Origin of the sequence: Jidongwangia harbinensis (assembly GCF_020216025.1) — a bacterium.
Classification (GTDB): Bacteria; Actinomycetota; Actinomycetes; order Mycobacteriales; family Micromonosporaceae; genus Actinoplanes; species Actinoplanes harbinensis.
In genome coordinates, this window is the sequence record NZ_JAIWNC010000009.1 from 1 (window position 1) to 115,343 (window position 115,343).

General features: G+C 73.9%; 95 protein-coding genes and 1 pseudogene (1 of these 96 running past the window's edge). 37 read left to right on the plus strand and 59 right to left on the minus strand.

The window, feature by feature from the left end; translation table 11 throughout:
* Positions 1-123 precede the first annotated feature (123 nt).
* Both LDL48_RS13655 and LDL48_RS13660 read right to left on the minus strand, forming a co-directional pair.
* The gene (locus tag LDL48_RS13655; RefSeq protein WP_225255463.1) at positions 124-558 is read right to left on the minus strand and encodes an SgcJ/EcaC family oxidoreductase; all 435 of its coding nucleotides are present in this window, start codon (positions 556-558) and stop codon (positions 124-126) included.
* Positions 559-560: 2 nt separating this feature from the next.
* A complete protein-coding gene (locus LDL48_RS13660) occupies positions 561-1,526 on the minus strand; it encodes a helix-turn-helix domain-containing protein (protein ID WP_225255464.1) in 966 nt (321 codons plus the stop codon).
* 225 nt (positions 1,527-1,751) lie between these two features.
* Here LDL48_RS13660 and LDL48_RS44490 point away from each other — a divergent pair, with 225 nt between their 5' ends.
* Positions 1,752-3,944, plus strand: coding sequence for a GMC oxidoreductase (locus LDL48_RS44490; protein ID WP_225255465.1), 2,193 nt, complete (start codon positions 1,752-1,754; stop codon positions 3,942-3,944).
* Positions 3,945-3,990: 46 nt separating this feature from the next.
* The gene (locus LDL48_RS13670; RefSeq protein WP_225255466.1) at positions 3,991-4,587 is read left to right on the plus strand and encodes a DinB family protein; all 597 of its coding nucleotides are present in this window, start codon (positions 3,991-3,993) and stop codon (positions 4,585-4,587) included.
* Positions 4,588-4,819: 232 nt separating this feature from the next.
* Here the strand turns inward: LDL48_RS13670 and LDL48_RS13675 are convergent, their stop codons facing one another.
* The 9 genes from LDL48_RS13675 to LDL48_RS13715 form a co-directional block, all read right to left on the minus strand.
* Positions 4,820-5,269, minus strand: coding sequence for a hypothetical protein (locus LDL48_RS13675; protein ID WP_225255467.1), 450 nt, complete (start codon positions 5,267-5,269; stop codon positions 4,820-4,822).
* 380 nt (positions 5,270-5,649) lie between these two features.
* On the minus strand, positions 5,650-6,813 hold the full coding sequence (locus LDL48_RS13680) for a M20/M25/M40 family metallo-hydrolase (protein WP_225255468.1): 1,164 nt from the start codon (positions 6,811-6,813) through the stop codon (positions 5,650-5,652).
* Between the two features lie 104 nt (positions 6,814-6,917).
* On the minus strand, positions 6,918-7,538 hold the full coding sequence (locus LDL48_RS13685; RefSeq protein ID WP_225255469.1) for a D-Ala-D-Ala carboxypeptidase family metallohydrolase: 621 nt from the start codon (positions 7,536-7,538) through the stop codon (positions 6,918-6,920).
* On the minus strand, positions 7,535-8,644 hold the full coding sequence (locus LDL48_RS13690; RefSeq protein ID WP_225255470.1) for a hypothetical protein: 1,110 nt from the start codon (positions 8,642-8,644) through the stop codon (positions 7,535-7,537). The genes LDL48_RS13685 and LDL48_RS13690 overlap by 4 nt, the downstream gene beginning before the upstream one ends.
* A gap of 19 nt (positions 8,645-8,663) precedes the next feature.
* Positions 8,664-10,235 carry a hypothetical protein gene (locus LDL48_RS13695; protein WP_225255471.1) on the minus strand — a complete coding sequence of 524 codons (1,572 nt, stop codon included), beginning with the start codon at positions 10,233-10,235 and terminating at the stop codon, positions 8,664-8,666.
* A 27-nt stretch (positions 10,236-10,262) separates the two neighbouring features.
* Positions 10,263-11,189: a hypothetical protein gene (locus LDL48_RS13700; protein WP_225255472.1), complete on the minus strand. Its 927-nt coding sequence runs from the start codon at positions 11,187-11,189 to the stop codon at positions 10,263-10,265.
* Positions 11,190-11,193: 4 nt separating this feature from the next.
* Complete coding sequence (locus LDL48_RS13705; RefSeq protein WP_225255473.1) at positions 11,194-11,667, minus strand: hypothetical protein; 474 nt, start codon at positions 11,665-11,667, stop codon at positions 11,194-11,196.
* 5 nt (positions 11,668-11,672) lie between these two features.
* Positions 11,673-12,992, minus strand: a complete 1,320-nt coding sequence (locus LDL48_RS13710; RefSeq protein ID WP_225255474.1) for a hypothetical protein — start codon at positions 12,990-12,992, stop codon at positions 11,673-11,675.
* A gap of 13 nt (positions 12,993-13,005) precedes the next feature.
* A complete protein-coding gene (locus LDL48_RS13715) occupies positions 13,006-14,073 on the minus strand; it encodes a hypothetical protein (protein ID WP_225255475.1) in 1,068 nt (355 codons plus the stop codon).
* Between the two features lie 256 nt (positions 14,074-14,329).
* Here LDL48_RS13715 and LDL48_RS13720 point away from each other — a divergent pair, with 256 nt between their 5' ends.
* Positions 14,330-14,674, plus strand: a complete 345-nt coding sequence (locus tag LDL48_RS13720; protein ID WP_225255476.1) for a response regulator transcription factor — start codon at positions 14,330-14,332, stop codon at positions 14,672-14,674.
* A gap of 377 nt (positions 14,675-15,051) precedes the next feature.
* Here LDL48_RS13720 and LDL48_RS13725 read toward each other — a convergent pair whose 3' ends face one another.
* From LDL48_RS13725 to LDL48_RS13750, 6 genes and pseudogenes are all read right to left on the minus strand, one after another.
* Complete coding sequence (locus LDL48_RS13725; RefSeq protein ID WP_225255477.1) at positions 15,052-16,284, minus strand: Wadjet anti-phage system protein JetD domain-containing protein; 1,233 nt, start codon at positions 16,282-16,284, stop codon at positions 15,052-15,054.
* A gap of 187 nt (positions 16,285-16,471) precedes the next feature.
* Positions 16,472-19,153 carry an ATP-binding protein gene (locus LDL48_RS13730; protein ID WP_225255705.1) on the minus strand — a complete coding sequence of 894 codons (2,682 nt, stop codon included), beginning with the start codon at positions 19,151-19,153 and terminating at the stop codon, positions 16,472-16,474.
* A 291-nt stretch (positions 19,154-19,444) separates the two neighbouring features.
* Positions 19,445-19,654, minus strand: a pseudogene (locus LDL48_RS44495) (ATP-binding protein); the annotation flags it as partial.
* A complete protein-coding gene (locus LDL48_RS13740) occupies positions 19,621-20,292 on the minus strand; it encodes a DUF4194 domain-containing protein (protein ID WP_225255478.1) in 672 nt (223 codons plus the stop codon). The pseudogene LDL48_RS44495 and the gene LDL48_RS13740, both read right to left, overlap by 34 nt.
* Positions 20,285-21,787, minus strand: a complete 1,503-nt coding sequence (locus LDL48_RS13745) for a DUF3375 domain-containing protein (RefSeq protein WP_225255479.1) — start codon at positions 21,785-21,787, stop codon at positions 20,285-20,287. Before LDL48_RS13745 ends, LDL48_RS13740 begins: the two co-directional genes overlap by 8 nt.
* A gap of 123 nt (positions 21,788-21,910) precedes the next feature.
* On the minus strand, positions 21,911-22,354 hold the full coding sequence (locus tag LDL48_RS13750; RefSeq protein WP_225255480.1) for a hypothetical protein: 444 nt from the start codon (positions 22,352-22,354) through the stop codon (positions 21,911-21,913).
* A gap of 387 nt (positions 22,355-22,741) precedes the next feature.
* Between LDL48_RS13750 and LDL48_RS13755 the strand changes: the two genes are divergently transcribed.
* Positions 22,742-23,308 carry a nuclear transport factor 2 family protein gene (locus tag LDL48_RS13755; RefSeq protein WP_225255481.1) on the plus strand — a complete coding sequence of 189 codons (567 nt, stop codon included), beginning with the start codon at positions 22,742-22,744 and terminating at the stop codon, positions 23,306-23,308.
* Positions 23,309-23,488: 180 nt separating this feature from the next.
* Here the strand turns inward: LDL48_RS13755 and LDL48_RS13760 are convergent, their stop codons facing one another.
* Together LDL48_RS13760 and LDL48_RS13765 are read right to left on the minus strand one after the other, a co-directional pair.
* On the minus strand, positions 23,489-24,094 hold the full coding sequence (locus LDL48_RS13760; RefSeq protein WP_225255482.1) for a TetR/AcrR family transcriptional regulator: 606 nt from the start codon (positions 24,092-24,094) through the stop codon (positions 23,489-23,491).
* Positions 24,095-24,213: 119 nt separating this feature from the next.
* Entirely contained in the window at positions 24,214-25,671 is a 1,458-nt protein-coding gene (locus tag LDL48_RS13765; protein WP_225255483.1) for a peptide MFS transporter, read from the minus strand.
* A gap of 263 nt (positions 25,672-25,934) precedes the next feature.
* Between LDL48_RS13765 and LDL48_RS13770 the strand changes: the two genes are divergently transcribed.
* Complete coding sequence (locus LDL48_RS13770; protein WP_225255484.1) at positions 25,935-26,549, plus strand: STAS domain-containing protein; 615 nt, start codon at positions 25,935-25,937, stop codon at positions 26,547-26,549.
* Between the two features lie 204 nt (positions 26,550-26,753).
* Here LDL48_RS13770 and LDL48_RS13775 read toward each other — a convergent pair whose 3' ends face one another.
* The 7 genes from LDL48_RS13775 to LDL48_RS13805 form a co-directional block, all read right to left on the minus strand.
* The gene (locus LDL48_RS13775) at positions 26,754-27,095 is read right to left on the minus strand and encodes a hypothetical protein (protein WP_225255485.1); all 342 of its coding nucleotides are present in this window, start codon (positions 27,093-27,095) and stop codon (positions 26,754-26,756) included.
* Positions 27,092-27,475 carry a hypothetical protein gene (locus LDL48_RS13780; protein ID WP_225255486.1) on the minus strand — a complete coding sequence of 128 codons (384 nt, stop codon included), beginning with the start codon at positions 27,473-27,475 and terminating at the stop codon, positions 27,092-27,094. Before LDL48_RS13780 ends, LDL48_RS13775 begins: the two co-directional genes overlap by 4 nt.
* A gap of 46 nt (positions 27,476-27,521) precedes the next feature.
* Positions 27,522-28,181: a hypothetical protein gene (locus LDL48_RS13785; RefSeq protein ID WP_225255487.1), complete on the minus strand. Its 660-nt coding sequence runs from the start codon at positions 28,179-28,181 to the stop codon at positions 27,522-27,524.
* Between the two features lie 9 nt (positions 28,182-28,190).
* A complete protein-coding gene (locus LDL48_RS13790) occupies positions 28,191-28,553 on the minus strand; it encodes a hypothetical protein (RefSeq protein WP_225255488.1) in 363 nt (120 codons plus the stop codon).
* Between the two features lie 533 nt (positions 28,554-29,086).
* On the minus strand, positions 29,087-29,503 hold the full coding sequence (locus tag LDL48_RS13795; protein ID WP_225255489.1) for a DoxX family protein: 417 nt from the start codon (positions 29,501-29,503) through the stop codon (positions 29,087-29,089).
* Positions 29,504-30,106: 603 nt separating this feature from the next.
* Positions 30,107-30,979: an NmrA family NAD(P)-binding protein gene (locus tag LDL48_RS13800; RefSeq protein ID WP_225255490.1), complete on the minus strand. Its 873-nt coding sequence runs from the start codon at positions 30,977-30,979 to the stop codon at positions 30,107-30,109.
* Positions 30,980-31,111: 132 nt separating this feature from the next.
* The gene (locus LDL48_RS13805) at positions 31,112-32,092 is read right to left on the minus strand and encodes an AraC family transcriptional regulator (protein WP_225255491.1); all 981 of its coding nucleotides are present in this window, start codon (positions 32,090-32,092) and stop codon (positions 31,112-31,114) included.
* Positions 32,093-32,248: 156 nt separating this feature from the next.
* Between LDL48_RS13805 and sigJ the strand changes: the two genes are divergently transcribed.
* Both sigJ and LDL48_RS13815 read left to right on the plus strand, forming a co-directional pair.
* Positions 32,249-33,139, plus strand: coding sequence for an RNA polymerase sigma factor SigJ (sigJ, locus tag LDL48_RS13810; protein ID WP_225255492.1), 891 nt, complete (start codon positions 32,249-32,251; stop codon positions 33,137-33,139).
* 14 nt (positions 33,140-33,153) lie between these two features.
* Positions 33,154-34,002: an alpha/beta fold hydrolase gene (locus LDL48_RS13815; protein WP_225255493.1), complete on the plus strand. Its 849-nt coding sequence runs from the start codon at positions 33,154-33,156 to the stop codon at positions 34,000-34,002.
* A 52-nt stretch (positions 34,003-34,054) separates the two neighbouring features.
* Here the strand turns inward: LDL48_RS13815 and LDL48_RS13820 are convergent, their stop codons facing one another.
* Together LDL48_RS13820 and LDL48_RS13825 are read right to left on the minus strand one after the other, a co-directional pair.
* Positions 34,055-35,005 carry a lamin tail domain-containing protein gene (locus LDL48_RS13820; RefSeq protein ID WP_225255494.1) on the minus strand — a complete coding sequence of 317 codons (951 nt, stop codon included), beginning with the start codon at positions 35,003-35,005 and terminating at the stop codon, positions 34,055-34,057.
* 107 nt (positions 35,006-35,112) lie between these two features.
* A complete protein-coding gene (locus tag LDL48_RS13825) occupies positions 35,113-35,904 on the minus strand; it encodes a class I SAM-dependent methyltransferase (protein WP_225255495.1) in 792 nt (263 codons plus the stop codon).
* Between the two features lie 47 nt (positions 35,905-35,951).
* On the opposite strand from LDL48_RS13825, the gene LDL48_RS13830 reads away from it, so the two are divergent.
* Positions 35,952-36,530, plus strand: coding sequence for a helix-turn-helix domain-containing protein (locus LDL48_RS13830; protein ID WP_225255496.1), 579 nt, complete (start codon positions 35,952-35,954; stop codon positions 36,528-36,530).
* A 4-nt stretch (positions 36,531-36,534) separates the two neighbouring features.
* Here LDL48_RS13830 and LDL48_RS13835 read toward each other — a convergent pair whose 3' ends face one another.
* Positions 36,535-37,698, minus strand: coding sequence for a cysteine--1-D-myo-inosityl 2-amino-2-deoxy-alpha-D-glucopyranoside ligase (locus LDL48_RS13835; protein WP_225255497.1), 1,164 nt, complete (start codon positions 37,696-37,698; stop codon positions 36,535-36,537).
* A 38-nt stretch (positions 37,699-37,736) separates the two neighbouring features.
* A complete protein-coding gene (locus tag LDL48_RS13840) occupies positions 37,737-38,999 on the minus strand; it encodes an APC family permease (RefSeq protein WP_308016459.1) in 1,263 nt (420 codons plus the stop codon).
* Positions 39,000-39,196: 197 nt separating this feature from the next.
* Here LDL48_RS13840 and LDL48_RS13845 point away from each other — a divergent pair, with 197 nt between their 5' ends.
* Genes LDL48_RS13845 through LDL48_RS13855 form a run of 3 tightly spaced genes read left to right on the plus strand, consistent with a single transcriptional unit; the run spans position 39,197 to position 42,782 of the window.
* A complete protein-coding gene (locus tag LDL48_RS13845) occupies positions 39,197-39,715 on the plus strand; it encodes a sigma-70 family RNA polymerase sigma factor (protein WP_225255498.1) in 519 nt (172 codons plus the stop codon).
* A complete protein-coding gene (locus tag LDL48_RS13850; RefSeq protein ID WP_225255499.1) occupies positions 39,712-41,142 on the plus strand; it encodes an extracellular solute-binding protein in 1,431 nt (476 codons plus the stop codon). The genes LDL48_RS13845 and LDL48_RS13850 overlap by 4 nt, the downstream gene beginning before the upstream one ends.
* 35 nt (positions 41,143-41,177) lie before the next feature.
* Positions 41,178-42,782 (plus strand): alpha/beta hydrolase family protein, encoded by a 1,605-nt coding sequence (locus LDL48_RS13855; protein WP_225255500.1) that lies wholly within the window; start codon positions 41,178-41,180, stop codon positions 42,780-42,782.
* A 1-nt stretch (position 42,783) separates the two neighbouring features.
* Here the strand turns inward: LDL48_RS13855 and LDL48_RS13860 are convergent, their stop codons facing one another.
* Genes LDL48_RS13860 through LDL48_RS13875 form a run of 4 tightly spaced genes read right to left on the minus strand, consistent with a single transcriptional unit; the run spans position 42,784 to position 49,393 of the window.
* Positions 42,784-45,465, minus strand: a complete 2,682-nt coding sequence (locus LDL48_RS13860) for a molybdopterin-dependent oxidoreductase (protein ID WP_225255501.1) — start codon at positions 45,463-45,465, stop codon at positions 42,784-42,786.
* Positions 45,462-46,271, minus strand: coding sequence for an FAD binding domain-containing protein (locus tag LDL48_RS13865; protein WP_225255502.1), 810 nt, complete (start codon positions 46,269-46,271; stop codon positions 45,462-45,464). Before LDL48_RS13865 ends, LDL48_RS13860 begins: the two co-directional genes overlap by 4 nt.
* A 53-nt stretch (positions 46,272-46,324) precedes the next feature.
* The gene (locus LDL48_RS13870; protein WP_225255503.1) at positions 46,325-47,800 is read right to left on the minus strand and encodes a hypothetical protein; all 1,476 of its coding nucleotides are present in this window, start codon (positions 47,798-47,800) and stop codon (positions 46,325-46,327) included.
* 30 nt (positions 47,801-47,830) lie between these two features.
* A complete protein-coding gene (locus LDL48_RS13875; protein WP_225255504.1) occupies positions 47,831-49,393 on the minus strand; it encodes a GNAT family N-acetyltransferase in 1,563 nt (520 codons plus the stop codon).
* A 133-nt stretch (positions 49,394-49,526) separates the two neighbouring features.
* Between LDL48_RS13875 and LDL48_RS13880 the strand changes: the two genes are divergently transcribed.
* Positions 49,527-50,372 carry an SGNH/GDSL hydrolase family protein gene (locus LDL48_RS13880; protein WP_225255505.1) on the plus strand — a complete coding sequence of 282 codons (846 nt, stop codon included), beginning with the start codon at positions 49,527-49,529 and terminating at the stop codon, positions 50,370-50,372.
* An 81-nt stretch (positions 50,373-50,453) separates the two neighbouring features.
* The gene (locus tag LDL48_RS13885) at positions 50,454-50,990 is read left to right on the plus strand and encodes an RNA polymerase sigma factor (RefSeq protein WP_225255506.1); all 537 of its coding nucleotides are present in this window, start codon (positions 50,454-50,456) and stop codon (positions 50,988-50,990) included.
* 34 nt (positions 50,991-51,024) lie between these two features.
* On the opposite strand, the gene LDL48_RS13890 is transcribed toward LDL48_RS13885, so the two are convergent.
* The 7 genes from LDL48_RS13890 to LDL48_RS13920 all read right to left on the minus strand — a co-directional run bounded on the left by LDL48_RS13890 (position 51,025) and on the right by LDL48_RS13920 (position 61,621).
* Positions 51,025-51,981, minus strand: coding sequence for an Acg family FMN-binding oxidoreductase (locus LDL48_RS13890; protein ID WP_225255507.1), 957 nt, complete (start codon positions 51,979-51,981; stop codon positions 51,025-51,027).
* A complete protein-coding gene (locus LDL48_RS13895; RefSeq protein WP_225255508.1) occupies positions 51,978-52,985 on the minus strand; it encodes an Acg family FMN-binding oxidoreductase in 1,008 nt (335 codons plus the stop codon). Before LDL48_RS13895 ends, LDL48_RS13890 begins: the two co-directional genes overlap by 4 nt.
* A gap of 86 nt (positions 52,986-53,071) precedes the next feature.
* Positions 53,072-54,790: a GAF domain-containing sensor histidine kinase gene (locus tag LDL48_RS13900; RefSeq protein ID WP_225255509.1), complete on the minus strand. Its 1,719-nt coding sequence runs from the start codon at positions 54,788-54,790 to the stop codon at positions 53,072-53,074.
* Positions 54,791-54,877: 87 nt separating this feature from the next.
* Positions 54,878-57,781: a fibronectin type III domain-containing protein gene (locus LDL48_RS13905; protein ID WP_225255510.1), complete on the minus strand. Its 2,904-nt coding sequence runs from the start codon at positions 57,779-57,781 to the stop codon at positions 54,878-54,880.
* Positions 57,782-57,885: 104 nt separating this feature from the next.
* Positions 57,886-58,749, minus strand: coding sequence for a sensor histidine kinase (locus LDL48_RS13910; protein WP_225255511.1), 864 nt, complete (start codon positions 58,747-58,749; stop codon positions 57,886-57,888).
* Positions 58,733-60,967 carry an ATP-binding protein gene (locus LDL48_RS13915; protein WP_225255512.1) on the minus strand — a complete coding sequence of 745 codons (2,235 nt, stop codon included), beginning with the start codon at positions 60,965-60,967 and terminating at the stop codon, positions 58,733-58,735. The genes LDL48_RS13910 and LDL48_RS13915 overlap by 17 nt, the downstream gene beginning before the upstream one ends.
* A gap of 120 nt (positions 60,968-61,087) precedes the next feature.
* Positions 61,088-61,621, minus strand: a complete 534-nt coding sequence (locus LDL48_RS13920) for a hypothetical protein (RefSeq protein WP_225255513.1) — start codon at positions 61,619-61,621, stop codon at positions 61,088-61,090.
* A 203-nt stretch (positions 61,622-61,824) separates the two neighbouring features.
* Here LDL48_RS13920 and LDL48_RS13925 point away from each other — a divergent pair, with 203 nt between their 5' ends.
* From LDL48_RS13925 to LDL48_RS13960, 8 genes are all read left to right on the plus strand, one after another.
* A complete protein-coding gene (locus LDL48_RS13925; protein ID WP_225255514.1) occupies positions 61,825-62,256 on the plus strand; it encodes a hypothetical protein in 432 nt (143 codons plus the stop codon).
* Positions 62,257-62,317: 61 nt separating this feature from the next.
* On the plus strand, positions 62,318-64,723 hold the full coding sequence (locus tag LDL48_RS13930; RefSeq protein ID WP_225255515.1) for a right-handed parallel beta-helix repeat-containing protein: 2,406 nt from the start codon (positions 62,318-62,320) through the stop codon (positions 64,721-64,723).
* Between the two features lie 110 nt (positions 64,724-64,833).
* Complete coding sequence (locus LDL48_RS13935) at positions 64,834-68,511, plus strand: hypothetical protein (RefSeq protein ID WP_225255516.1); 3,678 nt, start codon at positions 64,834-64,836, stop codon at positions 68,509-68,511.
* Positions 68,508-69,500 (plus strand): metallophosphoesterase family protein, encoded by a 993-nt coding sequence (locus LDL48_RS13940; RefSeq protein WP_225255517.1) that lies wholly within the window; start codon positions 68,508-68,510, stop codon positions 69,498-69,500. Before LDL48_RS13935 ends, LDL48_RS13940 begins: the two co-directional genes overlap by 4 nt.
* A 52-nt stretch (positions 69,501-69,552) precedes the next feature.
* Positions 69,553-69,897: an ArsR/SmtB family transcription factor gene (locus LDL48_RS13945; RefSeq protein WP_225255518.1), complete on the plus strand. Its 345-nt coding sequence runs from the start codon at positions 69,553-69,555 to the stop codon at positions 69,895-69,897.
* On the plus strand, positions 69,894-70,331 hold the full coding sequence (locus LDL48_RS13950) for an SRPBCC family protein (RefSeq protein WP_225255519.1): 438 nt from the start codon (positions 69,894-69,896) through the stop codon (positions 70,329-70,331). Before LDL48_RS13945 ends, LDL48_RS13950 begins: the two co-directional genes overlap by 4 nt.
* Before the next feature lie 13 nt (positions 70,332-70,344).
* Positions 70,345-70,701 carry a nuclear transport factor 2 family protein gene (locus LDL48_RS13955; RefSeq protein ID WP_225255520.1) on the plus strand — a complete coding sequence of 119 codons (357 nt, stop codon included), beginning with the start codon at positions 70,345-70,347 and terminating at the stop codon, positions 70,699-70,701.
* Between the two features lie 66 nt (positions 70,702-70,767).
* Entirely contained in the window at positions 70,768-70,980 is a 213-nt protein-coding gene (locus LDL48_RS13960; RefSeq protein WP_225255521.1) for a hypothetical protein, read from the plus strand.
* A gap of 13 nt (positions 70,981-70,993) precedes the next feature.
* On the opposite strand, the gene LDL48_RS13965 is transcribed toward LDL48_RS13960, so the two are convergent.
* Genes LDL48_RS13965 through LDL48_RS13980 form a run of 4 tightly spaced genes read right to left on the minus strand, consistent with a single transcriptional unit; the run spans position 70,994 to position 75,418 of the window.
* On the minus strand, positions 70,994-72,133 hold the full coding sequence (locus tag LDL48_RS13965) for a glycosyltransferase family 4 protein (RefSeq protein ID WP_225255522.1): 1,140 nt from the start codon (positions 72,131-72,133) through the stop codon (positions 70,994-70,996).
* Entirely contained in the window at positions 72,130-72,990 is an 861-nt protein-coding gene (locus LDL48_RS13970) for a glycosyltransferase family 2 protein (protein WP_225255523.1), read from the minus strand. The genes LDL48_RS13965 and LDL48_RS13970 overlap by 4 nt, the downstream gene beginning before the upstream one ends.
* Before the next feature lie 30 nt (positions 72,991-73,020).
* Complete coding sequence (locus LDL48_RS13975; RefSeq protein WP_225255524.1) at positions 73,021-74,121, minus strand: glycosyltransferase family 4 protein; 1,101 nt, start codon at positions 74,119-74,121, stop codon at positions 73,021-73,023.
* Positions 74,093-75,418, minus strand: coding sequence for a lipopolysaccharide biosynthesis protein (locus LDL48_RS13980; RefSeq protein ID WP_225255525.1), 1,326 nt, complete (start codon positions 75,416-75,418; stop codon positions 74,093-74,095). The genes LDL48_RS13975 and LDL48_RS13980 overlap by 29 nt, the downstream gene beginning before the upstream one ends.
* Positions 75,419-75,610: 192 nt before the next feature.
* Between LDL48_RS13980 and LDL48_RS13985 the strand changes: the two genes are divergently transcribed.
* Together LDL48_RS13985 and LDL48_RS13990 are read left to right on the plus strand one after the other, a co-directional pair.
* The gene (locus LDL48_RS13985; RefSeq protein WP_225255526.1) at positions 75,611-77,227 is read left to right on the plus strand and encodes an amino acid adenylation domain-containing protein; all 1,617 of its coding nucleotides are present in this window, start codon (positions 75,611-75,613) and stop codon (positions 77,225-77,227) included.
* Positions 77,224-79,329, plus strand: coding sequence for a hypothetical protein (locus tag LDL48_RS13990; RefSeq protein ID WP_225255527.1), 2,106 nt, complete (start codon positions 77,224-77,226; stop codon positions 79,327-79,329). Before LDL48_RS13985 ends, LDL48_RS13990 begins: the two co-directional genes overlap by 4 nt.
* Positions 79,330-79,360: 31 nt before the next feature.
* On the opposite strand, the gene LDL48_RS13995 is transcribed toward LDL48_RS13990, so the two are convergent.
* Entirely contained in the window at positions 79,361-80,263 is a 903-nt protein-coding gene (locus LDL48_RS13995; protein WP_225255528.1) for a glycosyltransferase family 2 protein, read from the minus strand.
* Positions 80,264-80,383: 120 nt separating this feature from the next.
* Between LDL48_RS13995 and LDL48_RS14000 the strand changes: the two genes are divergently transcribed.
* Positions 80,384-80,962 (plus strand): hypothetical protein, encoded by a 579-nt coding sequence (locus LDL48_RS14000; protein ID WP_225255529.1) that lies wholly within the window; start codon positions 80,384-80,386, stop codon positions 80,960-80,962.
* 250 nt (positions 80,963-81,212) lie between these two features.
* On the opposite strand, the gene LDL48_RS14005 is transcribed toward LDL48_RS14000, so the two are convergent.
* From LDL48_RS14005 to LDL48_RS14015, 3 genes are all read right to left on the minus strand, one after another.
* Complete coding sequence (locus LDL48_RS14005) at positions 81,213-81,902, minus strand: response regulator transcription factor (RefSeq protein WP_225255530.1); 690 nt, start codon at positions 81,900-81,902, stop codon at positions 81,213-81,215.
* Between the two features lie 116 nt (positions 81,903-82,018).
* Complete coding sequence (locus LDL48_RS14010) at positions 82,019-82,744, minus strand: EAL domain-containing protein (protein ID WP_225255531.1); 726 nt, start codon at positions 82,742-82,744, stop codon at positions 82,019-82,021.
* 167 nt (positions 82,745-82,911) lie between these two features.
* Complete coding sequence (locus LDL48_RS14015; RefSeq protein WP_225255532.1) at positions 82,912-83,346, minus strand: glycosyltransferase family 2 protein; 435 nt, start codon at positions 83,344-83,346, stop codon at positions 82,912-82,914.
* Positions 83,347-83,475: 129 nt separating this feature from the next.
* Here LDL48_RS14015 and LDL48_RS14020 point away from each other — a divergent pair, with 129 nt between their 5' ends.
* A complete protein-coding gene (locus LDL48_RS14020) occupies positions 83,476-84,117 on the plus strand; it encodes a response regulator (protein WP_225255533.1) in 642 nt (213 codons plus the stop codon).
* A gap of 7 nt (positions 84,118-84,124) precedes the next feature.
* Here the strand turns inward: LDL48_RS14020 and LDL48_RS14025 are convergent, their stop codons facing one another.
* Complete coding sequence (locus LDL48_RS14025) at positions 84,125-87,535, minus strand: ATP-binding protein (RefSeq protein ID WP_225255534.1); 3,411 nt, start codon at positions 87,533-87,535, stop codon at positions 84,125-84,127.
* 109 nt (positions 87,536-87,644) lie between these two features.
* Between LDL48_RS14025 and LDL48_RS14030 the strand changes: the two genes are divergently transcribed.
* Both LDL48_RS14030 and LDL48_RS14035 read left to right on the plus strand, forming a co-directional pair.
* Positions 87,645-88,094, plus strand: coding sequence for a PLAT/LH2 domain-containing protein (locus tag LDL48_RS14030; protein WP_225255535.1), 450 nt, complete (start codon positions 87,645-87,647; stop codon positions 88,092-88,094).
* Between the two features lie 77 nt (positions 88,095-88,171).
* Positions 88,172-88,849, plus strand: coding sequence for an esterase/lipase family protein (locus LDL48_RS14035; RefSeq protein WP_225255536.1), 678 nt, complete (start codon positions 88,172-88,174; stop codon positions 88,847-88,849).
* A 180-nt stretch (positions 88,850-89,029) separates the two neighbouring features.
* On the opposite strand, the gene LDL48_RS14040 is transcribed toward LDL48_RS14035, so the two are convergent.
* From LDL48_RS14040 to LDL48_RS44195, 3 genes are all read right to left on the minus strand, one after another.
* Positions 89,030-91,246, minus strand: coding sequence for an ATP-binding protein (locus LDL48_RS14040; RefSeq protein WP_225255537.1), 2,217 nt, complete (start codon positions 91,244-91,246; stop codon positions 89,030-89,032).
* A 310-nt stretch (positions 91,247-91,556) separates the two neighbouring features.
* Positions 91,557-92,549 carry a nitroreductase family protein gene (locus LDL48_RS14045; RefSeq protein WP_225255538.1) on the minus strand — a complete coding sequence of 331 codons (993 nt, stop codon included), beginning with the start codon at positions 92,547-92,549 and terminating at the stop codon, positions 91,557-91,559.
* 225 nt (positions 92,550-92,774) lie between these two features.
* On the minus strand, positions 92,775-93,722 hold the full coding sequence (locus LDL48_RS44195; RefSeq protein WP_272493049.1) for a ricin-type beta-trefoil lectin domain protein: 948 nt from the start codon (positions 93,720-93,722) through the stop codon (positions 92,775-92,777).
* 181 nt (positions 93,723-93,903) lie between these two features.
* Between LDL48_RS44195 and LDL48_RS14060 the strand changes: the two genes are divergently transcribed.
* Positions 93,904-94,416 carry a class I SAM-dependent methyltransferase gene (locus LDL48_RS14060; RefSeq protein WP_225255708.1) on the plus strand — a complete coding sequence of 171 codons (513 nt, stop codon included), beginning with the start codon at positions 93,904-93,906 and terminating at the stop codon, positions 94,414-94,416.
* Here LDL48_RS14060 and LDL48_RS14065 read toward each other — a convergent pair.
* Positions 94,370-96,427, minus strand: coding sequence for an MMPL family transporter (locus tag LDL48_RS14065; protein ID WP_372472125.1), 2,058 nt, complete (start codon positions 96,425-96,427; stop codon positions 94,370-94,372). The two genes, LDL48_RS14060 and LDL48_RS14065, sit on opposite strands and share 47 nt — an antisense overlap.
* 85 nt (positions 96,428-96,512) lie before the next feature.
* Here LDL48_RS14065 and LDL48_RS14070 point away from each other — a divergent pair, with 85 nt between their 5' ends.
* The 4 genes from LDL48_RS14070 to LDL48_RS14085 all read left to right on the plus strand — a co-directional run bounded on the left by LDL48_RS14070 (position 96,513) and on the right by LDL48_RS14085 (position 101,354).
* Positions 96,513-97,184, plus strand: a complete 672-nt coding sequence (locus tag LDL48_RS14070) for a MarR family winged helix-turn-helix transcriptional regulator (protein WP_225255540.1) — start codon at positions 96,513-96,515, stop codon at positions 97,182-97,184.
* 114 nt (positions 97,185-97,298) lie between these two features.
* Positions 97,299-98,333: a hypothetical protein gene (locus LDL48_RS14075; protein ID WP_225255541.1), complete on the plus strand. Its 1,035-nt coding sequence runs from the start codon at positions 97,299-97,301 to the stop codon at positions 98,331-98,333.
* Positions 98,334-98,565: 232 nt separating this feature from the next.
* Positions 98,566-100,092 (plus strand): alkaline phosphatase D family protein, encoded by a 1,527-nt coding sequence (locus LDL48_RS14080; protein ID WP_225255542.1) that lies wholly within the window; start codon positions 98,566-98,568, stop codon positions 100,090-100,092.
* An 8-nt stretch (positions 100,093-100,100) separates the two neighbouring features.
* A complete protein-coding gene (locus LDL48_RS14085; protein WP_225255543.1) occupies positions 100,101-101,354 on the plus strand; it encodes a hypothetical protein in 1,254 nt (417 codons plus the stop codon).
* A 7-nt stretch (positions 101,355-101,361) separates the two neighbouring features.
* Here the strand turns inward: LDL48_RS14085 and LDL48_RS14090 are convergent, their stop codons facing one another.
* The gene (locus LDL48_RS14090) at positions 101,362-102,243 is read right to left on the minus strand and encodes a patatin-like phospholipase family protein (protein WP_225255544.1); all 882 of its coding nucleotides are present in this window, start codon (positions 102,241-102,243) and stop codon (positions 101,362-101,364) included.
* A gap of 141 nt (positions 102,244-102,384) precedes the next feature.
* Between LDL48_RS14090 and LDL48_RS14095 the strand changes: the two genes are divergently transcribed.
* Together LDL48_RS14095 and LDL48_RS14100 are read left to right on the plus strand one after the other, a co-directional pair.
* Complete coding sequence (locus LDL48_RS14095; RefSeq protein WP_225255545.1) at positions 102,385-103,590, plus strand: serine hydrolase domain-containing protein; 1,206 nt, start codon at positions 102,385-102,387, stop codon at positions 103,588-103,590.
* A 138-nt stretch (positions 103,591-103,728) separates the two neighbouring features.
* Entirely contained in the window at positions 103,729-105,591 is a 1,863-nt protein-coding gene (locus tag LDL48_RS14100) for a diguanylate cyclase domain-containing protein (RefSeq protein ID WP_225255546.1), read from the plus strand.
* A 7-nt stretch (positions 105,592-105,598) separates the two neighbouring features.
* On the opposite strand, the gene LDL48_RS14105 is transcribed toward LDL48_RS14100, so the two are convergent.
* On the minus strand, positions 105,599-106,708 hold the full coding sequence (locus LDL48_RS14105) for a globin domain-containing protein (RefSeq protein ID WP_225255547.1): 1,110 nt from the start codon (positions 106,706-106,708) through the stop codon (positions 105,599-105,601).
* A 110-nt stretch (positions 106,709-106,818) separates the two neighbouring features.
* On the opposite strand from LDL48_RS14105, the gene LDL48_RS14110 reads away from it, so the two are divergent.
* Complete coding sequence (locus LDL48_RS14110) at positions 106,819-109,179, plus strand: glycoside hydrolase family 65 protein (protein ID WP_225255548.1); 2,361 nt, start codon at positions 106,819-106,821, stop codon at positions 109,177-109,179.
* Positions 109,180-109,240: 61 nt separating this feature from the next.
* Here LDL48_RS14110 and LDL48_RS14115 read toward each other — a convergent pair whose 3' ends face one another.
* Both LDL48_RS14115 and LDL48_RS14120 read right to left on the minus strand, forming a co-directional pair.
* Positions 109,241-109,774 (minus strand): DoxX family protein, encoded by a 534-nt coding sequence (locus LDL48_RS14115; protein WP_225255709.1) that lies wholly within the window; start codon positions 109,772-109,774, stop codon positions 109,241-109,243.
* Positions 109,775-109,951: 177 nt separating this feature from the next.
* Positions 109,952-110,932, minus strand: coding sequence for an Acg family FMN-binding oxidoreductase (locus tag LDL48_RS14120; protein ID WP_225255549.1), 981 nt, complete (start codon positions 110,930-110,932; stop codon positions 109,952-109,954).
* A gap of 122 nt (positions 110,933-111,054) precedes the next feature.
* On the opposite strand from LDL48_RS14120, the gene LDL48_RS14125 reads away from it, so the two are divergent.
* A complete protein-coding gene (locus LDL48_RS14125) occupies positions 111,055-113,160 on the plus strand; it encodes a heavy metal translocating P-type ATPase (protein ID WP_225255550.1) in 2,106 nt (701 codons plus the stop codon).
* 86 nt (positions 113,161-113,246) lie between these two features.
* Positions 113,247-113,927, plus strand: coding sequence for a hypothetical protein (locus LDL48_RS14130; RefSeq protein WP_225255551.1), 681 nt, complete (start codon positions 113,247-113,249; stop codon positions 113,925-113,927).
* Positions 113,928-113,981: 54 nt separating this feature from the next.
* On the opposite strand, the gene LDL48_RS14135 is transcribed toward LDL48_RS14130, so the two are convergent.
* Positions 113,982-115,343, minus strand: the 3' portion of a protein-coding gene (locus tag LDL48_RS14135) for a VIT domain-containing protein (RefSeq protein ID WP_225255552.1). 1,014 nt of this gene lie beyond the right edge of the window; the window shows 1,362 of its 2,376 coding nt (coding positions 1,015-2,376); the start codon falls outside the window, past its right edge; it ends in the stop codon at positions 113,982-113,984.

A 115,343-nucleotide genomic window follows, 5' to 3' on the forward strand; every position in this document is an offset into this window, starting at 1 on the left:
CGTGCTGGCCGCGCAACGCCGCGAACGAGCCCGAGTCCGCAGCGAACGCCAGCAACGCTGGGGGCGACCCCGGACCAAGGCAGCCTGACGGGTCAGACCCGGTGAACGTTCGCGGCCAACGCACTAGTCGTCGGACACGGCCTCCAGAGCCGCCATGGTCCTCAGGGACAGCAGGCGCGCGTTCTCCAGCGCCGCGACCACCCACCGGTCGTCCCGCCAGACCACGACGAAAAGCTGCATGGAGTACCGCGTCGACGGTGGTTCCGCCTCACCCGGCATGAGGATGCCGACGCGGCTGTGCACCACGCCGACGCCCGGACTGACGATCCGCGCGAACATCACCTCGCTGCGTACCAGCCGGGAGCCCTTCAGCACGGTGTCGAGCAGAGCCTCGTGCGCCGCTATCGCCTCCGTGCGACTGCGGTAGATGGTTCCCTCGAGCTCTGCGAACAGCACGTCCTCGGCGAAGTCGGCGAAGAATCCGGCGACGTCCCCCCGATTCCATGCCTCGTACATCCGGGTCGGGATGGCGCTCATCGACTCGATCGACTGTTCCATGATCACCTTTCTGGGTTTCGGCGGCTTCCATCCTCACCGCGCCCGGTGCCGGGCGCCTTGACATTCCGTGCACGGTTGCTGGACATCAGCGACGTCGGGTTGTCGCCGTACGTCGCCTTGAAGAGCCGGCTGAACGACGCCGGATCGGCGAATCCCCAGTGCGCCGCGACGGCCGCGACCGTACGGTCGCTGCGCATCAGGTCGGCGCGGCACCGCTCCAGGCGGCGCCGGCGGATCAGCGCCGCCACCGTCTCCGGCTGGCCCTCGAACAGCCGGTGCAGGCGGCGCACGGAGATGTGGTGCGCCGCGGCGATCGCGGCCGGGGCCAGGTTCCGGTCGGACAGTCGCGCCTCGAGGTACCCGATGATGCGGTTCCGCAACGCCTCGTCGGGCCGGGGCCGCAGGTCGCCCAGCTCGGCCTCCAACGTCACCGCGATCAGCTCGACCACCGCGGCCGCGGACCGTTCCGCATCGCCGGCCCGGAATCCGCTCAACGACCGGGTCATGTCCCGTGCCAGCGAGGACACCAGGGCGCCGGGCCCACGGTCGCCCCTGATGCGTACGCCGGCCAGGCGGGCGGCATCGCCGGGGCGGAGCCGTAGATCCCGCCGGGGCACCAGGATGCTCACGTGCGTCGAGGCGGTACTGGCGAATCGCACCGGCCGCGCGGGGTCGACCAGAACCAGGTCGGCCGGTCCGAGTTCGGCCGTGCCGCTGCCCTGCTCGACGCGTGCCCGTCCGCGCACCATCAAGTCGATCTGCCACATCCGCTCGTCCACCGCGCGAGTGGACCGCGCGTCCCGGAAGCACTCGCCTTCCGGCGTGACCAGCTCGACCAAGGTGAGCGGCCCGAGGTCGCGGGACACGACGCCGGCCCGGAACTCGCTCTCGTCGTGCCGCCCGCTGCGCACCGGCGGCAGCCCGGTGGCCGCAAGCACTTCCTGGAAGTTTCCGATGTCCGCGAACACGCCACCACGTTAGCGCCGCGCGGACCGCGGCCGAGCGCCGCAGCGGCGCCGAATCCGCAGGTCACCGTCCTCTCGTCCTCCGGTAGGGGGTGCAACGGCGCGTTCCGGCCGGGGGAGGAGGTGGTTTCCGCACCCGGGGCCGACGACGTCGCGCCGTCTTGTCGCCAGACTTGATCGTCAGGCGCCCGGAGCTTCGACCGGCGATCTCGACGAAGGGGACCGTTCGTGACCGACGCGTTTGATGCCGATGCCATCGTCGTCGGCAGCGGGTTCGGCGGTGCGGTCGCCGCGGCCCGGCTCGCGCAGGCCGGGTTCTCCGTCATCGTCGTCGAACGGGGCCGGCGGTGGGCGCCCGGTGAGTTCCCCCGCCGGCCCCGCCTGGAGGACGGCTGGTTGTGGGACGTCGGCCGGGGGCTGTACGACATCCGCTGGCTCGGCCGCATGGGCAGCGTCCACGGGGCCGGGTGGGGAGGCGGTTCGCTGGTGTACGCCAACGTGTTCGCCCGGCCGTCCGAGGAGGCCCTGGACGAGCGCTGGCCGGCCCATCTGCGACGCGCGGAACTCGACCCGTACTACGACCTGGCGGCCCACATGATGGGTGTCGCACCGGTCGGTGACGATCCGCGCACCGGCCGGCCCCCGGCCCGCACGGCGCTGGTCGAACGGCTCATCCACGACATGGCCATGTCCGAGGCCACGGTGCGCCCGAACCTCGCGGTCACCTTCGGCGACCCGGACACGTGGCGGCCGAACGCCCATGAGGTGCCGCGGCGTGGCTGTGCCTTTGTCGGGGAGTGTGTCATCGGTTGCAACCATGGCGCGAAGAACACATTGGACACCACGTACCTCGCCGTGGCGGAGCGCTGCGGAGCACGCGCGGTGACCGACGCGGAGGTACGGCGGATCGAGCCGCGCCGCGGCGGATACGCGGTGATCGCCGCCACGCCGTCAGATCCCCGCGCTGCCGAGCGGGTGTGGTCCGCCCCGCGTGTCGTCCTGGCCGCCGGGTCGGTCGCGACCACCGAACTCCTTCTCCGGTCCCGCGACGTGCACGGCACGCTGCCGAGCCTCTCCCGGCACCTCGGGGAAGGGTTCTCCGGCAACGGCGACTTCCTCACCCTGGCCGAACTCCGGGACAGTCAGCAGGACATGACCACCGGACCCACCATCACCACCAACACCGTGCTGGACGTGCCGGAAGGGCGACGGCCGGTCTGGTTCCAGGTGCAGGACGGCACCTTCCCGCCGCCGCTGCACGCTCTGTTCGACACCGTCCTGCCGGCCCGGGCGGCGCGCGCGTGGTGGCGCCGGAAGGTCCGGCACACGACGCCGCGGCACCTCTTCACCGTCCTCGCCATGGGCCGCGACTCGGCCAACGGGACCCTGCGCCTGGACCGCTCCGGGAAGGCCACACTGTCGTGGCGCAACCGCTGGCAGGGCCACCTCTACCGGTCCCAGCTGCGCGTCGGTCCGCTGCTCGCCCGGCTCCTCGACGCACGCCTCTACCACCCGGTCACCTGGTCCCTGCTGCGGCGCACCATCACCGTGCACGCCCTCGGCGGCGTGCGTTCCGGCCGCGACGCCACCACGGGTGTGGTCGACGAGGCCGGCGAGGTGCACGGCTATCCCGGGCTCTTCGTGATGGACGGTTCGGTGCTCCCGGCGGCGACCGGTGTAAACCCCTCCGCCACGATCCTGGCGGCAGCGGAACGCTCGATCGAAACGATGATCCGCCGCTCCGGGCGACCCGGATGGCGTGCTCCCGAGTGGCATGCGGTGTCACCCACCGAGGTGCCCGAGGACGCGGCGTTCGCGTTCATGTCCCAGCGTCATGCCCTGACCAAGGGCGACGGCATCGTCTTCACCGAACACCTGAGCACCGAGCACCGGCGCCCGCGGGTGGCGATGACATTGACGGCGGAGATACCCGGCCTGGACCGGTTCCTCACCGACCCGGCGCACCCGATCCCCATGCGAGGCGTCATCGAGGTCGAGGGCGTCACCTCGCACACGGAGGTGGGCGGAACCCTGTCGCTGTTTCCCGACGGCGACCAGGCGGCGATGTCGTACGCCCTGCGCTTCGACGACCCCGACGGACGACCCTGGCACCTGCGCGGCACGAAGACCGTCCGTTCCCGCACACCGATGGCGCTGCTGACCGGACTGACCCACCTCCACGTCGAGATCCGCCCCGGCGATGCGGCATCCGGCGACGGCGAGAGCTGCGTCCTCGCCATCGGTTTCCGCGACCTGCTCCGGCTGGGATCCTCGCTCGCCGGGGTCGGATTCACCCGGGCCCGCCGCCTGCGGGCGGTTCTCCGGTTCGCCACCTTCTTCGCGACGTCCGCACTACGGCACGGAACGTCGTCATCGCCGCCGCAATCCCACACCACCGCCGGACCCGACACGTTTCGTTAGCTCCGGGAGACGGATTCGCGGCTGCCGTGTGGCAAGCTGGCATGCCGTGATCGATGATTTCGCGAAGGACCACCTGCACGGCCGGCTCGCGAAGGCCCGGGAGGCGCTGGTCTGGAAGCTCGACGGCCTGTCCGAGTACGACATCCGGCGTCCCCTGACGGCGACCGGCACCAATCTGCTCGGCCTGGTGAAGCACATGGCGACGTTGGAGGCCTGGTATTTCGGCGAGGTCTTCGGCCGCCCGTCCCCGGAGCCGCTGGGGCGATGGCAGGACTCGGACGGCAGCGACCTGTGGGTCGCGCCGGACCAGACCCGGGAGCAGATCGTCGACTTCTACCGGCGCGCCGGACAGCATGCGGACGCGACGATCGAAGCCCTTCCGATCGACGAGCCCGGCCACGTGCCGTGGTGGCCGCGTCCCGACGTGAAGCTGTTCACCATCATGGTCCACGTCCTTCAGGAGACCACCCGGCATGCCGGCCACGCCGACATCCTGCGTGAGCAGCTCGACGGCCAGACCGGGATGATGCCGGAGTACGCGGAGGAGATCGACACTGCGGCCCGTGCGGCCTACCGGGCGACGGTCGAGCAGGCCGCGCAGGCAGCGGCGGGCGGCGCCGGCAGTGCCGGTCCAGTGTCCTGACCACAGCAAAAGGAGGTTCCGGTGCCGACCGCTACGAGCAACGGCCCCAGGCCGCCGCCGACGCCGTGCCGTAGCAGCCGGTGTCGGAAGGGGTGGCGATGTGGGGGTCCGGCCACGTGCCGGAGTCGGCGAGGCGGAACTCACCGCCCTGCTCGGCGGGTCTACCGATGCCAGCAGGGCGTAGATCCGCGACCGTTGGGCGCGTGGATCAGTTCGTCGCACCGCGCCTCGCTCACAGCTCCGGCCGCCCGCGAGCAGTCCGGCGCACCTGCACGAAGTGCCACCATCCCACCACCACCGCGGCGACCGCAGCGACCACCCCGGCTACACCCGTAACCCAGTCCACGCCCTGTTGCTGCCCGACCAGCGCCCCGGTGAAGACAGCCAGCAACACACTGCCGCCGGCGAACACCTGACCGAATGCCCCGACGCCGCCCCGGGGCACCACGCCGCTGTTGGCGGGAACGCCGAAGAGCAACACCAACCCCACCAGGAATACCAGAGCGGCAACCCCCACGACCGCTACGGTGTCGATCGTCAGCGACGCGACAGCTGCACCCATTGCCACCGCAACCAGCACCAAGCGGCGCCATGGCGCACCCCACCTGCCGGCGACGGCACCTCGCTGCTGTGCCACGTCCCGCAACGCGGCCGCAGCAGAATCACGATCTGGATCATCCATGACATTCATCTCTACTTACGGCTATGGAAAGCGTAGGTCGGATCAGCGGCGTCGTGAGTGCCCGGACGTGCCAACCACAGCGCGCCGGCGGCGCGTGTGATGTCCGCCGTACGAGATGGTCGGCCGGTCCCCATGGAGAGATCGATGTCGAACTGTCGCCTACCGGCGGGCGCCGTACCGTTGGCATTGGCGGCCCACGTGCCGTATCCGACCAACGAAACAGCGCCAGGTCTTCTGGCTGGTTCTGGCGTCGTCTTGACCAGAGCAACGATCCCCGAGCGCTCGTGTTCGCTGGTCCGGCGCGGCCGGTCACGGCCTTCCCGGTCACCCAACCCTGGCCCGCCGTCGACGTTGAACCGGTGCAAACGCTGACGCACCAGTTAGGCCGGTCGGCCGGGTCCGGGCCAGGGATCCTCGTCGGAGCTGCGTGACGGCTGAAGCGCATGACCCAGGGAGGGCAGCAACCAGAGGCAGGTCTCCACCGCACGGTCGAAGACGTCCAGGTCGAGCCGCTCGTCCGGGCCGTGCGCGTGGTCGTCGGGAAGGCCGAAGCCGAGCAGCACGACCGGCGTTCCGAAGGCCCGGCGCAGGTGGGCGACAGCCGGGATGGTGCCGCCTGAGCGGACCAGTTCCGGGGCGCGGCCGAAACCGCGCTCGCAGGCGTACGCCGCGGCGGCCATCGCGGGGTTACGCCGGGGCAGCCGCACCGGGTCAGCCGCGGAGAGCAGCCGTACCCGGGCCCGGCCCCCGGCGTGCCGGCGCAGGGCCGCCACCACGCCGGCCGCGTTCTGCCCCGGCACCGTCCGGACGTTCACCACCGCGGTGGCGCGGGCCGGGATCGCCATGGCCAGGTCGCCCGCGGCCATCCGGATCACCGAGATCGCGGGGCGGGCCACGTCCGGGCCGGGCGGGGGGAGCCCGGCCAGCAGGACGGCCAGCTCGCGGGCCGGATTCGGGGCGAGACCGGCGTACGCGCCGACGTGCAGCGGCCGCCCCGCACCGGCGACGCACACCTCGGCCGTGACCGAGCCGCGAAGCGCGTAGACCAGGGCCGGCCGGTGCGGGCCGAGCATCCGGGTGTCCGAGACGACGACCACGTCGATGCCGCGGCCGGCCAGCAGCCTCGCGTGCCGGGCCAGGGTGGCCGGCAGGTGCGGGCTGCCCACCTCCTCCTCGCCGTCGAGCAGCACGGTCAGGTTGACCGGCAGGCGGCCCTCGGCCTCGCGCAGCGCGGCGATCGCAGCCAGGTGGGCGACGATGGGGCCCTTGTTGTCGGAAACGCCGCGGCCGCGGAGCTCGCCACCGCGGCGGACCGCTCGGAACGGCGGAGTGTGCCAGCCCGCTGGTGGCGCTGGCTGGACGTCGTAGTGGCCGTAGAGGAGCACGTGGGGACGGCCGTGTCGCCACGGCGAGCGGGCTACCACCGGCGGCGGGCCAGGCCCCGGTACGTTCAGCGTCGTCAGCCCGATGTCGCGGAGTTGCCTGCTCAGCCAGTTCGCGCATCGACCCAGCTCGGCAGGGTCGCCCCGGATGGTTCTGAACATGACGAAACGGGCGAGCAGGCGAAGCTGGGCCGCCCTGTCCTGCCGGGCCCGGTCTCGTGCCCGGGCTACGAGTTGTTCCATCCGGACCGGGGTCGGCATCTCGATCACGAGGCGTAGATCCAGCGTGCCGGCCGTTCCAATGTCCGGCCACGCGGGTTGTGGCCGGAGACGTCCCGCCGGTCGACGTGCCGCGCCAGACCGGTCGATCTCGACCAACCGATGCCGGCGAAGAGCCGCCACCGCGTGAGCGTTCGCCAGTCCACCACCTTGGGCACGTCAGCCGCGGCGCCGAAGAGATGCTGCGAGCTTTCCACACCGCCACGATCCCGGTTCCACGCCGCACAGCGGCAGCCGGAAACGATGGTCAGGCCGGACGGGTACGCCCGCGCCCGCAGCACCTCCAGCGACTCCAGCAGCTCCCGGCGCACCCAGATCCGGCGGCATTCCGGGTAGCGACCCCGGCACTTGCAGGCGAACTCGGCGAACGAGAAGTGCGCCGACGCGGTCGGCCGACCGTTCGCCCGGGCCCGCTCGGAGAGCAGCAGCGCCCGGCGGGTGGCCGGATCGGCCACGGAGTTCACGGTCAGCCGCGCACCCAGGTTCCACCCGCACTGGAACGCGGTGATCGCCCGGGCCAGCTCGGCGGCGCCGCGGATGCGCCAGCCGAGCCGGATCAGAATCGTCTCGGCGCTCAGTTCCACCCGGCTCAGGGTGTCGATGGTCATGACGGGACTACTGCCAGCGGCGCACGGCCCTCGAACGGCAGCACGCGGGCGCCCGGCCGGCGCTGGGCCGACCCCAGAGCCTCGGCACTGGTGAGCCACTCCTCGGCGTACTCGGCGATCTGCAGCAGCAGGGCCTCGAACGGCGCCCGCGAGGTCTGCAGGATGTGCGGTTGCGCGAGCCAGCGCAGCACCTCACGACCGGACACCGCCATCCGTTGCCGGGGCGAGGTGACGAGCCGCTGTCGGAAGTAGCGCAGCAGGACCTCCTCCAAGACGTCCCATGATGTGTCGGCGCCGAACAACCGCTTGACGTCGTCGGATTCGAGGATCCGGAACGCCTCGTCGAGCACCTGCATGACCTCGACCCGGAGAACGTTCAGGTGGCCGAAGCTGGCGAACTTCAGGTTGTTCCGCAGGTCCAGCCCGGCCCGCCGGACCACGGCGATGCTGCCGAAGCTCGGGTCGTACGACCGCTCCCGCAACACCTCGGAGATCCGCTTGTCCCGGTGGAACAGCGTCACCTGGTTGACGAACTGGGTGAACTGCCGGTGGAACTCGGCGTTGCGCCGCCCGCCGCGCGGCGCCGGGGTCGAGCCGTAGCCCAGGACCCGGCCGTACGCGGCAAGGCGGTCGTGGTGGGTGTAGCGGAGCACGTCGCGGCGGTCGAACTGGTAGAGGCCGTACGCGCCGGTGCCGCCGGACAGCCGCACGGTCCCGGCCCGGAACAGCTCCTGCAGCTTGCGGACGACCCGGAACACGCCGAGGCGTTCGTGCTGGTAAATGTAGTACAGATCGCCCACGGCAACGAGCCGCTCCGAGGTGACCGTCTCGTCGTACGGCGTGACCCCGTACGGGATCCGCGCCTGACCCAGCTCCCGGGCCGCCTCCGGTCCGATGCCGACCAGCTGCGCCAGCCCTCGGTCCGGCGGTGCCGGCGCTTGCGTTCCGGCCGACTCCACACTGGACAGCAGATCGTCGACCTGCTTGACCAGGGCGTCGCCCAGCGCCGGGTTGTTGATCAGGTCCCCGCTCAGCCGTTTGACCAGCTCCTCCCGCAGCCCGGCCACCCGGTCGTAGAGCCCCTGGTACTCCTTCTCGGTTGTCATCAGCTCCTCCTCCCCGGGCTCAGCTGGTCCGGGCCTGCTCGACGTCGCGGGCGAGTTGAGTCACCCGGCCCAGGTAGGTACGCAGTTCCTCGAGCGGGTGCCGCACCCGCGGATGCCGCATCCCCCGCGGCAGCCCCGCATCCGAGCCGGCCGCCGTGATCAGGCTGGTGACCAGTTCCTGCAACTGCCCGGCGGTCGTGGTGACGATTCCCATGGCCCGGCGGCCGCCGGACTGCACCAGCTCGCGGGTCTCCTGGGTGGCGAACGACCGGACCCAGCTGAGCAGCTCGGAAACCAGCATCTGCTCGCTGGGACCGGTGCTGAACTGGGCTACGCTGCGTTCCCCGGCGCCGACGAAGACCGAGTCCAGCGCTGCCTCGACCTCGTCCACCGACTCGGCGACGACCTGCAGGGCGTTGGACAACAACACCAGACGGGTGCCCAGGTCGCGGCCGAGGAACTCCCGGCGGAAGGCGTCCCAGCCGGCCCTCGTCGTCGTGAGGTAGTCCCGCAGAAGCAGGAAGTCGGAGTAGGCCTGCTCCTCGGAGACGGTGTTGATCTGACCGGCCTCGAAGCCGAACGACCGGGCCAGGTAGCCGACCATGCCGCCGACCACCTGTTCATCGCCGATGCCGGTGACCGGGTCGTCGAGTAGCGTGGCGAAGAGTTGGTCGACCCGGGCCGGACGGGGGCCGCCCTCGATGCCCAGCTCGGTGACCACCGCGGTGAACTGCGCCTGGATGATGCTGCGGGCCGACTCCATCTCCTCCATGTCGGCGTCCGGCCGCAGCGGGCGGAACGCCTTGAGCAGCGGAAGCGCCCGGTCGAGGGCGTCCTGGGCGCGGGCATACAGGCTGGCCTGCGCGCCCGTGACCCCGCCACCCAGCTCGGACGGCCCCAGGTAGGCGCGTGGCCGCCAGGTCGCCACGGTGTGCCCCTGCACCTCGGACACCTCGAAGGACGAGGTCAGTGCGGAAAGGAAGGCCGTGTGGTCGGTGTAGCGCGGCAGCCGCCCGATCGTCGCCTGAATGGCGTTGTCGACCCGGGCCTGTAGGCCGTCGGCCACGCGGGACGGTGTGCCCAGGCCCGGCCCGCTGCCCTCGCCCGAGGTCAGAATCGGGTACGACGCGAGGTCGTCGATCGTCCCGCGGAGCCGGCCCAGGTTGGCGGCGGGCCCGGAGAGGACCGTCCCGGTTTCCTGGATGTCCTCCAGCGCCTGCTCCGCCTGGGTGTGGATCTGCGCGAGCAGCACCCTGGCCCGCCGCCAGGTCGCGTTGCCGGGCGGCGAGTTGCGGAGCGCCTGATCGAACTCTTGATTGTAGGCCGTCACCTGGGCGAGGCAGTTGCGGAACTCCGCCTCACCGAACTGCACCGCCGCGGCCATGGTCGGCTGTGCGGCGACCTGCGCCGATCTCTGGGTGAGCCGGAGGGCCAGGCTGCCCGCCCGGATGCCCAGGTCGTTGACGGCGGCCGCCGGGACGGCCTGGCCGGCGTTGACCAACTCGGCCGCGATCGGGGCGAACTCACCACTCAGCTCGGTGAACTCGTGGGCGAGGGCGCGCATGTCCGCTGCGACAGTTTCATAGATCATGATTCGATACCTCTCAGCCCTTCGGGTCTACAGGGCGGACACGCTTCCCTTGGCGTTGTTGAGCTCTGCGCGCACGGTGGCGGCTTCCTTGACCGCGGCTAGGCTGTCCTGAACCTCCTCGATCCGCGTCACCAGCCGCTTGACCTCGAGATCGACTTCGGTCCGGAGGTCCGAGAGATTGCGCGTCCCCGGGTCCCGGGCGTAGCCCTGATAGCGACCGGCGGCGAGCCTCAGCTCTTCGACCAGCGCGGCAACGTTGGTCACCCCGACCGGAATCGTCTTGCCCTGGAGGATCTTCACGAGGTCGGCGACCTTGGGGTTGAGATCGGTGACCGCCTTACTCAGCGCCGCCTCGACCGTCCCGGCCAAGGTCGCGGCCGCCGCGTCGCCGGTCGTGTCCGGTGCGGTCGGGCGAGGCGCTATCGAGTCCAGCGCGTCGGTGACCCGGGTGGTGAACCCGCCGAGCGGTCCGCTCAGCCCGCCCAGCTGTCCGTAAAGCGCCCTGAAGCCATCGTTGATCGTGTCGGCCACGCCGTAGATCCGGCTCTCCAGCCTGGACAGATTCGTGTCAAGCCTGCTGAACCCGTCGGTGATGGCATCGGCCACGCCATCGGGATCCACCGTGCCGGTTCCCCATTCGGGGAGGAGCCGGGGCGCCCCGCTCTCGTCGATGTCCCCGGACACGTAGAACAGATGGAGCTCGTCGCCGCCCGTGAGCGTGGCTTCGACGAATGTCTTCACCGGATCCCGATGCGCCGGCTTGGCGCTCCTGACCGAGACGAGGCTGTGGGTGAAGTAGAACTTCATCGAGGGTGACGAGAGGTCCACCTCCCACACCCGGCCGAACGGATCGGACGGTCGGTCCGTGATGGTCGCGTCGGACGGGTCCTCGACCACCAGACTCCAGGCGTCGAAGTCGTCCTTGGGGCGGCGATAGTGGATGAACAGTCTCATCGCGTTATCCCTTTCTGACAGTCATCCGGTCGGCCACGGCCGCCCAGGCGGTCACGGACGTGTTCTCGGCCCGGTCGACGGCCTCGCGGGCGTCGGCCAGGCCGGCCGCCACCACCTCGGCCCACGCCGACCAGCGCGGTCCCCAGGCCCGTGCCTGCCGTCGCAGCACCCCGGCCGCCGGGTGGTCGCGCAGGCGCCGGCCGGTCGCCAGCAGGCAGCGACTGGACCGTTCCATGGCCCGGCACGTGGCGGCCGGGTCGCCCCGGCGTACGGCCTGAGCCGCGGTCTGCGCCGCGGACCGTGCCCCGTGCAGATCGCCGAGCGTCGCACTCAGCCGGTCGTCCAGGTCCTGCACCAGCTTGTGGTCGTGGTGCTGCTCGTCCGGCCGGTCCTGGACCACGCACAGCTGCACCGCGTGCAGGCTCTCCTCGGCCCGGCGCAGATGCCGGTCCACGTCAACGAGCAGGGCGTCGAGCATCGCGCTCACCTCCGGGCCAGCTCGCGGTAGAAGTTCGTGGTGATCAGCTCGGGCGCCGCGAGCCGCCGGTCCAGCGCGAAACGGGCGGCGCCGATGAGGAAGCGCTCCGGCACGACACCCGGGTCGTTTCCGGCCGCTAGGCGGCGCGCCGCCTCCTCGATCATCTGCTGCTCCTTCGCCTCGAAGCGAAGGGTCCGGGCCAGCGTGCGGTTCCCGAGCGGCGCGTACGGTGTGAAACAGATCGCGTCCACCACCAGCCGATGCGCTTCGGCGAAGCTGGACAGCACCGCCGCCGGGATGGCGCCGGGCACCGGCCGCGGATACAGCCGCGTCCAGATCTGCCGGGTCAGCGCCGCGTCCGCGGTCAGCCCGAGCCGCCGCAGCAGCTCGACGCTGAGAAACACGCGCAGATACGGCGTCGGGTGCGGACTGCGTGGCGAGAAGTCGCTGACCGCCCGATGGCCGCGTCCGATGACGTCCATCAGGGACGCTGCCACCGCCGGCCCGCCCAGCAGTAGCCCGGCCAGGTCGGCGAACGTCTCCCGGTGCCAGCGCAACCACACCGCGACCACCTCGGGCCGCAGGCCGGCGCCGGTCAGCCGGTCGGCGATGGCCAGCGGGACGGCACGAGCCAGCCCCAGATCGTTCTGCAGGTTGTGCGAGACCTCGTGCAGGATCGCGCCGAGCGTCCATGGGTTCACCAGCCGGTGGTACGGCAACTGAATGAGCGGGAACGGGTTGAGCTGCCGCCCGAGCCGCCGCAACGGAATGCCCCGGCGGAACGTGGCCGGCGAGAACCCCGTACGCATGTAGGAGAACGCCGGCGGCGCCGGGATCGACCGCGCCCTGCCCAGGCCCAGATAGGCGTACTGGTAGCAGTCCAAGGCGATCCGGTCGCATCCCAGCAGCCACGGCCCGAACCGGGACTGCCGCATGCCGAACAGCTCGAAATAGAAGTCCCAGATCTGTTCGGCCCGGGTGGCTGCGGTGTGCGCGTTCTGCTTGTGCCCGACCACTTCCCGTAGCCGTACCGCGACCGGCACGTTGGTGGCCGCGGTGACTGCCGTGTGCAACCGGCGGGCGTGTGTCTGCAGGTTGCCGCGCAGCAGGTCGATCAGTTCGTTGGCGGCCTGCACGTGCCCCTCGGTCGGCGCCTCCGGCCCGGCGCCGAACTCGGCGCGGGTGAAGGGCCGGAGCGCCGCCAGGTGCCGTTCGGTGTTGTCGCCCTGCACCCGCACCCAGGTCAGCAGTTCGCGGGGCGGCGTTCGCGAGCCCCGCGTCCGCGAGCCGGCGGGCGGCCGCACGGCGGCCGTGGTGGACGACATGGCCGGTGCCGGATCAGCGCTGCGTCCGGCGAACGCCGGCCGGCATCGGTGAGCGCGGGGCGGCGGGCCGGCGGACCGGTACGACGCGCGCCGGAACCAGGCGGCCGGCGGGCGTACGAGCCACGACCACGCTCCGGGTACGTGGCACCGGGCGGCGGACGGCGGGGGCGTATCCGGGCCCGGCGCTGCGGCGGGCCGGGCGGGCCACCGTACGGGTGGCACGGAGGTTGCGCTCGAGCGCGCGGCTCACCGTCTGTGGTCTGCTCAGCACCTGCTGGGTCTGCCGCGCCAGGACCTGTCCGGCGATCTGTGGGGTGACCGGCCGACCGGCCTGCGCCCGGCGCGCCAGCGTGGTCGCGGCCCGTTGCACGATCGTGGGCACCGCGCGGACGGCGGGCCGGGTGATCCGGCGCCGGCGCAGGATGCGGGTGAGCACGGCAGTGCCGTGCACGAGGTGCGGCAGCAGGTTGAGTAGTGCGCGCCGTTCGCGGGCAGTGAGCGTCTGCACGGTGGCAGCACCGATGAACGCCTCCGCCTCGGCTTCGCGGGCGCTCTGCGAGGCGGCCGCGGCCAGCATCTCGGCGGCGGCGCGGGGACGAGCCTCCGACTCACCCTCGAGCTCGAACTCCTCCTCGCCCTCGAACTCCAGGTTCTGGGTGAGGCCTCGGGCGATCATGCCGCCGGCCGGCCCGGCCACGGCGGTGCCGATGATCGGGGCGGCGACCCGGGCGACGCGGCGCAACACCGGTGCGGCCCGGCGCAGGAAGCTGCCGATGCGCCGGAAGAACTCCTCGCCCTCCTCCTCGCCCTCGAGCTCCCACTCGCCCTCGAACTCAGCCTCGCCTTCGAATTCGCCTTCGAACTCCTCCTCGAACTCGCCCTCGAACTCTTCCTCAAACTCGCCAGCGCCGCCGCCGAGCAGGCCGCCGATGCCGCGGGCGATGGTGCCGAAGAGCGCCTCGCCCTCCAACTCCTCCTCGCCCTCGAGCTCCTCTTCGCCCTCGAGCTCATACTCGAGTTCCTCTTCACCCTCGAGCTCCTGTTCGAGCTCGTACTCGAGCTCGCTGTCCCGGGTCCGCATGGGGTGCCTCCCTATGGCGTTCCGACTCTCCCGGTTCTATGCGGACCGGCCGGGCCACCGACAGTCGCACGTTTCGTACTCGGCCGATCGGCCATCACGCGGATATGCGACTGCACGGTCACTCAGCGCATCGATAGCATGGCCGCACACCGAGCAGTCCGTCCGGCCCGACCGGACGACGATCCGGGGGTGGATGGTGACCACGTCAGGAGAATCCGAAACTGGTCCGGCCGACCCCGTCGCCGCCGCGGCACGCTTGCTGATCGACCTGGCCCGGACCAGCCGACCGACCTTGGCGGACCCCTCCGAGGTGCTGGTCGACGTCACGGTCGGCGAAACCCGCTGCGTCGTCTGGTGCGTCGCCGCGGCCACCGAGACGGGCACCAACCTGAGCCCGCGGGAGGCCGAGATCGCCCGGATGGTGGCGCTCGGTTACACCAACAAGGAGATCGCCCGGGTGCTCGACATCAGCGCGTGGACCGTTTCGGCTCATCTGCGGCGGGTCTTCGCCAAGCTGGAGGTGACCACCCGCGCCGCAATGGTGGCCCGACTGCTCGAACAGCCCGCCGAGGCGCCGAAGTCTTTGCTGACCGCGAGCTGAGCAGGTTGAGCGCCCGCCGTCATCGGGCTGCTGACAAAGGGGAACGAAACCGACGCCGGCCGTCCGCCGAACCTGCTGGATTCCGGAAGGTAGACCCGTCAACTGTCGACCTAGGCGCTACTGGCACCGGTGCACCGGCATCAAAGCACCCATATGGCGGTCCACGCCGTCCGCTACCAGCGGCTTCGGCGGTGTCCGGGGCAGCAGTTCGCCGATCGGCTCGCCGGCGACACGATGACCCGGCCGGACGCCACTACGACCTGGTCCGGACCGGCGTCGCGGTTGTCCCCGCGCCGGAGCTGCGCTGGCCGGCGTGATCCGCCACATCGCCCACCAGCGGCCGGCTGACCTGCACTGTCAGATTGGAGGTGGCTCAATCAATGCCGATCGTCGATGATCCGTTGCAGTCGAGCTGCGGCGTGGCTGGGAGGGATGGCTTCCTGTTCGATGCGGCGGAACGGGGTAGGGCCCGCGGTGGCGATGGTGTTGTACGCGATGGTTTCGGCTTCCGTCAGGTGCGGCAGTAGCGTCGGCGACGGTTTGATCGGCCGGCCCGCTTTGTCGTGGTTGACGCCGTGCAGGGAGTACTGGTACAGGTCGGCGGCATCCATGAGGATGGAGGTGACGTGTCTGGCCGGTGCACCATCCGGCGCGGGCACGGCGAGCGTGGCGCGGAAATGGTCAAGGATCGCGTACCCGTCTGCGTCGATGTCGCCCCAGTAGGCGACGTGATCTGCGGAGCGGATCCAGGGCACGTTGGCGAGTAGGGCGGCTGCGGCCTTGCCGCCTCCCTCGACGACGATCGTGTCGCGGATTGGCGGGAACCAGAGGCGGGAGTCGCGGTTTTCCACGACGAGGACGACGCGCGGCTGGTACGCGATGTCGTGCACGTCCCCGGTGGTCCACGCGTCGTGCCTACGCCGGCCCGACGCGGCGTGGCTTGGGTCGGCGTACGTCAGATGGACGACGGTCAGCCGGGGCCGGACTTCGTCGCGGACATCGCGTCCGGTGACGTCGCGTAGCAGCGTGCCGTGCGTATCGAGCCATTTGGTGTGCATTCCGGGCACGGGAAGTTGCCGCAGCGTCCAAGTGCCGGCGTCGGAGTGCTGGCGCAGCCAGGTCACTGCGTTGATCAGCACGTCCACGTCGTTCGCTGCAAGGCCGTAGACGGCCCTCAGTGTGGCCGGGGTGAGAGTGGCGCCGGCGGACCGCAGAGCCGATGCCACCGCACGGGCCCGGCCGATGTCCACGGCCGATGGTTCAGCATTTGTGTGCGATTCGGCGAGGAGCGTGGCGGCTCCGTCCAGGTCTGCATGGAGTGTGGCCGGGTATTCGCCGGCCACACCGCGGATGGTCACCCTGGTGCGTACGACTTCTATGCCGGCGGGGAGCCGGTCGCAGAAGTCGCGCCACTGCATGTGCCACTCGTGCCAGTTGGTGTACCCCGCCCGTTCGACGGCCGTACCGGCCTTGACGCCCGGGCGGAGATGGACGGAGAACACGGTGCGAGCGCCGGTATCGATCTCCGTGCACACCGCCTCTGCCCACTTCTTGCCGATTTTACGGCGGACGGCCGAGACGGCGTCTTGAGGGGTGACGAGTTGGCTCATGCGTCCGGAACCCCGACCAGGGGCTTCGCCCTGGAGCGGCCGTGGGCGTTCTTGAGGATCACGTACTCCGCGTCCACGTGTGGTTCGATCGCGCTGTGCTTGTCGTTCGGGGCGCCGATGACGAGTTGGAAGCCCAGTCCGCGCCACGCGCCGATGGCGCGGCCGGTGAAGTGCGCGTCCGCTTTGATCAGCGCCTCGTCGAGGAAGACCGGGGCGTAACGGGGCGGGCGGCGCCTGCGTCGCCCAGTTGGTACCGCAGTGCGGCGCCGACGATGAACGCGACGAGTTCTTGCGACTCGCCACCGGACTTCTCGCCGATGTGGTCGTAGATGGCGACGTGCCTGCCGTCGAGGTCGATCTTCTCGGCGCTGATCCGGACGTGGTTGCGCACGTCGACGAGGTCGGCGAAATCCGGCGCGGTGCGGCGGATGCGGTCGATCACCTTGGCCATCCGGTCGTGAGCGCGTTCCCGGTCGTCTTCTGTCGCAGCTTGATCGACAAGAGCGCGTACGTCGCGCAGCTCCTTGCGGAACCGGGCACGCGCCGTGGAGTGGCTCTCTTGTGGGTCGATGCGCAGCCGGTGGTTGTCGTCGGCGAACGGTAGGTCGGCGAGGATGCGGTTGACCGGGTCGATCCGGTCGCGGATGTCCCGGACGGCGGCGGCGAGTTCGCTGTCCAGGCCGGTCAGGTCGTTGCCGGAAAGATTGAGCAGACTGTCCCGCCACTCGGTCTCCAGCTCGTGCAGGCCGTTGGTTTCCAGGTCGGTGAGTAGGCGGTCGAAGTCGCGGTAGGAGGCGTCCGGGTCGGTGCCGAGGTTGGGGTTCGGCCAGCGCTCGAGGAACATGGAGAACGCATCGTGCAGCGCTTTTCTCGTGCGGCCGATCGACTCCGTCGCGGATAGCCGGTCGTTGTGGAGCCGGTCGACGGCGCGTTTGACTCCGGCGTCGAACTGCGCGAGCACGTCCATCGGGTTGGTGCTGGCCGGGTCGCTGTCGAAGAGCGTCTCCAGATAGTCCCGGGTTTCCTCGCCGAGGCCGACTCCCGACTCGGTGGCCGTGTCGAGCGCCGTTTGGGCGCGATCCACCTCGTCGACGGTCGACGCCCATGCGTTTCCGGCGGCGTCCACGATGTCTTTCTGCCGGCCGACACGCTCGGTCAGATCGCGGACCTGCTGTTTGAGGTCGTCCAGGCGGCGCTGCATTTTGTCGATCTCCGGATTGCCGGCGCGGATCTCGTCGAGGATGCGGTTCCAGCGGTCCCTGTCCGCGTGGACCGCGTCGGCATCCACCTGATCCCATGAGAGCTCGGTCAGGGTCTGGTAGGCCGCGCGTCTGGCTTCCGTCGCGTCGAGGTTGTGCTCCTGCCTCGACACGTTCGCCACCGCGTTGTCGAGGCGCTTGCGGGTGAGGTCGATCTGGTTGTCGAGGTCGGCGAGGGTCCTGGCGTTGGTGAAGCCGAGCACGTTGGCCCGGCCGTGGCCGCCGTGCGCACCGCGGGCTCCTTCCGAGGTCTGGCCGGTGATCGTGAGGGCCTTGAGATATTGCGGCAGCAGCCGGGGCGTGTCGACGCAGACGTACGCGAACCGGCGGTCGAGTTCGCTCTTGAGCCATGCGGTGAACGGCGACGGACGGTAGTCGAGCCTGCCGGGGAGCGTCTTGCCGTCCAGTCCAACCTCGTCGCGCAACCCGGTGCGCACGCCTTCAAAGTGGATCCGCCTGGCGGTCGGCACCCGGTCGATCGCCTCGCGGAACGAGTTCAATCTGCCGATGTCGATCAGCATCCGGGTGGCGAATCCGCCGAGCGCCAGGTTGAATGCCTCTCGCCAGGGCTCGAACTCCGTGCGTACCTCGATCAGCTCGCCGACGAACGGCAGGTCGTCGGGAGTGAGTCCGGCGGCCTCGGCCAGCGCGGCGCGGGTCGCGTGCAGCTCGGTCGGGATGTTGCCCCGGCGGGCCTTGACTGCGTCGCGCTCGGCGCGCAACCGGTCCAGCTCTCGTCCGGCATCCCTCTTCTCCGCTACCGCCTCGGCGTACGCGGTCTGCGCGGTTCTCCGAGCGTCGACATCGGCCAGCGTGCGACGCGCCGCCTCCACCAGGGCAGCGAAATCCTCGCCGGTCGAGACCGAGGCGCCGATCGTGGCCAGCGCCCGGTCCAGTCGCTGCCGTGCGCGTTCGACCTCGCCCAGGCGCTGCGCCACGATCCGGATCTCCCGCTGGGCGGTGTCCATGCGGTCACCACCGGACGCACGAATGATGTCGGCTGTGCCGTCACGCTGCGCCTCCGCCCCGCGAACCAGCGCCTCGATCTCCACCAGCTCCTGCTGGGCCCGGCGGTGCTGCTGCTCCAGGTCCTTCTCGGCCACGCGCAACAGGTCGAGCCGGCGCTGATGACGCCACAGCGCGGCAGGCGACGCCGCATCGGTGAAGGATCCGATCTCGTCGATCGACCGTAGCCGGTCCACCGCTTCGTCGATGACGCGTCGGTGCTCGCGGATCGGGCTCAACGCCTTCACCTGCTGGCGGGCGGTGATCATCCGGACCCGGGTGCCGGACAACTCGTCGAACTGCTGCACCACCGCGTCCGCCGTCGCCAGTGTGGACGGCTCTTCCAGGACCATCGTCTTGTACAGGGCGTCGACCGTGGTGATCTGCTGGCCGGCCTGGATGCGTCCCAGCAACGCGACCGCCTTGTGCCCGTCGCCCGCCGCGCCGATGCCGAGCGTGGTGTGCAGGCGCGCGGTGAAGTCGCGGTCGGTGTCGCACCAGGTCAAGCCGGTTGCCGCGACGTCGGCGCGGGTGAACTTCTTGGCTGCTGGCCCTTCCAGCCCTCGCAGATCGTAGGCGTGGTCACACGTGGCGCGGACCGGCACGACGTCGTCCAGGCCGCGAGCCGACGACGGAACGTACCAGGCGCGCAGGGCGGTGAACTGGGCGCCGGTGTGGTCCAGCCAGGTCATCGCGACGGCGGTCCAGGTGTCGCGGCCGTCACCACGTAGGGCCCGCATTCTCGTCTCGCCGTCGGTGCGGGACTCGTCGAGCTTGCCGCGCGCGTAGGAGAGGATGTTGCGCTGGTCCTTGCCTCGGGGCCGGCCGACCACGCCGCCGTTGGACGCGCCGTTGAACGGGGTGGTGTGCGGCATGAGCAACGCGATGTACGAGTCCATCAACGTCGACTTACCCGACCCGGATCCGCCGCTCAGCAAAGTCGCGCCGGGCGCGAGCCGCAGGTGGTGGTACCCGTCGTAGCCGCCCCAGTTGACCAGCTGCAGGTCGCGGGCCACCCACTGCTGCCCGCGCGACGCCGCCGGAACCAGCCCGAACAGTGTGTCGATCATGCTCATGCCGCGGCCTCGTTCTGCTCGCGCAGCCATTGCTTCAGCTCGGCGAGCTTCTCCGTGCTCAGCACGACCTCCACCATCGGAGTGATTCGATACCGGCCCGTCGACTCCTCCGCGAGCAAACCTTCGGTGACCAGCCGCTGCACCGCGTTGCGCACCTCCTGCTGGCGCCGGGCCAGATTGCCGTCGCGCGGTTCGAAGTACGTCAGCACGGTCTGCTCCAACTCCTCGATGTCCACCCGTGCGGACGTCTCACCCGTGCCGCGCTCCCGCTGGAACACGGTGCGCAGGTGCACCAGGACCAGTGTTTCGGCCCGGCTGTAGGAGTCGTCCTTGAGCAGGATCGGCACGTCCAGCTCCACAGACCGCACCTGCTGCTTGTACGCGATGCCGCGGTCGTGGTCGACCATGAGGCGGACGAACATGTCGTGCATGCGCGATTCGATGATCTGCTGGTTCTCCAGCAGGGTGCGCCACTGCGCCGGGTTCTTCTCGGCAAGCAGGAACCTGCGCCGCAACAACTGCACGAGCACGCGACGTACGTCCGCGTCCAGCGTGCCCGCGTCGCCGGGGAACAGCTCGGCCGGGTCCTCCTCCATCGGAACCGGGTCGATGAACCCGGCCGACACGCCTGCCTGCCAGCCGTCCCCGGCGCCGTCCGGCTCAGTCATCGCCACCACTCCCGTCTGCACCTGCCGGATTCACCGCCACCACGCTGCCCAGAGCGAACCGCCGCCGCGTCTGGTCGGGGCGGACCGTGTCGACCACCGCCACCTCGGCCGTCTCGGTCATCCCGGCGCCGTCGGCGATCTCCAGCAGGCCCAGGAGATCGACCGGCCGCTGGATGTCCACGGGGGCCGCGCGGAACGCAGCCACGACATCCACTGCCGCGTCGCTGTCCGCGAACGCTTCCAGATGCGTGCGCAACTCGGCATAGTGAGGGCCGCCCCATGCCCGCGTGTCCGCGGCCGGCATGTCCTCGGTCTCATCCCAGTCCCGCAACGGCGGGGGAGGCTCCGGTGGCCGCAAGTCACTCATCCGCTGGCGCAGATGCCCGACGTCGGCAACCGGCAGACGCCGCAGCGGCTCGACGATCTCACCGCGGCGAGAGCCTGGCACCCATCTGTGCAGGCCGGACATCACGTCCCTGAGCAATTCGTCGACCTGACGGTCCCGCATCGGGTCGTGGTTGCGAACCTGGGAGGTGATGACGTGTGACGCCTGCCGCTGGGCGGCCAACACCTCCTTGACTCCCTGCTCGATCCGCCGCGATATCTCGGCGAGCTCCCGCCGCTGCTGTGGCGGCAGCAGCTCGGTGAACCGGTGTCGCAACACGGTACGCAGCCGGCCCCACAGGTCGTCGATCTGCGCCGGGTCGCCGATCAGCCGCAGCGCCCCCGCGAACGCGCGGCCTTCCGGTGTCGCATCCAGGATCTGCTGGCCGCGCGCGAGGCATTCACGCAACACCTCACCGGTGGGCCGCACGTCGTGCCGCAGTTCCGCGACGACGTCGCGCTGAATGGCTTTGATCGACTCCGCCACGCGGGCGAAATCCGCGGGTAGCTCCCGAGTCAGGTGCAACACGTTCTCGGCCGCTTCCAGGAGCTGGTCATCGTCGACAGTCTCGACCGCGCCGCCCTGTTCGAGCCGGGTCAGCTCCTTCTGCCGCTGCTGGATGTCCTCATGCAGGCGCACCATCCGCGACATCAGGTCGGGATCAGCGTCCTGCGCAAGGCGCTCGATGGCCTCGAGCAACGTCCTGACCCGCGACTCCGACACCCGCGTACGGGCTCCGCCGACCCGTCCCGCCACCTCGAGCGCACCGACCCCGTACGCCGACAGCCGGTACACCTCGACATCATCCTCGGACACCTGCCGCACCAACCACCCGGCCTGAACCCACTGCCGGCAGAGATCTCGCGCGTTGCCGGCGGGCAACGGCTGGCTGTCCTCGTCGCCGTAGCCGGCGGCCCGCAACTGAACAAGAGCGTCGTTGATCTCGGCATGCGCGTCCGCCACCGCGACCGTCGGGCGCTCCGCGGTGAAGACCATCGCCAACGCCGTCACCACGAACGGCGCGTGCGTCTGATGCAGCAAGGCGAGCATCGGATTCTGGAACGCCCGAAGCGCTCCCTGGTAAGCACCCTCAACACCTCGTGTAGCCATCAGCGGTCAGCGTACGGCGCAGGTACGACACGGAAGACTCGCCATTTTTGCCGGTTACCGCCCTGGTTGTCCCGACAGGGTGGTGTGCCGGCCATAGAGCGGTTAGCCAAGCCGGTCGTGTCGTTACTCCGCACCCGCCGGGTCGGCCGGTTCGGTCCATCCGGCGGGAAGGACCGCCACGCTCTCGATGGGAGTCTCGGGATCGTCCGGCGCCGGTGTGCTCAGGTAGACGTTCAAGCCGGGCAGGCGGAAGAACTGATCCGGGACGAACTCGGGCGAGATCCCGGCCTGCCGCAGGTCGGCCAGCACCTCGGACAACGGCCGATCCACCACCTGGACGCCGTCGACCAGCGCGTTGCCCCCGGCGATCTCGATCGACGCCAGTCGGTCCTGCTCGTCGTAGGACAGCATGAGCGTGCCGTCCGAGTACCCGTCAACGGGTCCCGAGCCGGGTCCGTGTTCGGAGGAGTGGCGCTCGCCGAGACGAGCCCGGTGATCGGCCCGTTGCTCCCCGAACCGAGCTTCGGGCACGCCCAGCCCGGGAAGAATCTCGAATGTGGGAATCATCGGTGATCCCTCCTCTCGTCCGGCACGACCTTATCCACCGCCGGCGGATGTCCTGGATCGCCGGCCGGGTCGTCCGCTGCACCTCGCCGCGGCGCCGCGATGCGTAGAGCGCCCCTTCGGCCATCTCGGCCGAGCGTCGGCCTGCGGGGCAGGCGCCACGGGCCGGGCGGGGGTCCCGGCGTAGGCGAAGGTGCGGAGGTGACGGGGTGGTTCGGTGTCCGTCGCGTCGGCAGCGCGCCGCGACCGGCGGAGACGGATCGCGGGTTGACCAGGCCACCTTGACGACGCGGTCCGGCTGGGCTTAACCTAACGACGTTAGAAAACCTAACGACGTTAGATCGGTGCGGCGTGACCAGCGCCGCGCCGGCCCAGGGCAGGGAGACTTACATGCGTACCCGTACCTTCGTTCCCGGCCTTGTTGCCGCAGCGGCTCTGATCGCCGGCGCCGTCGTGGTCGGACCCGCCGCCTCCTCCGCGGTACCGCCGGGGGAGCGGGCCGCGCAGGCCGGGCCGCAGCAGCTCGTGGATGCACAGAGGCACGAGAAGAAGGATCCGGTGCCGGCGATCGGGCGGCGCTGGGCCGCCGCGTGGATGACCACGGACACCCGTGACCTCGCCCGCCTGTACACCAAGGACGCGGTCTACACCGACCGGGCGCTCAACCTGGTGTTCCGTGGCCGTGCCGGGGTCGTGGAGTGGGAGACCGGATCCCATCAGCTCGTCGGGGACCTCGGATTCGAGGTGCGGAGGGGGTTCCGCGGGAGCGACGGGGTCGTGGTCGAGGGGGTGTTCACCGGCCACATCACCGGTGCGCCTCGCCCTTTCGCGGTCCCGGTCGTCACCGTGCTGCGGCTGCGCGGCAACCTGATCCGGTCGAGCGACGACTACTACAACCGGGGCGAGATCCTGAGCGACTCCGGCCTGCCCGCGGACTGGACCCCGACCGGTAACTGAAGCCCGCCCGCATCTCGGGGCGGGCCCGGCGTGCCTGGGGTCCGCCTCGATCCGGTCCGCGCGGCCTGACGAGGCAGCGCGGAGGCCGACGCCGCGCTGACCCTCCGGGCCTGTCCGGTGCGGACGACGACGGCGCACCGCCGTGCTTGTCGGGCGAGCTGGCGGAAGCCGGGCTCGCGCTTACGCACGTTCCGGTCGGGCGGCGGTCCGCCAGCCGCGGAGCAGCGTCTGCAGGGCCTGCTGGGCGAGCCGCCGGGCGCGGTCGTTGCCGACGGTGCCGAGATGGCCGAGCGACGCGATGCCGTACAGCGTGCCCCAGATGATCTCGCAGGCTTCGTCGAAGTCAGTCAGGACCACGTCGTGGGCGTCCGACCACGCGGTGAGAAGGTCCTTCAGGACGTCGATGGTGGGTGCTGCCGCGCGCTGGCGCTCGTCCGCGTCGACGGCGTCGCCGTTCATGATCTGGTACAGGTGCGGGTGGTCGCCGGCGAACCGGACGTACTCGGACGCGAGCAGCATCAGGCGCCGGTCGATGGCGGGCTCCGTGGCGGCCTGCTGAAGCTCGGCCGTCATCAGGCGGTGGCCGTGACCGACCAGCTCCAGCACGAGCGCGTCCTTGTTGGCGAAGTGCTGATAGACGACGGGTGCGGAGTATTCGACGTCGGTCGCGATGCGCCGGATCGTCAGCGCCGTGGTGCCCTCGTTCTCGAGGATGTGCAACGCGGCCTCGATGATCCGTTCGCGGGTGCTCGCGCGTTCGCGGGCCCGCCTGCCGCTGGTCGGCATCGTTGTCACCTCGCTTCCCAGCGTGTCCCCGGGCACGGGCCGTCGGCGGCGCCGTCACGGCGCCGCCATCTTAACAACGTTAGGAGACCGCGGCGGCCGGCCGGGCGTGATGCGGGTGTTCACCGGACGCCGCTCATCAGGCGGGTGATCGGCCGCCGGGCGAGCGCGAGCAGCACGCCGAGCACGATCGCCACGGCGCCGAGCACCCCGAAGTAGATGGCCTCGCGTTCGGCGCTGTAGAACCGGGCCAGGGTGCCGGACAGCGCGGTGCCGAGGGCCACGGATAGGAAGAACAGGGCCACCATCTGGGTGTGGAAGGCGCGGGGAGCGAGCTTGGTGGACAGCGACAGGCCGACGGGGGACAACAGCAGTTCGGCGATCGTGAAGACCAGCAGGATGCCGATCAGCGCGGTCAGCGGCGCCGTGTTCGGGCCGCCACCGGCGAGCGGCAGGAACAGCAGGAACGCGACGCCCATGATGGCCGTGCCGGCGGCGAACTTGACCGGGGTGGACGGCTGCCGGCTGCCGAGCCGGGTCCAGAGTGCGGCGAAGACGCCGGACAGCAGGATGATGAATACCGGGTTGATGGACTGCACCCAGGACACCGGCATCTCCCAGCCGAGGACGGTGCGGTCGAGCCGTTGGTCGGAGTAGATGGTCACTACCGTGAACTGCTGCTGGTACAACGACCAGAAGGCGGCACTGGCCAGGAACATCGGGATGAAGGCCAGCACCCGTCGTCGTTCCACCGTGGTGATCTGCCGGCTGGCGAGGATCACCACGAAGTAGCTGACCGCGGCGGCCGCGCTGAGCACGACCACGATCGTGGCCAGCCGGTCGGCCGGCAGCGCGCCGGTCAACGCCAGGAGCACGATCGCCGCCACCGCCGCGGCGGACCCGGCCGCGACGGCGGTCCGGCGTCGCGCCGGCAACGGATGGGGGACCTCGCGCGCCGACTCCGGAAGGCGGCGACGCCCGAGGGCGTACTGGGTCAGGCCGACGGCCATGCCCGCCGCCGCGAGGCCGAAGCCGTAGTGGAAACCGGCGTTCTTCTGCAGCAGCCCGGTGAGCAGCGGACCGGCCAGGGCGCCGATGTTGATGCCGAGGTAGAACAGGGAGAATCCGGCGTCGCGGCGCTCGTCGTGTTCGGTGTAGAGGGTGCCGACCAGCGAGGTGGCGTTCGCCTTGACGCCGCCGCTGCCGACCGCGATCAGGATCAGTCCGGCCGTCACGCCGGTCAGGCCGGGCAGCACGGCCAACGCGACGTGCCCGGACATGACCAGCACCGCGCTGAGGAACAGCACCCGTTCCGAGCCGAGCAGCCGGTCGGCCACCCAGGCGCCGAGGATGGTCGACAGGTACACGGCGCCGCCGTACGCGCCGACGATGCTGGTCGCGGTGCCCTCCGGCATCCCGAGGCCGCCGTCGGCGGCCGGGTAGTACAGGTAGATCAGCAGGATGCCCTGCATGCCGTAGAACGAGAACCGTTCCCACAGCTCCACTCCGAAGAGGTTCGCCAGTGGCCGGGGCTGACCGAAGAACGTCTTCGGGGAGTCCGTGGTGGCGTCAAGGGTCATGGCGGCTCCCGGCGGCTGGATGCACGGCGCTGTCCTGGCGGGGACTACCGCGGCATCCGCCGCTTCAAACGCGATGCCCGCAACGGGCACCCCGCGCGCCCGGCGGCGGTTGTCACGCAAACGTCACATGCCCGCCCGGTGGCCGCCATCTCCGTCCACCATGGTGTTTCTCGGGTGCTGCTGAGCCGGCCGGTCCTGCCGGGTGCGGCACCGCCCGGACGTGCCAGGACCAGAGGCTCCGACGACCACGGTGAGGACGAGACATGACAGCCGTTGCGGTTGCGGTGGGTACCGGTGTCCAACTGATCTGCGACGGATGCGGCGACCTCGCCGTGGCGAACGGGTGTGGCCTGCACGACGCGGACGCGGACGTGGTCTACGTCGCCGTGGCGGAGGTCGGCTGGACCGGATCGGCGTTCGCCCGGGGCCCGCACCGGTGCTCGGGTTGTTCGTCCCGGATCCCGGTCGCCCGCCGGTCCGCGGAGCGGGTCACCGGGGACGCCCCGCCGACCGGCCGGGTCTCCCGGCATTCCCTGTCGTCGGTGTCCCTGGTGCGCGTCGCCGGCGACGTCGACACCGAGGTGGTCGCCGAGCTGCGGACGGCGCTGGAGACCGCGCTGGCGGAGCATCCCCGGATCATCATGGACCTGACCGGCGCCGCGACGATCGACTCGGTCGGGCTGGGCACCGTGGTGCGGGCCCGCCAGGCGGCGCGCCGGCGCGGCGGCGACCTGCTGCTGGCGGCGCCGTCACGGTTCGTTCAGACGGTTCTGCACACCATGCGCCTGGACGGGGCGTTCCCGACCTTCGACACCGTGCCGCAGGCCATGTCCGCCGCGCGCGCGGTGGCGCCGGTTGCCGCGGCGGATCGGCGGTAGCGCGACGCTGCCCGCCTGCCGGGACGGCTGCCGGGGCGCTGCCCGCCTGCCGGGACGGCTGCCGGGGCGCTGACCGCCTGCCGGGACGGCTGCCGGGGCGCTGACCGCCCGCCGGGACGGCTGCCGGGGCGCTGACCGCGCCCGTCGCAGGCCGGAGTCGCGCGGCGGACCCACGATCGACCTGGCGGCCTCCCGCGTGGCCGGTCAGTCCGTCGATGCGCCGGGCGGCGCGGTCTCCGGCTGCTCGATGAACCGGTGCCCCTCGGCTTGCTCGATGAACCGGTGCCCCTCGGCGAGCAGCGCTCGGTGCTCGTCGGCGGTGAGGTTCTGGTGGTGCCGCCAGAACGTGTCGAAGCGGTCGGCGAGGGCGTCGCCGTAGACCTGGCCGGCGGCGGCGTCGCGAACGCTGAGATCGCCCCGGAGGACGCCGGCGGCCATCTCGCGCAGGACCGGGTCGGGTCCGCAGGCGAGCGCGGTGAGCAGGCGGTGGACGGCGCGGGCCCGGTAGGTGTCACCGCCGGCCAGGTCGAGGAGGTCGGGGTTCACGGCGCGGCTACCGAGGCGAGGGGGTGCTGGTATCCGGCGCCGCCGGGCGGGGCCGGCAGTGTGATCGTGTCGAGGTCGCCGAGCGCTGAGCCGATCTTCGAGCGGAACGCGAGGACGGCGGCGCTGGCGAACTGATAGAGCTCGGTGGTCTGGCCCCACATCCGCAGGATGGTGGCGACCTCGATGGCCGCGACACCGTAGCCGGCGACCGCTCCGACGCCGGTCCAGGAGGTGGCGGTTCCGCCGGCGGCGGCGATCCCCGCGATGATCGCCGCATCGGTCATGCCTTTGAGGAGCCCGCCGATGGCTTCGCCGGCCGACCAGACCGCGTCGGCCATCGCATGATATTCCTCGGCCATCTGCCGCAACGGGTCCTGCATCGCGCCGAGACCGGCGGCGAGGTCGGTGAAGTAGTCGTAGGCGGCGTCACCGGCGTTGCCGCGCCACGACGGGGGTCGTGGCGCCGGACTGCACGTTGAGGGCCAGGTCGTGCAGGGCGGCGCCGGTGCCGGTCAGGACGGGGGACATGGTGGCTACGGCCGCCCAGTCGCCGGCGAAGCGTTCCTGGACCCAGCCGATCGGGTCGAAGCCGAGGACGATGTCGAAGCCCTTCATGGCCCACGAGGTGGGGCTGAGGTAGTCCATGAACCCGAGCGCGTTGGACGGGTTCTCCGGTTCCGGCGGCGCGGTCAGCCGGTCGGTCACCTCCCGTACGTCGGAGAAGGGGACCGGCTTGCAGACGATCGAGGTGAACTCGTACTCCAGCGGCGTCGGGCACTGCCCCGGCGCGGGCGGCAGGGAGCGGTCGACGGTCGCCGCGGCCTGGCGGTCGGTCGCCAGGTAGTAGCCGGCGGCGGCGACCTCGGGTGCCGATGCGCGGAGGATCGTGTCCACCCGCCCCAGAGCGGCGGCGATGGCGGCGAGGGCCTGGTGGTGGCCGGCCGACGCGATCTGGATCAGCTCACCGCCGGTCACCTGCCTGGCGTGGCCGTCGACGTAGCGCTTGACGGCGGCCACGTCGCCGGTCGCCCGGACGAGTTGCCGCGCATACCCGTGCAGGGCGGCCGGTTCCACCGTGAGGGTCATCAGCCGCCCCTAGCGGACTACGATCAGCGCGACGACGCCGATGACCGTGGCGAGCACCGCGGCCGCCAGCAGCTGCAGCCCCAGCCGCGGGCGAGCGCCCGTGGTGCCGAAATAGCCGGCACCCAGGACGGCCGACAGCAGCAGGATCAGGCACGGCCAGAGGCGCGCGCCCTCGGCGTCGCCGAGCAGGGCGTCCGAGCCGACGAACAGGCCGAAGATGACGACCGCGGCCGCGACGCTGTGCCGCAGATTGCGGTACGCCTCGGTCTGCAGCCGGTAGATCGACAGCTGGGTGTCGCGTTCCACCTGCTGACGTTCCCCGGCCGGCATCCGCTCTGCCGCAGCCCTGCCCCGCCGCCGTTGCCTCGCCATAGGCAGCACCGTAGCAACAACCGACATCGCTGATCGTCCATCCGTGACCGCCGATGACGACGCCACCCTCGCCCGCCTGCTGAACCGTCACGTGGCGGACCTCCTCACCTGGCTGGACGACTACCCGGAGGACCAGGTCGACCGGAGCGCCGTGGCGTCCTTCCGGCTCGGCGCCTGCGGGGCGTCGCTGAGGTCCGTCGCCGGCCGTCTCGTGGACCTCATGTGGTGGCTGGACACCTGCTCGGACGAGGAGGTCGACGACGGGGCGGTCGGGCACCTCCAGGAGAGTGCCGCGGCCTACCTCCTGGGCCTGCCCGACCGGCAGCGCCGGCGGCTGCTCGAGACCCTGGACGACCGCGCCGCCACCGAGCAGCACGACGGCCGCCGGTACGAGCTGCGGTTCTTCCCGTTCGCGACAGGTCTGCTCGACACCGCACCGCACCGGCCGCGCCGAAGCCGCCCGTCCGCCGCTGGGTCGGCCCGGCGGACCGAACGTCCGGTCCGGACGCCGGCTGATCAGCCGCCGCGCCCGGCTAGCTCGTACGGGACCGGGCCGGCCAGCTCGTGCGGGACCCGGCCGGTACGCCGGCCCGGCCGGCGACGCGCAGCGCCCACCAGATCAGCGGGGCCTGCAGCGGGAGCCGGGCGTAGGCCGCGGTCCGGTACGCCGGCGGCCGGTGGCGCGAGTCCCGGGCCATCTTCACGTTCGCCGGGAAGACGGCGGCGAACAGGCCGGCGGCGGCGAGCGCGCCCGCGCGACGCGCCTTCGGATGCGCGACGGCCGCGGCCACCGCGAGTTCGGTGGCACCGCTCAGGTACGTCCACATCCGGGGCCTACCGGGCAACGCACGCGGGATGATCGTGTCGTAGACCCGCGGCGCCGCGAAGTGCGCACCCCCGGCCGCGGCGAGCAGTAGCGCGAGACCGTAGGCACTCCGGGGCTGGGACACGTGGTCCAGCATGCCACCGTCCGGCACCGGCAACGCCGGGGCCGGTCGTTGCGCGGCTGCCGGCCTTCCCGGCCGCCCACCATGAGCCGGCTCGGCCGCGCGGACGTCATGACCGCGTCGCGGTGACCGTGGTCCTCCCGGTGCTGCCGTGCTGGCCGCTTGCCAGGTCCGATGCAAGGCCCGCGAGCAGGGTAGGCACGGTCAGCCACGGAACCGGAGGAGGATCCATGACCGCTCAATTCCCGCCTGAGGTCAACAGAATGCAGGACGACTGGGCATTCGGCAGCCGCTGCTACGCACCGTGGTGGAACGGCAGGCCGGACAACGGCAAGTGCCCCGCTTCCACGTCCTCGGACGGAGGGCGGGCATCGCGGCCCCAGGATCCCAATCCGCACGGCATGTCGGCGTAGGCGTCGACAACCGTTGCAGAACAGCAGTGCGTATCCGCGCCCGAACCCCGCCGACCCAGCAGCGGAAACCCTGAGCTGGGCCGACATGGTGTCCCTGTACATGGACGAGGCGGAGGGTCCGCGGACGGGATCCCGGGCCGGCGCACCGGGCCGGGGTCCGGCGGGATGAGCACCGGTGCGTCCGCCGGGGTGTTCACCGCTGCCACGCCCACGCCGCATCGGCCGCGAACTCGGCGAACGTGACCGGGGCGCGGCCGGTCACGGTGGCCACGTCGTCGTTGAGGATTCCGAACGCGCCGCTGGTGAGGGCGTCCACGTACGTCTCGCTGACCGGGCCGGCGAACTCCGGCGGCATGCCGCTGTCGAGGAGAACCGCGCGGACGTCGGCGGGCCCGGACTCGACATGGGTGATCGGTCGGCCGGCGGCCGCGGAGATGAGCGGAACGATCTCCGCCATGGTGAGCGCCTCGGGGCCGACCACGGCGTAACCCCGGCCCTCGTGGCCGTCCTCGGTGAGCGCGGCGGCCGCGACCGCCGCGATGTCCTCGGCGGACACCCAGGAGACGACGCCGTCGCCGGCCGGCATGGCGATCCGGTCGTGCTCGCGGATGCCCGCCGCCAGCCGGAACCGATGCCGTTCCGAGAAGTTCTGCATGAACGCGCCGGGCCGCACCATGGTGCTCGGAATCCCGGCCGACTCGACCGCGAGTTCGACGCGGCGCAGCGGGTTGTCCGGCGGTGCCTGGTCCATGCCCAGCGCCGACAGCAACACGACCCGGCGGACGCCGTCGTCGGCCGCGCCGTCGAGCAGCGCGCTCACCTGTGCCGCGGGATCACCGGACACGCCGGGGTCACCGTAGACGAGGTAGATCGCGGTCATCCCCTTGCGGGCGGCCTGGTACGTGGCCGGGTCCGCCCAGTCGAAGCGGACCGGTTCGACGCCGGGGTAGGTGGGGCCCGGCACGCGGGTCGCGGCCCGCACCGCGGCGCCGCGCCGGACGAGCCGGGGAAGGAGGCGGCGCCCGGTCTTGCCGGTGGCGCCGGTCACGAGGATGGAGTCGGTCACCTGAGCCTCCGCTGGTCGGCCTGTGGACACCTCGACCATAGGAACGGCCCGGCGGCGTGAGCCATGACAGTTCGCCGCCGCCGGATATCCGATCGGCTCACTCGCCTCCCGGCGCGACCGGCGACCGAGATCCTAGGGCGGGTCGCCGACGGCGGCCCGGTAGCGTCCCGGCGCGTGGCCGACGGTGCGCTTGAACGCGCGCGCGAACGCGAACTCGGAGTCGTAGCCGACCCGGCGGGCGATCTCCCGCAACGGGGTGCGCTCCTGGCGCAGCAGCCGTGCCGCGACCGTCATGCGCCACGCGGTGACGTAGGCCATGGGCGCCTGGCCGGTCAACATCGTGAAGCGACGGCTGAACGTGGCCCGGGAGACGCCGACGGCGCGGGCCAGCGCCGGCACGCTCCACGGGCGTCCCGGCTCGCCGTGGATCAGCGCCAGCGCGCCCCCGACGACCGGGTCGTGCAGCGCCCGCACCCAGCCGCCGGCCGAGCTGCTCCGCTCGGCGAGCCAGGCACGCAGGACGTAGACGAAGAGCAGTTCCACGAGGGGCGAGACGACCGCGGTGGCACCGGGACCGGCCCGGTCGACCTCGCGGGACAGCAGATCGACCGCGGCGCCGAGGCCGGTGTGGCCTGCACCCGCCGCGCTGACGTGCACCACGGGCGGCAGGAGCGCGGTGAGCGGGTGGCGGGAGCCCGCATCGAGCGGGTAGCCGCCGCACAGCAACCCGGTGACCGGGCCGGGGCCGTCGATGACCACCTCGGTCGGCGGCACGTCCCCGAGCGGTCCGCCGACCAGATCGGAGAACGGCCGCACCGGTGATCCCGGGGAGTCGACCAGAACGTGGGCGAGGCCCGAGGGCACCAGCACGACGTCGCCCCGGGTGAGGTGGATCGGGTCGTCGCCCTCCGGGACCAACCAGCACGTGCCCGCGGTGACCACGTGGAAGCTGGCCAGGTGTGCCCTCGGCACGGAGACGCCCCACGGTGCACGGAACCGGCTGCGGCTGTAGACGGCGGTGCTCCGCCGGGTCGCCGCCACGATGTCGGCGACGAGATCGGCCACCAGGTCACCGGAGCGGGTCGCCGGCCGGGCGGCGGCGAGCAGGACCATGAGAGGCACGGTACGCCGCCGCGCGGATCGAGGGGTTCCGCGCGGCGCACCGGGCTCGTCCCGAGGACCGTCGCCGCGGGTGGGCATGTCACAACCCGGAGCGTCGCGTCGTCCCACTCTGAGACGGCCGGCCCACCGGACACGGGAGAACCCACAGTGGACGACGCGATCACCGCCGCCGAGTTCGAGCGGCACCGAGCGCACCTCACCGGTGTCGCCTACCGGATGCTCGGCACGCTCGCCGACGCGGAGGACGCGGTGCAGGAGACGTACCTCCGGTTCGCGCGGACCGATCTCGATGACCTGCGCGACGCGCGGGGATGGCTCACCACCGTGATCGCCCGGGTGTGCCTCGACGAGCTGGGCTCGGCCCGGGCGCGGCGCGAGAGCTACATCGGTCCCTGGCTGCCCGAACCCCTCGTCGGCGCCGGGCAGCCGGCCGCCGCCGCGCTGGGGCCGGAGGACCGGGTGACCCTGGACGAGTCGGTGAGCATGGCCATGCTCGTGCTGCTGGAGTCGCTCAGCCCCGCCGAACGGACCGCGTTCGTGCTGCGTGAGGTCCTGGACCTGTCCTACGGCGAGGTCGCGGCGATCGTGGGCCGCGCCGAGGCGGCCTGCCGGCAGCTCGTCGCCCGTGCGCGGGCCCATGTCCGCGAGCGCGCACCGCGCTTCACCCCCGACCGCCGGCAGCATGCGGACGCCGTCCAGGCGTTCCTCGCCGCCAGCATGGACGGCAGGGTGGACGAGCTGGTGCGCGCGCTCGACCCCCGGGTGGTTCTGCGCTCCGACGGTGGCGGCCGGGTCCCCGGGGTCGCCCGGCGCCCGGTCGCCGGATCGAGCCGGGTCGCGCGGCTGCTGCTCACCCTGGCGGCCCGGCACGACGGCACGGCCCGCCTGTGCCCGGTCAACGGCTGGACCGGGATCGTCTTCGAACGGGACGGCGCGATCGTGGGCGTGATGGGCCTCGCCGTTGCCGGTGGACTCATCACCCAGATCGACTTCGTCGTCAACCCGGACAAGCTGCGCCGCGTCGTCCCAAGCCACTGAGACGGGAGTACGCCATGTCGAGCCTCGCCTACACCCGCCGGGGGACCGGTGAACCGTTGGTGTTGTTGCACGGTATCGGATCGGCCCGCCAGGCCTGGGATCCGGTCGTCCCCGCGCTGGCGCAACGGTACGACGTCATCGCGGTGGACCTGCCGGGCTTCGGCGAATCGCCACCGCTGCCCGCCCAGGTCGAGCCGGCGCCGGCCGAGATCGCCGGCGGCGTCGCCCGCCTGCTGGACGAGCTGGGACTGACCGCGCCGCACGTCGCCGGCAACTCCCTCGGCGGATGGGTCGCTCTCGAACTCGCCGCCATCCACCCGCTCGCCTCGCTCACCCTGCTGTCACCCGCCGGCCTGTGGGGACGTCGCACCCCCCGGTACGTTCGGGTCAGCCTCCGGGTGACGAGGTGGATGGCCCGGCACGCCACCGGAGCGCTGTGCCGACTCATGCGCTACCGCCTCGCCCGCATCGCCGTTCTCGGCCAGACCCACGGGCAGCCGGCCCGGATCGACCCCGCCCACGCCCGCACCGCCATCCGGGCCATGGCGGCCGGGCCGGGCTTCGAGGCGACCTACCGGGCCACCGTGCGGCGAGGCTATCGGGCCGTGCGCCCGGTGCGGGTGCCGGTGACGGTGGCCTTCGGCTCCCGCGACCGCCTGCTGCTCGAACGCCAGGCGCGCCGGCGCGACCAGCTGCCGGCCGGTGCGGTCCTGACCACCGTGCCGGGCTGGGGTCACACGCCCATGGCGGACGACCCCGAGACGGTCGCCGCGTTCATCGCGACGGCTGCCCGGACGCGACCACGTCCGCGGACCGGGCAACGCCGCCCGGACCCGGACGGTTCCCGGCCCGGGGCGGGGTGAACGCCCCGAGGCGCCGATCCGGCCGCGCCCCTCCGCCGGGTGCGGTGGCGGATCAGCAGCCCACCACGCACGGGTAGTGCATCCAGGCGCGCAGGTCGCCGCGGGGGTCGAAGAGGAAGCCGCCGTCGCCGATCGCCCGGGTGTCGAACGTCGGGTTGGCGAACAGCGGCACCGAGCTGCCCCAGTACTTGTGGGTGGCGGTGGCGGTGCCCTTGCCCACGTGGACGTACACCGAGCCGCGCGCCGGGACGACGGTGCCGGCCGGGAACGTGTACCGGCGCAGCCCGGAGTCGCGGACCCACCAGCCGCCGATCGCGACCGGTGCCGCGGCCGGGTTGGACACCCGCATCCACTCGCCGTTCACGTTCTGGTGCTCGTCGCCGGGCGGGTCGTAGTTGACCTGCATGCCGAGTCGCACCGACTGGTACGGCCCCGAGCCGCAGGCGTCCGTGTCGTACAGGCGCCGGCCCTCGCGGGCGGCCTGCTGGGCGGCGAGCCGGTACGCCGGGTTCCACGCCCACTCCGCCGGTACCGGCAGCCACAGCGCGTACCCGTTGCGGATCAGGTCCAGGCCGATGTCCCGCCACACGCCGTTGATCTTCACGGCGACGGACCGGAGCGGCCGGCCCCGGCTGGTGCTGGAGGCGTGCTGCGCGGTCATCCGCACCACCCCGCCGCCGGCCTTGACGAGCTGCTCCACCCGGGCGGTCGCGGCGAGCGCGTGACACTCGCCGCGCCGCTTCGACGGCGTCGGGTGGTACACGGTCTGTTCCATGGCCTGGACGCCGATCAGCCGGATCGACTTCGGGGTGCTGGTGCCGTCGCCGTACACGTCGATCAGCGGGGTGTCGCCGTCCGGGACCCACGAGACCTTGCCGGTCCAGACCAGGCAGGCCGGGCTGCCGGCGCCGGGACGGCAGGCGGTCGCCGCCGCGGCCGGGGCGGCCGCGACCGTGAGGACGGCGGCCGCGGCGGACAGCACGGCAACGACACGTCGCAGCATGAAGGCTCCTTAACCGGTGGTGGCCCCTGACCTATCGGCCGGTGCACCGGTGGCCTTACCTGAGCCCTTCTCCCAAAAAACACCGCAACGCCTTCCCGGACGCCCGGTCAGCCCGGCCGGCGGGCCAGCCACACCGTGCGGGTGGCCCGGACGGTGAGATCGTCGCGGTCGGCGATGCCGGCCGTCACGGCGTCGAGGGCGGCGAGATCGCCGGCGCCGAGCCGGTCGTCCAGGCGTTCCCGCATCCGGTGCAGGGTGACGTGCGCGTAGCGGCCGGCGGCGGGCGGCAGCGGCGGTTGCAGGGCGATGTCGAAGCGCTGTTCCGCCTCGACGGTGAGGCCGGCCGCGGTCAGGCGGGCGCTCCAGTCCTCGTGCATGTGCAGCCCGGCCTCGGCGCGCAGCTCGGCCATGACGGCGTGGCAGCGTTCCTCCAGGGCGGCGCCGGCCGGGTCGGGCAGGAACCGGGGGAACGAGTCCAGCTCGGTGACCACGACCAGCCCGCCGGGGCGGAGCGTGGCGCGGGCCTGTGCGAGCGCGTCGCCGGGGTCGACCATGTGGTGCAGCGACGCGGACGCCCAGATCAGGTCCGCCGGGCCGAGGTCGGGCCAGGGCTGGTCCAGGTCGGCCTGGACGGTCCGGATCCGGTCGGCGACGCCGGCGTCGCCGGCCCGGTGCCGAAGGTGCTCCAGCATCTGCTCGGACACGTCCACGGCCACCACCTCGGCGTCCGGCAGCTGCCGGATCAGTGCCAGGGTGCCGGTCCCGGTGCCCGCGCCCAGGTCGACGATGCGCGGCCGGGCCGGGGTCAGCGAGCCGACCCAGGAGAGCACGTCACGGTGGTATTCCTGGAGGACCTCGGCGTCGAGGTCGAGCATTTCGGCGAGGTGAGAATGCGACATGGCCCGACCGTACCCGTGTCTTGCGTCTAAGGCATAGCATCTTGCGTATGAAGCAAGACGGTGAAGTGGAGGCGCTCGTCCGGCAGCGCATCCGGGGACTGCGGGTGGCCCGCGGCTGGTCGCTGGACGACCTGGCGGCGCGCAGCTACCTCAGCCCCTCCACGCTGAGCCGGATCGAGACCGGGCACCGGCGGATCGCGCTGGACCAGTTGACCCCGATCGCCCGGGCGCTGGGCACCACGCTGGATCAGCTGGTCGAGTCCGGCGGCGACGACGACGTGGTGATCCGGCCGCACCGCGACGAGGCCCGCGGCACCACCACGTGGCTGCTGTCCCGCGAGCACTCCCCGAGCGGCGTGACCGTCGCCAAGATGCGGATCACCCGGCCGGTCCCCGCCGACCTGCGGGTGCACCCGGGCCGGGACTGGTTCACCGTGCTGTCCGGCGCGATCGTGCTGCGGCTCGGCGAGCGGACCATCCTGGTGCAGACCGGCGAGGCGGCGGAGTTCTCGACGATGGTGCCGCACGCGTTCGGCGCGCACGACGGGCCGGCGGAGGTGCTGTGCATCCTGGACCACGACGGGGAACGCACCCACCTGGGACCGCCCGGACCGCCGGCCGGGTGATCCGTCAGGTGAGGGCCAGCAGGCGCAGCAGCAGCCGCGCCGCGTCGCCGCCCTGCTCCATTGCCACCTCGACCGCCCGCGGCACGTCCAGGTCGGCCAGCAGCGCCGCCAGCACCGCCTCCGGGCCGGTGCCGCCACCGCCCGGGCGCCCGGCAGCGCCGTAGAGCCGGGCCAGCCGGCCGGCGGCCGCGTCCAGCGCGGCCGGCTGGTAGTCCCAGTCGTCGGCCCAGGGCCGGTCCAGCAGCAGCAGGCGCACCGCGGCGGGGGAGTGGTCGCGCAGCAGGTCGGCCACCAGCGTCAGGTTCCCGGTGCTCTTCGCCATCTTCGCGCCGTCCCGCCGGACCGTGCCGACGTGCAGCGTGGCGCGGGCGAACGGGGACACCGACGTCACCGCCTGCACCATCGCCACCTGGTAGGCGTGATGCGGAAAGCGCAGGTCCGCACCGCCGGCCAGGACGTCGACCGCGGGACCGAGCACGGCCAGTGCCATCGCGGCGCACTCGGCGTGCCAGCCGGGGCGGCCCGGCCCCCACGGACTCGGCCAGGCCGGCTCGTCGCCGGTGGACGGCCGCCACACCGGCACGTCGAACGGATCCTCGCGCCGCGGGTCGCCCGGGTCGTCGCCGTACTCGGTGGCCCGGGCGAGCGCCTCGTCCGCGGTCAGCCCGGCGGCGGCCGGCACCCCGGCACCGCGGAAGTAGACGTGGCCGTCACGCAGGTACCCGCGGTCCGCCGCCAGCAACGCCGCGGCCAGCTGCTGCACCCCGGTCACGTGGTGCCGGGCCCGCGGCTCATGCGCCGGCCGGGACACCTGCAGCGCGGTCATATCCTTGTCGAACAGGTACTCCTGGTACAGCGCGAACGCGCCCAGCTCCCGCCCACGGGCACCGGCCGCCGCGGTCAGCACGTCGTCGATGTCGGTCACGTTGCGGCAGCCCACCACGTCCACCCCGGCGGCCCGCAGCACCGCGGCGAGCGTGTCGGCCCAGACGAACGTGGCGGCGTGCCCCAGGTGGGTCACGTCGTACGGGGTGATCCCACAGGTGTAGATCCGGGCCCGGCCGACCGTCGGCAACGGCCGGCCGGCCAACCGCAGTTCGGCGGCGCGGACCGGCCGCCGCGACCCGACGATGTCCCGGCCGGCGCCGTCCGGCGCGTGTGCACCCATCCCACCATGATGCCCCGGGCGGGGCCGCGGCGCGCCGGTCAGGCCGGCTCCGGGGGCACCGCGCGCCGGTGCCGGACCAGCCACACCCCGAACCCGGCGGCGAACACCGCCAGCCCGGCCAGCACCGACTCCAGCGGCAGCGTCGCGGCCAGCAGCAGGCACCCGGCCAGCCCGGCGACCGGCACCGGCCGCCACGGCGCGCCCTCGTCGCGGCGCAGCGTGCACGCCGACGCGTTGGCGATCGCGTAATACACCAGGACGCCGAACGACGAGAAACCGATCGCCCCGCGCAGGTCGGCGACCAGCACCAGGGCCGCCACCGCCACACCCACCGCGGCCTCGGCCCGGTGCGGCACCCGCCGGGCGCCGACCGCGTCCAGCGCCCCGGGCAGATGCCGGTCGCGGGCCATCGCGAACACCGTGCGCGACACGCCCAGGATCAGCGCGAGCAGCGAGCCGAGCGCCGCCACCGCGGCACCGGCGCGCACCACCGGCGCCAGCCATCCGGCGCCCGCCGCGGTGACCGCCTCGGCCAGCGGTGCGGTCGCCTCCGCCAGCCGGTCCGGGCCGAGCACCGCCAGCAGCGCGAACGCGACCGCGGCGTACAGCAGCAGGGTGATGCCGAGCGCGATCGGCACGGCCCGCGGGATGGTGCGGGCCGGGTCGCGGACCTCCTCGCCGAGCGTGGCGATGCGCGCGTACCCGGCGAACGCGAAGAACAGCAGGCCGGCGCCCTGCAGGACGTCCCACACCGAGACCGGGCCGCCGGTGCCCAGACCGGGCAGGCCGGCGCCGCCGCGGACGCCGGTCACCACCACCGCGAGCAGGACCAGCAGCACGAAGCCGACCAGGTACCGGGCCACCACGGCGGACCGCTGCACCCCGGCCAGGTTCAGCCCGGTCAGCACCGCCACGGCGGCGACCGCGACCGCCCGCTCGTACCCGGGCGCCAGGTACGCCCCGAACGTCAGCGCCATGGCGGCGCAGGAGGCGGTCTTGCCGACCACGAAACCCCAGCCGGCCAGGAAGCCCCACAGGTCGCCGAGGCGCCGCCGGCCGTACACGTAGGTGCCGCCGGAGGCCGGATAGCGGGCGGCCAGCCGGGCCGAGGAGACCGCGTTGCAATAGGCCACCATGCCGGCCAGCGCCAACGCGACCGGCAGCCAGCCCGCGGCCGCGGCGGCGGCCGGCGCGAACGCCGCGAAGACGCCGGCGCCGATCATCGCGCTGAGGCCGACGACCACGGCGTCCGTCGTGGTCAGCCGTCGGTCCAGGGCGGGGGTACGGGGCTCCGTCGGCACCTCGCCGAGGCTAACGGGGGCATTGCACCGGCCGGATGGCGCCCCCGTTCTCCCCGCACCGCACCCGACCGGCGCGTCAACGGGTAGACGCGGGACCGCGCCGTTTCGCTGCAGCGGTGGACTGTCGGGTAGGCGACAGTAGGACATGCAGCAGAATCGATGGCGTCCGGCGTCTGCCTGCCGAGGGGGGTGGGGTGATGAGGGCCGAGGCGGACGGTGCCGACGAGTTCGCGCGCACCCGGTTGGACTCGCTGCGCCGGTTCGCGTACCTCATCTGCGGCAGCGCGGCCGAGGCCGACGACCTGGCCCAGGTCGCCGTGGTCGAGGTCTGGCGCCGCTGGGAGGCGGTGCAGGTCGACCCGGAGGCGTACGCCCGGCGGGTCATCGTCACCCGCAACGTGAGCCGGTGGCGGCGCTGGCGGCGGGAGATCCCGTCCGACGTGGCCGACCGCAACGGCGACGACCCGGCCCGCGGCCGGGTCACCGACCCGGTGCTGTGGGAGGCGCTGCACGCGCTGCGCAAGCCGGAACGGACCGTGGTGGTGCTGCACGTGCTGTACCGGTACACGTTCGACGAGATCGCCGCCATGTCCGGCGAACCACGCGGCACGGTGTCCAGCCGGTACACCCGTGCGCTGCGCGCTCTCCGGGAGTCGCTGACCGCGCTCGCGGACTCCGAATCCGATCCCGGCTGGCTCGTGAGGCTGGCGCTATGACCGACGACGACATCATCGCCCGGCGGCTCGCCGTCACCCTGGCGCAGGCCGGGCACGCGCTGCCCGAGGCACCCGCGGACGCGGTCGGTGCGGCCCGGCAGCGGCTCATCCGGCGGCGGCGCCGCACCCGGCTGGCCACCGCCGCCACGCTCGTCGTGGTCGCGGTCGCCACCGCGCTCACCGCGGCCGGCCCGTACCTCGCGCCCCGGCCGGACCCGCCGGCGCAGCAGAGCGCCGGCGACGAGATCCTCCGGGTGTGGGCGCTGAGCACCGCCCGGCACAACGGCGGCCTGATCAAGTGCATCGACCGGTTCAACAACGGGTCCGACACCCAGGTGGAACTGTCCACGTTCGGCAGTGACGCGTACCAGATGGTGATGTCCGGGCCGGCGCTGCCCGACCCGGCCCCGGACGTGTTCGAGAACTGGGGCGGCACCGAGTTCGCCAGGGCGGTGGACGGCGGGCGGGTCGCCGACCTGACCGGCGCGGCGGCCGGCCGGTCCGACCTCTTCCTGCCCGACGTGCTGGACGGGGCGAAGGTCGGCGGACGGCTGTACGGCCTGCCGATGACCGGCGTCCAGCCGATCATGCTCTTCTACCACAAGGGACTGTTCGCCGACGCCGGCCTGAACCCGCCCCGGACGTTCGCCGAACTGCTCACCGCGGTGGACGCCTTCAAGGCCCGCGACGTCACGCCGATCGCGCTGGCCGGCGGCGCCCGGTGGCCCGCGCTGATGTACCTGATGTACCTCACCGACCGCCTCGGCGGACCCGGCGTCTTCGCCGACATCCGGGCCGGCCGTCCCGGCGCCTGGCAGCATCCCGCGGTACGCGAGGCGGCCGGGCTGACCCAGCAGCTGGTCCGGCGGGGTGCCTTCGGCCCGGACGCGAACGCCCTCGAGTACGACTCCGGCAGCACCTCCCGGATGCTGCACGACGGGCGGGCCGCCATGCAGCTGATGGGCAGCTGGGAGTACGGCATCCAACTCGCCGACGATCCCGCCTTCGCCACCATCGACCTCGGCTACGTGCCGTTCCCGGCGGTGGCCGGCGGCGCCGGGAACCCGGCCGACGTGGTGGGTGTGCCGGCCAACTACTTCTCCGTCGACGCGGACAGCCCGCACCGCGACGACGCGGTGGACTTCGTGGTCGACACCCTGACCTCCGACCAGTTCATCGACGGCCTGCTCGCGGCCGGTGAGGTCCCGGCGGTCCGCGACCTCGAATCCCGGCTGGCCGGGCAACCGCACGCCACGTTCGCCCGGTTCACCCACCGGCTCGCCACCGCCGCGCCGGCCTTCACGCTGGCCTGGGACCAGGCGTTGTCGTACCCGGTCGCCGCGGTCCTGCTGGAGCGGACGCGCGAACTCATCCAGCTCGAGATCACCCCGGAGCAGTTCGTGGCCGCCATGGCCGCGGCCGCCTGACCATCCCGCACCGATCACCGGAGGTTCCCTTGTCGATGCCGCGCGCCCCGATCGCGGTCGCCGCCGCCGTCCTGCTCGGCCTCACCCTGTCCGGGCCGGCCCACGCGGCCCCGCCGCACGGCACACCCGCGGAGGAGCGCGCCGCCGCGCCACCGGCCGACTGCACCGCGCGGATCGGCTACTCCCGCAACGCGCCGGAGACCGGGTACGCCGTGCCGGACGCCCGGCTCGGCCGGGTCTGCGTCCCGTTCACCTGGATCGAACCCGCGCCCGACGGCTACCGGGGCGACTACCGGGTGCGGGAGTTCTCGTTCGCCGCGGCACAGCGCGCCCTGGACGAGTGCCGCGCCGCGCCGCCGTGCGGTCCACTGTCCGAGGTGGCCGGCTATCAGCCCGGTCAGTTCCGCAACACCGGCACGGTCGACCCCACCGGCGCGGTGGACCCGTTCGCCGCCCGGCTCGACCTGACCGGTATCCGCCGGCCGGCCTACTTCGGCCGCGCGCCGTACCGGGAGGGCATCGCCGCCGCGGAACGGCGGGCGCACACGGTCGAGTTCACCGTCCCGGCCGAACCGTACGAGGTGCACAACCGCGGCACCGACACGCCGGTCCGGTTGCGCGGCTGGTACCTGCGCGGCGACGGGGTCCGCGACCGGGCCGGCCGCCCGGCCCGCGCGCTCGCCGTCCTGCTGGGCGGGCGCACCATCGAGACCACCGCCGTGCAGGACCCGGCGGACCCGCTGTACACCCGCGACGACGACGGCACCTTCGTGGGTGTGCCGTACCCGTCCCGGGGTACCGAGAAGTGGGGCGCCCGGCAGTGGCGTGAGTACCTGCTCGGCCTGCACCGCGCCGGGTTCGACGTGCTCACCGTCGACAAGCGCGGGCACGGCGTCTCCGGCGGGCTGAGCGCCGACAACACGCTGCAGCAGGGCCTGGACATGCTGCGGATGGTGGACGCGCTGGCCGACGGCGACGGCGTGCGGGCGCTCGGCCCGGACGGCACCACCCGGACCGGCCGGGACGCGGTGCGCCAGCTCCTCGGCGACGGTGACCTGGCCCGGACCATGCCGATCCTGCTCGGCGGTGCGAGCCAGGGCGCGTACGCCACCCAGTGGGCGATGGACGCGAACCTGCACCGCTGGTGCGCCGTGGACACTCCCGGCCGCCCCTGCCACGCGCCCTGGGGCCACCGCAACATCCGCGGCGCGATGATGCTCTCCACGCTCTGGGGCCTGCCCTTCGAGGACCCCGGCAACCTGGTCTACGTGGCGGCGCACGCCGAGGTGAACCACCTCGTCTACCTGCCCACCTCGGAACCGCTGGCCGGCATCGCCGACTGGCCGGCCACGTTCATCGGCCGCGGCGTCTGGGACGAGTACCAGGGACCGCTGGCGTCGTTCAGCGCCTACCAGCGGGCCGGCGGCCGGGCGGAGCTGGCCCTGGTCCGGGGACCCCATTCGGAGAACGAGCACGGGCCGGCGAACGTGGCGTACATGCGGGAGCGGATGGTCGGGTTCGCGGTCCGCGCGGTGACCGGCGGGCCGGTGGGCGGGGCGCGGTACGCCACGCTGCGGGACGCGATCGCGGCCAGCCCGCCGATCTCGGAGCCGTCGACCGTGCCGGCGCCGGTGGGCTGAGTCAGGGCCGCGGGTCCTCGCGCCGCAACGACGACCACACCCGGTCCGCGGTGAACGGCAGCTCGGTCAGCCGTACCCCGGTCGCGTCCCGCAGCGCGTTCGCCATGGCGGGCGCGACCGGGTTGAACGGGCTCTCGCTCATCGACTTGGCGCCCAGCGGCCCGATCGCGTCGTCGGTGTCCGCGAAGTGCACCTCGGTGTCCGGCACGTCGGCGAACGTCGGCAGGTGGTACTGCCGGAACCCGGTCGTGGTCACCGCGCCGGACGCGTCCACGTCGACGTGTTCGGCCAGCGTGGCGCCCAGCGCCTGGGCCACGCCGCCCTCGATCTGGCCGCGGCACTGCGCGGGGTGCAGCACGGTGCCCGCGTCCGCGCTGTGCACGCTGCGCAGGATCCGGATCGCGCCGGTGTCCGGGTCCACCGCCACCCGGAAGAACTGCGCGTTGAACGCCACCGAGCGCGGGCTGCCGGACCAGTGTCCCTCGCCGCGGACCGGGGCCGGGGACCGGGCGGCCAGGTCGGTGAGGCACACCCGGACGCCCCCGCACTCCACGTGCTCGGGGCCGAGTACCGCGGCGGGTCCGCCGGCCCGGGCCAGGATCTCCGACCGCAGGGCCCGGGCCGCGTGCAGCACCGCCCGGCCGGCGACGACCACGCCGGTGGACGCGAACGCGCCGGTGTCGTGTCCGACCAGGTCGGTGTCGGACTGCCGCACGGTGATCCGGTCACAGGTGGTGCCCAGCGCGTCCGCGGCGATCTGCGCGTGCACCGTGGTGCTGCCGTTGCCGAACTCCGCGGAGCCCACCGCCACCTCGTACCGCCCGTCGGGGAGCAGCGTCACCGCCGCGTCGGCGTGGTGACCGCCGGGCGGGCCCGCGGCGATCATCGCGATCGCCATGCCCTGACCGGTGAGCCAGCCGGGCGGTGCCGTCCCGGCCGGTTCGGCGGCGGCCGCCCGCATCACGTCCAGGCACTGGTCCAGGCCGTAACTGGCGATGGTGAGGTCGTCGGCGTGCGTGCCGGGCGCGGTCAGCGGGTCGCCGGGCCGGACCACGTTGCGTTCGCGCATCGCGACCGGGTCGAGGCCGAGCCGCCGGGCCAGTTCGTCGAGGACGGACTCGACCGCGAACGACACCTGGCCGAGGCCGTAGCCGCGGAACGCCCCGGACGGCACCGTGTGCGTGTAGACCGCGTACGCGTCCACCCGCTTGTTGGCGCACCGGTACACGGCGAGGGACTCGTGGCAGGAGTGGTACATCACGGCCGGCCCGTGGTTGCCGTACGCACCGGTGTCGCTCACCACCCGCAGCCGCATCGCGGTGAGCGTGCCGTCCCGCCGCGCCCCGGCCGTCATGGTCACCGTGAACGGATGCCGGCAGGTGGCCGAGGTGAACTGCTCGGCGCGGGTGTACTCCCACTTCACCGGGCGCCCGGTCCGCAGCACGGCGAGCGCCACCAGGTCCTCGACCAGCATCTCCTGCTTGCCGCCGAACCCGCCGCCGACCCGGCCGGTGAGCACCCGCACCCGGTCGGCGTCCAGGTCGAACAGGTCGGCGAGCGCCCGCCGGGTGAGGAACGGCGTCTGCGTGCTGGAGCGCACCACCAGCCGGCCGTCGTCGTCCAGCCAGGCCACCGCGCCGTGCGTCTCCAGGCTGGCGTGCTGGGCCCGCGGCGTGCGGAAGGTGGCCTCGTACACCACGTCGGCGCCGGCCAGCCCGGCCGCCACGTCGCCCAGCTCGTCGTGCAGTTCGCCGGCCGCGTTCGAGAAGCCGTCCTTGTCGCCGTGCACCAGCGGCGCGTCCGGTGCCAGCGCCGCCTCCGGGTTCAGCACCGCGGGCCGCACCTGGTACGTCACCCGCAGCCGCCGGCACCCCTCCTCGGCCGCGCCCTCGCTGTCCGCCACCACCGCGGCGACCCGCTGCCCGACGTGACGCACCACGTCGTCGAGCACCCGGGTGTCCGCCGGATCCTCGTCGGGATGCTCGTGCCGGGCCGTGGAGAACAGCTTCGCCGGGGCGTCGGCATGGGTCAGCACCGCGCGGACGCCCGGCACCGCGAGCGCCTCGGACGCGTCGACCGCGACGATCCGGGCGTGCGCGTGCGGCGAGCGCAGCACTTTCAGATGCAGCAGCCCCGGCACGTCCAGGTCGAACGTGTACCGCGCCGCGCCGGTCACCACCTGCGGGCCGGCGGGCGCACCCGGGCTCGTCCCGATCGACGTCCCCGGCGCCGGCTGGTCCACGGCGTGGCGACCGGCCAGCGCGTCCGCGATCGCCCGGTACCCGGTGCAGCGGCACAGATTCCCCTTAAGGGCCCGGGGGAGATCGCCGAGCTGACGCTCGTCGAACGCCGCCGCCGTCATGATCATCCCGGCCGTGCAGAAGCCGCACTGGAAGCCCTGCGCGTCCAGGAACCGCTGCTGCACCGGATGCAGCGCGCCGGGCGGTGCCAGTCCCTCCACAGTGGTCACGTGGCGGCCCCGGGCCCGGAACGCCGGGTACACACAGGAGTGCACGGGCTGACCGTCCACGTGCACGGTGCACGCGCCGCAGTCGCCGGTGTCGCACCCCTTCTTCACCCCGAAGCAGCCGGTCTCGCGCAGGTAGGTGCGCAGGCACTGGCCGGCCCGCGGCGGCTCCGGCCGCATCTCGCCGTTGACCGTGACGCCCGCGTCGGCGCTCATCCGGCCAGCTCCGCGCGGATCTCCTCGGCGAAGCGCCGGGTCAGGTGCCGCCGCCACGCGGGCAGGCCGTGCACGTCGTCGACGTACCCCTGGTCCGGGATCCGCTCGGCCAGCGCCACCTGCACCGTCTCGGCGTCCGGCAGCACCGGGAAGACCAGCCGGTGCGGCCGGAGCGTCGCCCCGGTCACGGTCAGGACCAGACCGCCGCCGGGGTCGCGCCGGCCGATCACCAGCGCGGCCGAGCGGCCGTGCGCGTGCAACGACCCCTGCCGGTACGTGGACCGGCCGGTCAGCGCCGCGGCCGGCAGATGCACCGACCGCAGCAGCTCGCCGTCGGACCGGACCGTGGTGCCCGCCCCGGTCACGAAGTCCGCCACCGCGACGGTCCGCCGCGCACCGTCCGGCCCGAGCAGCAGGCAGGTGCCGTCCAGCGCCGCGGTCAGCGCGATCATCGGCCCGGCCGGCAGCGCCGCGCACAGGTTGCCGCCCACCGTGGCCACGTTCCAGATCTTGAACGAGGCCAGGAACGCCGAGCAGCAGCCGCGGGCGATCCCGTGGAACGCCTCGAACCGCGGCGCGCCGGCGAACTGGTACAGCTCGGCGACGGTGCAGGTGGCGGCGATCTCCAGCCCGTCCTCCCGCACGGTGAGCGCCGGCCAGCCCGCGGCGGCCAGGTCCAGCAGCCGGGTGACGTGCGGCTGCGGTTCGGCGAAGAGGGCGGTGCCGCCGCCCAGCCAGGCGTCCCCGGGGCGCCACTGGCCGGGGCGGGCCGGACTGACCACCTCGACAACGGTATTCAGGTCCACGTCCCGACGTTACGCGTGCTCTGTTACCGCCTGGGTCATTTCCGGCCGCCGGATCAGCGGCCGAACAGCGCGAGGGCCGCCGCCACCGTGCCGGCCCAGGCGGCGTACAGCAGCAGCGGCCGGCGCCGCGGGTCGATCGCCGGCGGGGGTGGCAGCTCGCCGCCGGCGAACGCCCGCGTACGGGCCAGGCGTAACGCCGCCACCAGCTGGTCGGCGTCGCGCTGGTCCGACCAGGACGGCCAGGGGCGGGGCGCCGGTACGGTCAGGACCGAGTCCCCGGCGGTGAGGATGACGGTGCCCGCGTCGTCGTGGACGGCGGCGCTGTCCACGGTCCAGGGTTCGCGGATCCGGTCCCGGAACCCGACCGCCGCCACCCCGCCGGTGTGCCAGCGCAGCCGGGGGCGGAGCTGCGTCCGCCAGCCGAACTCGTGGCCGGCGGCCGCCACCACCGCGACCGTGGCCGCCGCGGCCCAGCCGGTCACGCCGCCGCGGTGCAGCATCTCCGCGGCGGCCAGCGCGGCACCCAGCCCGATCCCGACGGTGGAGCACCAGGCCCGGCCGGGCGCGACCCGGTGCTCGCGTTCCTGGGCCGGCGGCGCGGCGCGGTCGGCGTCGGTCAGCGCGTCCGGGTCGACCAGCTGGTCCTCGTCGTCGGACACCTCGCGGGGCAGGCCGTGGTCCGGGTCGTAGGGCACCCGCACGGTCGCGCCGACCGGCTCCACCGGGACGTGCAGGCGCCCGGCCACCTCGACCGCGCACCAGCCGCCGGTGCGCGGTTCCCCGTAGAGGACCGCGGGCAGCGTCTCCGGTTCGTCGTCCTCGTCGGCCCGGGACGAGTACCCGTCCGCGGTGTCGACGCCGAACTCGACCGCGGTGCGGCCGTCCGGGGACGGCACCAGCACGTGCAGGTAGCCGAGCTGGTCGACGACCCGGACGTCGCGCACCGGCTGGGGGCCGGTGAACAGGGCCCGCAGCCCGCGCCGGCGGTGCGCGCCGCGGGCCAGCAGCGCCGCGCCCAGCCCGGCGGCGGCCACCACAACGGTGAGCCACGGCGCGGTGCGGTCGGTGCGCCACGGCACCGCCAGTCCGGCCGAGACCGCGGCCAGCAGCAGGGCGGTCCCGGACAGCAGGGACGGGGTGGCGACCGCGGGCAGCGACCGCGGGCGGGGCGGCATCCGGCACGGTGCGCCGGTGCGGGGCCGGGGGCCGGCGCGCCGGGCCACCGCCGTCACCAGGGCGGCGTACGCCCACGGCACCACCAGTCGCCAGCCCAGCGTGGTGTGGAAGAACGTGGTCGGCAACAGCCAGACCGCAGCGCCGCCGGTCGCCGCCCAGGCCGCCGCGGGCCGGTGCGCGTACACCATCAGCGCCGGCGCGAGCAGCGTGCCGAGCAGCAGCCAGTCCGCGGGACCGGGCGGGCACGGCGTCGCCGGGGTGCACCGCGGGTCGGGCGCGCCGCCGGCCAGCACGGCGAAGCTCAGCACGGCGGCGGCGGGCACCAGGTGGATCACGGGTACGAACCGGCGCATGGCACCATCCTGCCGGTCACGCGCCGTCGATCAGGGCAGATCCAGCTGGTACAGCACGGACCGGTGGGTCGGCGCGTACCCGAGGGCCCGGTTGATCCGGCGCATCGCGGCGTTGCTGTCCGCGGTGTCCGCGACCAGCCCGGACAGGTCCGGGAAGCGCGCCCGGGCGAGCCGGATCGACGCGGCCTTCATCCAGCGGGCCAGGCCCTGCCCGCGATGTTCCGGCAGCACCCCGGTGCCGTAATGCAGGCCGTCGCCGGTGCCGGCGCCGGGCACCACGAGTTCGGTGAAGCCGGCGACCACGCCGCCCGGCTCGGTGAGCGCCGCCACGGTCAGCAGCACGTCACCCCGCGCGGCCACGGCCGCGGCGACCGCCCGGACCCGGTCGGTGTCCCACGGTCGCCGGTCCGGCTCGGCGTCGTCCATCGGCATGTCGTCCATCGCCCGGCGGGACGCGGCGAACGTCGCGGCCAGGTCGCCGGGCACGGTGCCGGTCCAGCTGGTCAACCGGTAGCCGGGGTGCGGCGCGTCGGCGACCGCGGACAGCGCGCCGGTGTCCAGGCCGCGCAGCGGCAGCCGCACGTAGGTGAGCGTGAGCACCCGCCGCAGCCCGCGGGCGGCCAGGAACGCGTCGCCGGGCGTGCCGAGGTCCACCGCGTCGGTCACCACGGCACGCATCCGCCGTTCGCGGGCCGCCGTGTCCACCGCGTCCAGCAGCCGGGTGCCGATGCCGCGGCGCCGTTCGGCCGGGTGCACGGCCAGCTCCAGCCCGCCGGTGCCGCCGGGCTCACCGGGCGGGCGCAGGAACGCGGAGCCGAGCGGCCGACCGTCACCGGCGGAGGCCAGCCAGCCCAGGCGGTCGCCGTCGCGCACGGCGGTCACCCGCACCGCGGCGTCGGCGGGGCGTTCGCCGGGAACGCGGTACCCGGCGAACAGCGCACCGCCGGCCTGGTCCAGCAGGCGGCGCAGGAGCGCGGCGATCCGGTCCGGGTCCCCGGCGGCGGCCAGCCACTCCGCGGCCAGGGCGGGGTCCAGGTCATGGAGTTCGCGCAGCAGCCACTTGGAGCGGCCCACCCAGTGCCCGCCGAGCCGCAGCGCCGCCTCGCCGGCGGTGACCCAGGCGGCGCCGGCGATCGCGGTGCGCTCACCGGGGTCGGTGGCGTGCACCAGGTCGTCGAGCGTGTCGGTCAGGGCGTACCGCTCCGCGCGGGTCGCCGCGTCCGGCAGCGGGCCGGGGCCGGCGGCCAGCACCGCCGCGCACCGCGCCGTGATCTCGCCGGGGTCGCCGGCCACCGGGACGCCGGTGGCGACCATCCGGTGCAGCGTCGGGCGGCGGCCCGGCAACTCCCGGGCCAGATAGTGGGCGAGGGTGTCGCGGTCGTGCACGAACAGTTCCACCGGCCACCCGCGGAAGTGCAGGGAGGCGCGGTGCGGGGCGGCCGGGTCGCCGTCCGGCAACTGCACCACGATGTCCAGGTCGGAGCCGGGGGTACGCCGGTCGGTCAGCACGCTGCCGGTGACCACCGCCCACACCGCCTCCGGGAAGCGTTGCGCGATCAGCGCCCGGGCGTCGTCCACCGGATGTTGCTGCACGCCGACAGCCTGGCCGCACCGGCCGTTCCCGGCAAGCGCGAATCGCGCCCGGCCCGCGGTTACCCGAAGGCGCACGCGGCGACGCCCTTTCACGCCTTGCCCGCACCGCCGCGCCCGAAGAAAGATCATTTCCATGGGGGCGGGTGCGGTGATCGGGGGAGTCGCGGGCGCGGCGGCCGCCGTGGCGGTGCTGACCGGGGTGGTGCTCGCGGTGCAGATCGTGGTCACGCCGCGCCGGATCCGGGTGCCCGAGGAGCCGCCCCCGCGCGGCGACGTGACGTACGGTCCGCGGTCCGCCCAGCGGGCCCTCACCATGGTGGTGCTCGGCGACTCGTTCGCGGCCGGCTACGGGGCGAGCCGGTCCCGGGAGTGCCCGGCCGCGCTGCTGGCCGCCGGGGTGTCCCGCCGGATGCGGTGCCGGGTGTCGGCTTACACGCTGGCCGTGCTCGGCGCCGAGACGCCGGACCTGTGTCACCAGGTGGACCGGGCGGTCCGGCTCCGGCCGGACGTGGCGGTCGTCTACATCGGCGGCAACGACGTCACCCAGCTGTCCGCCCAGGGTGCGCTGGTGCGCCAGCTCGGCGACGGCGTCCGCCGGCTGCGCGCGGCCGGTTGCGAGGTGGTCGTGGGCACCTGCCCGGACCTGGGCGTGCTGCCGCCGTTCCGGGCGCCGTTGCGCTGGCTGGCCCGGTTCCTCAGCCGGCGGCTGGCCGCCGCGCAGACGGTCGAGGTCCGCCGGGCCGGCGGGGTCACGGTGTCGCTGGCGGAGCTGCTCAATCCCGCGTTCGAGGCGGACCCGGACCGGATGTTCGGCGCCGACCGGTTCCACCCGTCGGCCGACGGATACGCCAAGGCCGCCGCCGTCACGCTGCCGACGCTGCTCGCCGTCCTCGGCGCCCGGTCCGGCCGGCGGCCGGTGCCCGTCCCGCGTACCACGGTCCCGGTCGGGTTGCCGTCACTCGGAGCTGCGGCCCGGTAACTGTCGGGAATTAGCACTGGTCAAGCCGGTCGCTTTCCCGCCGCTCGAACTCATACTGAGCGGGAGAGGACGGCATCCGGTATGCAGAATCCCGATCTCGACACCCTGGCCCGTACCGCTTCCCACGGCGACCTCGCCGCCCTGAACGTGCTCCTGGCGACCGTGCGCCCGGAGGTGCTCCGGATGTGCTCGCGCCTGCTGCGCAACCGCGAGGACGCCGAGGAGGCCTGCCAGGACACGCTGCTGGCGGTGGCCCGGGGCATCCCCGCGTTCCAGGGCCGGTCCGCGTTCCGTACCTGGCTGTACCGGATCGCCACCAACCGCGCCCGGTCCGCGCACACCGCCGGATGCCGCCGCGCCGCCGACCGCCTCGACGCCGTGCCCGAGGTGGCGGACGCCCGCCGGACCAGCCTGATCGCGAGCACCCGGCTCGACCTGCTCGACGCGCTGGCCGGCCTGAAACCGGAGTTCGCCGAGGCGGTGGCGTTGCGCGACGCCTTCGGCCTGAGCTACCGGGAGATCGCCGGGCTGCAACAGGTCCCGGAGGGCACCGTGAAGTCGCGCATCCACGAGGCCCGGCACCAGCTGCGGGCCCGGCTCGAACCGGACGCGGCCTGACCCGCGACCGGGGCCGCCCGGACCGGCGGGCCGGTCAGCTCGCCAGCACGTCGGCCACCGTGCGGCGGTGGGTCGGCGTGCCCGGCTGGCCGTACCCGATCCGAATCGCCATCTGCGGCACGCCGAACCGGCCCAGCGCACGGCTCAGCTGGTCGCGGGCGGCCGGCACCTCGATCGGCTGGGAGATCATCGAACTGGCCAGCCCGGCGTCCGTCACGGTCAGCAGCACCCGCTGCAGCGCCTGACCCGCCGCGATCTGGTCGGCCGGCCGGTCGCCGGCCGAGCCGAGCACCGCCACCAGCGGCTCCGGCTCGTAGTCCCGCCCCGGTGCGCGCCGCCGGTCGGAGAACGAGCGCTGCGGCAGCAGATCCTGCGGCTCCGGAGCCGGGGCGCCGGCCGTCACCGGTACGCCGTCCGGCGCCACGTCGGCGTGCAGCCAGGCACTCATCTCCGCCTGGTAGCCGTAGTCGCGGCGCAGCACCCGGTCGGCGCTGCGGGCGATCTCCGCGAAGCCGGTCAGCGCGGTCATCCCGACCAGCAGGTTCAGCCAGCAACCCTCGGCCCGCGCCGCCTCCAGCAGTCGCACGCGCACCTCCGAGGGCACCGGGTCCGGCCAGAACGGCAGCCGGTTGCTGTACCGGCGGGGCACCGCCGCGTACAGGTCCCGTTCCGGGTACGTGGGCGGGCGCGGCGGTCCCGGGGTCAGCCGGGCGGCCACCTGCGGGTCGGCGTGGTCCGGCCGCAGCACCACCTCGGCGGGCCGGCCGGTGGACGCCAGCGCGAGCCGGGCGTTGTAGGTGGCCGCACCGCAGGCGATGCGCACCGCCCACCCGCCGCTGTCCGCGACCTGCAGCCGGCGCAGCGGGTCGGCCAGCACCTCGATGCCGCCGTCGCGCAGCCGGAACCGCCACGGCTGACTGTTGTGCAGCGACGGTGCCCGGATCGCCGCCTCGGCCGCCAGCCGCAGGTCGGTGTCGTCGTAGCGGTTCACCGGAGGTCTCCTTCGACGGTGATGACGTCCTCGGCGGCGCGGCGGGGCGCGGCGGGCAGCGGGGCGCCGTCCTCGGCGTACCCGAGCCGGACCACCAGATAGGGTTCGCCGACGTCGGACAGCAGGCCGCGCAGCAGGTGCCGGGGCCAGTCCACCTCGATGGTGTCGGACAGCGGCGCGGTCGCCAGCCCGTCCGCGGTGGCCAGCAGCAGCAGCGCGGACAGCGCCTCGCCACCCCGCAGCAGATCGGCCCGTTCGGTGGTGGTGCCGAACAGCACCACGTACGCCGCGCCCTGGTCGTGGCCGTCGCCCGCGACCAGCCCGGCGCTGCCGTCCGGGGTGTAGTCGCGCACCGGGACCCGCCGCGGCGCCGGCTTCACCGCGGTCGCCGGCGGTACGCCGTCACCGTGGAACGCCGGCCGGTTGGTCCACTGGTGCAGTTCGGCCCGGTACGCCGGATCGTCCAGCTCGGCGTCCGCCGCCCGGGCCGTCGAGATGGCCAGCATCGGCATCTGGTCGCGCCGCACCACGTGCAGGTACGCGCCCTCGTGCTCGACGAAGCGCCGCAGCCGGGTCAGCACGTCGGCGGGCACCGGCCGCTCGCCGAAGGCCCGCCGGTCGGTGCGGCGGCGGTGGATCGCGGCGGCCATCCGCCGCGCCTCCGGATTCGCCGGCACGGCGGTGCCCAGCCGGATCCGGGCCAGCAGGTCCGGCCGGGCGTCCTCGGGGAGACGTTCCACCACGGCGGTCCAGCCGATCGACGCGATCACGGTCCGCGCGTGGTGCAGCGCGGCCCCGCAGCTCAGCAGCATCAGCCGGCCGTCCGGATCGACCGTGTCCAGCTGGCGCGACGTCTCGGCGTACAGCTCCAGGCGGTCGGCGGCGAGCCGCCAGCGCCACGGCTGGGTGTTGAAGACCGACGGGGCGTGCAGCGAGGCACGGGCGGCGGCGTCGAGCACGGCGCGGACCTCGGAGCGGGCCGGGCGGTCGGGCGAGGCGGTCATGGCGGGAACCTCCGGTTCGGGTCTCCCTCTCACGGTGCCGGTCGCCCGCCCTCGCCGTTCAGGGCCGAAAGACCCGTGTCGGCCGGTCAACCGGCGGTCGGCACCCGCCACTGCACCAGCGTGCCGCCGGCGCTGCCCGGGCCCACCTCGAACGTGCCGCCCAGGTCGTGGGCGCGCTCGCCCATGTTGACCAGGCCGCCCCGGGCCCGGTCGAGGTCGGTGCCGATCCCGTCGTCCTCGACCGCCAGCGTGACCGCGCCGTCGGCGGCCCGGACCGACACCCGCACCGTGGTGGCCGCGGCGTGCCGGGCCACGTTCGACAGCGCCTCCCGCAGCACCGCCAGGATCTCCGGCACGATGTCGTCCGGGACGGCGCTGTCCACCGGGCCGGAGACGTCCAGCACGGGCCGGAACCCGAGCGCGTCCGCGGCGGCGTCGACCGCGTCCCGCAGCTCGGTGCGCAGCGTGGTGCCGACCGGGGCGCGCAGCTCGAAGATCGAGCGGCGGATGTCGCGGATGGTGGCGTCCAGGTCGTCGACCGCGTTGTTGATCCGCTGGGCCGCTTCCGGCCGCAGCGTGTGCAGCGCCATCCCCTGCAGCTGCATGCCGGTGGCGAACAGCCGCTGGATGACCACGTCGTGCAGGTCCCGGGCGATCCGTTCGCGGTCCTCCAGGACCACCAGCAGCTCGCGTTCCTCCTGCGCCCGGGCCCGCTCCAGGGCCAGCGCGGCCTGCCCGGCGAAGCTGGACAGCAGCGCGGCGTCGTCGTCCATCCGCTCGGCCCGGTCCGCGGCGTGGCCGACGATGAGCACGCCGTGCAGGGTGTCCGAGCCGGCCAGCGGCGCGGCCAGCGCCGGACCGTCCGGCACCGGGCCGGGCCACTCCGCGGCGGTGCGCAGGTCGTCGATGATCTGGTACTTCTCGTCGCCGAACCGGTCCACCCACTCGTTCTCGGTCGGCACGGTGCGGCCCGCCAGGTCGGCGCAGCGCGGGTCGGCACCCTCGGCGACCTCGATCGTGTACCGGGCGTTCTCGGCGTCGTGCAGCAGCACCAGCACCAGGTCGGCGTCGGCCACCTCACGGGCCCGCCGGGCGATCAGTTCCAGCGCCTCGGTGCGGCGTACCGTTCCGAGCAGCACCGAGGTGATCTCGGCGGCCGCGGCCAGCCAGCGTTCCCGGCGCCGGGCGATGGCGAACAGCCGGGCGTTGTCGATGGCCACGCCGGCCGCCGCGGCCAGCGCGATCACGATCTCCTCGTCGTCGTCGCTGAACTCGGCGGCGCCCTGCTTCTCGGCCAGGTAGAGGTTGCCGAAGATCTGGTCCCGGGTGCGCACCGGCACCCCGAGGAAGCTGTGCATCGGCGGGTGGTTGGGCGGAAAACCGTACGACCGTGGGTGTTTCGTGATGTCCGGCATCCGGACCGGGTGCGGGTCGGTGATCAGCAGCCCGAGCACGCCCCGGCCGTGCGGCAGGTCGCCGATGGCGGCGTGCGTCTCCGGGTCGATGCCGTGCGTGATGAAGTCGGACAGCAGGCGGTCCGACCCGATCACGCCGAGCGCGCCGTAGCGGGCCCCGACCAGGGCGCACGCGGACTCCACGATGCGCTGCAGCGTGCTGCGCAGATCGAGGTCCGAGCCGATCCCGACGACCGCGTCGAGCAGCGCGCGCAGCCGCTCCCGGCTGGTCACCACCTCGCCGACCCGGTCGAGCATCTCCTGCAGCAGCTCGTCGAGGCGCACCCGGGACAGCGGGCCCAACCCGAGATCGGGGGTCTGCGGTCGCGTGCTGCCAGTCGGTTCGGCCATGCCTGCAGGCTATCGGGCCGGACCCCGGACACGGGTGCGGCCGGGGCTCCGCGGAGCCCCGGCCGCACCGGGTGATGCCGTCCTCGATCAGTCGCGCATCTGCAGCACGAGCGCCCAGTACACCAGTTCGGTCGTCTCCGCCGTGGTCAGCCCCGACTTGCGGTTGAGGCTGTGCAGAGCGATCTTGACGATGTAGTGCCCGAACTGACCCTTGTTCAGCGCCACGTCCAGGTCCTTGAACGGCTGGGGGGTGGGCCCGTCGGCGTACTTGTGGGTGAGGGCGATGAGCCAGGCCACGGTCGGCTCGACCGTGTAGGTCACCTTGACCGGGGCCGCGGCGTTGCCGGCCCGGTCCACCGCACCCGAGCAGAGCACGGTGTGCTTGCCGCTCTTGACGGTGTGCGCGACGACCGCCTCGGTGGCCACCCCGGACTCCCGGTCGACGGTACGGCAGGCGACCACCGGTTCGGCCTCGGCACCGTAGGTGCCGCCGTTCGCGACACCGGCCACGGTCACCGTCGGGGCGATCCGGTCGACGCCGATCGTCACGGAGGTGCTGGCGCTGTTGCCGGCCTTGTCGTACGCGATTCCGGTGACCCGCTCCTCGGTGGCCACCCCGTCGGCCGGGCACTCGGCGATGCCGGAGCCGGTGTCGGTGCAGGTGAACCGGACGGTGGGCGGGGTGCGGTACCAGCCGCCGGCACTGGCGTCACCGATCACCGTGGCGGTGATGGCCGGGGCGCTCCGGTCCACGCTCACCGTGACGGTGGCGGTGGTGGTGTTGCCGGCCTTGTCGACCATGGTGCCGGTGATCTCCTGGCCGGCGCCGTCCGTGGTGACCGGAGTGTCCTCCGGGCAGACGGCCACACCGGAGTCCTCGTCGCGGCAGACGAACCGCACCACCGGCGCGGTGCGGTACCAGCCGTCGGCGGTGGCCGTGCCGTCGATCGTGGCGGTGAGTTCCGGCGCGAACCGGTCCACGTTCACGGTCACCGCGGCGGTCGCGGTGTTGCCGGCCCGGTCCTTCGCGGTGCCCACGACCTGCTGTCCGGAGCCGTCGCCGTACACCGGCACGTCGGCCGGGCAGGCGGCGATGCCGGAGCCGGACTCGGCGTCGGTGCAGGTGAAGTGGACGGTCGGGGTGGTGCGGTACCAGCCGTCCGCGGAGAGGTCGCCGAGCACCTCGGCGGTGATCGCCGGGGCGGTCCGGTCGATGTCCAGCACCACCGTGGTGGAGGAGGTGTTTCCGGCCGCGTCGACCGCGGTGCCGGTGACCTCGCGGTCGGTGCCGTCGGTGTCCACGGTCCGGTCCGCCGGGCACGAGGCGATCCCCGAGCCGGTGTCGGTGCAGGTGAAGCGGACCGTCGGCGGGGTGGTGTACCAGCCGTCGGCGTTCGCGTCACCGACCACGGTGGCGGTGATGACCGGGGCGACCAGGTCGAGGTTCAGCACGACCGGGGCGGTGGCCGTGTTGCCGGCCTTGTCCAGCGCGGTCCCGGTGATCGTCTGGTGCAGGCCCTGGACGTTGACCGGGGTGTCGGCCGGGCAGGTGGAGATGGTGGAGACCGCGTCCGAGCAGGTGTACCGGATGACCGGCGCCTTGCTGTACCAGCCGTCGGCGTTCTTCGCGCCGATCACCGAGGCGGTGATCGTCGGCGCGGTCTGGTCGACGTTGAGCGTCAGCGTGGTGGTCACGGTGTTGCCCGCCGGGTCGACCGCGGTGGCGGAGAACCGCTGGGCCGCACCGTCGGTGGTGACCCGGATGTCGGCCGGGCAGGTGGCCACCGTGCCGCTGTTGTCGGCGCAGGTGAAGTGGATGGTCGGCGGGGTGCGGAACCAGGCGTTTGTGGCCTTGTGCGACAGCGTCGCGGCGATCGTCGGCGGGGTCCGGTCGGGGCCGGTCGCCACCGTGGTGGTCGTGGTGGTGGTGTCCGTGCCGGTGTCGCTGGACGGGGCCGTCGACGAGCTGGCCGACGGGGTCGCGGCCGGCGCCTCGGTGCTCGGGCTCGGTTCCGGGGTGGCCGGCGGCGCCACCGGCGGGGTGACCGTGGCGGCCGGTTCCACCAGGGCCGATCCCCAGACCGGTACCGAGCCGGCGACGGCGCTGCTGCCGCCGTTCAGGTTGTACGCCTTGACCTCCACGATCCAGCTGGTGGCGGTGTCCAGGGCCAGGGTGTGCGAGGTGAGGGGCACGGCCACCTGCACCGACTTCGTGATCTTCGACTGTCCGTAGCTGACCAGGTAGTAGCTCGGGGCCGGGCCGGACTTCGGCGCCACCCAGACCGCCTCCACGGTGCCCGGTGCGTCCGCCCGGCGCTGCACCACCAGGTTGGTGGGTTCGGCCGGCCGGAACCGGTCCAGCAGCGACTTCGCCGGGGCGCACGAGCCGTACTCGTTCACCGTGAAGACCTGGAGCGTGTAGGCCCGGGCCGGGTCGATGCCCTCGTACCGGAACGACGTGTCCATGCTGACCTTGTCGGACAGCACGACGCCGTCGGAGAGCCGGGTGAACACGGTGCGGTATCCCGTCACCGGCGTGTAACCCAGCCACGCCGGAGCGCGCCAGGTCGCCACGGCGACCGTGCCCTCCTCCTCGCGGGTGGGGGCCAGGCCCATCACCATGCCGGGGGTGAGCGACTTCAACGACCACGTCCCGGTGTAGGCCGTCGAACCGTCCGCGTCGGACGCGCCGACCCGGATCTTGTAGGACGTGCACGCCTCGGGCGCGTCGATCTGGTACGAGGTGGTGGTCGCCGGCACGTCGACGACGGTCTGCACGTCACCGGCGATGATGTCGACCACGTAGTGGTCCGCCACCCCGCCCGGCTTCCAGGACATCTGGATCTTGTGCTCGTCGGCGGCGGTTCGCGCCACCGACAGGTTCTTGGGTGCTGCGGGTGCCGCGGTTGCGACGGACGGGATGCCCACGACGATCGCCGTCGCGCCCACCAGCCCGGCACTCACCGCGGTGAGCAGTCGCCTCGCGTTCATCTGGCCTCATCTCGTTCGGGGTGGTCCACCGTTCTCATCGGCGGCCAACCTCAAGCTGGTCTCAAGCTGGTTTCTGCGTCCGGGCAAGCCGCGGACGCGTCCGGTCAGGCCGCCATCGACCCGGCACCCGCGTCCGCGGTCGCCCGCTCGGTCCCGGCGTCTGCGGCCGGCACGGTGAACCAGATCCGGGCGCCGTCGCGGAACTCCGGGTCGGCGCCGATCGTCCCGCCCAGCCGGTGCACGATCCGCCGGCAGATGGACAGGCCGAGACCGGTGCCGGGGTACGCGTCGGCGTGCGCCCGGTGCAGCTCGGTGAAGATCAGCTCGTGCTGGCCGTCGGGGATGCCGACGCCGTCGTCGGTCACCTCGACCCGGACCAGGCCGGGCTTGTCGGCCCGCGCGGACAGGTGCACCCGTGCCGCCTGGCCGGGCCGTACGTACTTGAGGGCGTTGCCCAGCAGGTTGTCCAGCACCCGCCGCAGCATCCCGAGGTCGCCGCGGACCGCGGGCATCTGGTCCCAGGTGATGTGCGTGGCCGGGTGCGCGCCGACGCCCGGGGCGGACATCTCCCGGACCCGGTCGGCGATCACCGTGTGCACCAGCGCGGTCAGGTCGACCGTGGCCGGTTCCAGCGGCGCACCCCGTGCGGTGGAGTACGTCAGCACGTCGTCGATCAGCCGCCGCATCCGGTCGGTGCCACGGTTGATCTCCTCGACGAACTCGTCGAACTCGGCCGGGCGGTACGCGCCGAGGTCCAGATGGGTGAGCAGCTGGGCGTACCCGCAGATGCCGGCCAGCGGCCCCTTGAGGTCGTGGCTGATCTCCCGGGAGAACGCCTCCAGCTCCAGCACCGACCGGTTCAGGTCCCCGACGGTACGTTCCAGCTCGGCGTTGCGGCGGCGGGCCAGTTCGAGTTCGGCGCGCAGTCGGGCGGCGTCGGCGCCCGCCAGGTCAGCGTTGTCCGGCATCGTCGCTCCCTCCGTTCTGGGCGAGGTAGCCCGCCAGCACCCGTACCGCACCGGCCATCGCCCGTTCCACCTGGCCGACCAGTGCGGTCAGTTCCGGCTCCGCGGTCTCCGCGTGCGCCGCCTTCTCGACCAGCGCGCACGCCTCGGCCAGCGGATCGGCACCGAGCAGCGCACTGGACGACTTGAGCGTGTGCGCGGTGGCGCGCAGCGTGTCCCGGTCCTGGGCCCGCAGCGCGGTGGTCAGCGCGGCGCGCCGGCCGTCCAGCTGGTCCAGGAACGTGTGCACGGTCGTGACGACCAGCGCCCGGTCGTCCAACTGCTCCTCGAGGTCGAGCAGCCGGCTCAGGTCCAGTGCCTCGGCCGGCGGCTCCTCCGGTTCCTCCGGTTCCGGCTCGGCCAGGTACGGCACCAGCGCCTCGCGCAGTTCCGGCAGGGTGATCGGCTTGTTCAGGTGGCCGTCCATGCCGGACGCGAAGCACCGTTCCCGGTCGCCCTGCAGCGCGGTCGCGGTCAGCGCGAGGATCGGGGTGGTGTTGCCGGCCGCGCGGATCCGGCGGGTGGCCTCCAGGCCGTCGGTGCCGGGCATCTGCACGTCCATCAGGACGACGTCGTACCGGCCGTCGCCGAGCACCGCGTCGACCGCGGCGGCACCGTCGGCCACCCCGTCGCACTCCACGCCCAGCAGCTTGATCATCCGTTGGAACACGGTCCGGTTGACGTCGTTGTCCTCGGCCAGCAGCACCCGTCCGCTGCCGAACGGCGGCACCGTGACCGGAGCGCCGCGGACGCCGGTGCGCTCCAGGTTGAGCGCCGACACCAGCCGGCTCAGCACCAGCGGGGCGGTCAGGACACCGGGCCGGCGGACGATGCCGGTACGCGGGTCGGTCGTGCTGATCATCAGGGCCCGGCCCTGCGGACCGAGCACCTCGATCACCGAGTCCGCGCGGCGTACCGCCTCCGGGTCGTGCGCGTCGTCGCACCAGAGCACGGTGTCCACGTCGGGCAGGTGCCGCAGCACCTTGTCCAGGTCGGCCGGCACCGGGGTGGCGCCGGAACTGGTCAGCAGCCAGGACAGCGCCAGCGTGGAGCGGGGCGACGGCGCCACCACGGCCACCCGGCGGCGGGTCAGCGGCGGCGGGTCCGACCGGACCGGCTGGTCCGGGGCGTGGTGCAGCGGCAACCGGATCCGGAACTGCGATCCTTCGCCCGGCGCCGTGCGCAGGTCGATGGTGCCGTCCATCCGGTCGACGAGGCGGGCGACCAGGGCCAGGCCGAGTCCGGCGCCCTCGTGCCGGCGGGCCGCCGAGGAGTCGGCCTGCACGAACGGCGTGAAGATCCGCTCCCGGTCGGCGTCGGAGATGCCCGGCCCGGTGTCGGACACGGTGATCACGTACCCGTCGTCGCCGTCGCGTTCGGCGGTGACCACCACCTCGCCGCGCTCGGTGAACTTGACCGCGTTGCCGACCAGGCCGGACAGCACCTGGCGGAGCCGGTCCGGGTCGCCGAGCACGACCGGCGGCAGGTCCGGCGCCGGTGCGGCCAGCAGCAGGATGCCCTTGCGGCGGGAGTGCTGCTGCAGTGGTTCCAGCACGCCCTCCAGGACCGGCCGCAACGACACCGGCACCTGCTGGATCTCCAGCGTGCCGGTCTCCAGCCGGGCCAGGTCGAGCAGGTCGTCGATGAGCGCCTTGAGCCCGTGCACGCCGCGGTGCACGCTGTCCACGACCTCCCGGACCGGCTGCGGCAGCGGCTGGGCGCGCAGCAGGTCCACGGTCGCGACCACGGTGGTGACCGGGGTCCGGATCTCGTGGCCGAGCAGCGCCAGGAACTGCGACTTGGCCTGCTCCGCCTGGTCCGGCCCACCGGCCGCACCGGCCGCGGTGGCGCGGTGCTCCACCGAGACCAGCCGCCGGTGTGCGCCGCAGTCGCTCTCCAGGTGGCTGATCCGTACCGTCGCCGAGGCGGCCGCGTCACACCGGCACGGCAGGACCGCCGGGCCGGCCGCCGGCGTCATCCGCCGCACGGCGGACAACAGTCCGGCGTGTGCCGGGCAGCCACCGGGCGCGTCGGCGAGGCCGGCACCCTCCGGTGGGTAGGTGCCGGTGTCGCCGTCCGGCCGGGCCCATCGCTCGTTGGCGACCAGAACCTGGCCGTCCGGATTCACGATCGCGGCCGGACCGGCAATCGCCTCGACCAGAGTGCGTGCCGCATATCCCATGCGCTGACCCTTTCGGGGGGATGGACCCGGGGCAGGTCCGTTCCATCAGGCTCGGGCCCCGTGGTGGCAACGCGGGGAGCGTTCGGGAGCAGGTGGGTTTCCGTGCCGCGACCGGCGACCTCAGGCGGCGTGCCGGCACAGGTAGCCGGCCGGGACCATCGCGGCGGGGGCCGGCGTGCGGGGCGACCGCCGGCGGTGCACCGCGCCGGCCGCCACGGCCAGCGCGGCCAGCCCGGCGATCGACCAGGGCAGCACGTCCACCGGACCGCGGACCGCGGCGCGCGGCGGCACCGCCGAGATCAGCACCCGCGCCGCCCCGGAGGCGGAACGGCCGGAGACGATGATGCTGGCCCCGGACTGCCCGGTGGCGACGAGGTCGTCCGGGACGGTGAGGCTGACCTTTCCGTTGGCGTCGGCGCGGGCCTGCTCCAGCGGCTGGCTGCCGAGCCGGACGTCCACCACGCTCCTCGGCCGGTAGGCGAAACCCTCGACCTGCAGCTGCTCGCCGCCGTCGACCCAGGTGAGCACGAGCCGGTCCAGGCTGGTGGCCGCGGTGGCCGGCGCCGGCGCGGCGGACAGCAGCGCGGCGCAGAAGCCCAGGATCGTCAGGACGGCGGCCAGGACGCTGCGGGTGGACCGGATCAGGTTTCGCATGTCTTGAGCCTGCGGCATGCCGACCGCGTCGCCAACAGGCGCGAGACACTCTTGCCTCGCGCCTGAGGCAACCTTGAGCCACCGCCTTGAGACAACCTTGAGCCAGGGCGCCGGAGCGCTCAGGCGACCGGTACGGCGGCCGATGGGAAGGGCGTCGGAGGGCCCGGAGAGGCCCACGTGCGCGGAGTCGGAAGGGGCGGGCGATGTCGCTCGACGTCAGGGAGGCCCCGGCCGCGGCCGGTGTCCGGGTACTACCGGACGTACCCGCGCCGGACCTCCCGTTCACGCCGCACGGCCCGCGGCCCCCGGCCCGGCACCGTCGCCCGCGCGACCTGCCCGCCCTCGCCGAGCGGCTGTGGCGGCGTCCGCTGGTGGTCGCCGCCGTGATCTTCGCGGCCTGCGGTCCCGCGCACGCGCTGGGGCACATCGACCTCGTCTACCACGCCGTGCTCATCGGCCTCGCGCTGAGCAGCCTGGCCCTCCCGCTCGGGCTGCTGGCACTGCGCCGGCCGCCGGCCGCCGAGCCGGACACCTTTGGGCCGGACACCTTTGGGCCGGACACCCATGAGCGGGGCACCCATGAGCGGGGCACCCATGAGCCGGGCACCCTTGAGGTCGAGCAGAGCCTGCGTTGAACCGCACCTGAGGCGGGCCGCCGACGGTTCCGGTGATGCCGGCCGACCCTGGAGACGACGCATGACCCAGCCCACTCCCGCCCCTCCCGCCGTCCGCCGCGGCGGCCGCGTGGGCCGGGCGCTCGCCGTCGTGCTCCTACCGCTGGCCGGCCTGTCGTTCCTGGGCGGGACCGGGGCCGGCGCGGACAGCGGCCCGGCCGAGGGCGGCTACACCCTGGCCTCGACGGTGAGCCCCGCTCCGCTGACCCCGGCCGGCTGCGCCGCCGATCCGCTGTGCGCGGTGGCGCCGGCGCCGGTCCCCGGGGACAACCACCCGGCGCTGAAGGCGGCCGTCGCCGCCGCGGCGGCGACCGCGGTGCCCGCGGTCGTGCACCCGGACGGCACCGTGCTGACCCCGGCCAGCCCGGCCACGGTGCTGCTCGCGCCCGGCGAGTACCGGCTGGGCGCCAGCCTGCGCCTGCCGCCGAACGTGAACCTGCGCGGCAGCGGCATCACCGCCACCACGCTGTCCATGCTCACCTCGAAGTGGGCGTCCTTCAGCTACGGCTTCCTCCTGCGCTGGGAGGAGAACACCGCCGTGGCGGCCCCGTCGCCGGGCAGCACCAACCTGGTCGCGGATCTGACCGTGAACGGCAACTGCCGCGAGGGCGCCGGAGCGCCGGTGCCGGCCGATGCGCCGGCCCGGCCCGGCGAGATCTGCGACTTCCGGGTCGGGACGAACGCGACCACCAACGTCGGCGGCGGTGTCAGCGTCGGCGACCGGTGGACCGTCCGCCAGGTGCGCTTCACCAACCTGGAGTACTTCAAGCTGTGGGTGAACGGCGCCAAGGACGTGCGCCTGGTCGACAACCGCTTCGACAACTGGGGCGGGGCGGAGTCGGGCGACGAGGACAACATCGGCGGCGGTGGCCGGCACGACGGCGCGGTGGTCGAGTACAACCAGTTCGACCGCACCATCCGCGGAAACAGCCTCGACTTCAGCAACGCCGTCCGCACCACCATCCGGGCGAACACGGTGTACACCGACCCGGCGATCGCCCGGAGCCGCGACATCCAGGAGTACGGGAACCTCTTCCTGGAAGGCGTGCAGCAGGCCGACGTCGCGGACAACCTGATGTACGGCGCGCACATCGTGCTGCAGTCGAACAGCAAGTACAGCCACACCGGCCCGAACAAGGACGTCACGAATCCCCGCGACTCGACGGTGCGCAACAACCGGCTGATCGACTCGTTCGGCGCCGGCGTGTCGGTCACCTACGACGACTACGCCGACGCCGACGGCACGTACGGCACGCTGGGCACCTGGCAGACCTCCAGCAGCGACCCCGGTGACCACGTGGTCCGCCCGGGCGGCGGCAACGTGGTCCGGGACAACACCATCGAGCGGCCCCGCGGAACCGGCGTGGTGGTGGCCGGCATGATGGACCGGGTCAAGAACGCGGCCGACACGATCGCCGGCAACACGGTGCTCAACGCCGGTTCCGGCGGCGACACCGAGATGTCGACCGGCGGCGGCACCTTCGAGACCAGCGGCGTCGGTGTGTCGATCGGCAACGGCGACCGGATCTACGGCAACCACATCCGGGACGACCAGGCGCACCCCACCACCTGGTTCGGCGTGCACCTCGGCGCCCGCAACGCGGTCAGCACGGTGCGGAACACGGTGCTGACCGGGCCGGCCGGGGAGACCAACGTGGTGGACGGCCTGATCGGCGTGCCGGTCCGGCTGGCCGCCGCGGCGGCGACGGCACCGGCCGGCCTGACCGTCGCCGGTACGACGGTGACCTGGGCCGAGTCGTACCCGGTAGCCGGCGCCCCGGTCGCCGGCTACCGGGTCTACCGGGACAACGTCGCGGTCGCCGACCTGCCGCTCGGCAGCGCCGCGGTCCCCGGCAACCTGATCACCGACGCGGACGCCGGCGTGGAGACCGACGCCGCCGGCTGGACACCGGTCGGGAACACCACGGTGGCCCACTACCGCGGAACCGGGGCTCTCGGTGCCGGCTCGCTCGCGCTGACCGCGTCGGCCGCCGGATCGGTGAACGCCGCCGGTCGCCCGGTGCCGGTCACCGCCGGGCAGACCTACACCACCGTCTCGTCCTACCGGGCGCTGACCGGCCCCGGTCGGCGGTCGCGGGCCGGGATCGAGTACTACGACGCCAACCAGGTCCGGATCAGCCGGCTGGCCTCGTTCAACTACAGCACGGTGGACCAGCCCGGCACCTGGATCACCAGCGCCCACACCAGTGTCGCGCCGGCGAACGCCGCGTACGCCAAGGTGTTCGTCCTGGTGGACAACGCCGTGGCCGGTGAGGTGCACCTGGTCGACCGGCTCGGCCTGGTGGCCGGCGGCGCCACCGAGCAGTGGACCGACCCGGTGGCCGCGCCGGGCGTCACCTACCGGGTGGCGGCCTATCGGCAGGGCGACGCCCAGCCGGGCTGGCTGGCCACCGGCACGGCGCCCTGACGCGGTAGCGGCCGGAGCGGCCCGGCCGGCCGTTCCGGTCCCGCGCCGACTCAGTACCGCGGCGTCCCGGCCGATCAACCTGGAGAGGCTGATCGGGAGGGGGACGAGACGTGCGGCGCTTGGTCGACCGTGCCGCCCTGCTCGCCGCGCGGCCGTACTTCATCGTGCTGGTGCTCGACGTCCTCATCGTCAGCCGCTGGTTCCGCACGGGCACCTTCATCGCCGGCGGGGACATGGGCGCGTTCATCCGGCGCGGCTGGGCCCCCGAGGCGCTCTGGGCCTGGAACCACCAGACCACCGGGGCCGGTTCGGCCGGGTACACGGTGGCGCGGGGGTTCGAGTTCATCCTGATCTGGTGCTGCCGCGCGGTCGGCCTCACCGAGTACTCCGCGCAGTGGCTGTTCTACATCTGCATCTACGGACTGGTCGGGTTCGGGATCGCGTACCTGGCCGGGGCGTTCGTCCGCAGCGAGCTCGCGATCGTCGTGGCGGGCGCGTTCGGCATGCTCAACGGCTTCTTCCTGACCCGGCTGCCGAACCCGCTGAACATCATCTCGGTGGGCTCGGTCGCGCTGATCACCGGCATCGCGATCCGGGTGGCGCAGGGCCGGCGGGTGCCGGTGCCGATCGCCGGCTTCGCGCTCATGCCGACGTCGTTCCTCGCCTTCAACCCGCCGATGCTGGTGGTCGCCTACGCCTGGGCGGTGGGCGGCACCCCGTTGCTGGCCGCGCTGGTCCTCGGGCGGCAGGAGGCGGTGCGCCTGCTGAAGTGGTTCGTGCTGGCCGCACCGTGGGCGATCGTGCTGAACGCCTGGTGGCTGGTGCCGCTCGCGCAGAGCTTCGTCGGCGGCGGCGGGGCCACCGCGAACGCCACGTTCACCGACCCGTCCAACTGGTCCTGGTCGCAGGTCAACAACCTGCCGCACAACATCCTGACGATGGTCGCGAACTGGGCCTGGTTCCGCCCGCAGTACCTGCCGTTCGCCGCCGACCTGGACCGGCCGTGGTGGATCTGGATCCGGTACCTGCTTCCGGCGCTGGTGTTCCTGGCCCCGGTGCTCGCGCCGCGCCGGCTGCGCCGGCTCGCGTTCGGCCTGATCGCGCTGATTCTGGTGTTCGTGTTCCTGGCGAAGGGCCTGCGCCCGCCGCTGAACCAGATCAACCTGTTCCTCTACCTGCACGCGCCCGGCTTCTGGCTGTTCCGGGAGCCGATGAGCAAGCTCGGGCAGCTGCTCATCTCGTTCTTCGCGGTGATGCTCGCGGTCGGCGTCGAGGGCGTGCTGCAGCGGCTGCGGCGGGCCCCCCGCCTGCGGATACCGGGGTGGCCGAAGCGGCTGGCGTACGCCGGTTCGGTGATGCCGGTGCTGCTCGTGCTGGCGTACCCGTATCCGCTCTACACCGGCGGCGTGATGCCGGACGAACGGCCCACGCAGCCGTCCACCCACGTCCGGGTGCCGCCGGACTGGTGGGACCTGGCCACCCGGATCGACGCCGATCCGCGGTCCGGCAAGGTGCTCGTGCTGCCGCTCGACGACTACTACCAGATGCCCACCACGTGGGGCTTCTTCGGCGTGGACAGCATCGCCAACCTGCTCATCCGGCACCCGGTGGTGCAGCCGAAGCCGGACGGCTACTTCGGCGACGTGCCCGGCTTCGCCGCCGACGTGCGGGCGGTCGAGGCGCTCCTGCTGGCCGGCGACCTGGCTCCGGTGCCGAAGCTGCTCGACGCGATCGGGGTGAGCCGGGTGATCGTCCGGCACGACCTGGTCCGCGGCCTGCCCAACCGGTACTTCGCGGACGACCGGATCCTGGCCGCGGCCATGGCGAAGGTGCCGGGCGGCCGGCTGGACGCCGACGGGATGCTGCAGATGTGGTCGTTCAACGACGGCTACAGCCCGACCGTGCGCACCTACGACCGGGTGCTGGACGCGCCGGCCCGGGCGGACGCCGGGGCCGCCGTGATCGGGACCGTCGACACCCGTACCGCGATCGCGGCCCGCCCGCTGGCGCCGTCCACGGCCACCAGCCCCCAGCTGGACACCAGCCCGGTGGCCACCCGGGACGTCGTGCACTGGCCGGTGCCGGCCGTGGACACCGGCACGCCGGCCGCCACGGTGGACATGGCCGCCGGCCGGTACACGCTCGCCCAGCGCGCCCGCGCGGCCGCGGTGCTGACCCCGCGCCTGGACCCGGCGAACCGCCGCCTGGTGCTGCGCGACCAGACCGCGATCACGGTGGACGGCAGGCCGGTGTCCCGGCGCCCCGACCTGGTCGTGCCGCTGCCGGCCGGGCGGGAGATCGTCGCGCTGCGCACCGGCAACCGGACGGTCTCGCTGGACCGGCCCGGCACCCCGGCGACCGTGCCGATCGGCGCCGCCGCCGACCTGACGCTGCTCGGCCGGGCGACGCAGCCGGCCGACGTCACGGACTACGCCCCGGTGTTCGACTGCAACAACTACGAGCCCCGCCCGTGGAGCGAACTCGGCCTGACCCAGACGATCAGGGACACCCCGCAGGGCCGTACCGTCCGGCTCAGCGCGGCGGACCACGCCGCCTGCACCAAGGTGACGGTGCGCAACGCGAAACCCGGATCGATCTACCGGGTACGCCTGGAGTACCGGCACATCACCGGCGCCCGCCCGCAGATCTGCCTGTGGCAGGCCGGATCGTCCGGCTGCGAGCTGTCCTCCCGCCCGGCGCTCGACTCGGCGTGGACCGCGTACGAGCAGGTGGTCACGATGGACGGCATCGCCGACGAGCTGCAGGTCATCCTGCACGCCGACGTCGGCGAGCGGCTCCGGCCGAAGACCGTCACCGAGTACCGCGCCCTGCGCATCGACGCGCTGGAGCCGGTCGACACGCGCACCGTGTGGCCGCCGGCGGTGCCCGAGGTCACCGTGGACCTGAGCGCGGGCAAGCACCGGCTCGGCGTCACGGGCGGGCTGTCCGGGTCGGTGCTGGCGCCGTTCGAACCGCTGGAGGACTGCTTCCGCTACGACGACGAGACGCCGGAGGAGGCCGGGCTGGCCGCCGAGTCGCAGATCGGCGTGGACGGGGAGACCACGTACACCCTCAAGGCGGTGCGGCACCTGGCCTGCATCGGCTCGGTCGCCCACGACATGGGCGCGTCCTCGCTGTACGAGTACTCCATGGAGGCCCGCAGCGTCGCGCTGCGGAACCCGAAGTTCTGCCTGTACCTGCGCGGCCCGGACCTGTGCCGGACCATGCCCAGCGTGGCGGTGTGGAGTGGCTGGACCCCGTACCAGACGCTGTTCGCGCCGGACCCGACCTCCGTGGAGACCCGGCTCTACCTGTACGGCCTGCGCGACCAGAAGGGGCAGCAGCAGTCCCAGGTGGAGTACCGCGGGGTGCGGCTGCGCCCGGTCGCGTCACCGTCGTCGGTCGTGCTGGTCCGCCAGCAGGAGCCGGTGGCCGCGTCGGCGGTGGACTGGGCGAAACGCAACCCGACCCAGTTCGGTGGCACGGTGACCACCGGCGGCCGGACCGCGATCGGGCTGGCCGAGAGCGCCGCGCCCGGCTGGGAGCTGACCGGGGTGGAGGGCGCGCACAAGGTCACCCTGCAGGGCTGGATGAGCGGCTGGATCGTGCCGGGGCCCGGCGAGTTCGAGGTGCGCTACACCCCGGCGCGCATCGCCCGGTACGCGCTCTACCTGCTCCCGGTCGGCACGGTCGCGGCACTGGTCCTGATGTACCTGACCCGGCTGCCCGCGGGCCGCCCGGAGAACTGGGCGGTGCGGCACCGGCGCCCGTGGCGGCGGCGGTCATGAAGGTGATGCCGGAGCCGCGCCGGCGGCGTGTTCTCGGTGCGGCCCTGCTGGTGCTGACGTTGCTGGCGCTGGCGCTGCTCGCCCGGTGCGTGGTCGCACCCGACTCGGTGCGGGTGGTGGCGGTGGGCGACATGGCCTGCGACCCGGACGACCCGGACGCGGTACCGGACGGCGCCGGGCGGGACGACCGCTGCCGGCACCGGGAGGTGTCCGACCTGGCGGTGGCGGCCGACCCGAACGTGTTCCTCGGCCTCGGCGACTACCAGTACGAACTGCCCACCACCGAGGCGTACCGCACCGTGTACAACCCGGCGTACGGGCGGCTGCGGGAGCGCACCGTGCCGGTGTTCGGCAACCAGGAGTACAAGGTGACGGACGCGAACTCGTTCCGCACCTACTTCGGCGACCGGATCAGGGACGGGAAGGGCTACTGGTCGCAGGACCTCGGCCGCTGGCACCTCGTGGTGCTCAACTCCAACTGCTCCGCGGTGGCCGGTGGCTGCGGCGCCGGCTCGCCGCAGCAGACCTGGCTGGCCGCGGACCTCAAGTCCACCGACCGCCGGTGCGTGATCGCCGCCTGGCACCACCCGCGCTGGTCGACCGGCATCGCCGGTCCGGACGGGCGCACCGCCGCGCTCTTCCGCACCCTGTACGAGCACGGCGTCGAACTGCTGCTGTCCGGGCACGAGGCGCACTACGAGAGGTTCGGGCCGCTGAACCCGGAGGGCCGCAAGGACGGGCGCGGGGTGACCCAGTTCGTGGTCGGCACCGGCGGGCAGGTGCACTACCGGCCCGCGCCCGCCGACGACGCCCGCGACGAACGCGGCAACCCGGTGGCCCGGGCCAAGGCGCCGGCCAGCGAGTTCGCCGACTACGACCACCACGGCGTGCTGGAACTCGAACTGGCCGAGGAGGAGTGGCGGTGGTGGTTCCGGCCGCTGGGCGCGGAGCGGGCGATCACCGACACCGGCGGCGGGTCGTGCGACTGACACTCTGCAAACGTCCGCTTGTGCAAACGGATGTTTGCGTTAGGGTGGGATCATGTCCGCCCCGACGGTCTCCGGACCGGACCTCGACACCGCGTTCGCGGCCCTCGGCGACCCCGTGCGGCGCGCCCTGGTGGCCCGGCTCGCGCACGGCGACGCCACCGTGGGCCAGCTCGCCGAGCCGTTCGACCTGACCCCGCAGGCCATCTCGCACCACGTCGGCGTCCTGCGCCGGTGCGGCCTGGTCGAGCAGCGGCGCGACGGCACCCGGCGCCCGTGCCGGCTGCGGGTCGACCGGCTGGCGTCGCTCGGCGCCTGGATCGACGATCAGCGCCACGCCTGGAACGACCGGCTCGACGCCCTCGAACAGCACCTGACCGGCGAGGGGGCGGCCCGGTGAGCGCACGGCTGGACGGCGACGTCCTGACCGCCGAGCGCCGGCTGCCGGCCGGACCCGAGCGGGTGTGGGCCGCGTTCACCTCGCCGGCCGGCATCGCGGCGTTCTGGGGCGGCTCGCACGCCACCGTCCCGCCCGGTTCCGTCGCCGTCGACCTGCGGCCCGGCGGCGAGTTCGGGCTCGACACCCGTGCGCCGGACGGCGCAACCCGCCGGCTCCGGTTCGTGTACGTGCGCGTCGCCGCCCCGCACGAGCTGGTGTTCGACGAGCCGCTCACCGGCATCCGCACCACCGTCGCGCTCCGCGCCGACGGCGACGGCACCTGGCTCACCATCCGTCAGTTCCGGCTGCCGCCGGAACTCCGCAGCGCCCGGGCGGCGGGCGGCCTGGACGCGATTCTCGACGCGCTCGCCGCCCACCTGCACCGAACCTCCTAGGACGGAGTACGCCATGCCCCAGGCAACCCAGCGCGACCTGGTCGCCGAGTACTTCGCCGGTTTCCGGACCAGCGACCACCCGCGCATTCTCGCCACCCTCGCCGACGACGTCGAATGGGTGATCCACGGGCACCGGACCACCCGCGGCAAGGCGGAGTTCGACGGCGAGATCGAGAGCCCGGCGTTCACCGGCAGCCCCGCGCTGGACGTCCAGCGGGTCCACGAGGACGGCCCGGTCGTCACCACCACCGGCGAGGGCCGCGGCGTCAGCGTCGAGCACGGGCCGTTCCGCTTCGCGTTCGCCGACCTGTTCACCTTCCGCGACGGGCTGATCGCCCGCGTCGACTCCTACGTCGTACCCCTGCCCTGAGGCATAGGCCGGGCTCCGCTGCGCGCCAGATGTGCGACCCCGCCCGGCACGCCGATGCTGGTGGGCATGACGAACGAGAACGGATCGTGGCACCGCCCGCACCTCGTGACGGCGGTACTCCTGCTGGTCGTCGCCATGATCGCCGGCACCCTGGTGCATTCCGGCACGGTGACCGGCGGCCCGCTGCGGCACTGGTACGGCGACGTCGCGTTCTGGACGGCCCATGCCGGGATCGTGCTCGGGGCGACCACCCTGTTGTTCCGCGCCTACCGCGGCTGACCGGGCCGGGCGCTCAGGAGCGGAGCACGGTCGCGTACGCCTCGGCGGTGGTCTCGGCGACCCGCTCCCAGCCCATCCGCTGCGTCGCCGACTCCAGCCCCGCGGTCGCGAACCGCTGCCAGGTCGGCTCGTCGCGCAGCAGGGTGATCAGCGCACCGGCCAGGGCCGGGGCGTCGGCCGGGGGCACCGACAGGCCGTTGCGGCCGTGGTCGAGGACGGCCCGCACGCAGGCCACGTCCGTGCCGACCACCGGCAGGCCCACCGCCATCGCCTCGACCAGCGCCATCGCCGGCGGCGAGGTGGTGTAGTCGAACTTGAACGGCCAGGTGCCCACCTGCGCCGCGGCCAGCTCGGCCAGCAGGTCCGGCACCGGCTCGGTGACCACGTCGACGGCCTCGCCGGCGGTGCCGGCCCGGGCCAGGATCCGGGGCAGTTCCGGCCGCGGGATCAGCAGCAGCCGCAGCCGCGCGCCGGGCACCGCGGCCCGCACCCTCGGGAACGCGGCCAGCAGCGTGTCCAGGCCGCGGACCGTCTCGGACCGGCCGGCGAAGACGATGGTGGGCCGCTCGGTGTCGAAGCGCGCCCGGCGCGGGTCGACCGGCGCCCCGGAGCTGAACCGGACCACGTTCAGGCCGCGGCGGCCGCCGAGCCGGTCGGCGACCCGGGGATCGGGGGTGAGGACGGTGCCCACCCCGGCCCGGCGCAGCGCGGCGGCGGCCAGCGGCACCGGCAGCACCGTGGTCACCACCACCCGGGCCCGCAGCACGTTGGAGGTGCGCATCTCCGTCACGCTGGCCCGGCGCCACGCGGCCGGGCCGGGCAGCGTCGGCCACGCGTACGCGGTGAGCAGCTTGCGGTACGGGCGCAACGCGGGCAGCAGCGCCAGGAACGGGCCGAGCGCGCCGGCGTGCAGGTGCACCAGGTCCGGCCGGACCTTGTCGAGCGCGTCCCGCAGCGCCTCGGAGCGGCCCAGCGGGAACGTCTCCAGCCGGCCGCCGATCTCGTGCACGCCGGCGAACGCGTCCTGGCCGTCGAGCGCGTGCGTGGTGATCAGGTGGTGCTCGCCGCGGACCCGGTGGGTCAGCTCGGTGACCGTGCGGCCCATCGCCTCCTTCGCGGAGAACTCGGCGATCACGTGCGCGACCCGGCTCATGCCGTACCCCCGCGGGCGTTGCGGTCCGCCAGCCGGTGCCGCACCTGGCCGGCCGCGCCGAAGCCGAACTCGCCGACCTTCATCACCCAGAGCCCGCCGTAGAGCAGCGGGTGCGAGAACGCGTACCGGTAGTTGCGCAGGTAGAGGCCGAAGCGGTGGAAGATGTTGGTCTGCCACCGGAACGCCTCGGGGTGCTCGCCGGCGAACAGGTCGGCGGTGCCGGAGTACCCCAGCTTCTTGCGCATGGTCTTGCGCAGCCGCAGGTCGCCCTCGTTGTGGTACAGGAAGTTGCGGGTGCGGCCGACGAGGTAGCCGGCCCGGCGTACCCGCAGGTCGAAGTCCTTGTCCTCGGAGAAGACCATCCGCTCGTCGTGGCCGCCGAGCTTGTCGTAGATGTCGCGCCGCACGCAGCGCAGCGACTCGATCTGCTCCACCCCGTCGTAGATCTTCTTCTCCAGCCACTTGCACCGGGCCCAGAACGTGGTGCCGAACGCCTCCTCCGGGATGACCAGGGCGTCGTACTCGCCGGCGAGCAGGTCGGCGCACTCGCCGATCAGGCCGGGGGTGACCGTCATGTCCGAGTCGAGGTGCAGCAGGATCGATCCGCGCGCCTCGGCCGCGCCGCGCTTGCGGCCCTGGGCCATCGAGCGGTTCTCCTGGAGGTACGTGACGTCCAGGCCGCCGCCCCGGAACTCCTCGATCAGCGCCCGGGTGCCGTCCGTGGAGCGCAGGTCGTCGTTGATGATCACTTCGAAGTCCCGGTACTCCGAGGCCCGGCAGGCGCCCAGGAAGTCCCGCAGCAGCGGTGCGCTGTCGTAGGCCGGAACGATCACCGACACCACGGGGTGGGTCGTCATTTCCTCATAGTAAGAGGCTGTTCACCCGGTTCAGGACCGATATTGCATAGTACGCCCGGGTACCCGGGCGTGGGCGCACACCGCGTCGAGCACCGTGGCGGCGACGTGGTCCCAGGAGTGGGCGCCGCCGTACGGCAGCGGTGCGGGCTCGGCCGCGGTCAGCTCCGGCAGCCGCTCGACCAGCCGGTGGGCGAGCGCCTCCGGCCGCGGCGGCACCACGTCCCCGCCCGCCGCCCGGGTCGAGTCGCGCAGGCCGGGCACGTCGTACGCGATGGTCGGCGTGCCCAGCGCCGCGGCCTCCGTGACCACCAGGCCCCAGCCCTCGCGCACACTGGTGGCCAGGTGCACGTGGGCCCGCGCCATCCGCAGGTGCTTGGCCTCCTCGGAGACCCGGCCCAGGAATTCGACACCGGCCGGTGCCTGCCGGCGCAGCCGGTCCAGCAGCGGGCCGCCGCCGATCATCCAGAGTCGCAGGTCGGGGACCGCGCGCCGGCTCAGCTGCACCGCCCGGATGACGTCCCAGGGCCGCTTGTAGCTGACCATCCGGCCGCAGAACACCGCGGTCGGCACGGTCTCCCGGCCGGGCCGGGGGAGCGGGTCCGGCGGCTCGTAGCCCTCCGGGACCACCGTGACGTCGCGGGCGCCGAACCGGGCCAGCGCGTCCCGGGTGGAGTCCGACACCGCCAGGATCGGTGCCCCGGCCAGCCGCCGCAACCAGCCCGGTTCGAGCCGGTGCCGGCCCAGGTGGGCGAGCAGCGGCGGGGCGTTGATGTGCCAGATCTCCTCGCACGTCTGATGCACCAGCGCGATCGTGGGGGTGCCGTCGTCGACCCATTCGTGCGCCAGGAACGGCACCGTGTTGGTCTCGTCGATCACCACGTCGTACCGGCCGCGTCCGTGCCGCTGCCACCACCGCCGCGCCTCGCGGTAGACGGTGAAGCGGTTGCCGGCCCGGATCACCCGGTAGCCGTCCACCACCTCGGTGCCGGGCCGGCCGGCGACCGCGGCGGCGAACAACGTCACCGCGTGGCCGTCCGCGGCCCAGCGGCGCAGCACCTGCTCGGTGTAGACCTCCGCACCGCCGGACGCCGGGTGGGCCAGGTCACGCCAGTTCAGCACCAGGATGCGCACGTACGACCTCCGCGGATCGGCCCGCCGGAGCGGCGGTACCGGCAGGATCGGTAGCGGAGGCATCGACTTGAGTAGTCGCCGGACGCGGGCGGCGCCAGGCCCGGCCCTCGAGCACGGCCAGCAGCAGCAGCGTGGGTACCAGGGCCGCGGCCGAGCACACGGCGATCTGCGTCGCCGAGCCGTGCCAGACCTCGATCAGCGCCACCTCCACTGCGGCACCGGCCCAGGGGATGACGATGGTGCGGGACCGGCGGGCCAGCCCGGCGTACGTCAGGACGGTGACCAGCGAGGTCAGCGCCGCCACGCCGGCCAGCGCGCGGACCAGGCCGGTCGCGTCGGCGTACCCGTCGCCGTAGAGCAGGTGCAGCACCAGCGCGGGCACCGCGACGATCGCCGCGGCGCCCAGCATCGCCGGGCCGCTCACCATCGCCCCGCCCACGGCCAGCGCCCGCCCCCGCCCCGGACGGGCCCACGCCAGCAGCAGCCGGGGGAACACCACCGACATCAGCGCGGCCGGCAGGGCCAGCACGGTCTTCGCGATGGTGGCGGCGGCCACGTACGAGCCGGATCCGTGCTCCGGCAGGTGATGCCGGGCCAGCAGCAGGTCGACCGTGGAGAACAGGAACAGCCCGGTCACCGCGAACCCGGCGTGCGCCACCGAGCCCAGCCGCAGCCCGGTGCCCGGCTCGGCACCGGCCGCCGGGCGGCGCAGCGGAACCGCCGCCACCAGCAGCGCGGCCACCTCGGCCAGCACCGTCGCCAGCAGCGCACCGCTGACCCCGAACGGCACCACCAGCACCACGCCCGCGACCAGCCGTACCGCGGTGGCGACCAGGTAGGTGACGGCCACCGTGCGGCCCTGGTGGTCGCCCAGCAGCAGGCCCCGCGCGGTGGCCAGCACCGCGGCCAGCACCAGGTACGGGGCCAGCTGGGCCGCGTCGAGCAGCGATCCCAGGTGGAAGTAGTCGCGCAGCAGCGGCGCGGCGAGCAGCACCACGGCGGCCGGCGCCAGCGACCAGAGCGCCACCGGCCGCAGCGCCCGGCGGGCGGTGTCGCCGGACAGGCCGTGCTCGGCGGCGAGCGCGGACGCCGCGGTCTGCAGGGCGCCCAGCGGGACGCCGAGCATGACCATGGCGGCCAGCACGGCGCCCAGCGCACCGTACGAGCCGGGTTCGAGCAGCCGGCCGACCACCGCGTGGAAGATCAGGTTACCGGCGCTCTGCGCGGCGACGGCCACGGCGATCAGGCCCACGCCGCGGGTCAGGAACCGGGCGATCCGGGCAGGCAGATGTGTCACACCGGATTGATCGACCGTCCGCCCGGAGAACTGCCCGGTTCCGCGGAAAGCTTTGCGTCACACCCACCCCGGGATGGCGATACGCCACCCACGGACGACCTCCGGGGCCATAATCGTGGGGAAATGACCGATTATCGGCGAACCGGTGCAGAGACCGGCCCACCGCACGGCCCGACCGCGGTGGGTGCGGGCGTGCCTGCCCGGAGCGTCCTGCCGGCCGCCGTCGCCGCCGCGCTGGACGCCGGCGGCGCGCCCTGGGCCTGGCAGGGCCCGGCCGGCGCCCCCGAGCGCTGGGCCGCCGACTCCGGCCCGCAGGACCTCGACATCTGGTACGCCGCCCCGTCGCCCGACGAACCGGTGGCCGCGCTGGCCCGGGAGTTCGCGTGCGCCCGCGTCGCCGAGGCCCACGACCCGCGGCGGCTGTGCCACGTCAGCCTCGCCGTGGAGACCACCACCGGGGCCGCCGTCGTCGACCTGACCTACCGCGACCTGCGGGTCGGCCCGGTGCTGCTGGTGCCGGCCACGGAGATCCGGGCGGACCCCGCCACCCACCGCCTCACCGGCGCCGCCGCGGTGGCCGACCTGCTGGTCCGCCCGGTCCTGCGGGGCCGGCTGCCGGGCCCGGGCCGGCTGGCCGAGGCGCGCGCCGCCTGGACCCAGGCCGCACCCGGCGACCGGCAGACCCTGGCCCGCCGGCTGGCCGCGGAACTGGGCGCCGGCGTCGCCGGGGACCTCATCGCGGTCGCCGCCGGCGCACCGCCCGCCGCCGGGTTGCCCCGCCGGGCCCGGCTGCGCCTCGCGGTACGCAGCCTGGCCCCGGGCGTGGTCGCGGCGACCTGGGCGCAGCGGCGTACCGTGTTGCCGGCCGGGTCCGCGGCCGGGCCGCTGGGCCTGCGGATGCGCGGCGTGGTGGTGGCGCTGGTCGGCACGGACGGCTCCGGCAAGTCCACCGTCGCCGACGGGCTGCACCGCCGGTTGCACCGCCTCGGGCTGCCGACCAGCCCCACCTACTTCGGCATGGCCCGGGGGAACCTGCCGGGCGTGGCGGCCGCCCGCCGGCTGCTCGGGGCCGGCTCCACCGCTCCCGGCCCCGCTCCCGGCCTCGCTCCCGGCCCCGCTCCCGGCCAGCCTCCCGGCTCGGCCGAGCCCTCAGGCCCGGCCCAGCCCTCACCTCCCGACCCGTCTGCCGAGGCCCCCGCGGAGGCGCCCGCCGCCCGGCCGCCCGCTGCCCGGACGCCGGACGCCCGGACGGCGGAGGCTCGGACGGCGGAGGCTCGGACGGCGGAGGCTCGGACGGCGGAGGCTCGGACGGCGGAGGCTCGGACGCCGGAGGCCTGGACGGGGGAGGCCTGGACGGCGGACGCCCCGGCCAGGCCCGCCGACCGGCCCTTGTTGCGCCGCGCCGCGGCGTGGGTCTACGCCGCCGAGTACCTGTGGCGCTACCTGCGCACGGTCGCCCCCGCTGTGGCCCGGCGCCGGGTGGTCATCGCCGACCGCTGGGTCTACGACCTGCGCGAGTCGCCGTGGCCCGGCTCGCGCGCCGCCCGGGTCGCGGAACGCCTCGTGCCCGCCCCCGATCTGCTGGTCCTGCCGGACGCACCGGCCGACGTCATCCACCGGCGCAAGCCCGAGCGCACCCCGGCCGAGCAGGCCCGGCAGCAGGAGACGTTCCGGCGGCTGCTCGCCGAGCGGCCGGCCCGCCTCGCCGAACTCGTGGTGGACACCTCCGGCGCCCGGCCCGACCCGCTCGCCGACCTCGTCGCCGCGGTGCTGCAGGCAGCGCACGGCCCGCGGCGCCGCCGACGGTGACAGCCGTCGCGGCACCGCCCGGGCCGGCACGGCGCCCGTTGTGGCAGGAGCCCGGCTGGGGCCTGCGCCCGGCCCGGCTGACCGTGGAGTCCGCGCTGCTCGGCCTCGTCGCCGGGATCGCGGTCGTCGCGCCGTGGACCCAGCCGGGATACCTGCTGCTGCTCGACTGGGTGGCCGGGCCGAACCACGCGCTCACCCCGGGCCTCTACGGGCTCGACCCGGCCGCGCTGGACGCCCTGCCGTACCGCCTGGCCACCCACGCCCTGCGCAACGTCGTCGGTCCCGGCGCCACCGGCTGGCTGATGGTCCTCTGCTACTTCCCGGTGGCCGCCGCGGGCGTGTCCGCACTGGCCGCCGGGGGCCGGTGGCGGCGGCACCCGGCGGCGCTCTTCGTCTGCGTCAACCCCTTCGTCATCGAACGCATCCAGGCCGGGCACGTGCCGTTCCTGCTGTCCGTGGCGCTGCTCTGCGTGATGACCGGCTCCGCGGTCCGGGCGCGGCGGCGGGCACGCTGGTTCGCGGCCCGGCCGGCCGGCTGGTACGCGCTCGCCATGTCGGTCGGCCCGCACGCCGCCTGGCTGGGCGGCGCCGCGCTGCTCGCCGTGGCCCTGCTGCCCCGGCCGCGGCGGCGCCACCTGGTCCGTACCGCGGCCACGGTCGTCTCGGCGGGCTGCATCTACGCCTACGCGATCGCGGTCACCGCGAGCGCCATCCTCACCGTGCGGGTCGGCACGGACGACCTCGAGGTGTACGCCCCGCACGCCGGCCCCGGCGGCATGCTCGTCACGCTGACCACGCTGCGCGGCTTCTGGCGCGGCGGCGCGGACAGCAGCCCGCAGGTGGTGCTGGGCCTGGCCCCGGCCGCGGTGATGCTGCTCGCCGCGGTCTACGGGCTGGCCCGGCTGTGCCGCCGCGACCCGGTCGTCGGCAGGCCGCTGGCCGCGCTCACCGCGGCCGGTCTGCTGCTCGGCGCCGGAATCCACGGGCCGCTCGAGCCGGTCTACCGGGCCGCGTTCGACGTGGTGCCGCTCTTCACCGCGATGCGGGAACAACAGAAGTGGGTCGCGCTCGCGATGATCGGCTACGCGATCGGCATCGGCGCGACGGTGGAGGCGGCGGCCGCGGCCTGCCGGGCGGCCCGGCCGCCGGTCAGCCGGATCGTCGCCGTCGCGACGTTGCTGGCGGTGGGCGGCATGCACGCGGCGGTGGCCCCGTCGCTGATCTGGGGCCTCGGCGGCACGGTCCGGGTGAGTCACTACCCGAAGGCCTGGTACGACGCCGATCGCCTGATGGGCAACGGCACCGAGTCGGTGCTGTTCCTGCCGTGGCACCTGTACCAGCCGTTCTCGTTCACCCGGGCGCGCACCGTGGCGACCCCGGCCGGCGCGTTCTTCCGCCGCCCGGTGATCAGCAGCGACGCGGTGGAACTGGGACCGGTGCAGACCAACTCGTCGTCGTTGCGGATGGCGTACCTGCACCGGGTCCTGGCGGCCGGCGGCACCGGCCGGTTCGGCCGGCTGGTGGCCCCGCTCGGTGTCCGGTACGTGGCCCTGGCCCGGGAACGGGAGACCGAGGAGTACGCCTGGCTGGCCAGGCAGACCGATCTCCGCCGGGTCCTGCGCACGCCGCAGCTGGACCTCTACCGGGTCGAGGCCAACGGCACCGGCCGGGTACTGGGTGCCCGGGCCGGCGACGGTACGTCGGTGATGGCCCGGGCGGCCCGCGGCGGGCTCGGCACCGAGGCGGTGCTCCCGGGCGGCCCGGCCCAGCGGCCGCTGCCGTCGAAGGCGTACGGCGGCATCCGGCGGCTGAGTTCGACCAGTTGGCGGGTGGACCCGGGGACGCCCGGGTGGGTGGTGATCCCGGAGGAGTGGTCGCCCGGCTGGGCCGCCGAGGATCTGCTCACCCGGCGTACCGCGGCCGGGACGGTGGCGGTGCGCGTGGGCATCGAGCCGATCACGCTGCGCTACACGCCGTGGCGGTGGCTGCGGCTGGGCCTGGCGGCGTCGCTGCTGTCGTTGGCGCTGCTGGTGGTGGCGGGCCTGAACGAGCACCGCCGGGACCTGCCGTACTGGTTCACGTACCCCGGCTCGAAGGAGTGAACGGACCTCCGCCGGACCGGCCCGGTGGGGCTCAGGCCGCCTGGGCGAGCCGCTCGAGCCACTGCGCGCTGCCGGTCGCGCGGAGCAGCGCCTGGTCGGCCGGCGCCGGCGGCTCGTACTGACCGCTCAGGTGCAGGCGGCCGAAGATGACGAACGTGTCGCGGATGGTCCGCAGGATGCTCCGGCCGGTGACCGTGGAACCGGCGACCCGCTCCTCCAGCCGCACCGGCGCCCCGACGAAGTCCTCGATGCCGGCGGCCTTGGCGGCCACGAACAGCTCCAGGTCGAAGGCGAAGCGGGTCTCGCACATCCGCGGCAGCAGGTCGGCCAGCACGTCGCGGCGCAGCACCTTGCAGCCGGTCTGGGTGTCCCGCACACCGAGCAGGAACAGCACCGTCACCAGCGTCGAGTAGAACACCGACACCAGCTTGCGGAACCGCGACGAGCCGCTGGTGGAGGCGGCGTGACGCTTGTCGGCGTAGACGCCGGCGTGCCCACCGTCCCGGGCGATGCGCAGGTAGTCGACCAGGTGCTGCGGGTCGATGTCCCCGTCCGCGTCGACGAAGCCGACCCAGGAGCCCAGCGCGGCGGCGAAGCCCAGGTGCAGCGCCGCGCCCTTGCCCTGGTTCTCCGGGCTGACCACGACCCGCGCCTCGGGGATGTCGGCCAGGCTCTGCTCCGAGCCGTCGGTCGAGCCGTCCGAGACCGCGATGACCTCGAACCGGATCCGCTCGGCGCGCAGGCAGGCGACGAGGCGCTCCACCGTGCGGCGCAGCGCCGGGCCCGGGTTGTAGAACGGCACCACGACGGTCAGCTCGATGGCGACGTTCGCCGGCGACCAGAGCCGGGAAGCGACGTGCACCCGGGCCGGGCGGTCCACAACGGTCTCGGCCGGGACGGTCGAGGCGGGGCGGGAGAGCAGCGTGGCGGTCATGCCGTGTTGTTCGGCGGGTCACCTCAACGCAAGCTCAGGGCATCGTCAACGCCGCGGCAAGGTTGCCGGCCGGTTCCGCCGGCACCCGGACTGCAACTTGGGCGTGCCACCATCAGTTTCGTGATCGTTCCTCGTCCCGGCCGGCCGGGCTCGGTGCTCCTGGCGACAGTGGCGTTCGGTGCGTTGTTCGCGCCCGCGCCCGCACGTGCGGATGGACCGGGCTACGGCGGCGACGCCGATTCCCTGACCGTACGGTGGCAGCCGGCATCCGGCGCCGCCGGCGAGGGCCTGGCCGTGTACGCGGTCGGCTTCCGTGGCGGCTCCGCGGTGAAACTGCGCGTCGGCGCGGCCGGCGAACAGGCCGTGAAGGCGGATCCCTCCGGCGCGCTGCGCATCCTGGTGGTAAAGGCCGCGGGAATCACCGCACGGGCGTCGGAACTGCCGGTGCTCGAGGCCGCGGCCGGACGGCTGTCCGCGGGCACCAGCGTGCTGGCGGTCGGCGAGACCCCGGCCGGTGACCGGCGCACCCTGGTCGGCGCGGTACCGCCCCCGGCCGCGGGTGCCGGGCCGGCCGACGTGGTGCCGTGGGCGGGCAGCCTGGCGGTGGTGGGCGGCGCGGTCCTCTGGTTCCGCCGCCGTACCCCGGGCGTCGAGATGCTGCTGCGCCGGTACCGCCACCCGGCCCGGCACCGGGGCTGAACCGACGATCTGTGGCCCGACACCGGCGCCGGAGGCGCGACCCATGTGGAGGGGCGGTGCGTTGCGCGCCGGAGCTCGACACGCTGCGTTGCTTCGAGCGTGGCGTGTGGAGGGGCGGTGCGTTGCGCGCCGGAGCTCGACACACCCCGTCGCCCCGAGCGTGGCGTGTGGAGTTGCGGCCTGTTGCGCACCTGTACACCACACGCCCTCAACCCGTCGCCTCCGGTACGAGGCCGGCGGCGCCGGCCGCTCAGGGCTCGAAGCGGTACCCGACCCCGCGCAACGTCCGGATGTGGCGCGGCGCGGACGCCGACTCGCCGAGCTTCTTGCGCAGGTTGCCGACGTGCACGTCGATGATGTGGTCGTCGCCGTACCAGTTGTCGCCCCACACGTCCTCGAGCAGCTGCCCTCGGGTGAACGTGCGGCGCGGCGCGGACGACAGCAGGTCCAGGATGCCGAACTCGATCTTGGTGAGTTCCAGCACCTCGCCGTCGAGGGTCACCTCGCGGACGTCCGGGTCGATGCGCAGCGGGCCGAACTCGCGTGGGGGCGTGCCCGCCGCGGTGGCCGGTGTCCGGGGGCGCCGGCGCATCGCCTGGATGCGGGCGGCCAGTTCGCGGGGGGAGAACGGCTTGGTGACGTAGTCGTCGGCGCCGACGGACAGGCCGACGATCTTGTCGAGCTCGTCGGTGCGGCCGGTGACCATCACGATGTACGCGTCGGTGAACTGGCGGATCTGCCGGCACACCTCGATGCCGTCCACGTCCGGCAGGCCCAGGTCCAGGATGGCGAGCTCCGGCCGCTCCTGCTGAGCCTGCTGCACCGCACCCCGGCCGTCGGTGGCCACGACGACGTCGAAGCCCTCCTTCTCGAGCAGATGCCGGCAGAGCAGCATGAACTCGGGTGAGTCCTCGACGACGAGCGCACGCGGTCTGGACACGGCACCTCCCGGTTTCCCCCTCGAACGGCAGCTCGGCACGCCGCTTCCGCGACGGGCTGGCACCGGACCTATCGGTCGCGGCGGGGAGGATCGAAGGTTTCGGTCCGTACCGAAGGTCAGAGAACCGCCGGCGGGAGGATCGGCAGCGGGCCCGGGCGCGCCATGAAGTAGCCCTGCCCGAGCCGGACGCCGAGGCTGCGCAGCTTCTCGTGCTCGGCGACCGTCTCGATGCCCTCGGCGATCAGCAGCGCGCCGATGTCCTCGGCGAAGCCGACCAGGGACCGGGCCAGGGCCATCCGGACCGGGTCGGTGTCGACGCCGCGGGTGAGCGTGATGTCGAGCTTGATGATGTCCGGGCGCAGCTGCAGGATGTGGCTCAGGCTGGCGAAGCCGGCCCCGGCGTCGTCGACCGCGATGAGGATGCCCGCGGCGCGCAGCTCCTCGGTGACCTCGACCAGGGCCGGGTAGTCCAGCACCTGGGTGTGCTCGGTCAGTTCCACCGCGATGCCCCGGGACGCGTGCGCCAGCAGGGTCTCACAGACCTGCCGGGTGAGCAGCGCCTCCACGGACAGGTTGGTGGTGAGCAGGATCCCCGGCGGCAGGTCGTCCAGGTACGCCAGCGCCCGCTCGATGGCGAGCAGTTCCAGTTCGACTCCCACGCCGGCCTCGGTGGCCGCCGCGAACGCGTCCGCGGGACTGGAGAAATGGGCGGCGTGGAAGCGGGCCAGCGCCTCGTACGCCTTCACGGAACCGTCCTCGAGCTGCACCACCGGCTGGAACGTCGGCTGGATCGCCTGCGAGCGAAGGACCTCCCGCAGGTTGTGGATCGCGGGACGGGACACCGTGAGAGTCATACCGCTCAGTTCGGCCCCGACCCTCAAGGTCGACTCAGATCGGCGTCAATATCTCGGCAAGTCCGGCGGCGGCCGTCCCCGGACACGATCTGACCCCGGCACGGGAATCCCGTGCCGGGGTCGGCGGATCGGACGGTGCGCTGCCGCGCGTTGACTCAGACGACCACCACGCCGCGCTCGCGGGCGCGGTGCAGGCATTCGGCCACCTCGTACGGGTCGATCTCGGTGTCGGCGTCGACGTCGACGAAGCCGATCCATTCGCCGCGGGCGGCGGCGAAGCCGCGCTGCAGGGCGGCGCCCCGGTCGCGGATGTCGGGGTCGATGACGACGGAGGTGCAGTAGAGGTCGGCGAGGGTCGCCTGGGAGCCGTCGGTCGACCCACCGGAGACGGCGATCACCTCGAAGGAGATGTTCTGGGCGAAGAGGGTCTCGGTGATCCGCTCCACGGCGTCCCGGAGGCGGTGCCCCGGGTTGTGGAACGGCACGACGACGGTGAACTCGACGACGGAGGGATCCCACCGATGCGAACCCGCCGTGGCGGGGCCCGGAGTGACGGTCGGGGGCACGGCGATCACGTGTGCGATGGTCATGCCCCAAATGTTCGGCCGGCAACCTCAACGCAACCTCAGGCACCCGTCAAGTCAACGGCAAGGGTTTACCGGCACGCCACGGGACCTTCGTCCCTTGGTGTCCGGCACCCGGCACGGTAGGAAGGAGGAATGATCCGAGTCTTTCTGCTCGACGACCACGAGGTCGTCCGCCGTGGCCTGGCCGACCTGCTGCACGCGGCCGGCGACATCGAGGTGGTCGGCGAGTCCGGCTCGGCGCAGGAGGCGGCCCGGCGGATCCCCGCGCTGCGGCCCGACGTCGCGGTGCTGGACGCGCGGCTGCCCGACGGCAACGGCATCGACGTGTGCCGGGACGTGCGCGCCGTGGACTCCACGATCAAGGGCCTGATCCTCACCTCGTACGAGGACGACGAGGCGCTGTTCGCCGCGATCATGGCCGGCGCGTCCGGGTACGTGCTGAAGCAGATCCGCGGCACCGACCTGGTGGACGCGGTTCGCCGGGTGGCGGCCGGTCAGTCGCTGCTCGACCCGGCGGTCACCCAGCGGGTGCTGGAGCGCATCCGCAACGGCGTGGAGCAGCCGCGTGAACTGGCCTCGCTGACCGACCAGGAGCGGCGGATCCTCGAGTACGTGGCGGAGGGGCTGACCAACCGGGAGATCGCCGGCCGGATGTTCCTGGCCGAGAAGACGGTGAAGAACTACGTGTCCAGCCTGCTGGCGAAGCTCGGCCTGGAGCGGCGTACCCAGGCGGCGGTGCTGGCCACCCGCCTGCTCGGCGACCACCCGCACTGACCGGCGGTCAGCGCCCGTCCCGCACCCGGTCCAGGAACAGCTCCGCGCCGCACCGCCGGAACAGCTGCCCGGCGCAGGCCCGTTCCTCCGCCGCGGCCCGCGGGTCGCGGGCGGCGAGCGCGGTCGAGGTGTGCAGGTGCGCCCGGGCCGCCAGGAGGAGGTCGCCGGCCGCCGCGAATCCGGCCGCCGCGACGGCCGACCGGTCCGCGGCCGCGGCGGCGTCCACCGGGCGCAGCGCGTGGGACCGGGCCAGCGCGGCGAGCGCGGCCCGCCGGGGCGTCGGCCAGCCGGCGACCTCGGCCTCGGCCCGGTCGGCCCAGGCGGACGCGTCCGCCACGGCGCCCAGCTCGGCCGCGGCGAGCGCGAGCATCTCGTACCGGGTGCTGCGGTTGTGCGGGCCGGCGATGAACGTGCCGGGATCGCGCAGCAGGTCGGCGCAGGCGGCCGGGTCGCCGGTGTGCAGGTGCACGAAGGCCAGCGCCTCGACCGCGGCGCCGGTGAGGTAGTCGCGGCCGCCGGGGGAGAGCGTGACGGCCTCCCGGGCCAGTCGCCGGGCCAGGTCCAGGTCGCCGCGGAGTCCGGCGCAGGTGCTCTGCCGGGACAGCACCAGCACCAGGAACGGCAGGGTGCCGGCCAGGCCGATGGCGTCGCGGGCGTCGTCCAGGCTGCGGGCCGACTGCGCCAGGTCGCCGTACATCTGGTGCAGGCCGGCGAAGAGCAGGTGGATGCCGTGCACGACGTACATCTGTCCGGTGTCGCGGGCCAGCTGGTGGGCCCGCGTCAGATGCCGGGTGGCGTCGGGTAGCCGCTCGTAGGCGCTCTCCGCGGTGGCCAGCCAGACGGCGGTGTGCAGCCGCTCGTGCAGCTCGCCGTCCGGCATCGCGTCCACGATCGCCGCGGCCTCGGCGGCCAGCCGTGCCGTGCCCGGTCCCCAGCCGCCGGTGATCTGGTCGGTGAGGACGCACTGCACGAGCGCGTCCGCGACCATGCCGCGGGTGCCGGCCCGGCGCGCGGCGGCCAGGGCCTCCCGGGGCCAGTCGGGGTCGCCCGGCCGCGCCGGTTGCAGGTGTTTCGACGCCATGGCCACGGTCAGCGTGGCGGCCGCCCGGCCGTGCGGATCGGCCGGCCGGGCCAGCTCGGCGCGGAGCATGGCATCCGCCTCCCGGTGCCGGCCGAGCATGCGTTCGACGCCCGCGCACGCGCTCACCAGGTCGGCGCGGACCGGGGTGACGTCGGCCGGCAGCAGGTGCAGCAGTTCGTGCAGGGCGGTACGGCTCTCCGCGAGCTGGCCGCTGAGCGCCAGCGCCTGCGCCCGCAGCCGCAGCAGGTCGAGCCGGGCGGCCGGGGCGGCATCGTGCGGGACCAGCCGCAGCGCGGCGCCGAGCCAGTGTGCGGCGACCGCCGGGTTGCTGTGCAGCGTGTCCGACGCGGCCGCGCTCAGCAGGGCGACGGCCGCGTGGTCGCCGCGTTGCGCCGACCTCTCCACGTGCGGCGCCTGCTCGGTGGCCGCCGCGCCGCGCCGCGCCAGGGCGGCGGCGGTGCGCGCGTGGGCGGCGGCCCGCCATCCGGAACCGGCCGTGTCGTACGTGACCCGGCGGACCAGCGGGTGGCGGAACTGGAACAGGTGGGCGCGCGGCACCGGCCGGAGCAGGTCCCGGGCGACCAGCGTGTCGAGCGCCCGGGACACCTCGTCGGCGGGCAGGCCGGCGGTCTCGGCGACCAGCCCGGGCTCGACCAGACCGGCGGACACCGCGGCGGCCCGGGCGACCAGGAGGTCGTTCGCACCCAGCGCCTCCACCTCGGCGGCCAGCGCGTCGCGGACGGCGCCCGGCACGGCGTCCCCGGCCGTCCCGCCCGGGCCGCCATGGTCGCCGCCGCCGGTTCCACCGGTACGGACCAGGGCCTGCAGGTAGAGCGGATTCCCGCCGCTGGCCGCGTAGAGCTGCCGGCGGCGGTCGGCGTCGTAGCCGGCGGGGAGCAGCCTGGCCGCCTCGTCGGGCGGCAGCGGCCCGAGCGTGACGGTCTCCGCGGTGCCGTCCTGGACCGCCCGCCCGAGGTGCTGCCGCAGCAGGCCGGGCAGTTGCCGGGGCCGGTAGGACGCGGCGAGCAGCAGGGCGCCCGGCACGGGATGCCGCAGCAGGTGGCCGAGCAGCTCGGCGGAGCCGTGGTCCGCCCAGTGCAGGTCCTCCAGGATCAGCACCAGGCCGGACCGGCGGGTGAGCGTGCCGAGCAGCGCGCGGACGGCCCGGTGCAGGCGGAAGCGTTCGGCGGCGAGGGACCGCCGGGACGCCGCGGTGGGGCCGGGCCCCGGTACGGGCAGGATCTCGGCGAGCAGCCCGAGATCCTCCGGGCCCAGGTCGCCGAGCAGGTCCGGATCGAGCCCGGCGACGTGGTCCGCCAGTGCGTCGACCACGACGGCGAACGGAACCTGCTGTTCGAACTCGGTGGCCCGCCCGCGCAGGACCGTCCGGCCGCGCCGCTCGGCCGCGGCGGCGAACTCGCTCAGCAACCGCGTCTTGCCGATGCCCGGATCGCCGCCGACCGCCACCACCGTCGGGGACCGCCCGCCGCCGGGTTCCAGCCGGTCGAGCAGGGCGGTCAGCTCGGCGGCCCGGCCGACGAACGGATCCGCGGCGGGTGACCCGGCACCCTCCGCCGCCCGGAGCACCACCGGTCCGCCGGGAGCGGCGAGTGACGGGTCCTGGCGCAGGACCGCCGCCTCGAGGTCCTGCACCGCCGGTCCGGGGTCGATGCCCAGGTCGGCGGCGAGGCGCTGCCGCACGCCGCGCAGGATCGCCAGGGCGTCGGACTGGCGGCCGGTGCGGTACAGCGCCAGCACCAGTTGCGCCTGCACCTGTTCGTCGAAGGGATGCTGCTCGGCCAGCAGGCGCAGCTCGGGCAGCAGCTGGGTGTGCTCGCCGAGCCGGAGGCGGGCGTCGGCCAGCGCCCGCCGGGCCTCCAGCTCCAGCGTGGACAGTCGGCGGGCCTGGTCGGCCAGCCACGGTACGTCCCGGACGTCCTGCAGGGCCTGGCCGCGCCACAGGTCCAGGGCGGCGCGCAGCGCACCGGCCTGCCGTGCCGGATCCGCGGTGTGCAGGCCGCTGCGGATGAGCCGTTCCGCCGCGGCCGCGTCGGTGGCGTCGCCCGGCACGTCCAGCAGGTAGCCGGGCGGCCGGGCCACGATGGCGGACCGGGCGCCGAGCCGCTGCCGCAGGTACGACACGTGGCTCTGCACGGTGTTGCGGCCGGTCCGGTCCGCGCGGTCGCCCCAGACAAGGTCGATCAGGCGCTCGGCACTGACCGTACGCCCGGCGTTGAGGGCCAGGACGGACAGGATCGCCTTGCGCCGGAGGCCGGGCACCGGCCGGTGTTCGCCGCCGACCAGCACGTCGACCGTGCCGAGCAGCCGGACCTGCATGCGGAACCCTTCGGATCGGCGGTTTCAGCGGCGTTTCAGCGCGGCTTGCGCGCGCCCTCGCATGCTTTTCGCTGTCACCGTACACAGTGCACTCGAAGGGGGACTTCGGATGAGGATCCGTACCGTACTGACCGGCCTCGCGATGACGGCCGGGATGATGCTCGCGGGCGCCGGGCCGGCGGCTGCCGTGGCCGGGCCGTCCGCGGCGGCCGACGGCATCGGCACCTACCGCATCACGTTCGCCACCGGCGACCTTGACAACGCCGACACCGACGACGCGGTCCGGGTGACCTTCGTCGGCACCACGGGTTCGGTGGACAAGCGGATCGAGCGGGACTTCCGCCGCGGGGAGGTCTACACCTACGGCCCGTTCACCTCCCCGAACGCCGGCACGATCAGCCAGGTGTACGTCACCAAGAGCAACGAGGAGCGCGATGCCTGGTACCTGAACTACGTGCAGCTCCACGAACAGGGCACGGGCTGGCTGTTCCACTGCGAGGCCGACGTCTGGTTCCCGCAGACCGGGCCGAAGCGGCTGTTCTCCTGCGTCAAGGCGTAACCGGGTGCCGACCGGGGGCGCGGGCGGTGGCCCGCGCCCCCGGCGGCCCCGCCACCCCACTAACCGAGGATGTCCCGATGAGAATCTGCGCCGCCCTGCTCGCCGTCGCCCTGTCCGGGGCGGTGCCGGCACCGGCATCCGCGACGGTCCGCGCCGCCGGGGAACCGGTGATTCTGGTCCACGGCTGGGCCGGGTCGCCGTCGGCCATGCTGGCCCTGCGGGACGCGTTCGCCGCGGCCGGGCACCCGGCGTACCCGATCGACCTGCCGGGGGAGGAGAACGTGGCGAACGCCCAGGCGATCGCCGGCCTGGTGGCCGAGGTGACCGCGGCCACCGGGCAACCGCGGGTGCACCTCGTCGCGCACAGCATGGGCGGGCTGTCCGCCCGCTACTATCTCAAGCGGCTCGGCGGGACTCCGACGGTGCGGACGTACGTCTCGATGGGCACCGCCCAGTACGGCTACCTGCCGGCGTGCCTGCTCGGCCCGGCCGAGGGCGGTCAGATGTGCCCGGGCAGCGACTTCCTGCGCGACCTGAACGAGGGCGACGACACGCCCGGCGACGTCGCCTACGCCACGTTCCGCAGCGCCCAGGAGAACGCCCGCAACGTGCGCCTCGACGGCGGCGCCTGTCACCTGGTGATCCCCGGCGTCGGACACGCCGACCAGCCGGCCGCGCCGGCGTTCGTCGAGGCGGCGCTGAGCACGGCGGCCGGCCGGTGCCCGGGAACGTTCGTCGACACCCCGCCGGGCTGAGTCCGCCGGCGGTGCGGTCCCGCGGAAATCGCCGGTGAATCGCCGGTCGTCAGCCTGTTTCGCCGGTCGCCGGCACGCCACTCTGGTGTGGCCTGCATCGGGGGCGGTCGGAAGCGGGGGCTAGCCGACCGGCAGGCGCGGCATGGCGCGGCGGTCCTGGCGGGGACCGCCCGCCGCGGCTCAGTCCCGCCGCGGCTGCCGAGACACCAGGTGGCCGCCGAGGTTCGGCTGATCGGTCGGCGCCAGCACCAGGTCCGCCTGGGTGCGCGCGTCGGCCGCGGCGCCGGGGTCGCCCGCGGCGTCGTGCATCTCGGCCAGGTGCCGCAGCGTCTCGGCCTCCGAGTACCGGTCGCCCAGCACCCGGAACACCTCGCGGGCCTGGAGGTGGCACTCCAGCGCGCGGCGGTGGTCGCCCATCCCGCCGTACGCCCGGCCCAGCGTGTCCAGCGCGGTGGCCTCGCCGTGCCGGCTGCCGACCCGGCGGAACAGCTCGATCGCCCGGGTCGCCTGGTCGCGGGCGGCGCCGGTGTCGCCGGTCAGCGTGTGGCACCAGGCGATGCTGTTCAGCGACTCGGCCGCGCCGTCCAGCTGGTCCGCCTCCTCGAACAGGTCGACGGCCCGTCGCAGTTCGGCGATCGCCTCGTCCTGCCGCCCCTGCTGCTGCGCCGCGTACCCCAGACCGAGGTGGGCCCGCGCCCGGCCGACCACGTCGCCGAGCGCGACCGCCTGCTCGAGTGCGATCCGCACATGCGCGCGGCCCTCGTCGATGCGCCGCAACCGGAAGAACGCCCGGGCCAGTCCGCGGTGGGCATGCATCTGCCCGGCCACGTCGCCGGACCGGGTCGCCGCCGTCAGGGCGGTCTGGTGCGCCCCGTGCAGATCGAACCAGTGTCCGCGGCGCTGCAGCGGGGTGGTCATCGACCAGGCCAGCCGCCACGCCCGGTCTTCGAACCCCTCGGCGGCGGCCATCCGGATCAGCGCCAGCAGGGTGGTGCGTTCGGCGTCGAACCAGGCGATGGCGGCCGCCTCGTCGAGGCCGTCCGGCACGTCCGGTGGCTTGCCGTCGAGCGGTTCCCGGCGCGGTTCGAGCACGTACGCCGCGGTCGCCGCCTGGTTCAGGTGCAGGTCGAGCAGGCGCTGCCGGGCGGCGCGCCGCTCCTCCGGCGGATCGGTGCGGGCGACCAGGTCGGCCGCGTACGCGCGCAGCAGGTCGTGCATGGCGTACCGGCCGGTGGACCGTTCCGCCAGCAACTGGGTCCGGGTCAGCTCGGCCAGCAGGTCGTCGACCGGCACGCCGAACAGCGCGGCCGCGGCCTCGGCCGTGACGTCCGGGCCGGCGTGCAGGCCGAGCAGCCGGAACAGCCGGGCGGCGGCGGACGACAGGATCCGGTACGACCAGGAGAACACGCTGCGCAGGTCGGTGTGCTCGTCGTCGCTGGCGAACGCGGCCATCGGGGTGGCGGCCAGTTCACCGGCCACACTCGGCACGGCCAGCCGTGGTTCGCAGACCAGGCGCCCGGCCACCACGGCCAGCGCGAGCGGCAGCCGCTGGCACTTGTCCACGATCGCCCGGACCGCGGCCGGGTGGCCGGCCAGCCGGGCCGCGCCGACCCGCAGGCTGAGCAGCTGGGTGGCCTCCTCCGGGGTGAACAGGTCCAGGTCCACCGGGTGGGCGCCGTCCGTGACCACCAGCCCGCGCAGGGGGTTGCGGCTGGTCACCAGGACCACGCAGCCGGACGCGGCGGGCAGCAGCGGGCGTACCTGGGCGGCGTCGCGCACGTTGTCCAGCAGGACCAGCACCCGTTTGCCGGCCAGGACGCTGCGGTAGAGGCTGAACTGGGCGTCCGAGTCGCCGGGTACGGCGTCCGGCGGCAGGCCCAGCGCGTCGAGGAATCCGCGCACCGCCTCCTGCGGTGCCACCGGCGCGTCCGGCCCGTACCCCCGCATGTTGAGGTAGAGCTGGCCGTCCGGGAACCGGGCGGCGGAGCGGTGCGCCCAGTGCACCGCCAGGCAGGTCTTCCCGACGCCGGGCGGGCCGGTCACGGTCCACACGGTGGCGGCGCCGGACGCGGCCGGGCCGCCCGCGCCGAGCCGGCCGAGTTCGGTGTCGCGCCCGACGAAGACGGTGGTGTCCGCGGGCAGTTGCGCGGGCCGGGGCCGGGCGGCGAGCGGTGCCACCGGCGTGGCCGGGCCGGAGCCGTCGACGAACCGGGCGCGGTCCGGGCCGTCCAGCCCGAGCGCGTCGGCGAGCCGGCGTACGGTCGCGGGCCGGGGCCGCTGGATGCGGCCGGTCTCCAGGTCGCGGATGTTGCGCACGCTGACCGCCGACCGGTGTGCCAGTTCCTCCTGGGTGAGCCCGCTCCGGCGCCGGTGCGACCGCAGCAGCTCACTGAACATCCCGTCGCGCCTCCGTACCGTCGCCTGATGGAGTGACCATGGTGCCCGGTGCGTCCGCGGACGAGAAGCGATGTGCCGTCACCGTCACACCGTTCACGGTAGAGCGCTTCCCGGTGATCCCCTCGGCACCCCGGAGACATGCCTCGCAGGTCACAGGGAAGCGCTCTACCGTCGGCGGCTTCTATCACCACGTCAAGTATGTCGATGTCTGCTTGACCCGATTCGTGCTGCGGGTTTGGCCGAGCGGCGGGTAGGAGGCCGTAATTGCCCGAAAGTCCACCGTCCTCGTGTCCCTACGTGCATCCGGCCGTCAGGGTCCGGTGCGGCGCGGGCCGACGGAACGCACGGTGGCGTCCGCCGGCAATCGCGGCGTGGGAGGCTGCGGCACGGCACCCGGGTCGGCCGCGGCGAACCGCAGCACCAGGTACGGGCGGCCCGGCCGGCCCAGCAACCGTCGTACCGCCTCGCGCGCCGTGACCACCTCGATCACCGCGCTCAGCGGGAGCACGGCGACGTCGAGCGCGGTGGCGGTGAGCCAGGCCGCGGAGAGCGCCTCGCCGGCCCGTAGCCAGTCCGCGCGGTCGTTCCCGGTCCCGTACAGCACGGCGAAAACGGCATTGCCGGTCCCTCCCGGTGGTGGGCCGGCCTCGCCCGGTGGTGGGCCGGCCTCGCCCGGTGGTGGGCCGGCCTCGCCCAGGGGTGGGGCGGCGTCCGGTTGGGCGCCTGCGGGGATGCCGCCGGCCCACCGGCCGCGGTCCTCGGCGGTGCCCTGGGCCCGGGCGGCGTCGTCGAACGCGGCGGCCAGCGCGCAGTTCTGTTCCGGCCGCAGCGGGCGCAGCTCGGCGCCGTGCCGGCGGGCGGCCAGCACGATCGGCCGGAGCCGGTGCACGTCCAGCGGCGTCCGCGGCATCGGGCGCCGGTCGGTGCGGCGGCGCGCGGCGGCCGCGACCCTGCGCGCGGTGGCCGGATCGGCCGGAATCCGCCGGGCCAGTTCGAGCCGGGCCAGGTGGTCCGGCCGGCGGTAGTCGGGCAGCCGCCGCACGGTCGCGCGCCAGCCGTCCGCGGCCAGCCGCGCGACCGCATGGTGCAGGGCCGTCCCGCAGCTCAGCACCGCGAGACCGGCGAGCGGATCGGCCCGGTCGCGGACCCGCTCCCGCGCCAGCATCAGATCGAGTACCGGCCCGGCGACCTGCCACTCCCACGGCTGGCTGTTGTGGATCGACGGTGCCGCGCCGGCGAACACGGCGGCGGCGTGCAGCAGCCGGGCCGGATACCGGCCCGGGACCGGTGCGTCGGACGGCATGGCGGCTCCTTCCGGGAGTCCGGCTCCGTACGCCGGGCGGCCGCGTCGATACCCGGTCCACGTTCGCCCGCCGGTCGGTCCTCCCGCCAGGGCCGAACGTCCCGCCTGGGCGACATCCACCCGGAAGGGGATCCGGGTGCGCTTTCCGGTCGGCCCTCCGGGGTCACCGAAGCGGCTGGCCGGACCGGCTGGGCCTGCACCGCGGACCTGGCCGGCCGCGCCGCGTCACGGCAGCGACCACCGCTGGTTCCCGCCACCGCCGCACGCCGCGACCCGGACCGCCACCCCGGAGCGGACGCCTCCGGACGGATCGGTCAGGCACCGGCCGGCCGCCGCGTTGACCAGCGTCCCGTCCGCCCTGGCCCGCCACCGCGCGGTGGTCCGGCCGTCGCACTTGACGATGTGCACCCCGTCGTCCCCGCCCACGTTGGCGCACCTGCCGAGCACCTGCAGCGCGCCGTCCGGGGTGAACGTCCAGACCTGCGCCACCGAGCGGTTGCACTCGTACACCTGCACACGGGCGCCGTCGGACGCGACGCCGCCGGCCAGGTCCAGGCAGAGCCGGCCGCCGGCGGTGGCGATCCGGCCGGCCTGGTCGCCGGCCGGCGGCGCGGCGAACTCCACGGTCGGCGCGGACGACACCCGGGTGGGCCCGGTGCCGGCGTCTACCGGCGACCGGGACGCCCTCGGCGCGGTGGCGGGGCCGCTGGTCTCCGCGGTGGTCGTCGGCCGGGTCGTGGTGGCCGAGGTGGCGGTGGTGCGCGGGCCGGTCGGGTCGCCGTCCGGCGCGGTGCCGTCGGTGGTGGCCGGCGGCGGGGCCGGGGTGGGCAGCGGCGGGAGGGCGCCGGTGGGGATGGGCACCGCGCGGTCGCGGTCGGGCAGCACCGCGGACAGGCCGGCGGCGCCCAGGGCGATCATCGCGGCCGCGGCGACGCCCGCCAGGATCAGGGTGCGGCGGGTACGTCCGGCCCGGTGCCGGGCGACGGGTGTGGCGGGCGTCACCGGAACGGAGGTCGTGTCCGGTGCCGGGTCCGGGGTGTCCGCGGGGGCGGGCCAGGTGGGCGCCGCGGTGACGCCCGGGGTGCCGCGGTCCGGGTCCAGGAACGGCCGGACCAGCAGCGGGTCGGCGTCGCCGGAGCCGGGGCCCCGGAGCTGCCCACCGTCGTCTGCCATCTCGCCCGCCGCCCGTCACCGTCGTCGATCGGCTGCCCAACCTACCCGTAGATCCGCCCCGTCGTGACCCGCCGAGGTCGCGGTGCGCGAGGATGAGTAGGTGACCGACGAGAATGGGTGGCTCCGTCTGCTGGCCGAGAAACCGGGCCATTCCCAGTGGTACGTCGACCGGTTCCGCCGGATGGCCCGGGACGGCGCCGATCTCGCGGGGGAGGCCCGGCTGGTCGACGCGATGGTGCCGCGCGGCGCCCGGATCCTGGACGCGGGGTGCGGCACCGGCCGGGTGGGCGGGGCGCTGGCCGGAATGGGTCACGACGTCACCGGCGTGGATCTGGACCCGCGGCTGGTCGAGGCCGCCCGGGAGGACCATCCGGGCTGTCGCTGGCTGGTCGGTGACCTGTCCGATCTCGATCTGCCGGAGAAGGACTTCGACGCGGTGGTGTGCGCCGGCAACGTGATGGCCTTCGCGGCGCCGGACAGCCGGGTGACCATCCTCGGCCGGATGCGCGCCCACCTGGGCGACGGCGGCCGGGCCGCGATCGGGTTCGGCGCCGGCCGGGGCTACCCGTTCGGCGACTTCCGGGCCGACGCGGAGACCGCCGGGCTGGCACCGGACCTGCTCCTGTCCACCTGGGACCTGCGACCGTTCACCGACTCGTCGGAGTTTCTGGTCGCGCTGCTACGCCCGGCCTGACGTCCCGGCCCGCCGTGCCGGCCGGCCGGGACGGCCACCAGAACCGGTCGCCGAGCAGCGTGGCCAGCGCGGGCACCAGGACGGTGCGCACCAGCAACGTGTCCAGCAGCACGCCGAGCCCCACGATCACCCCGATCTGGGTGAGCGTGATGATCGGCAGCACGCCGAGCACCGCGAACACCGCGGCCAGCAGCACGCCGGCGCTGGTGATCACGGCGCCGGTGGCGGCCAGCGCCCGGACCATGCCCTCCCGGGTGCCCCGGGTGCCGGCCTCCTCGCGGGCGCGGGTGACCAGGAAGATGTTGTAGTCCACGCCGAGCGCGACCAGGAACAGGAACGCGTACAGCGGCACCTGGTTGTCCAGCGCCGGATAGTCCAGCACGGTGCGGAACAGCCACGCGCCGGCGCCCAGGGCGGCGGCGAAACTGGCGATCACGGTGGTGATCAGCAGCACGGCCGCGGTGACCGCGCGTAGCAGGACGCCGAGCACGAGCAGCACCACCAGCAGGATCACCGGCACCACCACCCGCAGGTCGCGGCGGGACGCGTCCCGGATGTCCAGCTCGGTGGCGACGCTGCCGCCGACCAGCGCCTGCTGGCCGTAGACATTGGCACGCAGCGTACGGATGGTCCGGTAGCTCTCCGCGGTGGCCGGCGCCGCGGTCAGCGTGGCGTCGATCCGGACGACGGTGGCGGTGCGTTCCGCGATCCGGGCCTGCGCGACGCCAGGCGTGGCGGCGGTGGCGGCGAGCACCTGGTCGGCCCGGGCGGGCGTGCTGAGCACCACCGCGGGTTCGGCGGCACCGGCCGGGAAGTACCGGCTCAGCGTGGTCAGGCCGTCGACCGATTCCGCCTGGACCCGGAACTGTTCGGTCTGCGACAGCCCCAGCCGGGTGCCCAGGCCCCCGGTGGCCAGCACCGCCAGCACCAGCACCGACAGCACGGTGACCAGCCCGGGCCGGCGGGCCACGCCGCGGCCGACGCGCGCCCAGATCCCGGTCTCGGCCGCTTCGGTGTCCGTCCCGGCGCGCGGGACGAACGGCCAGAACAGGCCGCGGCCGCAGACCACCAGCGCGGCCGGCAGCACCAGGAGCGCGAACAGGGCGGCCACGCCGATGCCGAGCGCCGCGGTGACGCCCAGCGCCACGGTGTCGCCGAGCGTGGCCAGCATCAGCGTGAGCAGGCTGAGCACGACCGTGGCCGCACTGGCCGCGACGGCCGGACCGGCTCCGCGCAACGCCCGGCGCATCGCCTCCCGGCGGTCGGGGTGGCGGCGCAGTTCCTCCCGGTACCGGGAGATGAGCAGCAGGGCGTAGTTGGTGCCCGCGCCGAACACCAGCACCGTGACGATGCCGACGGTGGAGTCGCCGATCACCAGGCCGGTGTGCCGGGACAGCAGCGCGACCAGGCTGCTGGCGATGCGGTCGGCGATGCCGACCACGGCGAGCGGCACCAGCCAGAGGATGGGACTGCGGTACGTGATCAGCAGCAGCACCGTGACCACCACGACGGTGACCAGGAGCAGGTTGGTGTTCGCGCCGGTGAAGCTGTCCGCGATGTCGGCGGCGAACCCGGCACCGCCGGTGACCTGCGCACTCAGCCCGGCGGGCAGGCCGGCGCGGGCGGTTTCGCGCAGTTGCCGTACCGCCTCGATGCGCTGCTCGGCGGGGGCGTCCGCGGGTAGCGGCACGGTGACCAGGGCGGCCTGCCGCTGGTCCGAGAAGATCACCGGGGCGGGGGAGCGGAACGCGGCCCGGTCCGCCTCGACGGCCGCGACGTCCGCGCCGGTCAGCGCCTGCCCGTCCCGGGCGTAGACCACCAGGGCCGTGCTGGTCTGCGCGGACGGCAGCCCACGCTGCAGGTCGGCGGCCCGGGCCGACCCGGCGTCGGCGGGCAGCGTGGCGGTGGCCTGGTTCGAGGTGCGGACGTCGCCCGCGGTCGCGATGATCCCGCCGCCGACGAGCAGAGCGACGATCAGAACCACCCAGGCACCGATCCGGCCGGTCACCACAAGAAACCTCCACGGCGATATATCTCGACCATCGAGAGTCTCCACGGTACAGCGCGAATCTGCAACACTGGCCGCGGAGGTGACGGTGACGGTGGCGGTGTATCCGGCGCAGGACTCGGAACGGCAGCGGATCCGCAGGCGGCTCGTCGACCTGCTGCGGACCTACAGCGTGGAGGCCCAGCAGGTGGGGCACGCGTTCGCCCAGCGGCACGGCCTGCACCCCACCGACCTGCAGGCGCTCATCGCGGTACTGCACGCCGAGGGCCGCGGCGACCCGCTCACGCCCGGACGGCTCGGCGCCGCCATCGGCCTGTCCTCCGGCGCCACCACGGCCGCCGTCGACCGCCTGGAACGTTCCGGGCACCTGCGCCGCACCCGGGAGAGCGCCGACCGGCGCGTCGTGCACCTGCGGTACGGCGAACCCGGCCGGGCGCTCGCGCACGAGTTCTTCGGCCCGCTGGGCGCACGCGGCGACGCCGTGATGGACCGGTTCACCGACGCCGAACTCGACACCGTGCACCGCTTCCTGCAGGGCATGACGGACGCGCTCACGGCCCACCACCACGAGGTACGCGCCGGCGCACGTGTGGACGCCGGCCGCGCGGGTAACCGGACAGCCATGACCGATCAACCCACCGCCGAGACCCCGGAACCGGACGAGGCCGAGTCGCCCGAGCTCCCGGCCGGCGAGGACGTGCGCCCGGGCCCCGAGCAGACCGACGAGCCGAAGGCCGGTGCCACCGAACCCGCCGACTGATCCGCACAGGTCCTGATCACCCGGGACCAAGGTCCTGAAGATCACGACAAGCCTTCTTCCCCGCCCGATCGGTCCGTATGAAGGACACGGACACGACGACGGAGAAGGTGAACCATGCGTACCAGGATGATGCGCGGCGCGGCGGTGCTCGGTGCGGCGGCGGTGGCGCTGCTGGCAACCGCGACCCCGGCCTTGGCCCACGAGAAGTGGTTCGTGCCGGACCCGGCCGGCTACGCCGCCGACTGGACGTTCCTGGCCCGGCCGGTCACCCTGGCGCTGGTGCTCGCCGTGGTGGTGGCGGCGGTGGTCTGGCGGTACGTCGCGGTGCGGCTGCTGCCCACCCCGGAACTGCCCGCCCTGAGCTTCGCCGGCCGCCTGGTGCCGTACGTACCCCGCCTGCTCGCCCTCCACCTCGGCGTGTCGTTGCTGGCCGCGGCCGTCTCCGGGCACTTCCTCACCCACGACCTCGACGTCGAGCACCTGGCCGGCGGCGGCGCCGTGCTGCTGCTCGAAGGCGCCCTGGGCGTCTGGTTCATCACCGGCGTCCGGCTGCGCCCGGCGGCCGTCGCGCTGGCCCTGGCCGGTCCGCTGGCGTTGCTGGTCACCGGCCCGGTCGGCCTGCTGTCCGCGATGGACCTGCTGGGCGTGGCGGTCTTCCTGGCCTTCGTACCGCCGTCGGACGCCCCGTTCGGGCGGGTCGAGCCGGACCCCGCGGTGCTGCGGCGGGCGCTGCTCGCGCTGCGGCTCGGCGCCGGCGGCGCGCTGATCACCCTGGCGTTCGCGGAGAAGCTGGCCAACCCGGCGCTGGCCCGCGAGACGGTCCGGCTGTTCCCGCAGCTCGACGTGTTCGCCCTGGTCGGCATCGACCTGCCGGCCGACCACTTCGTCGCGGTCGCCGGCGCCACCGAGCTGCTCTTCGGCCTGCTGGTCATCTCCGGTGCGCTGCCCCAGGTCGCGGTGCTCGTGGCGGGCATCCCGTTCAACGCCACGCTGCTGCTGTTCGGCGGCACGGAGCTGCTCGGTCACCTGCCCGTCTACGGCGTCTTCCTGACCCTGCTGGCGTACGGCTCGAACCGGGAGACCGCGGCACTGGTCCGCTGGCTCCCGCCGGTACGCCGGCTGCTGCGCCGCCCGGCGCTGGTCGCCTGACCCCGGCGGCGGCGTGCCCCGGCGCGGCCCGCCGTTAACCTCCCGGGCCGGTCCGCCTCGCGTCGCAGGTGGTGCCGGGACCGCCGACGCCCGTCCCGGTCCCGGTCATCCGGCGTTCCGATTCCATCGGCGCGAGGTTAAGCGACCGGAGTCGATGTGTTGAGTCGCCGGTCACCGCGGCGCCGGAAACGCCCGGTCCGCCATTCACACGCGCCGCCCAGGCTGAGCCACCATGACGAGGCTCAATCGACGCACGTTCGTACTCGGCGGGATGGTCACCGCCGGAGCCGTGGTCCTCCCGTCGACCCGCGCCGCGGCCGCGGCGCCCTATCCGTTCAAACTCGGTGTCGCCTCGGGCGAACCGGCCGCCGACAGTGTGGTGCTGTGGACCCGGCTGGCGCCCTTCCCGCTCAACGCCGACGGTCTGGGCGGCATGCCGAACGCCGACGTCGCCGTGGATTGGCAGGTGTCCACGTCGGACCGGTTCGGCACGCTGGTCGCTTCCGGCACCGCGACCGCCCGGTACGCCGACGCCCACACGGTGCACGTGGTGGCCGGCGGGCTGAACCCGGACGCCGAGTACTACTACCGTTTCCGGGCGCAGGGGCACCTGTCCGCGGTGGGCCGGACCCGTACCGCCCCGGTCTCCGGCGCCGCCGGCCGGGACCTGCGGATGGCGTTCGCCTCCTGCGCACACTACGAGTCCGGCTACTTCACCGCGTACCGGCGGATGGCCGAGGACCGCCCGGATCTGGTCCTGCACCTCGGCGACTACCTCTACGAGGACGCGGCCACCGCCGGGTCGGTCCGCGAGCACGCCGGCGGCGAGACCGTCTCGCTGGCCGACTACCGGCGCCGGCACGCGCAGTACAAGGCGGATCCGGACCTGCAGGCGGCGCACGCGGTGGCGCCCTGGCTGGTGGTGCCGGACGACCACGAGGTGGAGAACAACTACGCCGGCACGCTGCGGTCCGGCAACAGCCCGTCGCTGACCGCCGCCCAGTGGACCGCCCGCCGCACCGCCGCCTACCGCGCCTACTACGAGCACATGCCGCTGCGCCCGGCCGCCGCACCGTCCGGCGGCCGTCTCGGCCTGTACCGGCGGGTCCGCTGGGGACAGCTCGCCACGTTCCACATGCTCGACACCCGGCAGTTCCGCGACGACCAGGCCTGCGGCGACGGCTGGCAGGTCTGTGCCGCCGCGGACGCCGCCAACCGCACCCTGACCGGCGCGGCGCAGGAGGCGTGGCTGCTGGACGGGCTGGCGCAGCGCGCCGCCACCTGGGACGTGCTGGGCCAGCAGGTGTTCTTCGCCCGCCAGCTGAACAGCGCCGGGGCGGCCAACATGGACGCCTGGGACGGCTACCGCGCGGCCCGGTCCCGGATCCAGCAGGGGTGGCGCGACCGCGGGGTGCGCAATCCGCTGGTGCTGACCGGTGACGTGCACCAGGGCTGGGCGAACGATCTCAAGGCCGACTACGCCAACCCGAACTCCGCCACCGTCGGCACCGAACTGGTCTGCACCTCGATCGCCTCCGGCGGCGACGGGTCGGCGACCACCACGGTCCCGAACCGGGCCACCAACCCGCACTCGCGGTTCTACTCGGAGCGGCGCGGTTACACGCTCACCACGTTCAGCCGGACCCAGGTACGCGCCGACTTCCGGGTCGTGCCGTACGTCCGGGAGCACGGCGCGGCGGTCTCCACGGCCGCGTCGTTCGTCATCCTCGACGGCCGCCCCGGCGTCCAGACCAGCTAGGAGCGACCATGTCAGCCGGAACGTCGATGATCACCGCGGTCGCCCTGGCCGCGACCCCGGTCACCTGGGTCACCGCGAACAGCGTCGCCACCGGCGACCAGGACGGTCCCGCCGTCGCCGCCAACCGCACCGGGCACGTCGCCGTGGTGTGGCAGGACGACCGGGACGGCACCGCACCGGGCGACGACACCCATTCGGAGATCTATCTGCGGCTGTTCCGCAACGGCGCGCCGGTGCACGAGCGGAAGCTGTCCGCGGGCGGCACCGGCGGCGCGAAGTGGCGGCACGTCACCCCGGACGTCGGACTGGACGACCGGGGCAACGCGGTGGTGGTGTGGGCCGACGACCCGGACGGCAACGGCGTCTTCAACGTGCCGTACCGGGTGGTGTCGCCGACCGGCGCCGTGCTCGCCTCCGGGCGGGCGAACGCGGACAGCGCGGGCAACCAGATCCGGCCCCGGGTCGCGGTCGACCCCGACGGCACCCCGGGCGACGCCGCCGCGGTCGCCTTCACGGTGGTCTGGGAAGACGTCCAGGGCACCGCGCTGCGGGTCAGGGCCGCCGGGTGGACCGGTGCCACCCGCAAGGTGTACGAGGTGACGGCGAGCCAGACGACCGGCGCGCATCAGCGTCCCGACGTCGGTGTCTCGGCCGCCGGTGACGCCACCGTGGTCTGGGAGGAGGACGCCGGCGGCGACGGTTCCGACGACATCGGCCTCACCCGGCTGGCCCGCGCGAACGGCGCGGTGACGCTGAGCCGCCGGACCGGCAACGCCATCGCCGGCGGTACGCAGGGACGCCCGGCCGTCGCGGTCAACGTCGCCGGGGACGCCGTGCTGGCCTGGGAGTCCGGCCACCCCGGCGGCGCCGGGGTGTGGGCCCGGTCGTTCACCGCCGCCGGTACGGCCCGGCACGCCGAGGTGCCGGTCTCCACCGGCGCCGGGGCGCGGCAGCCGTCGGCCGGCCTGGACGACCAGGGCGAGGCGGTGGTCGGCTGGACCGTCGCCGGGGCGGACGGGTGGGTCCGCGGCCTGAACCCGGACGGCAGTGGCACCGGGCGGCTGCCCGCGCAGCTGACCGCCCGCAACGCCGCCGGCCGCCAGGACGAGCTGGTGGTCGCGGTGTCGCCGTGGGGCGAGATCGCGGTCGGCTACACCGACGACGCCGACGGCAACCTGATGGACCAGGTGGTGCTCGGTGTGGGCGCCACCAACGACGCGGCCACCGGTACCGCCCTGACCGACCCCGCGCTGCTGGTCTGAGGACCGGTCAGCGGACCGGGCCGATCGCGGCCGGCCCGGCGGTGAGCTGGAACTCCCGCCGGGCCTCCGCCACGGTGACCAGGGCCCGCACCAGCGGCAGGGCCCGTTCCGCGGCCTCCCGGCCGGCCTGGATGAACTCGGCGATCCGGGACAGCTCCCAGAACGCGTACGCGTCCACCTCGGGCGACAGCACCAGGTCCGCGTCGCGTTCCAGCCGGTCGATGCCGCCGGGCTGCAACGTGCCGGTGGCCACCAGGATCTGCAGCAGGGTCCGGGGACGCCGCCGCGGCAGCGGGCCGGAAACGTCCACCGCCACCACGATGTCGGCGCCCAGTTCGCGCGCCAGCCCGGCCGGCACCATGTCCGCCAGGCCGCCGTCCACCAGCACCATCCCGTCCCGGTCGACCGGCGGGAACACTCCCGGGATCGCGGAGCTGGCCAGCACGGCGGTGGACACCGGCCCGTCCCGGAGCACGACCCGGCGCCCGGTGGTCAGGTCGCAGGCGATCGCGGCGAACGCCAGGTTCAGCGCGTCGAACCTCCGGGCGTCCAGCGCGTCGTCCAGGAACCGGGCCAGCCGGGCGGTGTCGAACAGCGCGCGCCGGCTCATCGCCGGGCGGACCAGCTTCTTCCAGTGCAGCGACGCCGCCAGCGCGGTGATGTCGGTGGTACTCATCCCGGCCGCGTAGAGCGCGCCGACCAGGGCCCCGGCGCTGGAGCCGGTGACCACCGCGGGCACGATGCCGGCCCGGTGGAAGACGTCCAGCACGCCGATGTGCGCGGCGCCCCGGACGGCGCCGCCGCCCAGTGCCAGGCCGATCCGGATCGGTGCGGCGGGCGGTGGCGCGGCCCGGTGCGGGCCGGTGTCCGGCTGCGATGTCGGTTCCATCCGGACAGCCTCCGTCGGCGCGGTCCCCGGCCACAAGCCGACCCGGTGGCACGGTCGCGGTGAACCGAAACCGCTGACCCGCTGTGAACTCTCGAAAGCACCGCGTAAACAGCGGCAGCGCCGACGACAGTGGGGACCGACATGACGAGCATGCTGGAGCAGCGCACGACCGGCACCGCCAAGCCGCCGTCCTGGTGGGAGCGGCAGGGTGACCTGATCATGCGGCGGCCGTTCAACGAGTGGACGTTCACGCACATGAACTGGCTGATGCCGGCCGAGCGGGTGGCCCGGGGCGGCGGGTACCGGCCGTTGCCGGCCGACCCGCGGGCGCTGGACCTGACGTACCGGGTGGACGGCCGCGAGTACACCGTGGCCGACCTGCACCGGCGCACCTTCACCACCGCGTTCGTGGTGCTGCACCGCGGGGCGGTGGTGCACGAGTCGTACCCGGGCGCCTGCGCCGGGCCGCGGTCCCGGATGCAGTTGTTCTCGGTCTCCAAGTCGGTGACCTCGATGCTGTTCGGCATCGCCCTGGCCGAGGGCGCGATCGGCGACGTCGGGGACCGGGTGACCGACTACCGGCCGGACTTCCGGGGCACCGCGTACCACGACACCACGCTCGCCGAACTGCTCGACATGACCAGCGGCGTGGGCGACCTCGAGGTGTGGGACACACCGGACAGCGGCATCAAGCGGTTCGAGCGGGCCGTCCTGGGCGGCGGGGACGTCGCCGCCGTGGTCCGCGCCGCGCCGCGCACCGCGCCGGCCGGGGAACGCTTCAACTACTCCACCTTCGACGCCCAGATCCTCGGCTGGGTGATCGAGGCGGCGACCGGTAAGACCCTGGCCCGGTACGCCGCCGAGCGCCTGTGGAGCCGGATCGGCGCGGACCACGACGCGTACTACTGGCTGACCCGGGCCCGGCCGCGCACCGCGCTGGGCGCCGGTTCGTTCAACGCGACCGCCCGGGACCTGGCCCGGCTCGGCCTGCTGATGGCCCGGGACGGGGTGGTCGCGGACCGCCAGGTGGTACCGCGCGACTGGGTCCGGCGCAGCCGCGGCAGCGACCTGCCGCAGCTGCGGGTCGGTGCGCTCGGGCCGAGCGGATACCCGCACTACGGGTACGCGAACCAGTGGTGGACGCTGGGCGACGGTGCCTTCACCGGGGTCGGGGTGCACGGGCAGTACCTGTTTGTCGATCCGGCCGCCGACGTGGTGATCGTCAAGTGCAGTGCCTGGCCCACCCAGGACGACGAGGCACGCGACACCGAGACCGTCACCGCACTGCGCCGGATCGCCGATCACCTCGCCGGCCGGAACGCGCCGGCCCGGACGACTACCATGTGAGCAGCGGGCAACGCCGGAAAATCCTCTCGATCAGGCCGGATATCCGCAGACCGCGGGGAACCGGGCACCGAATTGCCTATGCTCGGGGTGAACCGGTACGACCGCCGGTGAAACGGGGGCGCAGGGAGTGACGCGCGTATGACGGATCGTACGTTTGCGATCCTCTCGCCGTTCGTCGGCGGTGACTACTACGGCGCCATCGTCGCCGGGGTCAACGCCGCCGCGACGGTGCGAGGTGACGCCGTCATGGCGTTGCAGACGCTCGACCCGGGTTCGTACAGCGCGGACATCAGCGGTCTGCCCGACTTCCGCCGGCCGGTGTCGTGGTCCCGGGTGGCCGGACTGATCCTGCTGCCCGGCGCCGTGCACGGCGACTACGCCCGCGCGGCGCGCCGGGCCGGCAAGCCGGTGGTGCTGGTCGGGCACGAGGTGGTCGGCGGGGACTGCTCGTCGGTGCTGGTGGACAACCGGGCCGGGGTCCGCGAGGCGGTGGCGCACCTGGTCGCGCACGGCCACCGGCAGATCGCGTTCGGCGGCAACCTCACCCACTTCGATCTGCGGGAGCGGCACGAGGGCTATCGGGAGGGCCTGTTCGCGCACGGCATCACGCCCCGGCCCGACCTGCTCTTCGACCTGGCGGACAACCACGAGAGCGGCGGCGAGGTGGTCGCCGACGCCCTGATCCGGGCCGGCATGCCGGCCACGGCGGTGGTACTCGGCACGGACCGCAACGCCATCGGCCTGATCCGGCGGCTCGGCGCGGCCGGCTTCGAGCTGCCCCGGGAACTCGCCGTGGTCGGCTTCGACGACATCGCCGACGGGATGTACCACCACCCCAGCCTGTCCACCGTCCGCCAGCCGCTGGACCAGGTCGGCGCGGCCGCCCACGCGCTGGTCCGCGCGCTGGCCGAGGATCCGGGCATGGCGCAGCGGACCCAGCACGTGCCGGCCCTCTTCATGCAGCGCGACTCGTGCGGCTGCCCGGGCGGGGCTCTGCCGGTGTCCGAGGCGCAGACCCGCGCCCTCTTCTCCGACGTGCAGTACCTGCAGACGACGCTGAACATCCAGTACGAGCTGAGCATCGAGCTGCTCGGATCGCACGAGCGGGAGCCCCGGGCGCTGGCCTGGCTGGGCAGCACTCCGGCGGTGGGCGGCTGCCTGGGGCTGTGGCCGCCGGACGCCGACCCCGCCGACCCGGACCCGGTGCTGGACATCGTGGGCGAGTTCCGCACCGGTGGCGAACCGCCGGAGGCCATCGGAATGTCCGTGCCGGTCAGCGAGTTCCCGCCGCCCGGTCTGTCCGAACTGGCCGACGGCTCGGCCGGCGACATCGTGTTCGTGGTGCCGGTGAAGAGCGCGGCCCGGGACTGGGGCGTGCTGGCCGCGGTCGGCCGGATCCAGGCGAGTACGCCACCGGGCCGCGAGATGATGAACCACTCCGGTGCCCTGCTGGCCGCCGCGCTGGACCACGACGCCATGGTGCAGGCCCTGCGGGAGAAGGAGGAGGGGCTGCGCAACGCCGCCCTGCACGACCACCTCACCGGCCTCCCGAACCGGGTCCTGCTGGCCGACCGGCTGCGGCAGGCCGGCCTGCGCGCCGCGCGGCAGCCCGATCACCGGTTCGCCGTGCTGCTGCTCGACCTCGACGGGTTCAAGGCGGTCAACGACTCCCTCGGCCACGCCGCGGGCGACCAGTTGCTGGTGGAGGTGGCCGGCCGCTTGACCGGGCTGCTGCGCGAGTCGGACACGGTGGCCCGGCTCGGCGGCGACGAATTCGTGGTGCTGCTCGACGGCGTCAAGGTGCCGGAGGGGCCGCTGCGGGTCTGCAAGACCATCCAGGCCGCTCTGGTCGAGCCGTTCCTGATCGACGGCCGCGAGGTCGAGGTGGGGGTGAGCATCGGCATCGCGTCGTCGTCCGCCGGCGCCTCCGACCCCGACCACCTGCTGCGCGAGGCGGACGCCGCGATGTACCGGGTGAAGTCCTCGGTCCGCCGCCGCTGACCGGGACTCACTCCGCGCCGGTGAACGCGTCGTACCGCACCCGGGTCGCGGGCACCCCCATCTCGGCCAGCCGGTGCAGCGTGGCCTGCACCATCGGCGCCGGCCCGGCCACGTAGAAGTCGTGGTCGCGCCATGGGCCGTGCCGGCCGACCACCTCGCTGATCGGGCCGTGCTCCCCGGGGAAGTCCGGGTCGTCGCTGGCCGCGCGGACGATCGAGAGGTACGGGTACCGCGCGGCGATCCCGTCCAGGTGCGCCCGGTCGTAGAAGCCGTCGCCGCGGCGCTCGCCCCGGAACAGGTGCACCCACCGGGTCCGGTTGTACCGGGTCAGCTCGTCCAGCATCGCCTTCACCGGGGCGAGTCCGGTGCCGCCGGTGACGAACACGACGTCCCGGCGCGAGTGCGGGTCCAGCGTCATCGACCCCATCGGCGCGGCCAGCCGCAGCATGTCGCCCGGCCGCAGGAGCCGGACCAGCGCACTGGACACCCAGCCGCCGGTGTCCCGGACGTGGAAGTCCAGCGTGCCCGCCGGCCGGGGCGCGTTCGCCACCGAGTACGTGCGCCACAGCCGCGGCCGGTACCCGCACTCGACGCTCAGGTACTGCCCGGCCCGGAACCGCAACGGCTGCAACGGGCGGCAGGTGAACACCGCGACGTCCGGGCCGCGCCGCTCGTGACTCAGCACCTCGGCGTGCCAGTACGGCGGGTCCGTGTCGTCCGCCGCGCCCGCCGTCATCCGGTCCGCGATGAAGTCGTACACGTCGTTCCAGGCCTGTTCGTGCACCCCGGTCCAGTCCTCGCCGGCGTGGTGCCGGATCGCCTCCAGCAGGGCCGTCTTCACCCGGCCGAAGTGCTCCGGCCGGACGTGGTACTTGCGGTGGTCCCGGCCCAGCGCCCGCAGGTACGCGTCCACCCGCTCCCGGTCGCCGAACGTCCGCACCGCGGCCACGATCGCGCCCACCAGCCGTTCCCGCTGGACGTCCATGTGTACCGGGAACAGGTCCCGCAGCTGCGGATCGTCGAGGAACAGCCGGGCGTAGAACCGCTCGGCCACCCGGTCCCGGCGGTCGTCCACCAGCCCCCAGCTCTCCCGCAGGACCGTCGCCAGATCGCCCATGGGATCAGCGTCATCGAGCCCGGCCGGACGCGGCGCACGCGCTGTGCGATCCGGCGTCGTCGGCAAGGATGGAGGCCGGGCCGCCCGGGTCCGGTGGGGGGAGACCGCTCATGATCGGCAAGGCCGTGTTCCCGGTGGAGCCCTGGCAGGTGCGCGAGGCGTCGTTCGACGTCGACCTGCTGGCCCAGACCGAGTCGGTGTTCGCGCTCGCCAACGGCCACGTCGGGGTGCGCGGCAACCTCGACGAGGGCGAGCCGCACGTCATCCCGGGCACCTACCTGAACTCGTTCTACGAGGAACGCCCGCTGCCCTATCCGGAGGGCGGGTACGGCTATCCCGAGCAGGGACAGACCGTGGTCAACGTCACCAACGGCAAGCTGATCCGGCTGGTCGTCGACGACGAGCAGTTCCACGTCACGCACGGGCGGCTGCTGGCCCACGAGCGGGTTCTGGACCTGCGCGCCGGCGTACTCCGGCGCAGCGTCGACTGGGTCTCGCCGGCCGGCCGCCGGGTGCGGATCCGCAGCACCCGGCTGGTCTCCTTCACCCAGCGGTCGGTCGCCGCGGTGGCGTACGAGGTCGAGGCGGTCGACCACGAGGTACGGATCACCGTGCAGTCCGCGCTGGTGGCGAACGAGGCGCAGCCCGGGACGTCGGCCGACCCCCGGGTCGCCGCCGCGCTGGACCGGCCGTTGCAGGCGGTGGAGCAGGACCAGGAACAGCACGGCGCGGTGCTGCTGCACCGGACCCGGTCCAGCGGGCTGCTGATGGCCGCCGGGATGGACCACGTGGTCGAGGCGCCGGCCGACTTCGACGAGGAGACCGACGTGCGCCCGGACTGGGCCCGGACCACCGTGGTGACCGTGCTGCGCCCCGGCGAACGGCTGCGCCTGGTCAAGTTCCTCGGCTACAGCTGGACGTCCAGCCGCTCCCCGCAGGCGGTCCGGGACCAGGCCGCGGCGGCGCTCACCGGCGCCCGGTACGCCGGCTGGGACGGCCTGTGCCGCGAGCAGCGGGCCTACCTCGACGACTTCTGGGACGCCGCGGACGTGGAGATCGACGGCGACGCGGTGCTGCAGCAGGCGGTCCGGTTCGGCCTGTTCCACGTGCTGCAGGCGGGCGCCCGCGCGGAACGGCGGGCCATCCCGGCCAAGGGCCTGACCGGACCGGGGTACGACGGGCACGCGTTCTGGGACACCGAGGGTTTCGTGCTGCCGCTGCTCACGTACGTCCTGCCCGGCGCCGCCGCGGACGCCCTGCGCTGGCGCCGGTCGATCCTGGACCTGGCCCGGCAGCGGGCCCGTACGCTCGGCCTGTCCGGCGCCGCGTTCCCGTGGCGGACCATCCACGGCGAGGAGTGCTCCGCCTACTGGCCGGCCGGCACCGCGGCGCTGCACCTGAACGCGGTGATCGCCCGCGCGGTGGAACGCTACCGGCAGGTCACCGGCGACCTCTCGGTGGAACGCGACTGCGGCCTGGAGATCCTGGTGGAGACGGCCCGGCTGTGGACGTCGTACGGGCACCACGACGCCGCGGGCGTCTGGCACGTCGACGGCGTGACCGGGCCCGACGAGTACAGCGCGGTCGCCGACGACAACGTCTTCACCAACCTGATGGCCGCCGGGAATCTGCGGGCCGCCGCCGGCGCCTGCGACCGCCAGCCCGGCGCCGCGGAACGCCTCGGGGTCCGGCCGGACGAGATCCGCGCCTGGCTGGCCGCCGCGGACGCGGTGCACGTGCCGTACGACGAGCGCCTCGGTGTGCACGCCCAGTCGGAGGGCTTCACCCGGTACGCCGCCTGGGACTTCGAGGCCACCCGCGACCAGCGGCCGCTGATGCTGCACGCGCCGTACTTCCAGCTCTACCGCCGGCAGGTGGTCAAGCAGGCCGACCTGGCGCTGGCCATGCACTGGTGCCCGGAACCGTTCACCGCCGAGCAGACCGCCCGCAACGTCGACTACTACGAACGCATCACGGTGCGTGACTCGTCGCTGTCGGCGTGCACCCAGTCGGTCATGTGTGCCCAGGTCGGCCACCTCGAGCTGGCCCACGACTACGCCTGGGAGGCCGCCCTGGTCGACCTGCGCGACCTGCACGCCAACACCCGCGACGGGCTGCACATGGCGTCGCTGGCCGGGGCCTGGTCCACCCTCGTCGAGGGCTTCGGCGGCCTGCGTGAACGCGCCGACGTGCTGGCCCTGGCGCCGCGGCTGCCGGAGGGCATCGACCGGTTGCGGTTCCGGCTGCGGCACCACGGTCTGCGGCTGATCGTCGACGCCGACCACCGCACCGCCCGGATCACGCTGCACGGCGACCCGGGCGGGCGGCTGACCGTCCTGCTCTACGACGAGCGGGTCGAGGTGACCGTGGCGGAGCCGGTGGAGCGGCCCGTCGTGCCGATCAAGCCACTGCTCGGCGTTCCGGAGCAGCCTCCCGGCTCCGCCCCGCACCGGCACGGCGTCGACCCCTGACCCGGCGCCGGCATGCCGGTGGGCGGCACCCGATGGGTGCCGCCCGGTCGGCGCGACCCGGTCACTGGAGCCAGGGCAGTCGCTGCACCAGGGGGAGCCGGGCCCAGAACCGGCCCAGGCCGAGGGTGTTGCCGGCGGTGGTGAGGGCGAGGACGATCAGGACACCGGCGTAGATGAGGTGGTCGTCCATGAACGGGTTGTTCTCGGGCGGCAGCACCGCGGTCCACATGGCGACCAGCAGGACCGATCCGGCGACCGCGGCGACGCGCACGCCGATGCCGAGGATCAGGGCGGTGCCGATCGCGGCGAGGCCGGTCATGAACAGCCAGTCGGCCCAGGTGGCGCCGGCGAAGCTGCGGTAGAAGTCGGCGAAGGGTCCGGCGACGGCGTTGCCGAGGAAGCCCTTGGTGGGGCTGCCGCCGTTGATCCAGGCGTTCTTCTCCGGGGTGGCGAAGCCGAGCCCGAACAGCTTGTCGATGAAGGCCCAGAGGAACACCCAGCCGAGCGAGAGGCGCAGCGCCGCGAGGGTATAGCGGGTGGCCTTGCTCCGGGTGGTCTCGGTGACGGTCGCTCCGGCCGCGCCGATGGTCACCATGCTGCCGTCGCGCTCGGTGGTGATGTGGCTGTCGGAGGTGGGGAACTGGGTGGCGGTCATGGTGTCCACGTCCTCTCGTGTCGTCGTGGCACCTCTATTTCATCCGCCGCGCCTCCCGGTGATCAGTGCCGGCGTACCGGTCCTGACGGGACCTTCGGCCCCCGGGCGCCGGGACCGTCAGTCCTCAACCTCGACCACCTGCCCGGCGTCCAGCCGGGGCGTCGGCGCCGGGCCGGCGTGCTCCGGGTCGCCGTGGCCGAGGCGCACCACCAGGTACGGGAAGCCGAGGTCGCCGAGCATGTGGCGGAGCGCCTGGCGGGTGAACGGGACCTCCACCGGGCTGCTGATCGGCAGCACCGTGACCGTGTTCCCGGCGGCGGTCAGCCACAGCGCGCTGAGTGCCTCGCCGGCCCGCAGCCAGTCGCCCGGTTCGTCGCCGGCGCCGTACAGCACCGCGTACGTCGCCGCGGTGTCGTGCCCGGCGCCCGCCCGGAGCGTGCCCGGGGCGGGGAACTCCCGCTCGGCGACCGTGGTCTGCGGCGGTTCGGCCGGAATCGCGCTGCCCGGGATGCCGGTGCCCGCGGGCCGGTCGCCGCCGACCCAGTCCGCGGTCTCGGACCGCAGGTCGTCGTCGCCGGCCTGGGCCTTCTGCGCCTGTTCTACCAGCACCGCCAGCTCGATCACCTGGTCGGAGTTCAGCACGTGGGTGCGGATGCCGGCGGTGCCGGCCGCGGCGATCAGCGGCTGCACGGCGTCGTCGGTGAGCGGTTCCTCGGTGACGGTGCGGCGGTCGGTCCGGCGTACCCGCATCATCTGGACCAGCCGCACGGCGGCCAGGTCGGTCGCGCCGTGTGCCTCGGCCCGGATCACCGCGAGCGGCTCGCCGGCCGGCCGGTCCACCCGGTGGGTCCAGCCGTCGGCGGCCAGCGCCACCCGGGCGTGGTGCAGCGCGGTGCCGCAGCTCAGCAGCATCATCCGGCCCTCCGGGTCGCCGGTGCGCAGCTGCCGTCGGGTGGCGGCGTGCAGTTCGAGCGTGTCGGCCCGCACCACCCAGCGCCACGGCTGGGTGTTGTGGATCGACGGGGCGTGCCGGGCCGCGTCGGCCGCCTGCATCAGTGCCTGCTTCGGCGCCGCGTGGGCCGCCGTCTCGCCGCTCATGTGTGCCTCCGACTGACGTGGGTGGTACCGCTTCACCCTGTCATCAACGACGGGCCGGCGCGAGCAGGGACGCTTGCCATGTACCCCCGGGGGGTATAAGTTTCCGGGCGGAGGTGGCGAGGATGCGACACGGCGACGACAGCCACGCGGGCCCGACGCACCACGGAGAACACGACGGGCGGGCCGGTCACGACCAGCACGCCGGGCACGATCCGGAGGTGTTCCGGCGGAAGTTCTGGCTGAGCCTGGCGCTCACCGTGCCGATCGTGCTGACCAGCCACATGGTGATGGACTGGTTCGGCTACACCCTCGACGTCCCGGGCGCCGACTGGGTCGGGCCGGTGCTCGGCACCGTGGTCTTCGTCCACGGTGGCCGGCCCTTCCTCGCCGGAGCGGTCCGGGAGATCCGCGACCGCGCGCCGGGCATGATGCTGCTGATCTCGATGGCCGTCACGGTCGCGTACGCCGCCTCGCTCGCCACCAGCCTGGGCCTGTTCGACCTGGACTTCTGGTGGGAACTGTCGGCCCTGGTCACCATCATGCTGCTCGGCCACTGGCAGGAGATGAAGGCGATCGGCCAGGCCCAGGGCGCGCTGACCGCGCTGGCCGCGCTGCTGCCGGACGACGCCGAGCGGCTGGTCGGCGACGGTGCCGGCGACAGCGGCGGCGGGGTGCTGGAGCGGGTGCCGGTGGGTGCGCTGGCCGTCGGCGACACCGTGCTGGTGCGGTCCGGCTCCCGGGTGCCGGCCGACGGGCGGATCGTGGACGGCGCCGCGGAACTCGACGAGTCGATGATCACCGGCGAGTCCCGGCCGGTGCCGCGCGGGGTGGGGGACCGGGTCGTGGCCGGCACCGTGGCCACCGACTCGGCGGTCCGGGTGCGGGTCGACGCGATCGGTGCGGACACCGCACTGGCCGGGATCGGCCGGCTGGTCGCTCAGGCGCAGGCGTCCGGCGGGCGGGCCCAGGCGCTCGCGGACCGCTTCGCCGCCTGGCTGTTCTACGTCGCGGTGGCGGCCGCCGTGGTCACCGTCGCGGCCTGGACGGCACTCGGCGAACCGGAGCAGGCCGTCGTCCGTACCGTCACGGTTCTGGTCATCGCCTGCCCGCACGCGCTCGGCCTGGCCATTCCGCTGGTGATCGCGCTGTCCACCGCGGTGTCGGCCCGGGCCGGCATCCTGGTCAAGGACCGGCTCGCGCTGGAACGGATGCGCACCGTCGACGCCGTGCTGTTCGACAAGACCGGCACGCTCACCCGGGGCCGGCACACCGTCACCGCCGTGGCGGCGGCCGGTGGCGCCACCGAGGACGAGGTGCTGCGGCTGGCCGGGGCGGTCGAGGCGGACAGCGAGCATCCGCTGGCCCGGGCGCTCGCCGGCCTCGCCCACCGGCGGGGGCTGCGCGCCACGGCCACCGGCTTCCGGTCGCTGACCGGGCGCGGGGTGCGCGCCACGGTCGACGGCACCGGGTACGCGGTGGGCGGCCCGGCGCTGCTGCGGGAGCTCGGCGCCGTCGTGCCGGACGCCCTGGCCGGCCCGGCGGTGGACTGGTCCCGGCGCGGCGCCGCGGTCCTGCACCTGGTGCGGGTCTCCGGCCCGGGGGCGCCCGCGGTGCTCGGCGCGTTCGGTCTGGAGGACGAGATCCGGCCGGAGGCGCGGGCGGCGGTCGACGAGCTGCGCCGGCAGGGGGTGGGCACCCTGGTCCTGATCACCGGCGATGCCCGCCCGGTCGCCGAGGCGGTCGCCGCCGATCTGGGTCTGGACGAGGTGTTCGCCGAGGTGCTGCCGGCCGACAAGGACCGGGCGGTGGCCGGCCTGCAGGCCCGCGGGCTGACCGTGGCGATGGTCGGCGACGGGGTGAACGACGCGCCGGCCCTGGCCCGCGCGGACGTCGGCCTGGCCATCGGCGCCGGCACCGACGTGGCGATCGAGTCGGCGGGCGTGGTGCTCGCGTCGTCCGACCCGCGCGGGGTGCCGGCGGTGATCCGGCTGTCCCGGGCCACGTACCGCAAGATGGTGCAGAACCTGGCCTGGGCGGCCGGCTACAACGTGGTGACCATTCCGCTGGCGGCGGGCGTGCTGGCCGGGGCCGGGGTGTCGCTGAGCCCGGCGGTGGGTGCGGTCCTCATGTCGGCCTCGACCATCGTGGTAGCGCTCAACGCCCAGCTGTTGCGGCGGGTCCGGCTGACCGGGGAGCGTCACCCGAGCGGAAAAAAGCCGCGAATCTGACCCATCCGCCGATCGTCGTCCCCCGAATCTCTACTGAATTGTCCTTTTAGTGGCTTCCGCGGAAGCCCAGCATTCGGGGGTTCGACATGAACGTACGGAGCAGGATCGGCGCGACGGTCTTCGGCGTGGCGGCGCTCACCGCCGGCCTCGCCGCACCGGCGCAGGCACACGACGACCACGGCGGGCACGGCGGGCACGGCACGACCGGCGTCCAGGTGGCCGTCGACAATCGCACCACCATCGCGTTCGCGCAGCTCGGCAGCCTGAACAAGTCCCGCGCCCACGGCATCGCGACGGTGCAGGTGCGGGGCACCAAGGTCGACGTCCGGCTGGTGGTCACCGGCCTGTTGCGCCGCGCCCCGCACGCGATGCACTTCCACGCCGGGGCGAAGGGCAAGTGCCCGACCGGGCGCGCCGACAGCAACCGGGACGGCGTGGTGAGCGTGACCGAGGGGCATCCGTTCTACGGCGGCGTGGTCACGTCGCTGACCACCTCCGGCGACACCAGCCCGAAGAGCGCGCTGGCGATCGACCGGTTCCCGACCGCCCCCAAGGGCGCGGTCGTCTACGAGCGGCAGCTCACCGTGAGCGCGGAGGTGGCGTCCAAGATCCGTAAGCGCAACGCGGTGCTGGTGGTGCACGGTGTGGACAGCAACCGCAGCGGTGCCTACGACGGGTCGCTGAAGAGCGACCTGGACCCGTCCCTGCCGATGGAGGCGACCGCGCCGGCCGCCTGCGGCACGATCAACCCGCTGGTCACGCTCTGACCACGGTCGCCCGATGACACCCGGCCCGCCGCACCGCGCGGCGGGCCGGGTCGGTCAGCGCTTCCAGAACGCCCGGCGGTCACCGGTCGCCGGACCGGTGCCGTCGGCGAACGCGGTGAGCACCTCGCGGGCCCGGCTCCACCGGGCCGCCAGGTCGTCGTCGCCGCCGAGGTACGCCACCAGCGCCCGCAGCGGTTCGTATGCCGCGTCGGCCAGGCCGCCCACCAGCACGGCGAGGCGGGCCAGCAGGTCGTCGAGCAGGTCGCGCCGTTCGTACGCCGGACGGTCCTCGGCCTCGGCCAGCCGCCGCGCCTCCACTCCGGCGAGCGCACGCACGTCCGCCGGCGACGGTGCCGCACCGGCCGTCCCGCCACCGCCGCCGCCGCGCATCAGCGACGCCGACGAGGGCACCGCGGCGAACGTCTTCGCCGCACCCACCCCGGACCCGGCCTGTGCCCGGACCGGCGCGAACGAAGGCCGGGTCGGCGGCATCCCGGCCGGTGCCGCAGCGGCCGGCGGGGGCATCGGCGCCGCCGACGCGGCGAGCCGGAACGCGGGCGCGGCGTCGGCCGGCGGCTGCCATCCGGACGGCAACTCGACCGGCTGGGTGACCCGCCGGGGCGTGCCGCCCTCGTGGACCACCCGGGTGTCCACCGCCACGTAGGCGGTGAACCGGCACAGCACCCCGAACCGCAGCGACGTGTCCACGATGGTCTTCTCCAGGCCGGTGTCACCGGCCGCGTACCGGTCCTCCAGATCGCGCAGCCGGGCCCGTGCCCACTGTGCCGTGACCGCCGGCTCGGCCCGTTGCCGCACCGCCACCGTGGTGCGGAACGGCTGGTCGTCGCGGGTCCGCCCGGTCACCGTGAGGGTGCCGGCCGGGGCGCCGGTGTAGCGGCCGGACACCACCAGCGGCACGCCGGGGTAGAGCCCCGGCAGCCGGGCCGGGCTGCGCTCGTCGTCGGCCGGCGTGAACCCGTCGGCGCTGACCGTCAGGTCGGTGACCACCGGCGCGCCGATCCGCCGGTGGATCCGCTCCATCGCCTCGTCCAGCCGGTCCTCGCTCTCCACCAGCTCGGTGCGGCCGGCGCCGAGCGCGGCCAGCCGGGCCAGGAACCCGGCGTTGACCGCGCGGTCGATGCCGATGGTGTGCACCCGGGTGGTGCCGGCCAGCGGCGTGACGTCCCGCAGGATGTGGTCCTCGTTGCCCACCTGTCCGTCGGTGACCAGCACCAGCACCCGGTCGCGGGTGGAGTCGGCGAGCAGCGTCAGCCCGTCGTGCAGCGGTGCGAGCAGGTCGGTGCCGCCCCGCGCGGTGGCCCGGGACAGGTGCTCGACGGCCCGGAAACGGTTCCGGTCGCTCGCCTCGACCAGCCCGCCATCCAGGTCGTCGGGCCGCTCGACCTGGTGGTCGAA

Coding starts and splice junctions, on each gene's coding strand:
- LDL48_RS13655 (WP_225255463.1), bottom strand. CDS start 558: ATGGAACAGTCGATCGAGTCGATGAGCGCCATCCCGACCCGGATGTAC.
- LDL48_RS13675 (WP_225255467.1), bottom strand. CDS start 5,269: ATGGATGATCCAGATCGTGATTCTGCTGCGGCCGCGTTGCGGGACGTG.
- LDL48_RS13680 (WP_225255468.1), bottom strand. CDS start 6,813: ATGTTCAGAACCATCCGGGGCGACCCTGCCGAGCTGGGTCGATGCGCG.
- LDL48_RS13685 (WP_225255469.1), bottom strand. CDS start 7,538: ATGACCATCGACACCCTGAGCCGGGTGGAACTGAGCGCCGAGACGATT.
- LDL48_RS13690 (WP_225255470.1), bottom strand. CDS start 8,644: ATGACAACCGAGAAGGAGTACCAGGGGCTCTACGACCGGGTGGCCGGG.
- LDL48_RS13695 (WP_225255471.1), bottom strand. CDS start 10,235: ATGATCTATGAAACTGTCGCAGCGGACATGCGCGCCCTCGCCCACGAG.
- LDL48_RS13700 (WP_225255472.1), bottom strand. CDS start 11,189: ATGAGACTGTTCATCCACTATCGCCGCCCCAAGGACGACTTCGACGCC.
- LDL48_RS13705 (WP_225255473.1), bottom strand. CDS start 11,667: ATGCTCGACGCCCTGCTCGTTGACGTGGACCGGCATCTGCGCCGGGCC.
- LDL48_RS13710 (WP_225255474.1), bottom strand. CDS start 12,992: ATGTCGTCCACCACGGCCGCCGTGCGGCCGCCCGCCGGCTCGCGGACG.
- LDL48_RS13715 (WP_225255475.1), bottom strand. CDS start 14,073: ATGCGGACCCGGGACAGCGAGCTCGAGTACGAGCTCGAACAGGAGCTC.
- LDL48_RS13725 (WP_225255477.1), bottom strand. CDS start 16,284: ATGAGCCAACTCGTCACCCCTCAAGACGCCGTCTCGGCCGTCCGCCGT.
- LDL48_RS13740 (WP_225255478.1), bottom strand. CDS start 20,292: ATGACTGAGCCGGACGGCGCCGGGGACGGCTGGCAGGCAGGCGTGTCG.
- LDL48_RS13745 (WP_225255479.1), bottom strand. CDS start 21,787: ATGGCTACACGAGGTGTTGAGGGTGCTTACCAGGGAGCGCTTCGGGCG.
- LDL48_RS13750 (WP_225255480.1), bottom strand. CDS start 22,354: ATGATTCCCACATTCGAGATTCTTCCCGGGCTGGGCGTGCCCGAAGCT.
- LDL48_RS13755 (WP_225255481.1), top strand. CDS start 22,742: ATGCGTACCCGTACCTTCGTTCCCGGCCTTGTTGCCGCAGCGGCTCTG.
- LDL48_RS13760 (WP_225255482.1), bottom strand. CDS start 24,094: ATGCCGACCAGCGGCAGGCGGGCCCGCGAACGCGCGAGCACCCGCGAA.
- LDL48_RS13765 (WP_225255483.1), bottom strand. CDS start 25,671: ATGACCCTTGACGCCACCACGGACTCCCCGAAGACGTTCTTCGGTCAG.
- LDL48_RS13770 (WP_225255484.1), top strand. CDS start 25,935: ATGACAGCCGTTGCGGTTGCGGTGGGTACCGGTGTCCAACTGATCTGC.
- LDL48_RS13780 (WP_225255486.1), bottom strand. CDS start 27,475: ATGCAGGACCCGTTGCGGCAGATGGCCGAGGAATATCATGCGATGGCC.
- LDL48_RS13785 (WP_225255487.1), bottom strand. CDS start 28,181: ATGACCCTCACGGTGGAACCGGCCGCCCTGCACGGGTATGCGCGGCAA.
- LDL48_RS13790 (WP_225255488.1), bottom strand. CDS start 28,553: ATGGCGAGGCAACGGCGGCGGGGCAGGGCTGCGGCAGAGCGGATGCCG.
- LDL48_RS13805 (WP_225255491.1), bottom strand. CDS start 32,092: ATGGTCCTGCTCGCCGCCGCCCGGCCGGCGACCCGCTCCGGTGACCTG.
- LDL48_RS13815 (WP_225255493.1), top strand. CDS start 33,154: ATGTCGAGCCTCGCCTACACCCGCCGGGGGACCGGTGAACCGTTGGTG.
- LDL48_RS13820 (WP_225255494.1), bottom strand. CDS start 35,005: ATGCTGCGACGTGTCGTTGCCGTGCTGTCCGCCGCGGCCGCCGTCCTC.
- LDL48_RS13825 (WP_225255495.1), bottom strand. CDS start 35,904: ATGTCGCATTCTCACCTCGCCGAAATGCTCGACCTCGACGCCGAGGTC.
- LDL48_RS13830 (WP_225255496.1), top strand. CDS start 35,952: ATGAAGCAAGACGGTGAAGTGGAGGCGCTCGTCCGGCAGCGCATCCGG.
- LDL48_RS13835 (WP_225255497.1), bottom strand. CDS start 37,698: ATGGGTGCACACGCGCCGGACGGCGCCGGCCGGGACATCGTCGGGTCG.
- LDL48_RS13845 (WP_225255498.1), top strand. CDS start 39,197: ATGAGGGCCGAGGCGGACGGTGCCGACGAGTTCGCGCGCACCCGGTTG.
- LDL48_RS13850 (WP_225255499.1), top strand. CDS start 39,712: ATGACCGACGACGACATCATCGCCCGGCGGCTCGCCGTCACCCTGGCG.
- LDL48_RS13855 (WP_225255500.1), top strand. CDS start 41,178: ATGCCGCGCGCCCCGATCGCGGTCGCCGCCGCCGTCCTGCTCGGCCTC.
- LDL48_RS13860 (WP_225255501.1), bottom strand. CDS start 45,465: ATGAGCGCCGACGCGGGCGTCACGGTCAACGGCGAGATGCGGCCGGAG.
- LDL48_RS13870 (WP_225255503.1), bottom strand. CDS start 47,800: ATGCGCCGGTTCGTACCCGTGATCCACCTGGTGCCCGCCGCCGCCGTG.
- LDL48_RS13880 (WP_225255505.1), top strand. CDS start 49,527: ATGGGGGCGGGTGCGGTGATCGGGGGAGTCGCGGGCGCGGCGGCCGCC.
- LDL48_RS13885 (WP_225255506.1), top strand. CDS start 50,454: ATGCAGAATCCCGATCTCGACACCCTGGCCCGTACCGCTTCCCACGGC.
- LDL48_RS13895 (WP_225255508.1), bottom strand. CDS start 52,985: ATGACCGCCTCGCCCGACCGCCCGGCCCGCTCCGAGGTCCGCGCCGTG.
- LDL48_RS13900 (WP_225255509.1), bottom strand. CDS start 54,790: ATGGCCGAACCGACTGGCAGCACGCGACCGCAGACCCCCGATCTCGGG.
- LDL48_RS13905 (WP_225255510.1), bottom strand. CDS start 57,781: ATGAACGCGAGGCGACTGCTCACCGCGGTGAGTGCCGGGCTGGTGGGC.
- LDL48_RS13910 (WP_225255511.1), bottom strand. CDS start 58,749: ATGCCGGACAACGCTGACCTGGCGGGCGCCGACGCCGCCCGACTGCGC.
- LDL48_RS13915 (WP_225255512.1), bottom strand. CDS start 60,967: ATGGGATATGCGGCACGCACTCTGGTCGAGGCGATTGCCGGTCCGGCC.
- LDL48_RS13920 (WP_225255513.1), bottom strand. CDS start 61,621: ATGCGAAACCTGATCCGGTCCACCCGCAGCGTCCTGGCCGCCGTCCTG.
- LDL48_RS13925 (WP_225255514.1), top strand. CDS start 61,825: ATGTCGCTCGACGTCAGGGAGGCCCCGGCCGCGGCCGGTGTCCGGGTA.
- LDL48_RS13930 (WP_225255515.1), top strand. CDS start 62,318: ATGACCCAGCCCACTCCCGCCCCTCCCGCCGTCCGCCGCGGCGGCCGC.
- LDL48_RS13940 (WP_225255517.1), top strand. CDS start 68,508: ATGAAGGTGATGCCGGAGCCGCGCCGGCGGCGTGTTCTCGGTGCGGCC.
- LDL48_RS13945 (WP_225255518.1), top strand. CDS start 69,553: ATGTCCGCCCCGACGGTCTCCGGACCGGACCTCGACACCGCGTTCGCG.
- LDL48_RS13955 (WP_225255520.1), top strand. CDS start 70,345: ATGCCCCAGGCAACCCAGCGCGACCTGGTCGCCGAGTACTTCGCCGGT.
- LDL48_RS13960 (WP_225255521.1), top strand. CDS start 70,768: ATGACGAACGAGAACGGATCGTGGCACCGCCCGCACCTCGTGACGGCG.
- LDL48_RS13965 (WP_225255522.1), bottom strand. CDS start 72,133: ATGAGCCGGGTCGCGCACGTGATCGCCGAGTTCTCCGCGAAGGAGGCG.
- LDL48_RS13970 (WP_225255523.1), bottom strand. CDS start 72,990: ATGACGACCCACCCCGTGGTGTCGGTGATCGTTCCGGCCTACGACAGC.
- LDL48_RS13995 (WP_225255528.1), bottom strand. CDS start 80,263: ATGACCGCCACGCTGCTCTCCCGCCCCGCCTCGACCGTCCCGGCCGAG.
- LDL48_RS14015 (WP_225255532.1), bottom strand. CDS start 83,346: ATGACCATCGCACACGTGATCGCCGTGCCCCCGACCGTCACTCCGGGC.
- LDL48_RS14020 (WP_225255533.1), top strand. CDS start 83,476: ATGATCCGAGTCTTTCTGCTCGACGACCACGAGGTCGTCCGCCGTGGC.
- LDL48_RS14025 (WP_225255534.1), bottom strand. CDS start 87,535: ATGCAGGTCCGGCTGCTCGGCACGGTCGACGTGCTGGTCGGCGGCGAA.
- LDL48_RS14030 (WP_225255535.1), top strand. CDS start 87,645: ATGAGGATCCGTACCGTACTGACCGGCCTCGCGATGACGGCCGGGATG.
- LDL48_RS14035 (WP_225255536.1), top strand. CDS start 88,172: ATGAGAATCTGCGCCGCCCTGCTCGCCGTCGCCCTGTCCGGGGCGGTG.
- LDL48_RS14040 (WP_225255537.1), bottom strand. CDS start 91,246: ATGTTCAGTGAGCTGCTGCGGTCGCACCGGCGCCGGAGCGGGCTCACC.
- LDL48_RS14045 (WP_225255538.1), bottom strand. CDS start 92,549: ATGCCGTCCGACGCACCGGTCCCGGGCCGGTATCCGGCCCGGCTGCTG.
- LDL48_RS44195 (WP_272493049.1), bottom strand. CDS start 93,722: ATGGCAGACGACGGTGGGCAGCTCCGGGGCCCCGGCTCCGGCGACGCC.
- LDL48_RS14060 (WP_225255708.1), top strand. CDS start 93,904: ATGGCCCGGGACGGCGCCGATCTCGCGGGGGAGGCCCGGCTGGTCGAC.
- LDL48_RS14075 (WP_225255541.1), top strand. CDS start 97,299: ATGCGTACCAGGATGATGCGCGGCGCGGCGGTGCTCGGTGCGGCGGCG.
- LDL48_RS14080 (WP_225255542.1), top strand. CDS start 98,566: ATGACGAGGCTCAATCGACGCACGTTCGTACTCGGCGGGATGGTCACC.
- LDL48_RS14085 (WP_225255543.1), top strand. CDS start 100,101: ATGTCAGCCGGAACGTCGATGATCACCGCGGTCGCCCTGGCCGCGACC.
- LDL48_RS14090 (WP_225255544.1), bottom strand. CDS start 102,243: ATGGAACCGACATCGCAGCCGGACACCGGCCCGCACCGGGCCGCGCCA.
- LDL48_RS14095 (WP_225255545.1), top strand. CDS start 102,385: ATGACGAGCATGCTGGAGCAGCGCACGACCGGCACCGCCAAGCCGCCG.
- LDL48_RS14100 (WP_225255546.1), top strand. CDS start 103,729: ATGACGGATCGTACGTTTGCGATCCTCTCGCCGTTCGTCGGCGGTGAC.
- LDL48_RS14105 (WP_225255547.1), bottom strand. CDS start 106,708: ATGGGCGATCTGGCGACGGTCCTGCGGGAGAGCTGGGGGCTGGTGGAC.
- LDL48_RS14110 (WP_225255548.1), top strand. CDS start 106,819: ATGATCGGCAAGGCCGTGTTCCCGGTGGAGCCCTGGCAGGTGCGCGAG.
- LDL48_RS14115 (WP_225255709.1), bottom strand. CDS start 109,774: ATGGTGACCATCGGCGCGGCCGGAGCGACCGTCACCGAGACCACCCGG.
- LDL48_RS14120 (WP_225255549.1), bottom strand. CDS start 110,932: ATGAGCGGCGAGACGGCGGCCCACGCGGCGCCGAAGCAGGCACTGATG.
- LDL48_RS14125 (WP_225255550.1), top strand. CDS start 111,055: ATGCGACACGGCGACGACAGCCACGCGGGCCCGACGCACCACGGAGAA.
- LDL48_RS14130 (WP_225255551.1), top strand. CDS start 113,247: ATGAACGTACGGAGCAGGATCGGCGCGACGGTCTTCGGCGTGGCGGCG.